A 115,343-nucleotide genomic window follows, 5' to 3' on the forward strand; every position below is an offset into this window, starting at 1 on the left:
CACGATCAACTCGATCACCAGCGCCTACGCTACCGGAACTGTCACGGGAACCGACAGTTACGCCGGCGGCCTCATCGGATTTCTCTATAACTACAGCTCACTCGCGAACTCCTATGCTACGGGCGCGGTCGCCGGAAACCAGTACGTCGGCGGTCTTGTCGGAGCGAACCTCAACCTGAGTCCGATATCCAACGTCTATGCAACGGGCGCGGTCATCGGGGGCAGCTACGTGGGCGGCCTGTCGGGATGGATCGGGAGCAGCGACACTACCAATGCTTATGCAATGGGCGCGGTCATCGGAGGCGCCTACGTCGGCGGACTCGCGGGAGGAAACGGCAATGGGCGGACGATCAGCAACTCGTATTGGGACATTCAGACGACCGGGCAGGCGATGGCCTTCGGTTTCGACGGCAACGGCCAGTCGGGCAATATCACCGGTCTGACGACGGCGCAGTTCCAGACGCCGAACGCAGCCGCCTATCTCGGGCCGGCCTTCGCCGGCGGTGCCGGTCTGTACCCCTATCTCCAGAGCTTTTTTCCGAACGGCGTGCAGGCGATCTCCGGCATGGCGTATAACAATGCGGGCACGACGCCGGCGGCTTCGGGCGCGAATGGTGCCGTCACAGTGACAGCCTTCGCCAATGGCACCGGCTTCGGATCGGCCACGACCGGCGCGAACGGCTATTACTATATTATGGGCGCGGCGGGCTCGATTGCATCGGGCAATTCACTGCTCACCTATACCAGCGCCAACGCCGCAACCGGAACGACCAATTCGGCGAGGCTCGGCACGGCGACGAGCGCAGCCAATCAATCCGGCCTCGATCTCTACGGCAATGCGGTGACCGTGGTGACAACGTCGACAACGCTCAGCGCCGCGCCGACATTCAGCGCCGCACAGGCCAGCGCCATCGCAGCGATAGGCAGCGACGCAACGGCGACGGCGGTGATTAACGCCATCACAGGCCAAGGTTTTATCGCGAGCGGTGCGAGCTTCACCATCGACCAGACGGTCGATACGGCGGGCCCATTCTACGTGCAGACGACCGCCGCCAGTGCTCCGATTACGGTGGCGAATTCCATCACCATCGAGACCGGCGGTAGCCTCAGCCTCAACGCCGCCGGCGCGCTTAACCTCCATGCGCCGATCACGGTGAAGGGCGCAGGCGGCGTCGCGCTCGGGTACAACAGCTCATCGGCCACCAATTTTTCGTTCGGACTGACGGGCTCGGGCTTCATCAGCCAGCTCACTTTTCTGGATGCCAGCGGAAATGGGCTAACCTCCGCGCCCGGCAATCAGAGCCTGTCGATCAATGGCACTGCCTACGCGCTCCTCTACACGATGGCGGATGTGGCGAATGTCACGTCTGCGGGGCTTGCCGGTAATTATGCGCTCGCCAACAGCCTCGATGCCGCGGGCACGACCTATAGTGATGCGCTGATCGGCCCGAACAGCGGCAATATCTTTAGCGGCGTGTTCCAGGGTCTTGGCCATACGATCAGCAATCTCACGATTGCGAAGAACGGTGACAATGTGGGGCTCATCGGTTACAGCAGCGGCCTCATCCAGAACATCGGGCTGGTCAACGCTTCGGTGTCTGAAACGAATTCCTTCGGGCGCTACGTCGGCGGCCTTGTCGGGTACCAGTCCGGCAATACAATCACCAATACATACGTCACCGGCGCCGTGAGAGGTGGTAGTAACACCGGCGGCCTCGTCGGGTATCTGAACGGCGGTTCGATCGTTCAGGCTTATTCCTCTGCGATGGTCAGCGGAACCACGGCTGTTGGCGGCCTTGCAGGGTATGTCGGCGGCACTGTCAGCACGGCCTATGCGACGGGTGCGGTCACCGCCACCGGCGACAACGCAGGTGGACTGATCGGCGTGACCGACTCGTCTACTTATGCAGCCAGCGTCACCGACGCATACGCCACGGGTGCCGTTCTTGCCGGCAATCGCGTCGGCGGGCTCATCGGGTTCTCGTTCGGAAGCCTCAACAATGTCTACGCGACTGGCGCAGTCAGCGGTGGCGGTGCCGGCGGCCTCGTCGGCTATGCATATGGTGGCTCCATCGGCAACGCCTATTGGGACATCGACACGACCGGTACGTCTACGGTCATCGCAAACGATCCGAACGGGCTTTCGAGCAATATCACCGTCCGGACGACAGCGCAGTTCCAGACGTTGGCCGCGACTAGCGCTCTCGGCGCGGCCTTTGGCGGCGGCGCGGGCCTCTACCCCTACCTCAGAAGCTTCTTCCCCAATGGCGTGCAGGCGATCTCCGGTGTGGCCTATACCGATGGCGGCGCGACGGTGCTCGGCTCGGGCGTAAGTGGCGCGGGGCTGGTCAATGTCCGCGTCGGCAGCGGCGCTGTGCAGACGGTGACGACCGGGGTCAACGGTTACTATTATGCCATCGTGCCATACGGCTCGATCGACACGACGAACGGCAGCAATGTGCTCGCCTTTACGCAGGCCAACGCCAATACCGGCGCGGCTGATGGCTCCGCGTTCCGAACAGCCGCGATGGGAACGCTCGCCAATTTCGACGTGTCCGGCGGTTGGCGGCGTGACACGACCGCTCTCAGCACACTGTCGATACTGGATGCGGCTTATGCGACATCGACTACTGGGACGAGCGCCTCGAGCCTCACGCTCGCCAATCGCTCGATCTTCGCAGTTACTGATTTCTCCTTCGACACCGCGCTCTCGCTCACCGGCACGCTCAATCTGTCGAGCACGGGTACCGTCACGCAATCGGCGGCCATTTCCGCCGGCACGTTGATGTTGCAGGGGGGCGGTAACACGTTCACGCTGACAAATGCCGGCAACCAGTTCAGCCAGTTTGTGGCCGCCGGCGGGACAATCAACCTATATAACGCCGGCAATCTGACGATTGCGGCGAGCGCCACCGATGCCTGCAATTGTACGCTCGCCGGCGTCTCTGGCGACGGGATCCAGATTGCGACGGCGGGCGATTTGACGATTGCCGCCGGCGCCTCAATCTCGGGCACGTCGCCGGTGCTCGCGGCCAGCGGAGCCTTCCTCAACTACGCCGGATCAAACGCGGTCACGGCGACCTCCGGCCGCTGGTTGATCTATTCGGCAGACTCCGCCGGCAATACGTTCGGCGGTCTCGATAGCAATAATACAGCCATCTGGAACACGGCCGCAGGCGGCAACGTCACGGCAGCAGGCAACCGCTACGTCTTCGCATCCGGGCGCACGCTGACGGTCACCACGTTGAATGACAGCAAGACCTATGGCGAGGATATCACCGGTCGTGTCGCGACTGATTATGTGATCACCGGGTTCGCTCCTGGCGTTGCCGGCGCCTATCTGGCCGATACCGCATCGACCGCCTATAGCGGCACAGCCAGCGTCACGTCACCCGGCGCGGCCGGGACGGCCAGCGTGGCCGGCTCGACCTATGCGATCACGGCGGCCTTGGGATCGCTCGCCTCGAATGTTGGCTATGGCTTCGCCTTCGCCAATTCGGGCACTCTGACGGTCAACCGGCGCGGCATCACCGTCACCGCCGATCCCAAGTCGCGCATCTATGGCGAAGCCAATCCGGCGCTGACTTATGTCGTCGGCGGTCTGGGCCTCGTCAATGGCGACACGCTTTCGGGGGCGCTCACTACGCTGGCGACGGGAACGTCCAATGTCGGCAGCTACGGCATCACGCAAGGCTCGCTCGCGGCCTCGTCGAACTATGCGCTGACCTATGTCGGTGCAGATCTCGACGTCGCGGTGCGGGACCTGAGGGTGACTGCCGATTCCAAGTCGCGCATCTATGGTGACGCCAATCCGGCGCTGACCTACGCCATCGGCGGGCTCGGCCTGATCAACGGTGATTTGCTGTCGGGCGCGCTGGCAACCGACGCTGATCGCAACAGTATTGCGGGACGTTACGCCATCAACCGTGGCAACCTGTCGGCGTCTGCGAACTATGCCGTGACCTTCGTGCCGGGCACGCTCACCATCAATGCGGTGATCAATCCACCAAGCACGGACCTGGCCAGCACGGCGGCGAGTAGCATGCCAGCCGGCGCGACCATCACCGCCGCAATGCTGCCGGTGGTTGTGTCGCCGCCGTCCGCGAGTGGTTCCGCCAATGGCTCCGGCAGCATAGTGATATCAGCCGATCCGCGCTTCGACGGCGTCGTGATCTGCAGTGGCCTCAACTGTGTCGTTGCTCAGTAAAGCCACGGCCATGATGCGAAGCCTCTCCACGACAAGGGAATGATCAATGAGAGGCGTCTAGACGTCTCATGCTCCTGTCGCCGTGCTCGGCGCAACGATGTTGCTGCTTGCGCTCGGCGCGTGCACCGGAGCCGCGGGGGGGGGCAGGGTGCCGTTAGGCCGGCCAGCGCGGGCACCGGCGCCTGCTGCGAGCAGAGCCGACCGCCGCCACCGCCCGTTTCGGGGATTGGGTGCTGCGCTGTCAGAGCCTCGGCGAAGGCGAGGCGGGGGCGCACCCTTGCGAGGTGGTGCAGGTGCAAGGTTAAAAGACGCAGATCGCCATCGGCCGCGCCGCAGCGGGCGAACCGCTGCGCGTCACCCTGGCGCTGCTGCCGTATCTGTCGTTCCCGCAGGTGGTCGGTGACTGCAACGGCTCGGTGCTCGATCTGCCGTGGCGGCGTTGCCTGCCTGGAACCATCACCTATTCACGAAACCGGCCAAAAGCGCGACAAGTTCTGTTTGTCGGTTAACTCCAGTTTTCTGAAAGATCTTTTGCAGATGAGTTTTCACTGTAGCTTGGGACAGGCCCAGAACATCAGCCATATCCTTTATGCTACCGCCCTTTAGTAGAGCATCGACGACTTTCGTTTCGCTTGAAGTCAACTGATAAAGCCTGGAGAGCGTCTCGATGGGGGCGGGTGCTTCTCGCACTCTCTTCCTGACGAACACTGCTGCGGTCGCGGATTGCAGGCCACTGGCTGATTGCCGGCTTCCGGAAGTCAGCGGCAGCACATGAGCATACCAACGCTCCAGGGCTGGCGCGGACAGCGGAACAGCAACGCCGCGGACGCCGACGGACGAGTAGTCGAGTTCCGGCACAGCAAGCAACTCGTGGAGCATTCGGTTCGCGTCCGGCAGCACCGCCACAAGCGATTGATTGTCTTTCCGCAAGAGTGTCGCGTCCTGCAACAGCAGTTCGGCCGGTGCATTCTGAAACAGGATCTGACCATTTCGATCGACTAGAAATACGCTGGCTTCGATATGGTCGAGTGTCTGAGTCAGGACACTGCGAACCGCATCCTGTTGATCGAACAGTCGTCCGATGGCAACGGCGCGCTGCAGATGGGGAACGAGTAGCTGAAGTCGCCGCCGGCACTGGTCGTCCACAAGGCCGTCGGTCACATTCATGCGGATGCTGATCATCGAGGAGCGCATAATGCCCTTCTCGAGATTGACCGAGACGGCGTCGATGATGCCCTGCGGCTGAATCCACTCCTTGTAAAAGCGGGTTTCTTCGAGCTCTTGCTGCGGGAGAATGTCGCGACTGGTGTGAACTAGCCCTTCTTCAACAAAAGTGGCCGCCGGAAACATCGGATTCATCGAAACATACTTGTCGAAATACAAGTGTGTGAAGTACGGGTCTTCGTTGAAGACGTGCAGCGCTTGAGAACTGACGCTGGCCGAGTCATGCCAAAAGATAGCGGCCGATGATCCGCCGACAAAGGCGCAAATACTCGCAAGCGCCTTTTGCCAGACGCCAGGGGCGATTGCGGCATCATAGATATCGGCGATCGCATTAGAGAGTTCGATCGCCTCCGATACTTCCGTTGCATGGTTGCGAACGGTCATGCTGGAAAGGCTTTTCCGCAGGAGAAAATCTGACAACCGAAAAGTGACGAGAGACTAGAAAAGCCTATCATCGACACGCGAATTGACCAAACTCGGTTAGTGCATCACTACGATGTATCGAACGAGGAGGCCCAAGCGACATTCTGCATAGCGCTTCGGTCAAGCCGTGTGCGCGTTTGTGTACTATGATGAGGCGAACGAACTTCGATAGGTTACTGCATCCGCGTTCATTTCAAACAACGGTGATGTTTCTCCATGATGAAATTGACAAGCAAGCTCGCGATTGTTTGTGTTCATTCGATCGTCACTGTTGCTCTCGCGGCCCAGGCGATTGCGCAGCAACCGGCAGCCAAACCGACGCCTCAGCGGCCAGCGCAATCCGCACAGACGGCTACACCCGCACCAGCCGGAAATCCGCCGCCTGCGGCTCAGCTACCAGCGGCGCAAAGCGCATCGCCTCAAGCCGTTATCGGAAATGGACCTCAGCGTACGACTGCGACTTATGAGGACTGGATTGTGCAATGCGAAACGCAAGCGGGGCCGCCGCCGCGAAAGGTTTGCGAGATGGCACAGCTCACGCAATTGCAGGTCCAGGGCAAAACGCAGCCGTTTTCGCGCATGATCGTGCCGCAGCCGGCCAAGAATGCGCCAAGCATCTTGTTCGTGCAGGTGCCGGTGAATGTGACTTTTGCGACCAAAGTCAAAATTCTTGCGAGTGAGTCCGACCAGGGCCTCGAAGCTCCGTTTGCCCGGTGCGTGCCCGACGGCTGCTTTGCGGAATTTCAGTTAGCAGCTGATAGTCTTCTCAAATTACGAACTGCGAGTTCGGGAGGGAAACTCTCATTCGCTGATTCTACGGGGCGGATCGTCACCATTCCGCTGTCGTTCAACGGCTTTGCGAAGGGTTATGATGCGCTGCTGAAGGAATAGTGGATCAGCTCTTCGAGAGTTATCACGTGATAAGCGCCGTTGCTGTGAATGTGTCTAGGTTGCAACATTGAGCTAATATCTGCGGTAGCTGTAAGCGGCTCAACCGAAAGGTTGATTTCTGAACGGTTTAAATCTGCAATTTCTAGTGCTTAGGCAGAAGAATCGTTTGTCGTTTTCGATTGGTGCATTTTTCCGCAATCACGTTTCAGCATCGCTGCGGTAATCGGCACGACACGCGAAACAAACTGCCAGGAGCCGCGAAGATCCGACACATCTGATGCCGGGTTCGCGCAAGGGGCAGGTGGACATCGTGCGCGAAAATACCTTTCATAAGCGCTTGGCCCGTTGGGCCTGGAATGGCACCGCTAGCCTGCGATATTCCTCCATGGGTGGGGATTTTGCGGCGACGACCGCCTCCGCGGCTTTTGCACTTGCCTTGGTTGCGCTTTTCACAACGTCGCAGACCGTGCATGCCCAAGCGATTGATCAGCAGAATACGGGCGGCACCAATAGTGATGCCACGACGATCAATGTGCCGGTTGGCAATCTGGCGGTCGTTCCAGCTCCTCCCGGCGTCTCTGGCGTCTTTCTGAAGGCTACCGGAGGTGGCGGAGACGGTGGCACGGACGGCGCATTGGGGATCGGTAGCACCAGCGGAGACGGGGGCGGCGGCGGCGGCAATCCCGGCGGCGGTGTTTTCTTTAGTTCGACAGGTACTGTCACGATCCAGACGAGCGGCGCTTCTGCCTACGGCATTAGCGCGATCAGCCAGGGTGGCGGTGGTGGCGGCGGTGGGGATGCCTATCTGGCTGGTAGTGCGGGCGATGGTGGCAATGGTGGCGTCGGACGTACGGCCAGCGTGACGAATAGCGGTTCCGGCTCGATTTCGACGAACGGAAACACTGCGCACGGCATCTATGTGCTGAGCGTCGGCGGACACGGCGGAACGGGCGGCGATGTCGATGTCAGTCTGGGTGGCGGCGGCGGCACCGGCGGCAATGGTGGCAGTCCGGGAAATGTCCTGGTCGACAATCGCCTCGATATTACCACGAATGGCGCCGGATCGGCCGGCATCTGGGCGCAGACGATCGGCGGTCGAGGTGGTGACGGTGGTGCTGCCCAAGCCTGTATTTTCTGCTCCGGCGGACGCGGCGCATCGGCGGGTGTCGGCGGCTCGGTCAATGTCGTCAACAACAGTGCCATTCGCACGATGTTGGACAACTCTTTCGGCATTTTCGCGCAATCGATCGGCGGTTATTCGGGCAACGGTGGCGGGTCTTATGGCCTCTTGTCCTTTGCTGGCGACGCATCGAGCGGCGGTAATGGCGGAACCGTCGATGTGCGGACTGATGGTGGCTCCATCCATACGTCGGGTGTCGGCTCGACGGCTATCTTCGCACAGAGTGGCGGTGGCGGCGGCGGCGCTGGTGGAACGGGGGCCGGTTTGATCGGTTTCGGCGGCGGCGGAGGAACGGCTGGGACCGGCGAGGCGGTAACAGTCGTCAATCGCGCAACGTTGACCGTGGACGGCAATCTCTCCAGCGGCATCTTTGCGCAGTCATATGGCGGCGGCGGCGGCACGGCTGGTGTCGGTGCGGGATTGGTCGGCATCGGCGGCAGCGGCGGCGGCGGCGGTGCTGGCGGCGATGTGCGCGTGGAGAATTATGCGCAGATCAATGTGGGTGGTTCTGGCGCGTTAGGCTCCGGAAGCGCTGCAGGTATCTATGCGCAATCGGTCGGTGGTGGCGGTGGCAGCGGCGGTCTCGGTGCCGGGCTTGTCGGCGTGGGCGGCAGCGGTGGCGGGGCCGGCAATGGCGGCGCTGTCACCGTGATCAATGGTGGCGATATCCTCCACGCGGTTTGCGCCAACTGCGTGCAGGCTCCGACCATCTTCGCGCAGTCGGTGGGCGGTGGCGGCGGCGACGGCGGATCGTCGGGGGGGCTGATTGCCGTCGGTGGTCGCGGTGGTGCAGGTGGCGACGGCGGCAAGGTTGCGGTCACTAACAATGGCAATCTGACTGCTTATGGCGATTACTCCTCCGGCCTTTTCGCCCAGTCGGTTGGCGGCGGCGGCGGCAATGGCGGCTCCTCTTACGGCATCGGCGTCTTCGCCAGTGTCGCGGTCGGTGGTACGGGTGGCGCGGGCGGTAACGGTGGTCAAGTCTGCGTCAATGCGAATGCGGGCTGCGACGGGATCGATCCGGCCCTTGCAGCTAAGACGATTATGACGCAGGGCTTCAAGTCCGCTGGCATCTTCGCGCAATCGGTTGGTGGAGGCGGTGGCAATGGCGGCGCCGCGATCTCTGTCTCGGCGGCCATCTTCGGCGGCGCCTCGGTCGGTGTCGGCGGCGACGGTTCGAATGGCGGCATCGCAAAAGATGTCTTCGTGGGCTCGGCCGGCTCCATCAGCACCGCGGGCGCCTATTCAGCCGGTATTCTGGCTGAATCGGTCGGTGGCGGCGGTGGCAGTGGCGGTTATGCCATTTCAGTATCTGCAGGACCGGCCTATGGCGCGCTCGCTTTCTCGCTGGGGGGCTCCGGCGGCGCCGGCAACATTGCCGGCAATGTGACCGTCGATAGCAGGAGCAACATCACGACCAATGGCGTGTTCTCGGCCGGCATCCAGGCGAGCGCGATCGGCGGCGGTGGCGGCGACGGCGGTTTCAGTATTTCGACGGCGGCTGCTTTAGCTGGCCTGTCGCTCGGAATCGGTGGCGGCTCGGGCGGCGGTGCCGATGGCGGCGTGGTCAATGTCACGAGCATCGGCAATATCACGACTGGTACGCAGGCTGGCGGCGGACTCGCCAGCGCGAATTCGGCCGGTATTTTCGCTCAGTCGATCGGTGGCTCCGGCGGTACTGGCGGCTTTGCCATCGCGGCCAGCGGCGGCGTCTATGGCAATGTCAGTGTTGGCGTTGGTGGCGATGGTGGCAAAGGCGGCAACGGTCTGGCAGTCACGGTCCACAACAACGACAATGCGAGCACCAACAACAAAGTCACGACCTGGGGTGATTTGTCCGACGGCATCTTCGCGCAGTCGATCGGTGGATCGGGCGGCAATGGCGGATTTTCCGTCGCCGCCGGCGGCGCTCTCTATGGCTCGGTCAATCTGAGCTTCGGTGGCGCGGGCAATGGCGGCGGCAATGGCGGCGTTGTCGATGTGACCAGCTATGGTGCGATCGAAACGCACGGTGCGAAAGCGAACGGCATTTTCGCGCAGTCGGTGGGCGGCGGCGGCGGCAATGGCGGTTTCTCGGCCGCGGCGGGTGGTGCGCAATATGGCGCTGTCTCGCTATCCCTAGGCGGTGCGGGCGCGCAAGGCGGAGACGGCAACAATGTCACCGTGCGGAACAATGGCGCCATTCAGACCGGCGGCCTGCAATCGAACGGCATATTGGCGCAATCGGTGGGCGGCGGCGGCGGCAATGGCGGCCTCGCATTGGGGCTGGGTGGTTCCGAATACGCATCGCTGGCGCTGGCATTCGGAGGCACGGGCGCCAATGGTGGTATCGGTCAGGCCGTGCGCGTGGATTCCGCGGGAGCCATCGCCACAGGCTCCGATCAGTCGAATGGCATTCTTGCGCAGTCGATCGGCGGCGCCGGCGGCAATGGGGGCGCTGCGGTCGCCGGCACGCTGACCATCGACAGTGGTATCGGCGTGTCGATGGCTGTTGGCGGCAAGGCCGGCGACGGCGCCAAAGGTGGCGATGTCCATGTCGGTACCACAGCCGATGTGACCACGGCCGGCCTGGGCTCTAATGGCATTCTTGCGCAGTCGATCGGCGGCTCGGGTGGCAATGGCGGTTTGTCCGGTGCAATCAGCGTCTCCGCAGCGGGCGGCGCGGCGTTCACCGGCTCGACCGGAGGCAATGCAGGCATCGGCAACACGGCCGGCAAAGTCGAGGTCATCACCAACAACAATATCACCACTACCGGCGGATCGAATGCGAACGGCATCTACGCACAATCGGTTGGCGGCGGCGGCGGCAATGGCGGCTTCTCGCTGCTGCTTGCAGCAAGCTATGATGGAACATCCGGCCCAACACCGAAGACTGTTGGCGGCGCTGGCGGCGTCGGTGGCACCGGCAATGTCGTCAATGTGCAATCGACCGGCACGGTCGAGACACGCGGATCGGTCTCTAACGGCATTTTTGCGCAATCCGTCGGCGGTGGCGGTGGTCGCGGCGGCTTCTCGATCGGAGCTAGCCTTTCCTATGGCGGTGCGACCGAGGTGAACAGCGTGGGAGGCGCTGGTGGCACGGGCAATACGGCAGCGCAGGTGAGCGTCGTTGCTGCAGCTTCTGCCTCGTCGTCGATCGCCAATACGTCGGTCAAGACACAAGGCGATGGCTCGGTCGGCATTCTCGCTCAATCGATCGGTGGCGGTGGCGGCCAGGGCGGCTTCTCCATCGCAGGAAGTTTCAATGCCGGTGGCAATGCCAACGCCAATTCGGTTGGTGGTTCGGGCGGGACCGGTGGCGATTCACTGAACGGCTGTACCGCCGGCGGCCTCAACTGCCAGCTTGGCGATGCCGGCTATGTCGCGGCCGTGCAGGTCACCAACACCGGCAATATACGGACAGCCGGCCGCAATGCGTCGGGCATCCAGGCGCAGTCTATCGGCGGCGGTGGCGGCGACGGAGGTTTCTCGATCGGTGTGTCGGGCACCGTTTCGGACAGCACGGCAAAACTGCAGACGGTGGGCGGCTCAGGCGGCGCAGCCGGTAAGGGCTCTGACGTCATCGTGCTCAACAACGCGTTCGCAAATGCGACGAATGCCATCACGACGGCGCAAGATCTATCTTATGGCATCCTGGCGCAATCTGTCGGCGGCGGCGGCGGCAATGGCGGCTTTGCGATTTCCGGCTCTCTCTCGACCGGTGGTGGCGCGGAAGCCAATGCGACCGGCGGCCAGGGATCGGGCGGTGGCAATGCGGGGCGCGTGACTGTCACGAGCGGAGGCGGCATCTTCACCGGCACGCCGATTCTCGCCGGTAGCGTGGTCGTCGGTGCGACCGGTGGTCAGGGCTCTATCGGCATTCTTGCACAGTCCATCGGCGGCGGCGGCGGCAGCGGTGGCTTCGCGGGTGGTCTTTCGCTCGGCATAGGCGGAGATGCCGCGACCAACACCACGGGCGGCAATGGATCGGTTGGTGGGGATGGCGGCATCGTCACGGTCAATACGCTGGCGGGCGCCGTGATCCAGACTTTCGGTGACAATGCTACGGGCATCCTGGCGCAGTCGGTCGGCGGCGGTGGCGGCAATGGTGGTTTCTCCATCGGTGCCAGCTTCAACAATTCCGACGGCAAGAGTGCGGCCAATACTATTGGTGGTCGGGGCGGCGCCGGAGGTGCCGGTCTGGCGGTCACCGTCAATAACCAGGCTTCGATCCAGACCTTCGGTCTGGCGTCGGACGGCATCATTGCGCAATCCATCGGCGGCGGCGGCGGCAATGGCGGTTTTGCCATCAGTGGATCGGTGTCGCTCGGCGGTGATGCGACCAATAATACGATTGGTGGCTCCGGCGGCGGCGGCGGCAATGCCGGCACCGTGGATGTCGTCAATAGCGGTGCCATTCAGGTCGCACGTGCCGGTACGATCGGCATTCTCGCCCAGTCGGTGGGTGGTGGCGGCGGCAATGGCGGCTTCTCGGGCGGCGTCGCCTTCACGAATAGCGGCGACGCAAAGAACACGGTCGGTGGTACTGGCACTGGCGTCGGTGGTCTCGCTGGGAATGCCGACAAGGTGACCGTGACCAATAGCGGTGCCATTACGGCTGGCGGCGATAAGGGCATCGGCATCATGGCGCAGTCGGTGGGGGGCGGCGGCGGCAATGGCGGCTTCGCGATCACCGCCGGTGGCTCGACATCTGCCGCATCTGTCTCGGATTCGGTCGGCGGCTCCGGCGGTGCCGGTGGCACCGGCGGGCAAGTCGTGGTGGTCAACAACACTGGCGGTACGCTCACGACCAACGGCGCCATGGCCTATGGCATTGTCGCGCAATCGGTGGGCGGCGGCGGCGGCAATGGCGGTTTCTCGACCAATGCCAACTTCTCGCTCGGCGGCGATGCCACATCGAAGGTCGGCGGCGGTGCGGGCGGCGGAGGCGGATCGTCGAGCACGGTCAATGTCGACAACTATGATGTCGTCCACACCAAGGGTGTGCAGAGCACGGGCATCCTGGCGCAATCCATCGGCGGTGGCGGAGGCTCCGGCGGCTTTGCAGGTGCATTGACCTTCTCAAGCGGCGGTTCGGTCAATAATCAGGTCGGCGGTGGCAGCGGTGGCACCGGCAGCTCGGCCGACAGCGTGACGGTGTTCAACCACGCGGGCGCGGCGATCGTGACCGATTTGAACAACTCTGTCGGCATCCTTGCCCAGGCGATCGGCGGCGGTGGCGGATCGGGTGCCTTCACATTGTCGGGTGCGGTGACGACCAATGGCGATGGCTATTCACAGTCGGTTGGTGGCAATGGCGGTGCGGGTGGCTCGGCGGCGTTCAACGCCGCGAATGTCGCGATCCTCGTCAGTGTTCAGAACGACGGCATCGTCACCACCAAGGGCAGGAATAGCATCGGTATCCTGGCGCAATCGATCGGCGGCGGTGGCGGCAATGCGGGTGTAACGGTCTCCGGTGCCTATTCGAGCTCGGGTGGCGCATCGACCACGGTCGGTGCCACCGGTGGCGGCGGCGGCGATGCCGGCGCGGTCAAGGTCATCAATAACGGCACCATCAATGTCCAGGGTGCGAACTCCATCGGCATCTATGCGCAATCGGTGGGTGGTGGCGGCGGCAACGCCGGCTTCACCGGCAACCTGAACTTCACCGACAGCACCAAGAAACAGGAGACCAAGGTCGGTTCGCAGCTCGGCGCTGCGGGCGGCAATGGTGGCGACGTCACGGTTATCTCGACCGGTTCGATCAATACCACCGGCACGAATTCGATTGCTGTCTTTGCGCAATCGATCGGCGGCGGCGGCGGCAACAATGCGCTCGCCATCGACGCGCAGACCGGTTCTGTCAGCACATCTTCGATCGATATCGGCAGTTTCTTCACATCGGCGCCGTCGGGTTCGAAGGGGAACGTCATCGTCGATCTCAGCGGCGGCACGGTGTCATCCTCGGGCGATCTCGCTTACGGTATTCTTGCGCAGGCAATCGGCGCCGGCGGTGGCAATGGCGCGGTGGTGGTGCCGGATCCACTCACCGTCGGTGCCGGCGGTTTGACCATCGGCCTGGGTTCGCTGGGCGCGATCGGCGACGGCAGCCCGTTGACGGCGACCAATGCCAACGCCATCACAACGACCGGTGTCGGCGCGGCCGGCTATATCGGCCAATCGATCGGTGGCGGCGGCGGCATGGGCTCCGCCACAGGTGATCTGACCTTCACCGCGACAGGCCCGTTGACGCTCACGTTGGGCGGCTCGGCCGGCAGCGGTTCGGGTGGAACGACGCGAGTCACCAATACGGCGGCATCGATTACGACGGGCAATGGACCTGCTATTGCCAGCGGCGACGGCGCGGTCGCGTTGATCGCTCAATCGATCGGTGGCGGCGGCGGCGGTTCGATCGGCGCCTTCGGCGTCGTCACCGGCACAGCCGGGCCCGTTCAAATCACGCTCGGCGGCGCGGAAACCGGAACCAATAATGGCGGTGAACTCGCGCTCAAGAGCGGCAATCTGATTACGACCTATGGCCGCTTTGCTGCCGGTCTCGTCGGTCAGACGATTGGCGGCGGCGGCGGCTATGGATCGGTCACTGCTGCAGAAGGTATCTCGGCTGCAGGCGTTCAATTCCAACTCGGCTCCACAGGCGGGACCGGCGGTGCGGCCGATCCGTCTCAACTATCGAACGTCGTGATCGGTGCTGGAACAATCACCACCAATGGCAAGATTTCGGACGGTGTCGTCGCGCAGGCCATCGGCGGCGGCGGCGGTCTTGCCGGCTTTGTCAGCGACGGTGGCCAATTGCCGCCGCTCGCATCCAGTACGCTCGGTGCATTGGCCGGTGGCGGCGACGGCGCGACGATCAATGTGAGCAATGCCAGTGCGATTGTCACAAAAGCGTCCGGCTCGATCGGCGCCATCGTGCAGTCGATCGGCGGCGGTGGCGGCACGGCGCAGGCTTATGGCGTATCCAACAGTGCCGCGGCAGTGACGCTTGGCGCTGCGGCCGGAGCTGGCGGGGCAGCCGGCAGCGTCAATTTCCAGACCTCCGGAGGCGTCACGACGAACGGCGTCAATGCGCATGGCATCGTCGCGCAATCGATCGGCGGCGGCGGCGGCCTGTTCCAGGCCTTCGACAACGCAGGAAACGCAGTGGTACCGACGGTTGTCGGATCGCCAGCCTCGAGCGGCAATGGCGGCGCGGTCAATGTGAAGGTCGATGCTGGCGCCGATATCCGAACCACCGGAGACGGCGCCTACGGCATCATCGCACAATCGATCGGCGGTGGGGGTGGTCTCGTTGGTGGCGGCGCCTTCGTCAACACATTGGGGCAGGCAGGACCTTTCGCCGGCAGTGCAGGCGGCGCCGGCGTCGCCGGCACTGTCGCTGTCAATGTTCAATCGAATGTCGTGGTGACCGGCACGGGCTCGACAGCGATCTACGGACAATCCACCGGTGCAGCAGGGGGCGGCGCCAATATCGACGTCACCCTCGGCAATGCCACGCTCGGCACCAACCAGCTGGTGATCGGCGGCGCCAACGGTGCGACCACGACCAATGCGGTGCGATTTGCCGGCGGTGCTGCCAACACGCTGACCACTTACGCTTCGCTGGCGACCATGGCTGGCATCAACGGCACAGCTGTCACGGGCGGCATCGGCAATGAAGCCATCACCAGTTACGGACATATCGTCGGGTCGATTGATCTCGGCAGTGGAACCAACACGCTCAACAACAAGGCCTACAACAACAATCCCTCATTGTTTGCCGGTGTGTTCGACGCCGGCCCGACCATCAACCTCAATGGCCCCGCAGCCGGCAATGTCATGACCAATGACGGACTGTTCTCACCCGGCGCGTTGTCGCGGGTCATGACCACCAATCTGAATGGCAATTTCGTGCAAAGCGCATCCGGTTCTTGCGGCACGTTCGGCCAAGCCACCAGTACTTGCGGTTACTATGCGGTGGATCTGGATTTGAAGAGCCTAACGGCCGATCGGCTGAATGTGACGGGAACTGCCAATGTCTCTGGCGCGGTGGTCGTCAATATCGGCAATCCCGCCGATGCCACCCCTGGCACAGCCACGGCGACGATCATCTCGGCGAACCAGGGTGCATCGCATTCTAATCTTGTCCTGCAAGCCTATCAAACCGCAGTGGCGACCTATTCGCTAATTTATCCTAACCCGAACGACATCAATCTGAGATATGCGATCGATTTCTCACCAACCGGCCTGACGTCGAACCAGCACGCAGTGGGCGACGCGATCAACGCGATTCAGACCGCACATGTGGCATCGTTCAAATCCATCGCTGCGGCGATTTTCTACCAGCCGACCGTCGAACAGCTGGGTATCGTGTATAATTCGCTTTCGGGCGAAGGCGTTGCCGCCGTCGAACAGACCGCGATCTCCGGGAACGAGATGTTCCATACCTCGATCCTGAACCAGGCACGGTTCTGGCTCTTCGACAATGAACGGTATGACGCCAACAGCATCGCTTACTATGACGGCGCCCCGCTGGGTTATGCAGCTGATCGCCGCAATACATTCCCGAGCTACACAAAGGCGGCGAATCCCGTAGCCCCGCCCTCGCACACCTGGCGGCTCTGGACCAATTTCAATGGCGGTAATTGGCGTTATTCCGGCAACCCGAATACCGGGTCAGCGGATAGCGCGTCCATCAGCAGCGGTGTGACCAGCGGCCTGGACTATCAGATCAACAGCAGCTGGATGATGGGTCTTGCCGTCGGATACGGAAAGGCATGGGTCAGGGTTTCGGATCGCGCGACGACGGCAACCGTGGAAGGGACGCACGTGGCAGCCTACACCGCGACGCGGGGCACGAATGCGTATGCCATAGCTTCGCTAGGGTTTGACTATTTCACCAATCGCGAGGACCGCAGTGCCGTCATCTCCGGCACTGTCTTGCCGCCCTTGTTCGGAACCCCGATCCCGTCGGTTGCCGGCTTCTCGGAGCGGCTGTCGGCGGATTTCAAGAGCTATTCCATCAGTGGCCTGTTCGAAACTGGATACAAATATCGGTTCGGCCCCTACAATGTGACGCCGCTGGCGGGTCTGAATTTCACGTCGCTCTGGATGAATGGCTTCACCGAAAGCAACAACGGCGCACCGAGTGTCATCGGGCTTTCCTTTGCCAATCGTAACGTCAGCGCCGTTCCCGCCTATCTCGGTGTGCAACTCGACGGCAAGCAGGAATTCACCAATGGTGGCTCGCTTTATGGCTGGGTTCGCGCCGCATGGGTCCATGACTTCCTGCCCCATCGAACCGTCAACCCATCTTTCATCTCGGCGCCGGGCTTCGGATTCGTGGTCGAAGGTGCCCAGGCTCCGAGCGATCTGGCGCGTATCAGTGCTGGTGGCAAGATTGGTCTGGATAGCAATGTTTCGGTGTCGTTTGACCTTCGTGCGGACCTGTATCGTACCCCCAGCTATTCTGGCTGGACCGGCGTTCATATTGCGTGGTGATAGCTAGTTACTTCGCAGTCTGGACCGGATGGCGGGAAGGGGCGATGCGTGGCTGCAGATATTGCAGTGCGGCTCAATCGCACGCTGGTTGGCGCACTAACCCGGCATGTCGGCAGATTCAGACACGCCGTCGGCAGCAAGGCACTCGGGATGGATCCCGAAGCAATCCATAGTACGCACGATCATCGTGGGTGCAGCACCGACCTCGGCCATTCGAATGGCGTGTGTCGCCTCGAGGTTCACGATGCTCGCAGCCTTCAAGTCGATCAGGTAGAGTCGTCGGCGTAGGCAAAGAAGGTGCGGCCTTTCTGAGCCCGGTCGGATCGAGAAACGAACTTCGTCACCGTCTCGCTCGCCGCCCGCCCCGGGCCACTTCGCCGGTGCGTCAACGTACTCGCGGACCGACCGTCGCGTCCGAGCGAGCGCCTCCCGATCATGGTCGTCGGTCCCCGCAGCGAAGTGCTGCTCGTTAGCATTGGCAGCGATCAGGCAAGAATCGACGGCGAAGGTCGCGCAATCGGTTCGTTCTTTTGTTCGGAATGGTCACCAAATGGCGCTCCCTAGCGGAATCGAACCGCTCTCTCCACCGTGAAAGGGTGGCGTCCTAACCGATAGACGAAGGGAGCAAAAACGTCGGAATCGCCAGAATCCGCATTCGGACGAGGCGACCGGCATTTCGCACGGTTAGTAAAATGGCTGAAACATCAGTGCTTTATGACCGGTTCGCCAGATTCTGCGCCGGTCGGAAACAAATCAGTCCGGCGTCAGTGGGCGAACGTATAGTGGCCTTTGACGGGGTCGGCAAGTCATCTGATACGGCAATTTGCAAGATCGTCATTTTTGGGGATATCGGCTTCGGCGGCACTGAGATTGCAAAGTTGAAGGTGGGTCGCAACGCTTCCTCAAGCCTGTTGCTCTACTGTCAGGCGGGGGCGCGGAGATCACAATGGCAGTGACGAAAAAGCGCGATGTCCGGCGGTCGGTTCATCAGGCCGGCTGGATCACGCTGGATGGCGGCTTCGCCGCGCGTCCGTGCAACGTTCTGGACCTGTCGTCCAGTGGAGCGAAGCTGGTCGTGGAAGATCCGACCGCGATCGGCCACAAGATGCGGCTGGCCTTTTCACGCGATGCCCGCACCGGGCGCAATTGCGAAGTGGTGTGGCGGCGCGGCAAGATCTTCGGGGTCCGCTTCCTCGGTTAACTGCCATGCATCTGGAAATCATCGTCCCACTGCTGATGGGGTGCGCGCTGCTCTGGTGGATCGGCCGGGGCATGGGTTGGACCACGCGTCTGATGGTGATCGCCATCACGCTGGTCGTTATCGTCGGAATTCTGCTGGTCGAGCGTGCGATCCGATAAGCGTATCAGCTCAGCGGCGGGGAAACCCAGGTGATGAAACCTGGACGCTGCGAGACGGTGCCGTACCAGCGTTGGAGATGTGCGAGGTCAGGACGCGCAACGCCTTCGACACCGAACCAGCGTCGTGCATAACAGCCGATGACGAGATCGGCGAGGCTGAAAGCATCACCTTCGAGATAATCGCGTCCGACGAGTTGGGCGTCGATCATCGCCCAGAGCTTGCCGTTCTCGTCGGCTGTCTTCTGCAGCGCCGCCATGTCGCGCTGCGCCGGCGGCGTGCGTACGAGACCCCAGAACAACGGTCGCTCGGCCGGCTGCAGGGTACTCAATACCCAATCGAGCCAACGCTCGATACCGGCGCGAATCCTCGGATTGGCCGGATAGAGCTTTGCATCTCTGTCGAAAGTGAGGGCGAGATAACGGACGATGGCATTGGACTCCCACAGCGCGAAATCATCGTGCCGGAGCGTTGGCACGCGTCCATTCGGGTTCATCGCCAGATAGTCGGCCTCGGTGTTGCGGCCATATTGCATGCCGGCGTCGATGCGCTCGAAAGCAAGATCGAGTTCGTGAAAGCACCACAGAACCTTCTGCACATTGACGGAGTTGGCACGACCCCAGAGCTGCAATGACGGGGAGGGTAAGCGGGACACGGTGCGTTTCCTTGCGATTTCGTGCGCGGATGTAACCGGTGTTCCCGTGCGCTCGCAAGCGCGGCCTGCTCGCGGCTGGTATGAAAGATCGGAGGAATCAAACGGGCTCCGCGCTTGCGGAGCCCGTTCCGTCTTCAGTTGTTTTAATTCCGAGAATGGCAGGTCTTACCGGCCGAAGAACAACCACAACAAGATAATCACCGGAATCGGTACACCCAGAATCCAAAGCAGAAGTCCTCGTGCCATTGCTCAGCCTCCGTTCAATTCAATCTCACATCCACAACGTCAGCGATGATGCAGAGTTCCGGCGTTGCTAAGCGGATCGCGTGTTAATCGATCACCAGTGGCCGATATTCGGCATCGAACTCCATGGCTCCTGGGGCGGCAGCGCGGCACCCTTCTGAAGAATTTCGATGGAGTGCAGATCGGGTGAGCGAACGAAGGCCATCTGACCGTCGCGCGGCGGACGATTGATGGTGATGCCGAGCTTCATCAGGCGATCGCAGGTGGCATAGATGTCATCCACTTCATAAGCGAGATGGCCAAAATAGCGATCTTCGCCGTAAGCTTCTTCGTCCCAATTGTAGGTAAGCTCGACCAGCGGAGCGCCGCGGCCGGTCTGGCCAGACAGTGCTGGCACATCCTCGTCGGCTGCAAGGAAAACCAGCGTGAATTTGGCCTTGTCGTTGTCGACGCGGCGAACCTCCTTGAGGCCGAGCGCATCGGCATAGAATTTAAGGGCGACATCGAGATTGCGGACTCGAAGCATGGTGTGCAGAAAGCGCATGGGACGATCTCCATGGGGAAGGCAGGTGCGAAGCCGACCGGCTACGGTGGCATCCCCATAGCAGTTTAATGCGGTGAGCGGCAGTGGTCAGGCAATGACATCGACGATGGCAGGGGGGGCGATTTCACGTTTGTGCCAGACGATGAAATCCTTGCGCGGGCTGTGCCACATATACTCGTCGCCCCTCGCTGTGAGGTGAGACAGCGCCGTCGAATGAGCTTGGTCCTCACTTGCAGCCTCGACGATCACCTCGGTCGATTCCTCGACGGAGCGTACAACCACCACACTGTAGAATCTTCTAATCATGGCGGGACAACCGGCGATGTCGCGAGGCGTTCCAGTTATGCGCGCATTCATGCTGCGGCTCGCTGAAAGTGTAGTAAGGCGATCCAGCGGTCGTTCGGAAGGTTGCTTGAACGATCGATGTTAAGACCCGGGAATGGCTTCGGTAGAATGCGATGGAGCGAAAATCGGTGTCAGTTACGTTAAGAATGAAGTGTCGTTGCGGATAAGAAGGTGTCGGTTATGAATGGTCCAAGGCGAGGATCAAATCATGTCCGCTTGTTTTCACAGTGCCGACAAGCCTACCTACCGGCGCGTTATGCTGGTCGGATTTATGTGTTGCGCCCTGTTTGTCGCAATCAGCTTTCTCTCCCGACAGGAGGCCCAGACTGACTATGTGCTGGTGAAAGCTGACAAGTTGGTTCGCACCGCGGGGCAGCATGTGAAAGCCAACTGACGGCGCGGCTTCGGACGTCGGTTCCATCAAGGTTGTCGCTCAGATTTCGAGATCGAGTGCAACCGTGCGTTCTGTGGGTAGCTCGCCATCGCGCGATGGCGCCTGGTATGCCTTGCGCGCCTGCAACTGGTCCCACGCGCCTTTGCTCAGACGCAGTTCTCCGTAAGGCGGCGGGTTGGGCTGCAGGTTGACGGTCGGCACGGAAAGGGCGCGTATGGTCATGAGTGATCAACGCGAAAAGACATGACCTGTTCGGCAGCGCCGCCAATCGTGGTTAACTGTTTCCTGACATACACGCGTGGTTGGGAACAGGGCCAGCGCCCCGAAGAGCGCTGTTGGGCGTTCAGATCCCAAAAGGCACGCCATAATAATCATTGATCGATCGCGTCCGCGAGGCATCGGACCAATTCCAGTCTTTCTCATCCCCGTATCTGGGAGCGCGCTCCAGCTGCTGCTGTGTAATGCCCGTCCGATAGCCGCCGAGGTCGATATCGTATTTAAGCGATTGCCAGGGCAGCGGATAGTGATCGTCGCCAATACCCATGAAGCCGCCGAAGGACAGGACAGCATAGGAAACGCGACCGCTTTTCTTATCGATCATCACCCTTTCAATCGAGCCGATCTTCCGGTCTTCGGCGCCGAATACGGCAGTGCCTTCGACCTTGTCGCTGCCGATGAGATTGCCTTGCTCGCTTGCTTCCAATGCCATGGTCCCTCTCCGTGTTGGTTGTCGAGCCAACATGCGATCCTTCGAAACGTTCCCAAGATCAGCGGCGCGCGACGAGACGGAGCCGAGGTTTCAGCGACGCGCTCAGCTCTTCATTGAGCTTCTGCACACGCGGATCGCGCGAGCGAGCGGCGCAGGCCGCAAACTGATTGACGGAGCGTATGAGGGCCGTGCGTTCTTCGCACGTGCGCGTCACGTCTGGATCCGAGAGACGCAGAACCACGCCTCCAAGACCGACCAGCAATTCGTCGAGCGCCTTATCGATCCTGGCGATCTGTTCCATCATCGGCGTTGCTCCATTGTTCGATGCTGCGCATCGATGACGGTGCGCCATCATCGACGATGTGACTGAAGGGGAAGCGTCGGCATGAGGGACCGTTCCGAATAGCGGTAGCCTATGGTGAATGGTGGATTAAACGCATCGGCGCGTCATTGACGTGGGATCGAGCTGCGGCTTGCTGCACGCGGACGCGATATCGCGTGCGAACAGGGAGCGATATCGCAGAAGCATGCCAAGAACGTGCGTGTTGAACCTGCGGCGCTGCTGAAACCAACGAAAAGCATGCGCGTTATCCGCGCAGTGAACACGGGAGAACATCTCATGAAAAAGGTAGCAGTTGTCTTTGCCTCCGTTGTCGCGCTCGGCGCGGTGGCGGGGAGCGCTCCGGCGGAAGCACATGGCTGGCGTCATGGTTGGGGCCCGGGCCCGGCGATCGGCTTCGGACTTGCGGCGGGCGCGCTCGCCGCGGGCGTTGCAGGGGCATATGGCCCTTACTACGGCCCCCGCTATTATTATGGCGGGCCGGGCTATGGCTATTACGGTCCGCGATATCGTCCTGCCTATTACGGCGGCTATGGCTATTATGGCCCGCGTTATGGATATGGCGGTCCGCGTTACTATCGGGCCTACGGGTACTGGTAAGGCTTTTGGAGCCTGAGCAAAAGGAAAGCCCGAAGCAGCTTGCGCTTCGGGCTTTCGCGTGAATCGCTAAGTGGGAACTAGCGGCCTACGGCATTCCGTTTCGGATGCGGTGTGACAAACTCGTTCCATTCTGTGGCGCGAACCTTCTCTATTACCGCATCGTAATAGCCTTCGCGCTCACGCTGGAGCTTGGCTTGTTTCTCGCGAAACTGGAGGACGCGCTTCTCGATGTCGGCGCGCGCCGAGGACATTGGGTCTTCCTTCATTTTCTTCTTTCTTTTGTTGTCATTCCGCCGTCGTGGGGGGTGGCACGTTTCCCGGCCGATTGTGGCGTCATTACAGCGGCCTCGGGGGATATCCAGCTCGAGTTCGGCCGATAAAAGACCCTCTAAACCCTCCGCTCCCGAAAAGGTTCCCACAAACCGGCTCTCAGGTGATAAATCGAGGGCGTCATGTTGCGCGGCTATAACAGCTGCCGCGGCCCGTGATGTCGCCGGGGCCTAGTGGGAGGGCAGATGAGCAAGCAGGCAATGCGCGAGGAGGCTGAGCGTCTGATCCGCGAGTCGCTGGAACGCAAAGCGGTTGTCGTGAAGCAAGGCAATACCCGCATTCTATCGACTTGCGGCAAATGTGGCGCCGCTAACAAGGTGTCAGCCCCCAAAGGGGTAACGCGGGTCGGATTCGCCTGCAAGGAGTGTGGTCACCAGCAAGTCACGTTATGAGTGTAGAGCACGGACGGCGTGAGATTTGCTTGGCATTGGCGAAGTCCGGGATCAAGATCGTGCCAATGGCAGGGAACTGCCTATTGAAAAACGATGACAGGGTGTGAAACCTTAACCCTTGGACTGGTATCGGGTGCTGGTGGGTTTGGGGACGACAATGCGTTTTCGCGTATCGAGTACTGTGGGGCTCCTGGTTCTGGCTGGCGTCACGCCGGCTGCTGCGCAATCAATCCGGACGTCGGAACCGCTGGTTCTGGCACCCTATGAGAGCGCGCTTGTTTACGACGGCTCCTGTTCGGCCGGAAAGGTGCTGAAGGTGACCGGTGCGATCCGGGGACTGCGGCGCAAAAAGGCCTGCATCGCCATTGGCGAGGCTCAGGCCTCACTCGGAGCCGCCATTCAGTAGGCCTTCGGCGTTAATCTTTTATTAGGCAGATTCAGCGCGCGGTCTGCAAGCGGCGGGAGAGATGATAAACTCTCGCCATGATCAACCTTGCACCAGTCTCTGCGGTTCTGGCATCGGAAACATCGCGCAGCGTCCGGCCGCCTGCGGTTATCGACGGCAGTGACGATACCCAGCGAAATTACTGGGCGTATCGGTTGGGTATTTCTTCGGCGGATCTCAATGCCGCCATCGAAGCCGTCGGTCCTTCGGTCGCGGCTGTCCGCCGTCACCTTGGCAAATAGCCTGATCGTCCCCTGGCGTCGATGCGCACCGGCCCATTTAAGGTGTAACCCCGCGAGGAAGGGCAGGCCGAGAGGAACGGTGCCTGGGATTTTCCGGGCGTCATAATCTCCCGGAATCGGGATCGTTCTGCAGCGATGCGCGAATACGTGTCTGCACACTGATATAATAGGCCTCGCGCTCGCGATTGAGCGTCCCTTGTCGCGCCCTGAAGATTGCGACGCGCTGCGCGATGTCGGACCGGTCGGACGCGGCGGAATATCGGGGCGTATGCTTGGGCAGATCAGCACTAATATCGGTCGGCACAGGGATATTCCCGACATCGTCGCCAGACGACGTTATCGCAGCAACCGGTCCATCGGCCCCTTTCGGTGCTGCGTTGATATCGAGGGTAGGCGAGAGGGATGCGCCGTCGATCTCTGTCGAGGCTTTTGCCGATACCAGCCCGAGCTTGCTTGCCGCCGCCGGATGCGCGGTAGCCACCTGCTGAACAAATGCCAGCGCTTGTGCAACCAACCGGTCACGTTCTTCTTTCCAGGATGCCATGACGCGCTCCCTAGCTTCGAGCATTGTCGTGGCACCTCCGAAAGATCGTCAACCTTACCGGGGTGCCGGTCAACTCCGTGGATGAATGATAGTCGGTCCTTGCGGCTCAATAGCGATGCCGATAGTCCAGAAGGTCAAGGGAGATTGCCATGACCAAGTTTGATCTGGACTCACTGAGCATCGAGGAACTCGCCGCGTTGCGTGACCACGCAACGGAAAAGCTCGCAGAGAAAGTCGCCGCGCGTCAGGCCGAGCTCGAAGCGGAACTCGAAAAGCTGGCGCAGTATGGCAAGGTCGCCAAGAAATCGCCGGCGACGCCTGTTGCGAAACCCAGAAGGGAGGAAGCCAAGGCGGAGTCATCGCCAGCGGATGTGTCGCGCGCCGCTTGACGCCGACGGTGCCGCGGGATTTCTGGTTGCGGGAGTCGTTGTGACTCGTGGAGCAATCATATAGCGGTGCTCGGACACCGCAAAGGTGTGATTCGTTGTTTCAAACGCCCATGCCCCGGCGCGCGTTTTGTGCGTCACCAAGAGGAGCATGCATATATTATCCCGGAGTGCGCAATGCCGCCGCCCGATTTGAAATCTTTGTCCGTTCCCGAACTGCTGGCGCTGCGGGACGATATTGACAAGCAGCTCATGGTTCACCGGGCCGAGTTACAGGCGCAGCTGGCCCAGATCGGTAATGTGAACGGCAAGGGCGGTCCGATACGCGGCGTCAAGATCGCTCCAAAGTATCGACACCCTCAAACAGGCGAGACTTGGACGGGCCGAGGTGGTGTCGCCGGGTGGCTGGCCAGGGAAATCGCGGCCGGTCACAAACGCGAAGACTTCCTCATCGAAAAGCCAAGCCGCAACAGAGCGAGCAACGGGCGCAGCAAAGATAAGTGAGCGCAGCGTTATGATGAAGGCGCGGGTGGTACCGAATGGCCGTCTGCGGCATTGTCTATCCGCGTTCAGTTCGGGTGACATCGCATGTTGAAGGCATCGGATTTTCATCGTGGCGTGGAGAGACTTGGCGAGCTCATTGCCGAAGCCCGCGTGATCGTACCATTCACCGGCGCGGGCATCTCAACCGAAACAGGCATCCCCGACTTTCGTTCGCCGGGTGGCCTGTGGAGTCGGAATAGACCGATTCCATTCGACGAGTTCGTCGCCGATCAGGATGCGCGCGATGAATCCTGGCGGCGCAGATTCGCCATGGAGGAAGTCTTCGCAGCGGCAAGGCCAGGTCGCGGTCATCGCGCATTGGCGACGCTCTACAGGGCCGGAAAGATCCCGACCGTCATTACGCAGAATATCGACAATCTGCACCAACGATCGGGCTTTGCGGCAGACGATGTGATCGAGCTCCATGGCAACACGACTTACGCACGCTGCGTCGGTTGCGAAGCACGATACGAACTGCAATGGGTGAAGACGCGTTTTGATCAAGAAGGATATGCGCCGGATTGCAGCGTGTGCGGCGCGCCGGTGAAGACTGCGACGATTTCGTTCGGTCAGGCAATGCCGGCAGACGAAATGCGTCGCGCTGCTGAAATGTCGCAGCGCTGCGATCTCTTCATCGCGATTGGATCGTCACTTGTCGTTTGGCCTGCCGCCGGATTTCCGCTGATGGCGAAACGTGCAGGTGCCCGGCTTGTGATCATCAACAACGAACCGACCGAACAAGACGAGCATGCAGACCTCGTCATCCATCAAGACATCGGTGAAACGCTCGGTCCGTTCGTTGGAAACTGATGCGAGGCTGATTCTTTGCGCTGCAAGCTGTTCATAGCTCGCACAGTAATCGTTTTTTATCTTTGCTGAGCAGTCGGCAGTGTTATCTTCGAATCGCAGGAGATTCGCACCGCTTCGTCGAGCAGAAATCTCGACGAAGCATGTGAAATAGCGCTGACCTCGGGCTGGCAGCGCAATTGATAGTGGGATCCGGGGCCATGGGGTCGGATGCATTTGAGTCGAAGCGCGGGTTGATGCCCGGTGTCGGAGCGTCGCGCTCGTCGGGCGAGAATCTTGGCAACGCGCAGCGTTCCTCGGTCGATCCGTTTGCGGGCGAGGGTTCGGCAGTCGATCTCGTCGAGATTCGTGGCGTCATCAAATGGTTTGATGCCTCCAAGGGCTATGGCTTCATCATTCCGGATAATGGCGCGGCGGATGTGCTGCTGCATGTCACCGTGCTGCGCCGCGATGGTTTTCAGACCGCTTATGAAGGCGCGCGCATTGTTGTCGAATGCGTTCAACGCGCGAAGGGTTATCAGGCTTTCCGTGTCGTCTCGATGGACGAGTCGACGGCAATTCATCCGGCGCAAATGCTGCCGCCGCGGACGCACGTCACGGTGACCGCGACAAGCGGTCTCGAGCGGGCGCAGGTCAAGTGGTTCAATCGTCTCCGCGGTTTCGGGTTCCTGAGCTGCGGCGAGGGGACGCCGGATATCTTTGTCCACATGGAAACGCTGCGTCGCTATGGCATGACCGAGCTGCGTCCGGGTCAGTATGTGCTGGTCCGTTTCGGTCCTGGCTCGAAGGGCATGATGGCTGCGGAAATCCAGCCCGAAGGTGGCACTCCTGGCCTCTCGTCGCACTGACGGCGATCTCCAAACAATGTCGTCGGCGTCTCGTTACGACCGCGCCTGTTCAGGACAGAGCGGTTTTCACGCGCCTGTGCTGTGCGACGCACTGGCGTCCTGGGGCTAGTGCGGAGTAGGGTTCGCGCGCCCGGCGCGTCGCTCGGGTTGCTCCTGGAAACCCGTCGATGACCGGCTTTGTTCGTTCCGCTTCCTTGTTCTCGCTTCGCGACCGGCTGCCTGCGCGCCTGCTGCTGCTGATAATGCTCCTGTTCGGTTATCTCGGGGCTCACGCATCATATGGCGCTGAGCTGCAGCCGCTGGAAATTGCGACGAAGTCGGGCGTTCGGATGTTCTCGGTGGAGATGGCGGTCACCGACGAGGAGCGGGCCAAGGGCCTCATGTACCGCAGGGAGCTGCCCGACGGTCGCGGGATGCTGTTCGATTTCACGCCCGAACAGACGGTCTCGATGTGGATGAAGAACACCTATATCTCGCTCGACATGATCTTCATCGGTGCGGACGGTCGCGTGACACGGGTTGCCGAGAATACGGAGCCCGAATCGACGCGGATCATCTCATCGGGAGGTCCGGCGAAAGCGGTGCTCGAAGTCATCGCGGGCACCGCGCGCAAGTATGGAATTGCCGAGGGTGACCAGGTGGTGCACCCCTTGTTCAAGAAGCGTCGGTAGGCAAATAAGCGCCGGATGAGCCTTGCTGGGCCGTCCGTAAGCGTGTATCGACACCGCAATGGCGGGGTATAGCGCAGCCTGGTAGCGCGGCGGTTTTGGGTACCGCAGGTCCGAGGTTCGAATCCTCGTGCCCCGACCATCAGCCCGGGACATTGTTGAACATCCAGATGCGCCGCGTCAGGCGGAGGCTATTCTGCTGCTTTTGACGGTGCTTCCACCGGCTTGGTGGCATCAGTGGCTGCAGGCTTTGGCAGCGGTTTGTCCTGCTTCTTCGACCAGGAGATGTAATAGGCCACGAGGGTCATGATCGCGATCCCGGCGACGCTGACGAAGAGCTGCGCCAGAAACGAGCCCGACGACATCGTCAGCTGAAAATGGCCGACGAAGGACAGGAACACGCCGACGCAGAACACGGCGAGCGACTGCTGGCCGCATTTGATCAGCGGGCGGAACACCGGCCATTCCAGACCCTTCCATTCCTTTGGCACGAAACGGGTCACGAAGAACGCGATGATCACAAAATGCAGCACGCGATACGGCGCGAGATTTGTCTTGTCGTTCGGGTTGAAGGCCTCAAACAGCCAGTTCGGCATGATCATGTGGCCATAGTCAGGGAAACGGCCGGCCATCGTCATCGCCAGTGCGAATAACAGATAGGCGATGCCGAAATAGAGCAGCACCTTGGAGCGGATCACTGAACGCGACTCCAGCGCGCCGCCGAGCGCAAACCAGGCGCCGAACACGAACAGGAGCTGCCAGGTGAACGGATTGAAATACCAGACGCCATAGGGATAGGCTGGCAGGTTCCAGCCGAACTGGCGGGCAGCGAAATACAGCGCCAGCGACGCCAGCATCGTGAGGTCCGGCTTGCGCAGCATCATCCAGAGCACCGGCGGGAAGAAGCCCATCAGCACGATGTAAAGCGGCAGCACGTCGAGATTCAGCGGCTTGAACTTGAGTAGGAGGCCGTTGGTGAGGGTCTGGATCGGATTATCGACCAGGCCAGCTACGTTGAACTCGTTGATGATATCGGGGTCGTTATAGCGCTGTGCTACCCAGCCGATGGCGGCGATGTAGATCACGAACAAAATGACGTGGGCGACATAGAGTTGCCAGACGCGCTTGGTCAGGCGGGTAGCGCCGACAATGAAGCCGCGCTCCAGCATCATCTTGGCGTAGACGAAGGATGCCGTGTACCCGGAGATGAAGACAAACAGGTCTGCCGCATCGGAAAAGCCGTAGTTCCGGGTTGTCACCCAGTTCACCACATTGTCCGGGATATGATCGAGGAAGATCGCCCAGTTGGCGATGCCACGAAACAGGTCTAACCGCAGGTCTCGGCCTTTGGGGGGGAGTGTGGCGTGGATTTCCATGCAGACCGTTTCGGAAGCCGGGTGGAAGGAGCAGAGGGGGACACAGAACGCTGATCAGGATAGCCTGTTTCCGGCCCCGATTGTCACGACGCCGGGGACCGAATATACACCTTGCCAAGCCGCCGAACGACGGAATCGCGGGTAAATCTTCGTGAAAACTGGATATACCAGCCCCGCCGTTTTCACCACATTGTCGCAGTGTCGCATCTTCGAAAGCTGTCCCATTCCATGACCGCACGTATCTTCAAGGCCGCCAAAAATGCCATGCAGTCCGGCTTGGCCAAGACCCGTGATTGGCAGCTCGATTACGAGCCGGAGCAGGCACGGGTGATCGAGCCCCTGATGGGGTGGACCTCCTCCACCGACATGAAGCAGCAACTCTCGCTGCATTTCGACACTAAAGAGGACGCCATCGCCTATTGCGAGCGCGAGGGCATCGCCTACCAGGTGATCGAGCCGAAAGCACGGATCGAGCGGAAAGTCGCCTATGCCGACAATTTTGCATTCGGTCGCCAGGAACCCTGGTCGCACTGACCGCCCCGCGCCCCCCAGCTACCGCGTCCAAAGTTAGGGTTGCGCTGGTCCGCCGCGCAATGACACGATCCCGTGCCCCGTCCAGAGGGCCGGGCAAACAAGAAACGGATTTGCAGGAAACGGGAGCCGATGGCCCTTCGCTCAACGCTCGATACAAGTTCGGCCGAATTCAAACGAAACGTTGAGGCGATGCAGGCGCAGGTCGCCGAGCTCAAGGACAAGCTCGGCGCCGTGGCAGGCGGCGGCGGCGAGGCCGCCCGAGCCAAGCATACCGCGCGTGGCAAGATGCTGGCCCGCGAGCGCGTCGATCTCCTGATCGATCCCGGCACTGCCTTTCTCGAACTCTCGCCGCTCGCTGCCAATGGTCTTTATGGTGGTGATGTGCACTCCGCCAGCATTATCACCGGCATCGGTCGCGTGTCCGGTCGCGAGTGCATGATCGTCGCCAATGACGCGACGATCAAAGGCGGGACCTATTATCCGATGACAGTGAAGAAGCATCTGCGCGCGCAAGATATCGCACGACAGAACAATCTTCCTTGCATCTATATGGTCGATTCCGGCGGTGCCTTCCTGCCGCAACAGGATGAGATTTTTCCTGACGAGCGCCATTTCGGTCGCATTTTCTACAATCAGGCGCAGCTATCGGCTCAGGGTATCCCGCAGATTGCCGTGGTGATGGGGTCCTGCACTGCGGGCGGCGCCTATGTTCCAGCCATGTCCGATGAGAGCATCATTGTGCGCAATCAGGGCACGATCTTCCTCGGCGGTCCACCACTTGTGAAGGCCGCCACTGGCGAAGTGGTGAGCGCTGAAGAACTCGGCGGTGCAGACGTGCATTCGCGCCAATCCGGCGTTACCGATCACTACGCTCAGAACGATGCCCATGCTATAGGCCTCGCGCGCAAGATTGCCGCGACATTCAAGCCAGCGCCTCGCGCAGCCTGGAATCTGCAGCCGGTACGCGATCCGCTTTATCGAGCCGAAGAACTGTACGGTGTCATTCCCGCCGATCAGCGCAAGCCGTTCGATATGCACGACATCATCGCACGCATCGTCGATGGCTCGGAATTCGATGAGTTCAAGAAGCTCTACGGCACCACGCTGATCACAGGCTTCGCGCATATTTGGGGTTTTCCGGTCGGCATCATCGCCAACAACGGAATCCTGTTCAGCGAGAGTTCGCTGAAGGGCGCACATTTCATCGAGCTTTGCTGCCAGCGGAACATTCCGCTGGTATTCCTGCAGAACATCACCGGCTTCATGGTCGGAAAAAAATATGAGGCCGGCGGCATCGCGCGCGATGGGGCCAAGCTGGTGACGGCGGTTGCGACGGCGAACGTGCCAAAATTCACCGTCGTTGTCGGAGGCTCTTATGGCGCCGGCAATTATGGCATGTGCGGCCGTGCGTACTCCCCACGTTTCCTTTGGATGTGGCCGAACGCACGTATCTCGGTGATGGGCGGCGAGCAGGCCGCTATGGTGCTGAGTCAGTTACGCCGTGACAATATCGAGGCCAAGGGCGGCACATGGTCGACTGAGGAGGAAGAAGCCTTCCGCAAGCCGACCCGCGACCAGTTCGAAACACAGGGAAGCCCGTACTACGCAACCGCACGCCTCTGGGACGATGGCGTGATCGATCCTGCCGATACGCGCCTGGTGCTCGGTCTCGGTCTGTCCGCGTCCGCCAATGCGCCGGTCGAGCCGACGCGATTCGGCCTGTTCAGGATGTGAGGCGAGAGCGATGACCAAACCCATCTATCGTCGTTTCCGCACGCTTCTCATTGCCAATCGTGGCGAGATCGCCTGTCGCGTCCTCCGTACCGCGCGTGCCATGGGTTTGCGGACGGTTGCCGTCTATTCCGAAGCTGATGCTCAGGCTCAGCATGTTACCGAGGCGGACGAGGCCGTGCTCATCGGGCCCGCGCGGGCCAGTGACAGTTATCTCGATATTGGACGTGTCTTGGCCGCTGCCAAGAGCAGTGGCGCTGAAGCGATCCATCCCGGCTACGGGTTTCTCTCCGAGAGCGCCGAACTCGCACAGGCCTGCGCTGATGCGGGCCTGATCTTTGTCGGCCCGACCGCAGACATGATCATGGCGATGGGCTCGAAGTCTGGCTCCAAGGCGCTGATGGAGAAAGCTGGCGTGCCGCTAGTGCCCGGCTATCACGGCGATGCGCAGGACGCCGACACACTGTCTAGTGCCGCCAACAAGATCGGATTCCCGGTCCTGGTGAAAGCATCGGCCGGTGGCGGCGGCCGCGGCATGCGTGTAGTGCGCTCGGCGGACGAACTCGTGCCGGCCATAGTCAGCGCCAAGCGCGAGGCCAAGGCGGCATTCGGCGACGATCGCATGCTGATCGAGAAATATGTCGACAATCCCCGCCATATCGAAGTGCAGGTGATCGGGGACACTCACGGCAATCTGCTGTCGCTGTTCGAACGCGAATGCACGTTGCAACGCCGGCACCAGAAAGTGATCGAGGAGGCGCCGTCGCCGACGCTGAGCGAGGTGCAACGCGAGGCTGTTTGCGCCGCCGCTCGTAAGGCGGCCGGCGCGGTGAGCTATGTCGGCGCCGGTACCATCGAATTCGTTTCCGATGGCAAGGACGTGTTCTTTATTGAGATGAACACGCGTTTGCAGGTCGAACATCCCGTGACAGAGCTCATCACCGGTGTCGACCTTGTGGAATGGCAGATTCGCGTTGCTTTCGGTGAAGCCCTGCCACTGACGCAAGACCAGATCACGCTGAAGGGCCACGCCATCGAGGCGCGTATCTATGCAGAAAACCCCGACAAAAATTTCATGCCTTCGGTCGGCCGTATCAGTGCTTGGCGGATGGCATCGGATATCGGCGGACTGCGCATCGATGCCGGCTATCGCGCTGGCGATACAGTATCGCCGAATTATGATGCCATGCTCGCCAAGGTCATCACCTGGGCGCCGACGCGTGCCACGGCGATCGATGCTCTTGGCCGTGCGCTCGACCAGACGGATATCCGCGGCATCGTCACCAACACGGCGTTTCTGTCGAAACTGGTGACGCATCCGGACGTCCGCGCCAACAAGATCGATACCGGTTTCATCGAGCGCGAACTGGGCGTGCTGACGACAGGCGCGAGCACTGTCGGCGATCTCGAATTGTCCGCCGCTGTCGCTGCGATCCTTGCTAACGAGCAGGCAGCGACGCAGAGCGGAATGCGATCGCCATGGCAGACTAACGGCTGGATGCCTGTAGGACGGCGTAACCGTGTCTTCAAGTTCAGGCGCGGGGAGGAGGAGTGGTCGGCGAGGCTGTGTTATGGCTGCGGAGCGTCATCCATTGTGATCGGCGATCGTGAGCAGGCATTTGCTTCGATATCGACCGGCGATGGCGGGCTCGATCTCACGCTTGACGGCGTACGCTCGCGCATCACGGGCATCGTTGAAGGCCATGAGCTCTATGTACGCACCCGAAATGGCCGGTTCGATCTGCATTGGGTCGATCCGTTTGGCGGTGACGACGAGGAAGCGATCGGTGAGGACAAGATCGTGGCGCCGCTCCCCGGCACCGTCGTGGCGTTGCTGGCTGAGGAAGGCGCAGTCTTGGAGAAGGGCGCCGCCATTCTGACGCTCGAAGTCATGAAGATGGAGCAGACCCTGCGAGCGCCCTTTGCGGGCGTGCTCAAGCTGCTTAAATGCAAGGTCGGCGACGTCGTCGGGGAAGGCGCCGAGCTTGCCGAGATCGAGCCGGGTACCTGATCTCCTGAAGGTTGTGAAGATTGGAATGCAATGAGCGACCAGGTTCGGATCATCGAAGTCGGCCCGCGTGACGGCCTGCAGAATGAAAAAGCACAAGTCAGCGTGAAGGATCGCATTGCTTTCGCGCGAGCGCTGTTCGCGGCGGGATTGCATACGATCGAGGTTGGGTCCTTCGTCTCGCCCAAGGCCGTTCCGAAGATGCAGGGGTCGGACGAGGTGTTTCGCGGTGTCAGCGATCTGCCCGGCGAATTCCACGTCCTGGTCCCCAACGAAAAAGGCTATGAGGGTGCGAAGACCGTCGGCGCCAAGGTGATCGCCGTCTTTGCTTCTGCCTCGGAAGGGTTCTCGCGCGCCAACATCAACTGTTCGGTCGCAGAATCCATCGAGCGCTTCAGGCCGGTGATCGAGCGCGCCAACGCCGATGGGATCAAGGTGCGAGGCTACATCTCCTGCGTGCTCGGCTGCCCCTACGACGGAGATGTCGCACCGAAGGCCGTCATGGATGTCGCGAAGACATTGTCGGAACTGGGCTGCTATGAAGTCTCGCTCGGCGATACCATCGGTGTCGGTACGCCGAGCAAGGTCCGCCATTTGCTTCGGGTTGTCTCCGGCGCGGTTCCGATGGACCAGCTGGCGATGCATTTCCACGATACCTACGGTCAGGCATTGGCCAATATCTACGCCGGAATGGAAGAGGGCTGCCGTGTCATCGACAGCGCCGCGGGAGGGCTTGGCGGTTGCCCCTATGCGCCAGGCGCTACGGGTAATGTTGGGACCGAGGACGTGGTCTATATGCTCGAGGGCATGGGCGTGGCCACCGGTGTCGACATGACCAAGCTTCTGGCCGCCACCAATCAGATCAGCGGGGTGATCGGCCGTGCGCCCGTGAGCCGCGTGGCATCGGCTTTGAACGCAAAGAGTGGATCGAGGCAGTGCTGAATAAAACGGGCCGGCGCCAAGGCACCGACCCGTAAGATTCTTTTTGGTATAATATTACTTTTTTCGTGCCTTGCGGGCAGCATAGCGGGCGTCACGGGCCGCTTTCTGCTCGGCTTCCAGAGCAGCCTTTGCGGCTGCCGCTTCCTCTTCTTCACGAGCGACACGGGCGGCCTCAGCGGCAGCCTCTTCGGCTGCGCGAATCTTCTCGGCTGCTTTTTCGGCCTCACGGGCAGCTTTTTTTTCTTCGCGTGCGGCGGCGAGGGCAGCGCGCTCGGCCATACGGGCCTTCACTTCGGGATCGTCGGCGCCCGGCGCTGCCTTGAACTTGGCCAGAATACTCTGGCGCGCCTGCTGCGCAGCCTTCTGACGATCAGCGAAGCTGGGTGATTTGAATCCGCTCATGAACGAGTCTTGTCGCCTTCTATCTAGGGGGTGGCCAAAAGGGCTCGGCCGCACGCCGGGCGGTTGCCGGACGGGCCGAAGCACCGCAGCGGTTTACAGTGCAAGGCCGGCCCGTGCATCAACAAATTGCGAAAATCTGCGTTGCGTGGCGTGCCAAGGGGCCGATGAGGCCGCGGTCGAGGCATAGCGGGACATAGAGCAGAATTGGGGCGCCATAAGCTTGACCGGCGATCGTCAGTAATTTGCCATGAACGAGGCGGCTTTATTGATGTTCAGAAGCCGCCACCGCTCGATTTTATGTGGCGGTGCGGCGTTGAACCTCAGCGGCCGTAGCGGTGACGGACTGGAACAATCCCAAAGTCGACGGGTTGCAATAGCTACCGGGAGTTCTTTATGCAGGCAGCCATCGATCGCATTCTCCGCACCTTTTCACCCAAGGCGGTCGAACGTAATGAGGACAGGCCAGCCGCGATGTCGCGCGATGACGCCCTGTCGTTCGCTGTGAACCTGCTTGACAATTATAAGGGCCAATTGGCGCTTCGTGTGAAAACGCATTGATCGTCTTGCATTCCTGCGGGCTCACGGGCATGGCTGCTGTCCCGCTCATCCTTATGCAGGACACACCATGAGAAGCCTTTCCCGCGCCATCGCCGTTTCGGCCATTGCCCTCGGCACGATCACGACGTCGGGAATCTCCGATGTGTCGCAATCTCCAGCCAATGCTCAGACAAAATTGGCGCAAGCCGCAGGAAAGACCATGACCACAGCTTCAGGCCTTAAGATCGAAGACACCAGGGTTGGCACCGGCGCGACGCCGGCACGCGGCCAGACTTGCGTGATGCACTATACCGGCTGGCTCTATGAGAACGGCCAGAAGACCAAGAAGTTCGACTCGTCGGTCGATCGCAACGAGCCCTTCGAATTCCCGATCGGCGCAGGCCGTGTAATCAAGGGGTGGGACGAGGGGGTTGCCACCATGAAGGTCGGCGGCAAGCGCACCCTGATCATTCCGCCGGATCTGGGCTATGGAGCCCGCGGTGCCGGCGGTGTCATTCCACCAAACGCAACCTTGATCTTCGACGTTGAACTGCTCGGCGTGAAGTAAATCATTACGCCTGCGCGATCCGGCGCAGCAGGAGGCGCGATTCTCCCTCGCCGGCATAGATGTCGGCGAGGGGGGCAGCCTTGGCGATGAAGGGCGCCTTGTCAGGGCGGGCGAAGGTGACGCCCATCCGCAGGACTTCAGCACGGGCTCTCGCCTCGAAGGCCTCCCATAGCCCGTTCATGTGATGATACGATGCCGTTGCCGCCTCACGCAGGATGTCACGCTGCTGCGGTGTGAACCCGTTCATCCGCTCGGCACCGGCCAGCAGCACGTCCGGGATCATCGTGTGCTCATCGAACGAATAATGCTTCGCTACCTCGCCGTGTCGGCCGACGATCAGCGCCACAACGCTGTTTTCGGCGCCATCCACCACGCCGGACTTGAGCGCTATATAGACGTTGCTCCACGCGAGCTCGACACCTTCCGCGCCGAACAGCTGCAGCAGCTTCGTCATTGTTTCTGACGGCTGAATACGGATCTTCATCCCTTTGAGATCGTCGGGGTGATTGATGGGCTTGTTGCCGTAGAAGCTACGTGCGCCAGCATCGTAGTAGGTCAAGCCGACAAGGCCGGCAGGCACGGTTGTCGCCAGGATGTCGCGCCCGACATCGGCACTTGTCACTCGCAGCCAGTGCTTCCGGTCGCGCAGGGTGAAGGGCAGGTTGAGCACCTTGTAAGCGGGGTGAAAGCGCTCCAGCAGGCTGGCGCTGACCTTCAGGAAATCGAGCTTTCCCGCCTGCACCTGAGAGATCAGGTCGCTTTCCTGACCGAGTTGACCATCGGCGAACAGGGTTATGTCGAGTTCGCCTTGCGAGCGTTCGCGGGCGAGATCCGCGAAATGTTGCATGGCCGGATGCACGGGATGGGATATCGGCAACCCATGGGCGAGTCGCAGCTTCGTCGGCGCGGCGCGCAGCACCGCCGGGCAGGCGATGGCGAGGCTAGTCGTTAGGAGAAGGCGGCGCCGAGAAAGCATTGAGCAACCTGCGGGGCGATCTTGAGATGCAAAGGAGAGAGCGCGAAGCGGCGTACAGGGCGCCGCCGCCACAATACGCCCTATCGGCAGGCGTTTAAAGTCCGGTACCTGCCACTCTCGGTCGTTGCGCCTGCAGCAGGCCGACATAGCGGTTCTTCCCGTCTGACGGAATCGCGCCGCGGACCGTAAGATGATGAATGCAGTTCATCGCGAGATCGAACGAGCCGTAGCAATGATGAGCGATTAGCGCGAGATGCTTGAGTTGTTCATTGTCCATCGCCTCCGCATCGACGAAGTTGCGGACATAGACAATGTCGGCTTCGATCAGCTGATTGATTGCCGCCGCCGGATCGGGTCCCAGCATCGGTGCAATCATCCTCTTGTTGATGTCGGTGAACGTGTGTGGAACGAAACCAAGATCGCGCAGCTCGAGATCGATATCGCCGAACACCGGCTGCTTCTCGTAGAGCGGAACGAATGACACCTCGGTCTGGATCGCTACGGCTTGTGTCAGCTTGGTGCGGCCATGGCGGAACACGGCGAGTTCGCCGCCCTGGATGTCGATCTTGAGGAGATCGATGGCAGCGATTTCCGCGACGTCGTCGAGGCGCCGGGTCTGTTGCGGAATGCGTTCGATCACGCGGCCGAGTTCGGTGAAATTCGGAAAATGCGTCAGCGTCTTCGCGTCCGGCTGCAGGAGGCTGGCGAAACCAAGGCCGCGGCAGATATTGAGTGCGTGTGCGGTTCCATCGCCAACGGCATAGGGCAGGTAGGTTTCCTGCTGACTCTTGCGCTTGGCGAGTTGTGCAATGGCGGCCGGATGTGGATCGAAACCGGTAACGCGGCAGAGCTTTTGCAGCATCATCCGCTTGTAGGGCGGATCGCCGTCGATGGGATTGGCGCCGATATCGACGACCTCGGTCAGTCGCGCCGGACGCAGCAGCTCTGACAGCCCGTCATGGCCAGGGCGTGATTCGACGACCTTGATTGCATCCTGATTCATCGTCGGACATTGGACATACGGAGGCCACGCATGCGCCGTGTCATGTCGTCGCGGTCGCGAGAGGGGGAACGATCGCTGCGCCCAGGACTTAAACTTGGATATTCCTGAAAGCCGGGAGGCAATCATGCGGCTTCGGCAAGTGATGCTGGCCGGTTTGACGGTGACAGCACTGGTGGGTTCGACGCCGGCTTCGGCTGATCAGACGCTGACTGGGCTCGTCACCGTGGTCGATCGAACGACGGGAGAAATTATCGTCAAACGCGACGAGGGCGGTACTATCGGAGCGAACGCGGCGGCGCCGACCGAGAAATTCAAGTTGCGCGACGGTATCCCTGACACGTTGCACGCCGGTGAGAAGGTCACCATCACCTATACGAGAGCGGCGGGCTAAAGACTGCGATCAAGGTTGACGAGACGAAAAACTGAAATTTCGTAAATGGCGACCCGGCGATAGCTCTGCCGCCCCCTTGCACATTCTTCTCTCGCCCCACGCTGGGCGGCTTGATCCGGCTTACTGAATCTTGACCGTCACAAACGTGCTAGGCACGAAATCCTTGATGCCATCGATTGCCCCACCGGCCGGGGTCGTGATTGCGAGATTCGCGGGCGATGAAATTCCCCTCAGCTTGGCATCGTAAAAGCCGGCGAAACTGCCGATCGCCCCAGTCGTCGAATCCAGCAACAGTGCAACGACTTTGCCGCTGACCGGATCGTTGGCGAGAACCGACTTGCCATCAGGCGAAAGCCCCGTCGCCAGCAGCCATTGCCCGGGACCGCCCCCAATCATGACTGCGCCGTCCCTGAGCAGCTTGGCGATGTTGGTTTTCCCGGCTTCGATGGGGGCGCTGCTCGAGAAGGTCACCTTGCCGTCCAGCGGATTCCTGCCGCTGACGCCATGGAGGTCCGGAGCCTTTCCGTTCCAGAACGTATCGATCATCAGCGTCGCAGCCTGATCCGGCAAAGCAAAACGCCCGATCATGGTGAAGATCGCCGCCTCGCTGGCCTGACCCGCGTAGTCCGGCAATTTGAACTGCGAATACTGATTGGGGTCGAAAATGCTGATCGGCTCGTAGCGCCTGTCGGCAGCCGCGCCGTTCTTGTCCGGCAGCGACGCCGGCGCAATATCGCGGGTCGTGTTCGACGCAACCACGCGCGGCGTCGTTGTGACCGAAATCGGCTGCGTTGCTGCTGCCGGCGCGAGTTGGAAGCTCACATTGACATTGCCGCTAGACGAGCCGGCATTGCTGTTCGGCGGACCGAACTGGCTACCCGGGATGGTCGGCGGCGTGGAGATCGTCAGCGCTGTCGCGTTCGACGGAGCCTGCACGAAGAAGTAGTTCGCAGCCGTCAGGCCGGATCCGTCGATGGCATAGGCGCCGATGATCGTGTTCTGTTTGGCATCCGTCGTGAACTGGAGCTTGCCGCCGGTGGCGCTCGCCAGCGTATCGCCGTTGACGAAGCCCGTGACCGCGCCGGTGAAGTCGGGGTTGGCGTCGCCGAAATATCGCTGTGCCGGCGTTGCCACATACATCAGTTGAGCTTGGGTGATCGCCCAGGTCGCAGTCGTCGTTCCGGTAACTTTATAGTTCGGATTGGTCAGCAGGCCGGCCACGCTCAGTACATGATTGCCCGCATTGCTGAGATTCGTGATGCCGAAGCTGTTCGACAGTCCGGCGAGAACCGTCACGGTCTCGCCGTTCTTCAAACCAGTCGCCGACAGGCCCGGATTGAGCGGCGAGGAGCCGTAAACCGACGTTCCGCCAAGCGCGCCGACGAAGATGTCCGCGGGCCTCACGGTAAGGGCGCCATTGACATAGGTGACGGCGTAATTGGCGATGTCGAACGTGCCTCCGGTGGCGTTGTTCGGCACAATCGCGTAAGGGCCGCCGGCGACGCCAGCGAGAGCCGCTTTACCCGCGCTGGCGAGCGCGACAAGCCCGATGCTCTCGTTGTTCTTCAGGCCGATCGACGAGAACTCAGTGCCGGTGAAGAGGTGTTCGTCGCCGTAGATCTTGCTCTGGTCGATCGCGGTGATGGTCAGCGATGCTGGATTCACATTCCAGATGCCTGCGATGCGGCTGCTGATAGCGTAGTTACCGTTGGTCAGCGTGCCGGTGACGTTGAGCGTGTGGTCGCCGGCATTCGAGAATCGATCGATTCCGAAACCATTGACGAGGCCAGTCAGGATGGTTTCATCCTGGCCATTCTGCAGGCCGGTGGCCGTAAAGCCCGGGTTTGCGGGTGACTGCCCATAGACCGATGAGCCACCGGTGGCAGTGACGACGATCTGTGCGGGATTGACAGTCCATGTGCCGGCAACGCGGTCGGCGCTGTTGACGATCGCATAGTTGCGGTTGGTCAGTGTGCCGGTCACGTTGACGGTGTAATTGCCCGCGTTGGTGAGGTTGTTGATGCCAAAGTTGTTGGACAGGCCGTAGAGGAAGCTGACGTCCTGGCCGTTTTGCAAGCCCGTGGCGGTGAAGCCGGGGTTTGACGGCGACTGCCCGTAGATCGAGGTGCCGCCAGTCGCGGTCACGACAACCGGCGCAGGCGTGACGGTCCAGGTGCCGGCGATGCGGTCGGTGCTGTCGTTGACGATGGCGTAGTTGTGGTTGGTCAGCGCGCCGGTGACACGCAGCGTGTAGCTGTCAACGTCGCTGAGGTTGGTGACGCTGAAGTTGCTGGACAGGCCGGTTAGCACGCCGACACCCTGACCGTTTTGCAAGCCGGTGGCGGTGAGGCCCGGATTGGTCGGCAACTGGCCGTAGACCGACGTTCCACTGGTGGCGGTGACGACGATCGGTGCGGGCGTGACGGTCCACGAACCGGGCAAGGTGTTCGTCACCGTGTAGTTGCTGTTGGTCAGCGTGCCGACGATGGTGAGCGTGTAGTTCTGGGCATTGCTGTATTGGTCGATGGCGAAGCTGTTCGCGAGGCCGGTGAGAACATCAGGCGTCTCGCCATTCTTCAGGCCGGACGCAGTGAACTTGGGATTGGCCGGTGAATAACCGTAGACCGACGAGCCGCCGGATGCCGTCACGATGACCTGGGCCGGTGAAATGACGCCGCTGCCGGCAATGATCAGCGAGCCGATACGGTAATTGCCATTGTTCAGGGTCAGACCGGTGAGGGCCGAGATCGTGCGCGCGCCGGCATTGGCCCTGTCATACACCCCGGACAGCGCGCTCAATGTCGCCGTGTCGTTGCCAACAAAGCCGAAAGCCGCGCCCGAGAGCAACATCGAACCTGCGCCCGCGGCTGTTGTGCCGTCGTAGACTTTGTCGATGTCGGAAATGATCGCGGTGCCGTACAGGTCTTTCGGCGAGATCGTGCCCGTGCCGGTGGCGGTCAGTGAGCCGATGCGATAATTTCCGTTGTCGATGGCAAGGCCGGACAGACCCGAGATCGTGCGCGCGCCGGCATTGGCGCTGTTGTACAGGCCTGAGAGCGTGCTCAATGTGACGGTGTCACCACCGACCAGCCCGTAGGCCGCGCCTGACAGCACCTGTGAGCCGGCACCGGCTGTCGTGCTGCCATCATAGGTCTTGTCGATGCCGCCAATGACCGTGGTGCCCGACAGGTTCTTCGGAGAGATTGTACCGGTGCCGGTCACGACCAGCGAGTCGATCGTGTAGTTTCCGTTGTTCAACGAGAGACCAGACAGGCCTGAGACCGAGCGGGAGCCAGCATTGGCGCTGTCATAGGTGCCGCTCGAGATCGTCAGCGTTGCGCTGTCGGAGCCGACCAGGCCGTTAACGCCGTGGGAAAGCTGCGTCGATCCGCTGCCAGCGTCCGCCGTGCCGTCATAGGTCTTGTTGATACCGCCGATATTGACGGTGCCCGACAGAGCCTTCGGCGTGATGGTGCCGATGTTGCCTGAAGCGGTGTCGGACGTGAGGTAGTAGTTCCCGGCAATAGCCGGATCGCCGGTGGCGGTTAGGCTGACCCCCGTCACGGTGACAAGTTTGTTGGCGCCGGCGTTCTGGCTGCCGTAGGTGCCAGTGTTGGCGCCGTTCGCAGCCAGCGCACTGAATTCTGTGCCCCACGGATAAGCGCCAGAAATTGTAAAGTTACTGGAAGTCAGCGCCGCGGTCGTCGTTCCGTCATAGGTCTTCTGAGTGGTGCCCTTGAGTGCGATCGTGACCGCCCGCGGTGTGACCGCGATCGAGCCGTTCGCATAGGTGACGTTATAGTTGAGCGCCGAGCCGTAAGTGAAAAGTGCCGAGGATGTCGTGTAGGCGTAGCTGTAGCCGGCGTCGGCGTCGGCGCCATGATTATGCGAATTGTTCGCTCCAGTCGGCCCGTTGGAAACGCCGACGTAACCGATCTGGTCGCCGTTCGCCAAGCCGCCGACGACGACTGAGCTTGTTCCGGTCGGATTACTGTCGCCGTAGACGCGGCTGAGATCGCCACCCTGCACCACGATCGATTTTGGTGTGGTGGTGATCGCGCCGGGAACGAAGATGAACTGATATTCGGTGCCGTCAGCACTGTTTTTGGTGACAATCGAACCGAAGGGATCGTTCTGATTGACCGTCGAATTCTTGAAGACGATGTTCAAGCCATTAATTGACGAGTCGTCGTAAGACCTGAGACCATAGAACGTGGCCGACGGGCCGCCGGCCGGCGTGTCGCCATATGTCTGCGTCGTATTGTTGCCTACGACAATCACGGCGTGCGAACCAGTGGAACGCAGCACTGGATAAGCTCCAGGCACCATGTACCAAACGTTGCTGAAATCCCAATTGGCGTAACTTGATTGCGTCAAGGCCTGCGCGTGCGAAAGCAAAGTTGCCGCGGGCGTCGTGTTGCTTGAACTGACAGTAAACGGAATGGTACCGCCGTTGACTTTTCCTTCGCCATTAACGTCCGCGTCCCAATAATTGTTATTGTTCGTCGCAAGCGTGTTTGCGTACAACATCAAGCCGACAACAGCGCCACGATTGATACCGGCACCGTCCATGTACATGGTGGTGGTGTTGTAGGTGTTGTTGATCGATGCGGGTCCAGAGAGACCGCCGACAAGGCCGCCTTGAATATTCCCCCTGACAGAACCGGTCGCGTAGGCGTAACTGAGATTGGCAAGCACGAAGCCGGCGTTCCCATCGACGCCGTTAGTGCTGATCACCCGCCCCGGGTTATCCGAGCCGAGAACCCCGACAAGCCCGCCCGCCATGCTGCTCGGCCCCGTCGCGAGAACAGTGGCGGACGACCAGGAACGCGTAATCGCATTCAGCGCGTAGCCGACAAGGCCACCGGTGTAGGTGTACATGCCTCTCGCAATCACCGAGCCTGTCGAATAGGAGTCGCTGATGATCCCGGAGCTGTAGCCGACAAGGCCGCCCGCTCCACCGTTTGACGAGCCGCCAGCCGAGACAACTGCACCGCTCGCGAACGAACTCGTGATGGCACCGCCCGGACGGTAAAAATTCTGCAGCCCGATGCCCGAGCCGGTTGTAGCAATGATCGTCGAGGGGTCTCCATTCAGACCAACCAGCCCGCCGACATAGTCGCGTCCGTTCACATTCGCAATCGAACCTGAGGTGATAACGTATCCGCCTCCGCCTGCAATCGGCTTCGACCAGCCGACAAGACCGCCGACGCTGTCGAGGGAGCCGGTCACGGTGCCCGAGGAGAAGCTGTTGATGACAAGCGATTCACTTGTACCAACGACCCCGCCGACATTCCCGGCGCCGGTCACGGTGCCGGAGAAAGAGGCGCGGCCGATGGCGGCGAAGGCGGGGCCACCGTAAACACCGGAGCTGGTCAGGTAACCGACGATGCCGCCGACGTTGTTGTTGCCAGCGATCATGCCGCTGACGGTGTCGTTCTGCAGATTCTTGCCGCCGATTCCATAGATTCCGCCGACATTGTCGCGACCGGTGATGCTCACATTGGTCAGATGCAGGTCCTGAATCTGTGAAGCTGTGGCTTTCGTCGCTCCAAACAATCCGACGTAGTCGGTCGTCGGTCGATAAATCGTCAGGCCATTGATGCTACGATTCTGGCCGAGGAACTGTCCGCTGAACGGCGTGGTCGAGTTACCGATCGGCATGAAGCCTGCGCCGCCATTCCAGATCGCTGTAATGCCGGCCTGGATGTCGTTCGCCAGCGCAAAGCTCCTGCCCCAGAGTGAGGACGTCGTTGCGATACCCTGGAGTCCGTAAATGTCGGTGATCTGATACGGCGTCGTGGTGGTGCCGTCGCCGCCAGCGAAGCGCTGGAACGTGACACCCGACGCAAGATTGAAATACTTGGCGTAAAACGCCATCAGACCGGTGGTGTTCTGAACCCAATTTCCGCTGTTGAACTGGAAGGTGTTGACGCCAACCGCACCATCGACCGTGACGGTTGGAGCACTGAGCGTCCAGTTGTTATTGTTGTTGCCGTCAACGTTCATCCCGTTGACGTTGCCGTGAATCGCGAGCGCCGATGTCGCCGTCGTCGTCATCGTGCTGTTCGCCCAGGTCAGCGAACCGAGCGAGACAGTTTGGCCGCTGATCGTGCCGCCGCTCGCCCCGGCGCCTCCGCCAATGACGTCGCCGGTCACCGTGACATTGCCGTTGGATGCTGTCAGCGTCAGGGTTCCATTCGACCACGTCAGCGTTCCGCCGATCGAGATTGACCGGCCGGTAACGGTTGCGTTTCCGCCCGAACCAAGGACATTGCCACCGACAGTCACGGCGCCGTTCGACGCCTGTAACGCCAGCGCGCCGTTTGCCCATGCAACCGAGCCATCGATCCGAACGCTCGTGCCGGTGGCGGTTAGCGCCGCGTTGGGACCGAAGCCAGCCAGATTGCCGGCAATCGTCACGCTGCCGGACGTGGCCTGCAGGTTCATCGATCCGCTCGTCCAGTAAATCGACGAGCTGGATGCGATGCTGGTGCCTTTGATGATGCCGCCCGCGCCCTGACCATTGCCGGTCAGCAAGCCGTTAACCGTGACAGTCCCCGTAGCCAGGAGCGAAAGAGGACCGCTCGTCCAGCTGATATCCGACAGGATCGAAATGTTGCCCGCGATGATGGCGAGCGGACCCGCGGCATTCAGCGCCTGATCGACCGTGAATGTGCCCGGATTGGTCGAGACATAGGCACGTCCCGACACCGTCGCGAGATAACTCGACATTGCGGCGTTGTTGCCGACGGCTTGCGCCAGCGCAGCCTCCGCTCCAGTGATCGTCGTGCCGGTGGTCGTCCACTTCAGATAGCCGAGATATATGTCATTCGCTGCAATGGAGCCGCTCGCTGATTGGAGCGATGCACCGCCGCCGGAAGTGTACGGCGTGTAAACGATGAGTTGGCTCGCCGCACCGATACTGCCCTGCGGGACCAACAGATTGTAGGTGCCGTTGGCGCCGGTATAGGTCATGCCGACAAACGACATGCCGTCAGCACCGGCACCGACGCGGACCCCGGCTGCGAGAGACGTTCCCAGGTCCGAATAGACGCGTCCGCTAATGACCTGCGGCGTGGTGCCCGCCGGGAATTGCCACAGGAGGTACGGATAGCTCTGTCCAGCAACGATACCCCAGACGGAGCCCGAGAAGCCGGACGGCAGGCCGGACATCATTTGCGCGGTGTTCCGCGCGCCTAGCGCGTTCCCGGAATAGAACGCGTATGACGCGCCCGTCATGTCGGAATTGAAGTAGATGTTCTGAAGGGTGCCCCCTTGGAAGGTGGCGATCGAGCCGTTCAGAACGCCAACACCGGAGCCCGGAATACTCGCACCACCAGCGAAGCGGCTGTTCGTATAAATATTGATGAGAGCGCCGCCGTTGATGCCGGTAAACCCGCCAACCTGCCCGGCACCGTAGACAGGACCGTTGCTGTAGCTGTCCCTGATGGTGCCGAAATTCATCCCGGAAAAACCACCGAAGTTGAATATCGATCCGGTCGCATAAACCAACGAGCTGGCATAGGACTCGCTGACCGTCGAGTCATTGCGGCCAACGAGCCCACCGACGCCACCCGCTCCGCCGACGGATGTTTGCGCGAACGACTGGCTGATCGTTCCGGAGTTGTAGCCGACGAGGCCGCCGACATAAGTGGCGCCGACGACCGAGCCGCCGGATACGCCTACGCTCTTGATCGTTCCGGAATTGCTGCCGAAGACACCAACGTCATGACCACCGCTGATTGTCGGGTTGTAGATGACGTGGAACTGACCATCGAAAATGCCGCTGAACGGTGTGCCAGGGCCACCCCCAAGACGACCCGCGCCTTGGGTAAAAATCGCGTCGCCGTTACCGATCGGCTTGAAGCCTGAGCCGGCGTTCCATGTTGCAGTGACTGATGCGTCGATATCGTTGGCGAGGACGAAGTTCTTGCTGAGCAGGAGAGGCGAGGCGATGCCCTGCAGGCCGTAGACGTCGGTCAATTGATAGGGGGTAGCCGATGTGCCGTCGCCGCCGAGTGCGCGGATGAATGCGCCGGATGTGAACGTCATCCCGGTGGCGGAGAATGAGGGGAGACTGGCGCCGATCTGCGACCACGTGCCGTCAAGCGCGAAATTGCCGGCACTGAAAGCGTAACCCGACGTAATCGTGCCGCCGGCCTTGAGCGTAAAGTTATTGGTGCCGGTGACCGTATTGTGGAACGTGATGTTGTTCGTCGCCGTAAGCGTGATCGCTCCGGTGCCTGCCAACGCGCTGTTGAGGGCGATATCGCGCGAGGAATTCAGTGTGATCGAATTGCTGCTGCCGGAGATCGCTGCGTTAATGACGATATCGCCGCCATTCGTCGTCTGCATGACGATCTTGCCGCTGTTGCCGGCATTGATCTGCGCATTGACGTTGACGCCGTGATACGCGGTGAGGGTGAGCGTGTTGGCGCTGGTCCACGCGATGGCGGAATTTATGTTGATATCGCCAAGTCCTGCACTCTGGTTGCCTGGGCCGGTCGCAGTGGTGTCGGTTGTCAGCAAGGTGACATTGTTGCTGCCCAGATTGGTCGAAATCGTCGCTGCCGCGGCGGCATCGACGGTGAGGTCGGTCGGGTCGAGCAGCCAGTTGCCGGTTGCCCCATAGGCTGCTGATGTATCGACGCGGATGCCGTTAATCGACAGCACGGCGCCCGATGTTTCGATCATCCCGCCATTGCCGCCATTGGCGCCGCCGCGGGCGGAGAAGGTGCCATAGGCGGCGGTGCTGCCATCGGACCAGACGGCGACGGTGCCGCCATGGCCATTGTCCAGCGCATCGGCGCGGATCGTGCTGGTCGAATCGATAGAGACATTCAGCGCATGCGTCAGCGCTCCGCCGCCCTGGAGGCCGCCGCCGATCTGGATCGTGCCGCCACCACTCGAACCGGACGCGTCGATCAGCGCACCGACGACGGTGACATTAGCTGCGGTTAGGTCGATGGTGCCGCCTTTTCCGGCGGTGGCTGTCACATCGATCTTGCCGGTCGCCTTGAGCGTTTCAGTCGCGGCAACGGCGACCGCACCGCCCTTGGCGCCGCGCGCAGAGATGACGCCGCTGAGATCGATCTTGGTGCCCTTGACCGAGACTGAGCCCGCGTGGGCGCCACTCCTGCCATTTGCGATCAGGCGGCCGCTCACACGTATCGTGCCACCGGCGCCGCCATTGATGATGATCCGGCCGCCACGCGAGCCGACCGTGTTCGTGCGCACCGTGCCTGGAATATTGACCGCATTGCGGAGCACGTTTTGCGCGGTGGCGGCGCTAAGATAGACGACACCTCCATCGGCTTCGATACGACCCTTGTTGCTGACCAATGCGCGATTGGGTTTGACCAGTTTGCCGATTTCGCTCGACGGTACGGCGACTGACAGGAAGCCGTCACCCGCAAGATCCAGCGTCGCCTGTTCGCCGGCGCCGAGGCCGACTTTGCCAAGCCGGGCCGAGATGATGCCGTTATTCGCGACTTGGCCACCGAGCAGAGCGACGAATCCGCCGTCGGAGACGTTGATGCGGCCATTGTTGACCACGCCAGCTGATCCGCCGTTGCCGTCGAACTTGTAGTTTCCCGCAAGAAAGTCGGCATCCTTGATGTTGAGCGTCGAGGCGGCGAAGGAGCCGGTATTGATGGTGCCGGTGCGAGTGATCGCGATGCCGTTCGGATTCACCAACAGCACCGTGCCGGGCGCATTGATGGTGCCGGCGATGCTCGACGGCGCGGCACCGTTCACGCGATTCAACGTTGCCGAGGAGGCGCCAGGCTGATTGAAATTGACGGTGCCGCCTGTGCCGACCGAGAAAGATTGCCAGTTGATGATCGCACGGTCGCTGCCCTGATTGATGTTCAGCGTGCTCGCATTCGGCTGAACGATCGCAGCGCTGCCTGCGGCCACCGATCCGCCAGACGGGAGTTGTTGCGCGAGAGCGGGGGACGCAAACATCAGCAAGACGGTGGCGGACGTCGTCGAGAACAGCAGCGCGCGTAGACGCGGCACCATCGGCCGCAGTCCCGTTTCGAGCAGCAATGTCAAACCCAGACGACGCTGTGTCATACGGTCCCGTTATCGATCATTTGTTGTTGTAGCGATGCGGTCGTTGAAAGCCGCATACGGTCGTGTTGGTCCGGGACGGTCGCCTGCTTGTGAGGCGTACGCCTAGAACTTGCCTTTTTCGATCTTCGCAATATCCGGGTTTTCCCGGTCGGCGATGTAATTGATGATCAGCTTCGGCGGACCTTTCGGTTCGGGCGACATGGTTTGATTGCCGTCACGCTGCATTTGATAACGCACGCCATCGGCGATCAGGCGCACGGCGCCTTTCTTTTCGTCTTCGCCCGAGAACAGGACGACTGTATTCTCGCCAACCGGAATGCCGGCGCGTGCGGCATCCTTGCGCCAGGTGAAACCAGCAAAATACCGCTCGAGCCGGCTGCCGGCGGTGATCAGCGCGTCGGCGGCGGTCGGATCCTTGGAATTGTCGTCGCCCCAAATGACATTCACCTGGATGAGCTTCTTGGTTGCATAACCGAAGATGTACGCGATCTGCGCCGGGCTGGAGACGGGGTCGAGGGCCGCGACTCGGGTCGTCAGCACCGTTGTGCCTTCGACCGGATTCGTGCTGCTGGCGATATCCGTCGGCTTGACGCCGAACGACTTGGTGACGACAGCACGAACTTCCGGTTCGGTCATGCCGAACCGCGCATCACGAAAGCCGGTCACTTCGTATCGCGGCAGCTCCTGTACTGTCGCTTTGGCTGCTTGCTGAGCGGATACGACGGCAGGGGAAGCTAACAAGGCCAGGCTTCCAGCGGCGGCCAGAATGGCCCACGATCTGGGCCGGCGTCTGAGAGATTCCCGAGTGACTTCAGCGCGCATGTCGTTTGTCTCGTTGTCGGATACTCCTCTTTTCTTAACTCGCAGTCCGACCATTCTCGAATCTAGCGAGACCCCATTGCCTCAAGAGAGGCATTGATTTTATTGAAGAAAATCATTCATCAGAAAAATCTCAGAATAATTTCACGGCAAAAACGGATGAATTTGAGGGAGTTTTCGAATTAACTAACGTACTTAACTATTGGGGCTTTCAGGACGCTTTGTTTGGTCGATCCGAGCGATGCGTGACCAGTCAGTTGGACCGTTGTTCTGGCCGACAAGGTCGATGGCAGGTGCGTTGACGGGCTGTGTCGTATTGGCAACGACCGGGCGGCAACGTTTAAGGACATCGCTGCGGGGGATCTGAACGGCCGTATTTTCAGGTAAGCTGGCATGGACGAAGCGCGAGCGTGCGCTGATGAAGGGGCGGGACAAAGAAGTCAGAAGTGGTGGGGCGTCTGCAATTCATAAGGATTGGCGTGATGGCTGCGGCATCTTTGTTGAGTGCCGTTGCCTGGGCGCAGAACGTGCCGGCGCCAAGTCAGGTCGCGCCTCCGCAGATCGTTCCGCCAGCTGCGACGGCCCGCATCGCCATTCCGCAGGTGCCGGCCGGCGCTGCCATCCCGGCTGAAGCCAAGCGTCTGAGTTTCCGACTGACTGGCATCGTCATCAAAGGCGAATTCCCTGAACTCGCCAGCGATCGCTCAACCCTCTCGGATGCCCTTGTCGGTCGCCGTATCACCGTCGCCGACATCTTCGCATTTGCCGACCAGCTGCAGCAGATTTATGTCCGCGCCGGTTATCCGCTGGTTCGCATCGTGATCGAGCCGCAGGAGATCGAGGGCAGCGCGCGAATCAAACTGCGGGTCATCGACGGGTTCGTCGAGCGCCTCGATCTCGATGCACTCGATGCCCGGCTTCGCGATTACGTCGCCGCCGTGCTGGCGCCGCTGGTCGGGCAGACGCATTTGAAACAGGCGGAGCTCGAACGCCGTCTCCTGATCGCCGGCGATGCGGCCGGGCTGACGCTTAACGCGACCTTTGCGGCCGGCAAGAAAGAGGGCGGTTCGGTCCTTATCCTGACAGGACGCTACAAACCAATCTCGGTCAGCGTCTACACGGACAACGCGATGCCGCGGGTGTTCGGCAACTACCAGCTCGTCACCGCCGTCAGCGCCAACAGCGTGCTTGGGTTTGGCGAGCAGATCACCGTGTCGGCCGCTGGTTTGCCAAACGACTCCTTCCCGAACAGCGATCCGGTCCGTCGCTATCTGTCGGGCAGGGCGATCTTCCCGATCGGAATTGATGGCGTGAAATTCGAGGTCGGGGTGACCAATGGCGTCACCACGCCGCGGGTCGATCGAAGTGCCGCAAGCCAGGGCCTGCTCAATCAGGCTTATGCGCGACTGTCCTACGACATCATCAAGTCGCGTGACGGCGAACTGACGACTTTCGGTCGGTTCGACGCGACCAATGAAGAGCTCGACACTTTGCTGTTCGCGCCGCCGATCCCGCTCAGTCTCGACCGCGTGCGCGCGTTGCGCGGTGGTTTGGAGGGTATATGGCGCCTGCGCGATACCGGCACCACCGTCAATTTCGACACGACCTTCTCACGCGGCCTGAATGCGTTCGGAGCGCGCTCTGCGGCGGATGCGACCTTCCTGTTGCCGCTGTCTCGCCAGGGCGCTGATGCGGAGTTCTACAAGTGGAACGGTCGTGTCGAGATCATGCAGGCTCTGCCTGAGGGGTTTGCGGCCACAGCCATACTCGCCGGCCAAACTTCCTTCAACAAGCCGCTGCTGAACTCGGAACAATATGTGATCGACGGCTCGCGTTTTCTATCGGGTTTTACCGCCGGCTCGCTGGCAGGCGATACGGCCTGGGTTGCCCGCGCCGAACTGGGCCGCGCTGTGGCCGTTCCGTTCGAGGCCGTCGGTGTGACGCTGACGCCCTATCTGTTCGGCGCCACGGGCGAACGAAAATATGTCGCTCCGACCTTTCTTGAAGTCGGTAACCTACAGGCAAGGAATTACGGTGCCGGCCTGCGGGTCAATCTCGTGCCATCGAACACGGCCATGCCGTCAGGCTACGGCTTCGTCGAATGGAGCCGCCGCAGCAGTAACGATCACTCCCGCGATGGCGATCGCGTTTTCACTGGTCTGGCGCTGCAGTACTGAGGTCCTGCTTAGGGTGCAGGAGATATCGTTGACCTGGCCGCGACGACGTGGACAGGAAGCAGCCATGTCGCTGCGATGCTCCATCGCGCATCTTCAGGCCTCGGCGATGATGCGATGATCCTGTGCACACCGGTACTGCTGATCGTGAACAGTGGATCAAGTGCCTGACTGGCCGTGTCGTCTTTGATCTCGAGCGTCCGGTTGTCGAGTATCAGCCAGCGTCCGTCCTGGCGCACGGTCAGGATCGCATGAACTTCCCCGGAGACTCGGTCGTTGGCGATGACCAGGCGAAGGTCGTTTTCGGCGTAACCGAGTTCGCGCAGCGCAGCGTACTTGGCGATAGCAACATCTTCGCAATCGCCGGCATGAGACGCGAACGTCAGTAATGGTGTCGCCCAGAAATCTTGGACGCCGTATTGTTCCTGGTCGGAGATCGCACGAATGCTGAGGTTGATCGAGCGGTTGACCTCGGCAATGCGGCTCCAGCCAGTGCGGCCTTGAGCGCGGTCGATAATGGCGAGGAAGGCGCTGGCTGCCGCCGGGCAGGCCGATGCATCGGCGCGGCAGTGTTGCAGCACCGAACGGTCGCGATGCAGGGCGAGATTCACCCTACTCCATTTGGCATCGAGCGATGGGATGTCGCTCGGTGCAAGCTCTGCACGGAACGGCTCCTGCGCAGGTGGCCGGTTGGTCGCCCATGGAGCAAATGACCTATATGAATCGGTCAACACGCCGAGGTCGGCATGTGCAACAAATCGGCGATGCGTGTGTTCATAGAGGCTGGCATTTGATGGCACGGTGCCAATCAGCAGCCCGGCCACAATGTGGCCCACCCATACGGCGGCGACGCGCCCCTTTGTACCCCAGATCGCCATTCAACGCCCCTGATCCCTGGGCGTGGCGATCTTGTTGACCGCTCTCCAGCCCAAGCCGCTGCTTGTCTAGCGGTGGTGCTTCTTCGAACGGCTTAACGGGGTGAGGACTGACGATCTCTTTCCAGGCGCAGCGTCAAGCGGTGCTTGAGAAAGATGCTAAAACTTGATCGATCGGCCGTAGCGAGCCGTCGTTGCCGATGGCTCCGGCGCGGCCATGGTGAATATTGGGTGTCGAGCGGCGAAGCGCCTTCTGCCGTACGGCGCCCACACGTTCAGTTCGCGCGGCGTCCGAGTTGCTTTCCGCCGTCACTTCCGGCCGCTCCGGCATAGAAAACTTCCGAAGCGGCCGTCTGCACTCTTGCTAAAAGACTACAGGGTCAGTTCGTGTCGGCCGACGACCATCCAGTGCACTTCGTCCGGGCCGTCTGCAAAGCGCAGGTGACGCACGTCGGTATACATTTCCGCAAGCGGGGTCCATTGCGAGATGCCGGTGGCGCCGTGCATTTGGATGGCCTGGTCGATGATCTTGCAGGCGCGCTCCGGCACCATGGCCTTGACCATGCTGACCCAGATCCTCGCCTCCTTGTTGCCGAGCACGTCCATCGCCTTGGCTGCCTTCAGCACCATGAGACGCATGGCTTCGATCTCGCAGCGCGCCTGCGCGATGATCTGCAGATTGCCGCCGAGATGCGCGATCTTCTTGCCGAATGCTTCGCGGGTCAGACCGCGGGCGACCATCATGTCGAGCGCCTTCTCGGCCTTGCCGATGGTGCGCATGCAGTGATGGATGCGACCGGGGCCGAGGCGGAGCTGCGAAATCTCGAAGCCGCGCCCTTCGCCGAGCAGAATGTTCTCCTTGGGCACGCGCACATTATTGAAGCGCATATGCATGTGACCGCGCGGTGCATGGTCGTGGCCGAACACATGCATCGGTCCGATGATTTCGACGCCGGGCGTGTCGACGGGAACGAGAATCTGCGATTGCTGCTTGCTGGGTGCCGCATCCGGGCTCGTCTTGACCATCACGATCATGATCTTGCAGCGGGGATCTCCAAGGCCGGAGATGTAGTACTTCTCGCCATTGATCACCCACTCGTCGCCCTCGAGCCGGGCGGAGGTGGATACGTTCTTTGCGTCGGATGAGGCGACATTCGGTTCGGTCATCGCATAGGCTGAGCGGATTTCGCCGGCGAGCAGCGGCTTCAGCCATTTTTCCTTTTGCTCGCGCGTGCCGACGCGCTCGATGACTTCCATATTGCCGGTATCCGGCGCGGAGCAATTCATCGTTTCCGAGGCGAGGGGGTTCTTGCCCAGCTCCGCAGCGATATAGGCGTAATCGAGATTCTTCAGGCCTTCGCCGGTCTCCGCGTCGGGCAAGAAGAAGTTCCAGAGACCTTCCTCGCGGGCTTTGTTCTTCGCTTTGCCGAGAATATCGAGCTGCTCGGGCGTGAACGACCAGCGGTCGGCCTTCTTTTCGCCCGCGCGATAGAACTCCACCGACATCGGCTCGACGGTGGTGGCGATGAATCTGCGAACATGGTCGTAGAGCGGCCGGACTTGCTCCGACATGCGCAGATCGTTCAGCGCATCTTCGGGGGCAAGCGTGTAAGGCGTCTGGCGTGCTGCATAGGCAGTCTTCATTGTCGTTCTCCCGTTTCTTCTACCGGCGCTTCTGACCATCTCGCGTGGATGGGTGCGTGACCGTTATAGACACGAAGTCGCGTCTCTGTCTTCGACGTTCTGCGCAAGCACACGCGGCGTCGATGATGACGAGTCTCTCAATAGAGCCATCGATCGCCTGAGGGCGCCGCAGTGCAGCACGATCACGCCGCCTTCGTGAACGTAGCCGATTTATGCGACCCGCTGTCGCAGAGTCGGACGAAAACCTGCGCAAATGCTGAGTTCTGCTGCGTGTCACCGCGTTCGCTCATCGGTCGCAGTTTACTTTCCAAAATTCGAAGCGTTAGAATGTTGTCATCAAGAAGCAAGGTGCACGCATCAACAAGCTTCAAAGGGTGGAAACATGAATCTAATAGGCGATTGGAACCTGTTAGAAAGCTGGGTATGCATATCTGACATATCCGCCGGCAATCGCGACAGCGGTGTTGCGGGATTATTCCAAGAGGCGGAACGCAGCAGTCCTGTTTGCCTTCGTCGAAAGGCGCGACGCTGATGCGCGCCTATGCTGCTCGCCGCTTGCTGGCTTTGATCCCCACGATTTTCTTTGCCAGTCTCATCGTCTTCATCACGCTGCGGCTCGTGCCGGGCGATGTGATCGACCTTATGATGTCGCAAAACGACATCTCGGCGAGTGCGAAAGACCGTGCCCAGCTCGAAGAAGCGCTCGGCCTCAACAAGCCGATCTACATCCAGTATTTCCTTTGGGTCGGTGGCGTGCTGCGCGGCGATCTCGGGCAATCGTTGTGGCACAACACGCCGGTCCTCGATCAGATCCTGAGCCGCCTGCCTGTTACATTCGGCCTTGGCTTCATGGCCATTCTGATCGGCCTCATCATTGCGATCCCGATCGGCGTCTATTCGGCGCTGCGTCAGGACACGCTCGGCGACTATGTGATGCGATCGCTGTCGATCCTGATGCTGGCGGTCCCGGCATTCTGGACCGGCACCATGGTGATGGTATTTCCCGCCATCTGGTGGGGATGGTCACCCGACCTGAGCTATGTACCATTCACGAAAGATCCGATTGCTGCGCTTCAGCATATGCTGCTGCCAGCACTCATCCTCGGCATGTCGCTGTCGGCGATCACGATGCGGATGACACGCACGATGATGCTTGAAGTTCTGCGGCAGGACTATATCCGAACCGCCTGGGCCAAGGGGCTCAGTGAGCGGACCATCGTGATCCGACATGCGTTGCGCAACGCGTTGATCCCGGTGGTCACCCTGGTCGGCATTCAGGCGCCCCTGGTGATCGGCGGTGCCGTCATCATCGAGCAGATTTTCGTCATTCCCGGCATGGGCATGCTGCTGTTGGAAGGCGTGACACAGCGGGATTATCCGATCGTTGCTGGCGTGTTTCTGGTGGTCGGCCTGGCTGTGATGGTGATCAATCTGATCGTCGATCTCAGCTACGGCCTGCTCGATCCCAAAGTGAGGTATCGCTGATGACCATGGCAGTCGAGACCTCCACCGCCACGGCTCCACGTTCCCGCTCTCCGATTTTGGCCTTCATTGGCAGGCTGTTTCGTGAGAAGCCGCTTGGCGCAGCCGGCGCGGTCGTTTTCCTGTTGTTTCTGTTCTGCGGACTGTTCGCGGATTTTCTGGCGCCGTATGGCTACAACCAGATCAGTCCACTGAACCGAATGAAGCCGCCGTCCTGGCAGTTTCTGTTTGGCACCGACAATCTCGGCCGCGATGTGCTTTCGCGGTGTCTCTATGGTGCGCAGCTGTCCGTCATCATCGGCTTCTGCGCCGCCGGCATCGCCACGATCGTGTCGGTCGTGATCGGTATTCTGTCGGGTTATCTCGGCGGCCGCTTCGATATGATCATGCAGCGTCTCGTCGACGCCTGGATGAGTTTTCCCGATCTCGTCGTGCTGATCGTGGTCGTGTCGGTCGTCGGTCCCGGACTGGTGCCGATCATCTGCATTCTCGGATTGCTGCTCGGCATCAACGGTTCGCGCATCATTCGCGGAGCAACCATCTCGGTCCGCGAGAACATGTATGTGAACGCTGCGCAATCGATGGGCGCCACGCTGCCGCGCATCCTGATCCGCCACATTCTGCCGAATGTGATGCCGCCGATCATCATCCTGTTCACGACCCGCGTCGGATTCGTGATCCTCGCTGAATCCGGTCTTTCGTTCCTCGGTCTCGGCGTGCCGCCGCCGGCGCCGACATGGGGCGGCATGCTGTCGGGCAGCGGCCGTACCTACATGCTGCAAGGGCCGTGGCTGGCCTTGGCGCCGGGCCTGTGCCTGACGGTGGTTGTCTATGCCACCAATGTGTTCGGCGATGCGTTGCGGGATCTGCTCGACCCGCGCATGCGCGGGTCGCGATAATCGGCAGTTTTGGAAGAACAGCACCGACGACAGCAAAGGTCGCGGTCGATACCAAAAGGGGAGGTGACGGTGAGTGGACATTCAGTAAGGCGGAGATTGACGGCCCAGTTGCTCGCGACCGCAATGACCATGTCGGCTGCGATCGGCTTGTCGTCTGCGGTACGGGCCGACGAGAAACCGCAATATGGCGGCACACTGCAGGTGGCAACCGTCAATCGCGCGCTGAACGTGTTGACGTGGGATCCGGCCGACTGGAACTGGAAGATCAATCACGACACCGGGCAGTTCTACGAACAGCTGTTCGCGGCCGATCTGTCGAAGGCCAAGCGCAACGGAGGAAAGTACCCTTTCTATGCAGACGCATGGGTTCCCTCTGACGCGGTGCGCGGCGAACTCGCCGAAAGCTGGGAGATGAAAGAGAACCCGCTGCGTATCGAGGTGAAGCTGCGCAAGGGCATCATGTTCCCGGAGAAGCCGGGCGTAATGGCGTCGCGCGAGCTCGTCGCCGATGACGTCGTCTTCAGCTATACCCACATTGACAAGAGCCCGAAGAAAATCGCGACCTATTTCGATTATATCGAGAAGGTCGAGGCGATCGACAAACATACGGTCGTGTTCAAGCTGAAATCCTACAATGCGGAATGGGATTACCGTTTCGGCTGGGGTTACTATTCCGGTATCTTCCCCAAGGAAGTGGTAGAGGCCGGCGCCAACAACTGGAAGAATCTCAATGGCTCCGGTCCGTTCCTGCTGACCGATCACGTCCAGGGCAATCAGAACACGTATTCGAAGAATCCGATCTATTGGGACAAGGAAAAGATTGGGGGCGAGGAGTTCAAGCTGCCGTTCGTCGACAAGGTCATCTATCGTAACATCAAGGATGAGGCGACGGTCACCACGGCGCTGCGCACGGGCAAGCTCGATATCGCCGAGCTGGTGCGCTGGACCGATATGGAAGAGCTGAAGAAGAGCGTCCCTCAGCTCAAATGGTCGAAGTGGCTTTCCATGAATGGGCAGTTCGTGGCTATGCGCGTCGATACCAAACCGTTCGACGACATTCGCGTCCGCCGCGCGCTTAATCTCGCCGTCAACAAGCAGGAAATCGTCAAAGCTTATTATAACGGACATGCGGAGCTGTTTTCCTATCCGCAGCATCCCGATTATGACGGCTACTACGAACCGCTCGATGCGATGCCGGCCTCGGTGAAGGAGCTGTTCACCTACAATCCCGACAAGGCGAAGAAGCTGCTCGCCGAAGCCGGCGTACCGAAAGGTTTCAGCTTCAAGGTGCAGGTCTGCACATGCCAGCCCGACCATCTCGACCTGTTGCCGCTGATCGGCGCCTATCTCGAACAGGTTGGAGTCAAGATCGAGATCCAGCCGATGGAATATGGTGCATTCCTGTCGGCCATGACATCCAAGACCAACGCGGCCGGCTATATGATGAATAACGGCCACACCAATCCGACCACGACGATCCGCAAGAGCTTCGTCACCGGTCAGACCTGGAATCCGTCGCAATATGCGGATCCGGCTTTCGACAAGAAAATGGAAGCTGCCTATCAGGAGCGCGATGAGAGCAAGCGCAAGACGGCCCTGAAGGAGATGACGGTCGAGATCCTGGACAAGGCTCCGTATATCTGGCTGCCAACGCCCTATCTCTATACGGCCTGGTGGCCGTGGGTGAAGAACTATGCGGGCGAACTGCGTGCCGGTGCCGTGCGTCCAGGGCCGATCTATGCCCGCATCTGGATCGATCAGGAGATGAAGAAGAAGATGGGCTTCTGACGCCTCTCATCGTCCGCGCCCTGATCGTCGCCAGCCGTGCGGCATCGGGGCGGGGACCGTATCCCGGTCGCCAATTTACAGGAGACGCGAGTGCCAGAGCTCCTTCTCGATTCCAATGACACGTCGGCCAAGGCTACGCCCACCGGACGCGTGCGCGAGGAAGCATCGCCCAGCGGCCGACCGCTGCTGGAAGTGCGCGATCTCGCGGTCGAATTCGGCGTCGGTCGCGGCGCGCTGCGCGCAGTGGACAAGGTGTCGTTTTCCGTCTTCCCGGGAGAGACGCTCGCGATTGTCGGCGAAAGCGGCTCCGGCAAGAGTGTGACCGCTCTGTCGTTGCTGCAACTCATTCCGTCGCCGCCGAGCCGCGTGAAATCCGGTGAAATCCTGTTCGACGGACGTGACCTCTTGAAACTGTCGAGCAAGGAAATACGCGCGATCCGCGGCAACGAGATCGCGATGATTTTTCAGGAACCGATGTCGTCGCTCAATCCGTCCTTGACGGTGGGATTGCAGATCGCCGAACCCATGGAGCTGCACCACGGCCTGAGCTGGAAGAAAGCGCTCATCAAGGCCGGCGAGCTGCTGAAACGCGTTCGCATCCCCGATGCGGAGAAGCGCGTCACGGCCTATCCGCATCAGTTTTCCGGCGGCATGCGGCAGCGTGCGATGATTGCCATGGCGCTCGCCTGTAAGCCGAAGCTGATCGTGGCCGATGAGCCGACCACCGCACTCGACGTCACCGTGCAGGCGCAGATTCTTGCTTTGCTGAAGGATCTCACCCGCGAGACCAAGGCTGCCTTGGTCTTGATCACCCATGATCTCGGTGTGGTCGCGCGTTATGCGGACCGGGTCTGCGTCATGTATGCGGGCCGCATTGTGGAGAGCGGTACCGCGCGCGAAATCTATGAGACCCCGCGCCATCCCTACACGCTCGGCCTGATGGCCTCGATTCCTCGGCTCGACCAGGACACCCAACAGCGCCTCGTGCCGATCGAAGGGCAGCCGCCGGATCTTGCGGCTCTGCCTCGGGGGTGTGCATTCCAGACCCGTTGCCGCTATGTCGGCGATCGTTGCCGCCAGGAAGCGCCGGAACTCGAACATATTGAAGGGCAGCATTTCCGGGCGTGCTTCGCCGATGTGAAAGGAGGCGCCGATGCCCTCAAAGTTTGAGGCGAAGGAGCCGATCCTCAAGGTTAGCGGCCTCAAGGTTCATTTTCCGCAGTATCAGGGCGTCGTCGTTCGCAAGCAGGTCGGCAGCGTTCGTGCCGTCGATGGTGTATCTTTCGAAGTCCGCAAGGGCGAGACGCTCGGGCTTGTCGGCGAGTCCGGCTGCGGCAAGTCCACGACGGGCCTCGCTGTGCTGCGGATGACGCCGATCACCGAGGGCAGGGTGGAGTTTGAGGGCAAGGACATCGCGAATTACAGCGCTAGCGCCATGCGCGCGGTCCGGCGCCGCATTCAGATGGTGTATCAAGACCCCTATGGCTCGCTCAACCCGCGGATGAAAGTCGGCGACATCATCGGCGAGCCGCTGATCGTGCATGGGGTCGACACCGAACGCGATGTCTACCGTGCCCGGATACAGGAATTGCTGCGGCTGGTCGGATTGCGGCCGGACATGGCCGAGCGCTATCCGCACGAATTCTCCGGTGGCCAGCGCCAGCGCATATCGATCGCGCGCGCCGTGGCGCTCAATCCGGCATTGGTGATCTGCGATGAACCGGTATCGGCGCTCGACGTCTCGATTCAGGCGCAGGTGGTCAATCTGTTTCAGGAGCTGCAGGAACGACTGGGGCTGTCTTACCTGTTCATCGCTCATGATCTTGCCGTGGTGCGCCATGTCAGCCATCGCATCGCGGTGATGTATCTCGGCCGTATTGTCGAGGTGGCGCCACGTAACGAGCTCTACAAGGCGCCGCTGCATCCCTATACGCAGGGCCTGCTTGCTGCGGTGCCGATCCCCAACCCGTCGGCCGAGGCGCTGCGACCGCAGCAGGTGATCCTGGGCGAGCCGCCCAGTGTGATGAATCCGCCGTCGGGTTGCCGTTTCCATCCGCGTTGCCCCCTGGCCATGAAGGTCTGTGCCGAGGTCGATCCGCCGCTCCTGGAGATGACGGATGGGCGCGCAGCGGCTTGCCACTTGCACGATCCGTCGATTTCTGGTGCAAGCAGAGATGGTTTGCGACATTCTGCGCCGGGCGGTCTTGGCAACGCCGAGCAAAATGTCCCGGTCAGCGCCTGATTGCCCGCATGAGGTCGGTTGGTAGTTGTCATGAGTGATGTGTCGACCGTCGATGAAGGGCAGACCCGCCGATTTCTGGAGAAGCGCGAAGCGATCCTCGATGCGGCCGCCCGCCTGTTCAACCGGCGGGGCATTCGCGGTACGACGTTGTCCGACGTCGCGCAGAGCGTGGGGCTCGTCACCAACAGCGTGACATACTACTTTCGGAAGAAGGATGACCTCGCACTGGCTTGCGTGTTGCGATCCGTCGAGGTGTTCGATGGGCTGCTTGCCGACGCAGAAAAGGCGAAGACACCGGAGCTGCGGATTGCAGCCTTCGTGACGGGCTTCTTTCGCTTGCTGGCCGATGTCGAGACCGGCACCAGGCCGCAATTCATCAACTTCTCCGAAGTGAGCACGCTGAGTGCGACGCGCACCGATGTCGCGACGCTCTATGCCCAGATGTTTCGCCGCGTTCGCGGATTGATCGGGACCGACAACCGCCTTGGCCTCAGCCGTTCGGAGCGCAATGCACGCGCGCATCTGTTGTTTACGTTGACGCAGTGGGCGCGTGTCTGGACCATCCGTTATGAGGTCTCGGGCTATCCCCGCGCGGCGCGGCACGCCAGTGATATCCTGCTGCACGGACTCGGCAACGGCGCGACAATGTGGACGCCGCCCACGCTGCCGACGCTTGCCAGACCAAAGGTGGCGGACGACATATCGCCGGACGCTTTTCTTCGCGTCGCCACCCGGTTGATCAATGAAGAAGGTTATCGCGGCGCCTCGGTCGAACGGATATCGGCGGCGCTCAAGGTCACCAAAGGTTCATTCTATCATCACAACGATAACAAGGACGACCTGATCGTCGACTGTTTCGCGCGCACCTTCGATGTCATCCGCCGCGCCCAGTCGGCGGCCGATAACTGCGAAAATGGCTGGCACCGGTTAAGCGCCGCGGCAGCCGCGCTGGTGAAGTATCAGTTGTCCAACGACGGTCCTCTGCTGCGCATTACCGCACGCAGCGGGTTGCCCGAAGCGGCCGCTGAGCAGACTCTCCGTACCATGAACAGGTTGTCCGAACATTTCGCCAGTGTTGTCGTGGACGGCGTGATGGATGGATCGGTCCGTCCGATCGATCCGGCGATCGCGGCGCAGATGATCAGCGGCATGATCAATGCGTCGGCCTCGGTCAAGCGCTGGGTGCCGGAAGCGACGATCGGCAATGTCGCAGATCTCTATGCCCGGCCGCTGTTTATGGGGATTTTGTGCGCATCGGCGTAATGTCGGGGCTGGCGAGGCCACGCTGAATGAACCTGCGAATATCTATGTCGTTGACATCGCAAGGTGATACCGGCGCCAAACGGAGCCGCTGTTTGGATCGACCGAAGAGATACCCAGACAGCCGATCGATCTTGATCGCAAGACTTGACGGAAGAGCCATGGCAGCCGACTGAGGGACGTCGTGCGTTCGCATGAAAGGCTCAAAAGACGTGCAGCTGTCGTCTCTGCTTAATGCCGTGAGTTTCATCGCCGCGCTCGCTGCCTCCGTCGCAGCGAACGGAGGCGTGGCTGCCGCTCAAAAACCGGCGGGACATGTTGCAACTACGGCCGTGCCGCGATGGCATTTCGACCTTCCGGCGCAACCGATCGAGGAGGCTCTATATCGGCTGAGCGCGACCGCCGGAGTGCAGATTTTTGCCGATGGGAAGGTTCTTGCCGGACGAAAGGCTCCGGCTGTTTACGGGGACTACACGGTAGATGAGGCGCTTGAGCACTTGCTGTCGGAAAGCGGGTTGGTTGCTCGCGCGGTAGGGACCGGTGCTATAGCGGTAACCCTCGGCCTCAGCGGCGCCGAGGGCGAGATGGTGCGGCGGAACTATTCGACGGCGCTTCAGCATGCTGTCCTGGCCGCGCTCTGCCGGGATGGTGCGGCGTCCCTGGGCGAATATCGATTGGCTTTTCGCATCTGGCTCAGTTCAGACGGGCGGGCAGATCGGGTCGACCTCTTGAGCTCGACCGGGGATCAGGATCGCGATCGTCTCGTCGGCCGAATCCTTCGCAGTGTCACCGTCGAACGGCCGCCCAAGTCGTTGCCGCAACCCGTGATCATGGTGATCTTGCCGAAATCTCCGCGCGAGAGTGGCGATTGCAATGGTTCGATCTCTCCAGCCCTGCTGCCATAAATCGCCGGGACCGGATAGCTATAACAATCTGTCACAATAATTCCATAAATGAACTTGGCGCGGGCTGAGTCACCCGCGGTCACGGTTCGGGCCGGGTTGCGCATTCAGGCGCGCGCCGTCCTTCGTTGCGCGCCCGTTCGAGTTGCAGGTTGGATTGTCGCTGGTATGAAGGAGAGTGGTCAGGCGGTGTTGCTGCAGACCTTGCTGGACGATTACGGTCCGCTGCGCAGCCGGCTGGCGCGTCGTCTCGGTTCTCCCGATGCGGCAGACGAAGTGCTGCAGGAAGCCTATCTTCGCCTCGGTCGGCTTGATGCTCTCGACACGATCCAGCACCCACGCAGCTATCTGTTTCGGATTGCATTGAATATCGCAGCTGACCGGCGCCGCTCGGAAGCGCGTCGTCTGGAGCGCTCCGAGGTCGAATTGCTGCTGCAGGTCGACAACGACGAGCTCGATCCCGAGCGGATCGCTGCCGCGCGCTCATCGGTGCGCGGTCTGGCTCAGGCGCTTGCAGAACTCCCCGAGCGTCGCCGCGCGATTTTCCTGGCCGCGCGCACCGAAGGTAAGCCGATTTCGGAAATCGCCGACCGTTTCGGTATCTCGACGCGCATGGTGGAGCGCGAGCTGAAACAGGCGCTCGATCACTGTCGCGCACGCCTTGAAATAAATCTGTCGCAGACGTTCGGTTCCGGCCGTCCCACGGCGTCTAGAGATTGAGGGGACCGCGTGCGCGACATCATCCATCCATCTGGCTCACACCTACCGATGAACGAAGGCGGACGCCTGAGCGCGGAAGCAACCGCATGGCTGATCCGGCTGACATCCGGCGAGGCGACGACGGAAGATGCCGAGGCTTTGCAACGCTGGCGCAGCCAGAGCCCCGCACATCGTCAGGCTTTTGCCGAGGCCAAATTGCTTTGGCAGACGCTCGGCCCGGCCGGCGATCTGGTAGGGGAGATCATGCCGGTGCCCGGCATTGTTGTTTCGCTACGTCCGCGCCCGCAGCTCGCGCGTCGTGCTTTTCTCGGTGGCGCCTTGGCCGCATCTGTTGCTGCGGTTGGCTATGTCGGTTCGCGTCCGCCATTCCGTTTCTGGCCGTCGGCGGCAGAGCTCGCTGCCGATTATCGTACGGGCACCGGCGGCCGGCAGACCGTTGCAATAGGGGATGACGTCTCGGTCATTCTCAATACTCAAACCAGTATTGATGTGCGTGCGGCCAGTTCCGATCGGCGCGGCTTCGAACTACTCGATGGTGAGGTGTCGATTACGGCCAAAGCAGATGTCGATGTGGAAGTGGTCGCAGGAAACGGCCGTGCCACTGCATCCGCTGCTCACTTCACCATCCGTCGCGAGGATGCTTCGGTTTGCATCACTTGCGTGCAAGGTGAAGTCCGTGTGCGCCATCGCGATCAGGTTGCGTCGGTCTCGCCGGGGCATCAGATTGTCTATGACGACAGCGGGCTGAAACCGGTCGCGACTGCAGATGTCGTCGTTTTGAGCGCGTGGGAGCGCGGACAGTTGATCTTTCGCCACGAGCCGTTTGCGCGGGTGGTTCAGGAACTTAACCGCTATCGCCCCGGCAAGATCGTGCTGTTGAACGACAAGCTCGGCAAACGTGACGTTGTTGCGACATTCCAGCTCAGCCACATTGATGCAGCCATCGATCATCTGGCCGAAACCTTTGGCGCGCGGCTGCGCCGCTTGCCTGGCGACATGGTCCTGTTGAGCTGATCGCAAGATCTCGAAAAATTTGTGTGGCGCGGTTCGGACTCCATCGCAGGGTGGCGGTCTCAGAGATGAAGGGGCGCAAGCCCCGCTGACATCTCACGTTCAACCTCGCGAGCTATTCCCATGACGTTTGAAAAAGCCGGCTTTCGTATCAAGAAGTTCCGGTCGAAAGAGCGTCGTGCCTTGTCGAATGGATTGGTGAAATCGGGGGCGTTGACGCGCAACTGGCTCTCATATCGCTGGTTGATGACGGGGGTCAGCACTCTGGCGCTGGTGGTTGCAGCAGCGGATTTCGTCCATGCGCGCTCGCTCAATGGAGGTGGCGGCGGCGACGCCATCTCGGCGCCGAACATCGCGTCCGATGCGGCGACGCAGGCGGCGGCCAGGGCCGCAGCAGCGGCGCGGCAGACGCAGGATTCGCTCGCACGGGCAGCGCGAGCGGTGCAGGATATTCAGGCTGTGCAAGCTGCAGCGCGGGCAGCGGCTGCGGCGGCGCAGACCTCTGCGGGCGCGCCTGTCGCCGTGCCCAACGGTCTCGGTGCCGGCGGCTTGTTGCCGAACATGCCTGCCGGCTGGAGCGGTGCCCATGCGCCGACGCAAGGCGTCGATGGCGCGGGACAGACGGAGGTCAATATCCGTCAGTTCACGCAGCAGGCGATCCTCAACTGGCAGTCGTTCAATGTCGGCGCACACACCACGCTGACCTTCGATCAACAAGGCAATGGCAGCTGGGTCGCGCTCAACCGCGTCACCAATGCCACCGCGCCGAGCCAGATCCTCGGCAATATCAAGGCCGACGGCCATGTCTATGTGATCAACCAGAGTGGCATCATCTTCGGCGGCAATAGCCAGGTGAATGTCGGTGCGCTGATCGCATCCACCGCCGGCATCACCGACGCGCAGTTCACGGCGAATGGCATTTACAGCACGCAGAGCGGCGGTAATTTCGCGCCGAGCTTCACTGCTGCAGGTGGCAAGGTTGTGGTCGAGGCAGGGGCGACCATCGCCACGCGTGCGCCCGCCTCAGTCACCTCCGGCGGCGGCTATGTGCTGATGATCGGCTCGCAGGTGGAGAATACCGGAACCATAGCGACGCCGAAGGGGCAAACGCTGCTCGCCGCGGGCGATGATTTCATCCTGCGCCGCGGCCTCGGCACCGATGCGAATACCAGTTCGACCACGCGTGGACACGAGCTCTCGCCGGTGATCGGCGTGGGAAGCACGAATGGTATGGTCCGCAACAACGGCCTGATCTTCGCCCAGCAGGGCGACATCACGCTGGCCGGCCGCACGCTGGTGCAGGACGGTGCGCTGATTTCCACCACCTCGGTGAACACCCGTGGCACCATTCATCTGCTCAACCGGGCGTCGGATACCATGGGCAGCGTCGTGCTCGGCGCCGGGAGCCTGACCACGATCCTTCCGGAACTCGGCAGCAAGGAGACGGCACTCGACAGCCAGCGCCAGGCGCTGGTGGATGCGTCGGTCGAGGCGAACAAGACGCGTGCGCTGAATATCGCCGGCGCCTTCGATAATTTGTCGGCGCTGGCCGATCGCCAAGATCTGTCGCGCATCGAGATCGTCACTGGCGGCGCCATCACCTTCAAGGGTGGTTCGGTGACGGCGGCGCAAGGCGGGCAGATCGCGGCATCCGCGGGCAAGCAGGTTGTCACCGAGGACGGTGCGCGGCTGGATGTCTCCGGCGTTCGCAACGTCGCGCTGGCGATGGAGAGCAACAACATCAAGATCAACCTGCAGGGCAACGAACTGCGCGACAGCCCGCAGAATCGCGATTCCGAGGCACTGAAGAACAAGGACGTCTGGATCGATGTGCGCGCGTTGACGCTGCTGCCGACCGGTACGGGCGGCTATGAAGGGGATCGCTATTATACAAAAGGGGGGTTGATCGAAGTCGGCGGTTACCTCGCCAATACCGCGCACGGCATCGGCGAATGGACGGCGCTGGGCGGCACCATCACGCTCAGCGCGCCGGAGGTGATCGCGCAGCGCGGTGCCGTATTCGACATCTCGGGCGGTTCGCTCGATTATGCGGCCGGCTGGATCCGCTCCACCAATCTCGTCGGCAGCGACGGGCGTCGCTACTCCGTCGATCAAGCCCCGGCCGATCTGCACTTCAGCCGCTTTGCCGGCGGCTTCCTGCGTTCGCACAATATTCAGGGTCGCGAAGACGAGCGCCTGAATGAAGTCTGGACCACCGTGTTCGACCGCGGCCGCACCTCGCTGCGCTGGGAGGACGGCTATTCTGTCGGCCGTGACGCCGGCCGGCTGATCCTGGCGGCACCGGCGGCGGCGTTCGAGGCCAGCATCGTGGCCGATACGGTGACGGGCGAGCGCCAGACCACCAAGCGCGGTGCGGCGACCACCGATGGCTACAAGCTAACCCAGACCACGGCCGCGCAGAATGGCACGCTGGCGCTCGGCAGATATGACGCGACCGGTCGTGTCGATCTCTACAATTCCGATGTGCGGATCACCGCCAACGCTGCCGGCGGCGGCGCGAACACCGTGTGGTTCGATGCGAAGCATCTCAGTGAACAGAAGCTCGGCGGTCTCGATCTCGGGACGCGCGGCAAGATCACGGTGGACGCCGATCTGACGCTGGCGCAGGGGGCCGATATCCGCCTGATCGCGCCCGTGGTCGAGATCGATGCGCGGATCACCGCACAGAGCGGTTCGTTCACCGCGACCAATGTGTTCCGGGCGGCCAACACGCCGAACGATATCGTTCTGGCGCACAGCGTCTGGTCCGGCGTGTCGCTGGCGGCCGGTGCCGTCCTCGATCTGCGCGGCGCCTGGATCAATCAGGCGCTGGATCCCGACGCACGCGGCCACGCTTTCATCGATGGCGGCACGGTGTCGCTGGCGTCGTCGGGCGACGTGAAGCTCGCACGGGGCAGCGTGATCGATGTCTCCTCAGGGGGCGCCATGTCGCGTAGTGCGAAACTGACCGGCGGGAAGGGCGGCAGTGTCGCGCTGCGCGCCGAAGCCATCGGCGGTGCGCGCAACGGCCGCCTGACGCTCGATGGCGACATTCGTGGCTACGGCGTTGCTGGAGGCGGCAAGCTCGAACTTGAGACCGGCGGCAAGGTCATGATCGGCGGCGTTGCCGAAGCGAACGCGCTGCGCGTCGATCCCGCGCTGTTCAAAACAGGCTTTGCGCAATACGCGGTGAACGGCCATGGCGGTGTGACGGTCGCAGCCGGCACGCAGGTCGATGTGTCGATGCCGGTGCTGACGCTCGCTGCCGATGCGATGTCGGTGCCATCAGGCGTTGCGCCGGACACGGCGCTCGTGCTCGCAATGCAGCCTCTCTATAGCGAAAACCCGATGAGGGGCACGCTGACCCAGCGCAAGGGCGCGAGCCTGACGCTGCGCGCCAGCCCGGCGCTGGCGCTCGCCAGCGACATCGATGGCGCCACCATTATCGTCGAAACGGGATCGTCGCTATCGGTCGATCCCGGTCAGAAGATCGGCATCGCGGCGCTCGGGCAGATCACGATCGATGGCCGTCTCGACGCCTGGGGCGGTGAGATCGCCATCGATCACCTGATCGGTCCGAACCTTTATGACCAGCGCGTGCACAACCGCTCGATCTGGATCGGCGACAATGCGGTGCTCGACGTCGCCGCGCGCGCTGTCACGGCGATCAACGCACAGGGGCGCTCCTACGGCATCGTCAGGAACGGCGGCATGATCGCCATCGGCGGCAACGCGGATGTGGAGAAAGGCAGCGAGACCCTGCTGCCGGATTCCTTCGTCGTGATCCGCGCCGGTGCAGTGCTCGATGCCTCTGGCGCTCAAGCAGTGATTGATATTCCCGAGGGTGGTCTTGGCAAGACGTCATTGCCGCTGAACGTCGCCAGTCATGGTGGCACCATCAGCCTGCAATCGGCCAATGGTCTCGTCATCGATGGCACGCTCCGCGCTGCAGCCGGCGGCGAGGGGGCGGCGGGCGGCACGCTCACGGTAGCACTCACCGCTCCCCGCTATTCATTGGGAGCGAACCCTGATGCTGCCGTTTTGACGCCTCGCGAAATTGCCATCGTGATGACGCAAGGCGGCCACACGATATCCGACGGAATGCAGCCCGGAGACGCCGGTTTGGCGTATGGAAAGGCCCGTCTCGGCGTCGATCAAATCGCGACAGGGGGCTTCGGCAATTTGGCGCTGCTCGCCGGCGGTCTCGTCACTTTCGCCGACGGTGTCGATCTTTCGTTGTCGCAGAGCCTGCGCATTCATGGCGCCATCGGTCTTGCCGAAGGTTCATTGGCAAGTGCGCGTGTGAAATTTGCGGCGCCGTATGTCTTGCTGGCGCATGTACCGCTGGCGGGTGGGTATTCAGGCCCCGACGTGGTGACACCGGGCCTTCTTACGGAGACTCCATCGCGCAACTATGATGGTGCCAATCTCGGCATCACTGCGGACCTGATCGAGGTTCGCGGCGGCACGCATTTTGCGGGTCTGCAGGGCGTTACGTATGAGGCCGGAGACGTGGCCTATGCCCGCGGCGGCTTCCGCCATGTGGCGTTGACCAGTCGCGGCGATATCCGGCTGTTCAGCAACAATGGTGCGGTGGTGCCCGGCGTTGGCGGCGGTCTGACCGCGCTACTGTCGGCGCCGCAGGACATGACGATTACCGCCGCGCAGATCTATCCGGCGTCGGGTGTGCGCGCCCGCATTGAAGCCACGAATACGCTATCGCTTGCCCGGATGCCCGGCACCGATCCCGCCGTGCCTTATTCGGTGTTCGGCGACATCATGCTCGAAGCCGCCGTGGTCAATCAGGGCGGTGTGGTGCGTGCACCCCTCGGCCGGGTCGCGGTCGGCCGCGATGGGACATCGGACGGCGCCGTTACGGCTTCACAGACGAACCTTCTTTCCGGCAGCATCACCTCGGTAAGCGCTGCCGGTCTTGTGCTGCCTTATGGCGGCACCATTGATGGCCTCACCTACAAGGTGAACGGCAATGAGATCGCACTGCGTGATGCGATCGGCGCGGACAATCGCGGCACGCTGACGCGCGGCGTGTCTTTGCGCGGCATCGCCGTTGATGTCGATCAAGGCGCTGTCATCGATCTGTCCGGAGGCGGCACTTTGCTCGGCGCCGGTTTCTTCAGCGGCCGCGGCGGTTCGGTGAACATCCTCACCACGCCGCTTGCCAATGCCAATCCGGCGTTCGGTTATAGCAGTGCCGGCAACAAGGTTTACGCCATCGTACCCGGCTTCAATGGCTACGCGCCGGGTGCACTCGCGAACGACAGCGCCGGTACGCCGGCGATTGGCCAGCAGGTTACGGTGCCTGCGGGCGTGCCGGGCCTGCCGGCCGGCACCTACACACTGCTGCCGTCGAACTATGCGATGATCCCCGGCGCTTTCCGGGTCGAGGTCGGGCAGGGCGTCACCATCGATCGCGCGCCGGTCCGCACCGAGATCGGTACTTATGTCGCTACCGGCCATCTTGGTGTGGCAAACACCGGCATCCGCGCCGCTTTGCCGAACCAATTGCTCATTACGCCCGGCGACAAGGTGCGCACGCATTCCGCCTTCAACGAAATGGACTATAACTCCTTCGTCGTGGCGGATGCCGCGCGGCGCAGCTATACGCGCGGCATGATCACGTCGGATGCCAAGATGCTCGAGCTATGGCTGTCGCCGAGCGCCGGCATGAGCGGTACCCCCGCGCTGATCTTCGACGGCAAGGCGCTGTTCGCGCCGGAAGCCGGCAGCAAGGGCTATAGCGGCACGCTGTCTGTACGCACCGAAAACAATCGCGGCATCGAAATTCTCGCCGTCGGCCAGGCTCCGGTGTCTTCCGCGGCCGGTGTCGCCGTTTATGCTGACCAGCTCAACGCCTTCGGCGCCGCGCGCATGACCATCGGCGGCGGCATGACCAGTGGCGGCACAGCGGGCGGCAACACCATCGCCTTCGGTCTCGACATGTCCAACAATGTCACGCTGCGCACGGGAGCAGTGCTCTCCGCCGCTGAAGTGTTTCTGATTGCGAGCCAGGCGTCGTTCCTGTCGCCCGGAAGCATCACCATCGAGCAGGGCGCGACTATCAACACGCTCGGCCGCGGCGCCGTGCCGTTCGATTCCAGCAACGGTATCATCTATGCGCCCTCTGAACAGTCAGTATTTGCCGTGTCCAACGGCTGGGTCAATCTGCTGGCGCCAAGCAGCGCTTCGACAGCAGGCGGCGGATCGGTCGCTATCGATATCGGCGGCTGCGTCGCCGGCTCCATCTGCGGAGGCGAAACGGCGCTCTATTCCGAAGGGACCATTGGTGCGGCAACCAATGCCGCCTTCACCTTGCGCGACAATCTGCGCTACGGCACCCGCAATCTCGTGCTTGGCGTCTCCGCGGTCAATCTAGGCTCGGCCGAGACGCTCGCCGCTGCGGGCGCGGCCGGACAATTGCCGCCCGGAATGGCGCTGAACCAGACGGTGCTTGCCAATCTCCTGCGCGGCAATACCAGGATCGGTGCGCCCGCGCTGGAAGCGCTGGTGCTCAATGCGCGCGAGTCGATCAACATCTTCGGTGTGGTCGATCTCAACACGCTGAATCCCGTTACCGGAAAGTCGTCGCTGGACCGTCTCGTCTTCGGCGCGCCGGCGATCTACGGCTATGGCGCGGCCGGTGACAAGGGGACCATCACCACCGGTGAGTTCATCTGGTCTGGTGCGGTTCAGGACACCAAATATGGTATCGCTCTGCCTGGCAGTTCGCAGCCGCAGCTGCCTGGCGCACCGGTGCTCGGTCGCCTCGGCAGCGGCACCCTCGACATCGTCGCCGATCGCATTCTGCTCGGCTATGCGCCGAACTCGCGTCCCAATCCGTACATCTCGGCCGATCGTCTCGCGCTTGGCTTCAGCGGCGTGAACTTCATCGCGTCCGAAAGCGTGTCGTCGAGTGGTAAGGGGTCGCTTGCGGTCTATCACGCCCAGGGTTCCTATCAGCCCGGCACGGGCTACGCGTTCAGCGGCGGCGATCTTACCATTCGCACGGCGATGGTTACCGGCGCGGCAGGCTCGTTCAGCGACATCAAGGTCGGCGGCGCAATCGTAATCGCCGGCAATGGCAGGAGTGCCAGAACCAGCGGCGATGCACTCGGCGCGGAGCTGAAGATCTCCGGTCAACGCATTACCCTCGATACAGCGGTGGTCATGCCTTCGGGACGTCTGACGCTGAACGCGATCGACGATCTCGTGCTCACCGACAATGCACGCATCGACATGGCGGGCCGCGAGGTCACCATGTTTGACGTCAGGAAGTATAGCTGGGGCGGCGACGTCGTGCTCGGCAGCAGCGATGGCAATATCGCCATGGGCGCAGGCGCCAGCATCGATCTGTCCGCACGCTACAACCGCGCCGGCACCTTGCAGGTCGCGGCCCTCGGCGCCGCCGGTCATGTCGATCTCGCCGGCAGTATCCACGGCTCGGCGAGCGGCGTTTATGATGCCGGCGGCACCTATGTGCCGTACGAAGCGGCGGAGATTTCACTGCGCGCGCAGACGCTGGCGGATTTCGCCGGCCTTAATGCGCGCCTGAATGCCGGTGAGGTGTTCGGCGCCCGCCGTTTCCAGATCAAGCAGGGCAGCCTCACCATCGGTGACGAGGTGAAGGCGCGTCAGGTCGAGATCGTGCTCGACGGCGGCAGCCTCACGGTGAACGGCCGCATCGATTCGTCCGGTTTCTCGGTGGGCGGAATCCGCCTTGCCGCGCTCGGCGATCTCGTGATCAACGGCACGCTGGATGCCCATGGCACCGGCCTGCGCGTCGATAGCTATGGCAAGGTCATCGACAGTCCGAACCGGGCGATCGTCGATCTCACCACGCGAGAAGGCCGGCTGACGCTGGCTGCAGGCGCGCGCATTGATCTGCGCGCCGGTACGAATGCTGCAAACAATGACGGCCGCGCACGTGGCACGCTGACGCTCAACGCGCCGCGCATCGGTGCCGATGATGTCGCTATCGACGTCAACGGCCATCCCGCGATTGCCGGTGCGAAGAGCATCGCGGTCAATGCGTTCCGCTCATATGACGATGCACCGCTGGCGGCGGTGCCGGACGTCAATGGCGGGCGCCCGCAACTGATCTCGCAGGCCTATCTCGATGCGATCGACGGCCAGAGCAGGACCTTCATCAATGCCGCGCTCGGCAACGGCGCGCTGGCGGCACGTTTGTCTGGCCTCGGCAGCTATCATCTGCGGCCGGGAGTCGAGATCGTCGGCAAAGTGAGCGCGGAGAATCCGAACGGCGACCTCACCGTGGTCGGTGATATCGATCTGTCGAACCATCGCTATGGTCCGCAGTCCAATATTCTCGACGCCAATCTGCGTGGCTTCGGCGAGCCGGGCGCGCTGGTGTTCCGTGCCGCCGGCAATCTCAATATCCATGGCAGCATCAATGACGGCTTTGCGCCGCCGCCGGTGACGCCCGACGACAATGGCTGGCAACTGATCGAGGGGCGTGACCCCAGCAATCCTGACCCCGATAAAGCCAAGGGCCTGACGCCGTTCGGCGGCGACATCGTTGTGCCGATCAATGGCGTCAATCTCGAAGCCGGCACTGAATTTCCCGCCGGGGTGACATTGAACTACGACATCAAGGTCCAGGGCAGGGCGTTGCCTGCCGGCACGATTCTGCCGGTTCAGGTGACGCTGACCGGCGCGCTGAGTCTGCCGGCCGGTACCGTGCTGGCGGCCGAAGTCATTGCCGCCGATGGCACCGTCTATGCGGCGGGCACCGTGTTGCCGAACTCGATGACATTGAACGCTGGCAGCAGGCTCGGGCCCGGTTTCGCGCTGCGCGGCGAGGCGGCGGTCGCTGCTTTCATCTGGCCCAAGGGCGTCAAGCTGCCGGTGGCGATGACCATCAGCGAACGCATCACCCTCGCGCAGGGCTCGCTGATCCCATCCATGACCAAGGTTGAACTGCTCGGCGATCAGCCGGTCAATCTGCGTCCGGGCGGCGCGGGTCGCAACTGGGCCGCCGCGCCAATGCTGCGCGAAGGTTCGACGTCATGGGATCTGACGCTCACCGCCGGCGCCGATCTCGGCTCGGTGGACGTGCGCGCGCGCAATGTGAAGGGCAAGGGCGACATCGTGCTCGCCGACACGCATCACGGTGTGAATACCACGTCAAAGACGACCACGGTGTTCATCGGCGAGATGGTGTTCACGCAATATGGCGTGGACAACTATACGCTCGATCAAAACGACCTCGGAAAGCCGATCGACGAAGTTGCCCAACGCCTCGGCTATTCCTCTGGCGCCGATCTTTGCAGGGACGATCCCGCCGTTTGTGCACCGGCGCCGCGCAAACTCTCCGAGCAAGGCTCACTGGATTGGTTCGGTGACACATCATGGGCGGGCCGCTCAGTTGAAGATTTCGAGCGCGAGACCGGCATGGTTGGTTGGTGCAACTACGGCCCTTATTGCGAAGGCGGTGGCCGCGAGGAGACCACCACGACCTATGCCTACAAGCACGGGACGCCCGGCTACAGCGTCATCCGCACTGGCACCGGCGACCTCGCGGTGGTCGCCGGCCGCGATGTCCGCATGATGTCCATGTTCGGTGTTTATACCGCTGGCACGAACAGCCTGCTTGCTGGTGGGGCCACGGCGAATGCGCCTTACGATCTAAAACGCGGTTACACCGGCAGCAGCTTGCTCGGCCCCGTGCAGGCCGACGGCAAATATGATGCGGCGCTCGGCGCCTATCGCGCCTGGTACCCGGATCACGGCGGCAATGTGCTGATCGATGCCGGCCGTGACGTGATCGGCGACAGTTTTGGCGCCGAAGCCTGGAGCGGCATCCCTCTCGATCCCTCGTCCAGCCAGCAGGCGCCGGCTGGCTTTGCCAGCGCGGCGGTAAGCAACTGGCTGTGGCGGCAGGGCAGCGGCGGCACCGCCGGGGTTGGCGACATCGCCACCAGCTGGTGGATCAATTTCGGCACCTATGCCAATCCGATTGAGGGGCCGCTCGCCGCGCCGCGCTTTGTCGGCTTCACCGGCATCGGTACCCTCGGCGGCGGCGATCTCACGGTGCGCGCCGGCGGCAATGCCGGCATCGTCGATGGCCGCGGCGATCCCGTTTATCGGAGCCAGGGCGACCGCGCGCCGCGCAGCCAGGGCCTCAATCTTGCCGTTGGCTCCACCGGCCGCGTGGTGAACGGCGATCTCGTACTCACCGGCGGCGGCGATCTCACGCTGCGCACAGGCGGTTCGCTCAATCCGAACCTGCTGGCGACGACGACCGACGGGCGCAATCAGCAGCTCGATCTCAACGGCGCGCTGGTCAATCTGCGCGGTACGCTGCAGATCAGCACCGCGGCGATGGGCGGAATCGATCTCGGCACGGCCGGATCGGGATATGGCGGCAATGGCGGTGGCATCCTGCCGGGCAATCCCTTCGTCGCATCGGGCGGCCAGTCAGCCGGCGGTCTCGTGCTGATGCTCGGCGATGCGGTCGCCAATGTGGATACGCGCGGCGCGCTCGTGCTGGGCGGCGCCGGCGACCCCGGCCGTGTCAGGGCGATCAATTCGACGCCATTCACTTACGGCGGGCAGGCGCAGAGCGGTGGCGGAGCCAGCTGGTTCTCGCTCTGGACGGATCGCACGGCGATCAATCTCTTCTCCGCCGGCGGCGATCTCGTCCCGACCCTTATGCCAGGCGCGCGCGATGTCGGCAGCAATGCCGGCTTCGACTGGATCGGCGACAATACGGACTACCGGCATGGCAATATGATCTATCCCTCGATCTTCCGGGCCGTCGCGCCAGCCGGCGACATCAAGTTCGGCGCGGGTAAGACCAACATTCAAGATAATGCTCCGATCAGCACCGGCATCCTGCTGGCGCCGTCGAAGCGGGGACTGCTCGAGCTGCTGGCGGGCGACAGCATCTATGCCGGCGGTTATTCCATCGCCATGTCGGGCTCCGACGCCGTCCTGCCAAGCCCGTTCAGCACGGCGTTCCAGGCGACGGTGAGCGGCCGGTTGGTGCATAACCTGTCGAGCGACGGCATGCAGCGTCAAGAGGTGGCCGGATATGCGCTACCACTGTTCGCTTTCGGACCGAATACGCCGACAACGAGCGGCCTGCATGTCGGTAGCAATGACCCCGCGCGCATCTATGCGGGTGGCAGCATCGTCAATCTGACCTTCGGAAGCGTGCGGCCCGTCACCCAAATCCTCCCCTACGGCAGCGCGCGCAGCTACGGCACCTGGTATGAGGCCGCGACGCCGGTCTGGATGCGGGCAGGCCATGACATCATCGCGCCTGAGCTGCTCGCCATGCACAACAACGCCACCGATCTGTCGATGATCGAGGCCGGACATGACGTGATCTATGCGAATGCGCAGGTCGCTGGTCCCGGCACGCTCGTGATCTCCGCCAGCCGCAACATCCGGCAGGACGACAAGGGATCGGTGACGAGCCTCGGCGCGGTGGTTCGCGGCGATACACGTCACGGCGCGGGCATCTTCATGCAGGCCGGCATCGGCAACACGTCGCCGGACTATGCGAGGCTCGCGGCGCTCTATCTCGATCCGGCAAATCTCGCCGTGACCGGCACGCCGCTGGCGGACCAGCCGGGCAAGGTCGCGAAGACCTACGAGCAGGAGCTCGCAGCATGGCTGAAAGATCGCTACGGCTTTGACGGCACTGATGAGGAGCGGCGCGCGTATTTCGCATCGCTGGCACAGGAGCAGCAGGCGATCTTCCTGCGGCGGGTGTATTTCGCTGAACTGAAGGAGGCAGGTCGGGAGTACAACGATGCGAATGGTCCGCGTCGTGGGTCCTATCTGCGCGGCACCCGCATCATCGCTGCATTCCTTCCCGAAACGGACGCAGATGGCAACGCGATCGCGCGCAGCGGCGACATCGTGATGTTCGGTGGCTCTGGCGTGCGCACGCAGTTCGGCGGCGACATCGAGATGCTGACACCGGGTGGCCAGACCATCATTGGCGTGGAAGGCCAGCTCGTGCCGGCCAGCGCAGGCGTGGTCACCCAGGGGGCGGGCAATATCAGCATGTATGCCAAGGGCAGCATCCCGCTCGGCCTGTCGCGCGTGATGACCACCTTCGGCGGCAACGTTCTCGCCTGGACTGCGACCGGCGACATCAATGCCGGTCGTGGCGCCAAGACCACGGTGCTCTACACGCCGCCGAAACGCGCCACGGACCTGTACGGCAATGTCACGCTGTCGCCGCAGGTGCCGTCGTCGGGTGCGGGTATCGCCACGCTCAACCCCATCCCCGAAGTGCCGGCCGGTGACATCGACCTGATCGCGCCGCTCGGCACCATCGATGCCGGTGAAGCGGGAATCCGCGTGTCGGGCAACGTCAATCTCGCAGCGCTACAGGTGCTCAACGCCGCGAACATCCAGGTGCAGGGGACCGCGACGGGCATTCCGACCGTGCAGGCGCCGAGCATCAGTTCGGCCCTGTCGAGCTCGAATGCGACAGCTGCGACCCAGCAGACGACGCCGCCGACCCAGAGCGGTAACGCCCAGCCGTCGGTGATCATCGTCGAAGTGCTCGGTTATGGCGGCGGTGGCGGCACGGAGAGCGACGAGGAGAAGCAGCGTCAGCGCGACGAGCGTCGGGGTGCCCTCGTGCCGCCGGTACGGTCTGTTTACAACGAACGTAGCGCCGTGCAGATCGCAGGCTACGGCGTACTGTCAGAGGCCGAAGCGCGTGTGCTGACAAAAGAGGAACAGGCGGCATTGGAACGCCCGTGACTGCGATGCGGGCGGCGCACCCATGCCGGCGACGCCGTCCGGCAAAGTCGATCTGATCGTGTCGCTGGGCACCATCGATGCGGGTGAAACCGGCATTCGCGGCAGGCGCCGCCAGTCGGTCCGCTGACTGCGGCGTCGATTGCCGAAACGCCTGAAACACAGCAGTGAGGTTTTGTGCCCCACCATCAAGCAAGCTAATGAAATAGCTATCTTGGGCGATTCCAGCAGGACTACTGTTCGAAGTCGATCTAACCGATTGAAAACACTTAAGAACCGAAATGCTCGGCGTGCGCCATCCAGCACATAACTCGGGATCGTGATCATGCTCAAAGTTGCTCTACCGATGACCTTCGCCGCCGCGGCGGGAGTCAGTCTTGTGGTTCAACAGGCGTTGAACGCCAACCTAAGGACGGCGCTGAATTCGGCAGTGTGGTCTGGCTTCACGAGCTATGCCGTCGGCGTCCTTTGCATGCTCCTATTGGCTCTCGCTCTGCGCGAGCCCGTGCCGTCGTTATCGGTTGTTTCCCGAGTTCCGTTATGGGCTTGGTCAGGAGGGATCTTTGGAGCGATCTTCATCGGTCTCGGCATCATGTTGATCCCGCAAATTGGGACTGCAACGTTCTTTGTTCTTTTGGTTGCGGGTCAGATGCTTGGGGCACTCGTCTTCGATCATTTCGGTCTGTTGGGCGTACCCGTTCACCCAATCAGCTTCGTCCGACTTGTGGGCGCTGCGCTTCTCGTGTGCGGCGTGGTCCTCATCCGCTGGTGATGGAGGTTGTTCCGCGGCATGCAATGTAAGAAGAACGAAAGAGCCGATCTATTTGCCTCTGTTCGCGGCACCGAAAAACGACAGATGATGATGAAATTCCAGAACGGTGGATCCTCATGAATCCCGTGGTCACGTCGATCGCTCGCTTTCCCGTCAAAGGACTGTCGCCCGAGCCTCTTACATCTGTTCACCTTCGGGCCGGGCAGGGGATCGATGGCGACCGTGCGTTCGCGCTCGCCCTTCCGGACACTGACTTCGACGAGCAAAACCCGACGCCTCTCCCAAAAACCAAGTTTTTGATGCTGGCGAGACAGGAAGCGTTGGCGCGTTTGCGCACACGTTACGACGCGGACAGTGGCGTCCTGTCGGTCGTTGACGGTGATGCCACTCTCGAAGCGAATACGCGCTCGGTGGATGGCGTCGCTTCGATCAATGCGTTCTTCGAGCAATTCGTCCCCGATGACATGCGTGGCCGAGAGCCTCGCTTCGTCCGAGGGATCGGGCATCGATTTACGGACGTCGGTGTTCATTCAAGTTTTCTGATGAACACCATCTCGATTCTCAATCTCGCGTCGCTGCGCGATTTTGAGCAGAAGCTCGGAAAGAAGGTCGATGCCCGACGGTTCCGGATGAACGTCCTGATCGAGGGATTACACCCTTGGGAAGAGATGGATTGGCTGGAGGGCGAGAAGCAAGTCTCGATCGGTCGCGTGAAGCTTCGTGCCGTCCGACCGACACGTCGGTGTCCCGCCACGCAGGTCAATCCGGACACCACGCTCAGGGACATCGATGTGCCGAAGGAACTGCTTCGGCTCTACGATCACGTCTTGTTAGGCATTTACCTGACCGTGGAGACCGATGGGGTGATCGCTGTGGGCGATGGCATAGCGAGGCCGGTGGAAAGCTGAAGCAAGGCAGCGCCTTCGTCAATGACTTCAGTGGCTTGGCTATGGCGATCCCAGCAGGACTCGAACCTGCAACCCGCGGAGTAGAAATCCGCTACTCTATCCAGTTGAGCTATGGGACCGTTGGTGCGTTCATAGCATGCCCATATGAAAAATCCGCCCCCAGGCCAAGCCCGTTCCGAACCATTTTCCCCGTGGATACGACCAAAAGGCGGCGAGGTGGCTTTGCCATTGCGCCGACTGGCCGTCATCATGCGTCAGGCGATGCCCTCAGCACGGTGCTGGCTGTTCTGGATGTGATCTCGCCATCCGCAAGCCGTTTGTCCAGTGTCGGCCGGGCCATCAGTTCGTCACCAATTTGCGCAAAACGGGGCGCCGAATGGCGCGTCCGTGCAGGAGAGGCCGTCATGAAGGGATTGGTTGGCGCAGTCAGCATGTGCGTCGTGCTGGCGCTTGGGCTCGCTTCGGCTGGTGCTGCCGAGAAAGCCTTCCGACGCGATGAACTGTCCGACCGGGCGATCAAGCTAGAGGCCCAGATCAAGACCGAGGCCGGACCGGTCGCGAAATCCGCTGCGACACTGCGCTCCGATGCGGATGCCGCCTTCCGGCGCTCCGATACGCGGGGAGGCCTGCAGATTCTCGGCCAGATCGTTGCGATTGCTCCGGAGGATGCCGCCAACTGGCTGCGTCTCGCTAAAACCGTCGCCCAAATCCGGCCGGCCAATGCCTCCGAGGCGACATTCCTCAACGAACGTGCGGCCACCGCCGCCTATATGGCCTATCAGCGCGCCGCCAATGCCGGAGAGGAGGCGGAGGCTCTGGCCGTGCTCGGCCGCGCCATGGCGGAACGCAAACTGTACCGGCCGGCACTGGATGCGTTGCGCCTGTCGCTGGACATGCGCGAGGTCGCGGATGTCCGCGAACAGTATGAGAAGCTGCGCGGCGATCACGGCTTTCGCCTGCTCGACTACAGCGTCGATTCCGATTCGGCATCGCCGCGGGCCTGTTTCCAGTTCTCCGAAGACCTTGCCAAACGCGTCGATTTTGCGCCGTTTCTGGCTTTGGCCGGCAATGACAAGCCTGCGTTGTCCGCCGAGGACCGACAGCTCTGTGTCGAGGGTCTGAAGCACGGCGAGCGCTACAACATCAATCTGCGTGCGGGCTTGCCATCCACGGTGAAGGAGAGCCTGCCAAAATCGGCGGAATTCAACGTCTATGTGCGTGACCGCAAGCCGCTCGTGCGCTTCACAGGCCGCGCCTATGTGCTGCCGCGCACCGGCCAGAAGGGCATTCCGCTGGTATCGGTGAATACCCAGGCCGTCGATATCAAGCTTTTCCGCATCGGCGACCGCAACCTGATCAACACGGTGATATCCAGCGATTTCCAGACCTCGCTGAGCAAATATCAGCTCGACGCGCTGGGCGACGAGCGTGGACAAAAAGTCTGGACCGGCGAACTCGCCACCGAGACCCGACTGAACGAGGATGTGACGACCGCGTTCCCGGTGGATCAGGCCATCGGTGAGCTGCAGCCGGGCGTTTATGTGATGACGGCGGCAGCCAAGGGGCCGGGGGCATCCCGCAATGAGGACGATGACGGCGCGCTGGCGACCCAGTGGTTCATCGTGTCCGATCTCGGCCTCACCGCCTTTTCGGGCAATGACGGCATCCATGTCTTCGTCAATTCGCTGGCGTCCACCGAGCCGATGGCCAGGGCCGATGTCCGGCTGATCGCCCGGAACAACGAAATCCTGGCAACGAAGAAGACTGACGAAGCCGGCCACGTCGTGTTCGAGGCCGGGCTTGCCAAGGGCGATGGCGGCCTGTCGCCGGCGCTGCTCACGGTGACCGGCGAGAAGGCCGATTATGCCTTCCTGAGCTTGAAGTCGAATGCCTTTGACCTGTCCGATCGCGGCATCTCCGGCCGCCCGGTGCCGGCCGGCGCCGACGCCTTCGTTTATGCCGAGCGGGGTGTCTACCGTGCCGGCGAGACCGTCTATCTCACGGCGCTGCTGCGCGACGGGCAGGGCAATGCCGTGACGGCCGGGCCGTTGACGCTGGTGATCGAGCGCCCCGACGGCGTCGAGTTCCGACGCGCGGTCCTGCAGGACCAGGGAGCCGGCGGACGCAGCCTGACCTTGCCGCTGAATTCGGCGGTTCCGACCGGCACCTGGCGCGTTCGCGCCTTCACCGATCCGAAGGCGCCGGCTGTCGGCGAGACCACCTTCATGGTCGAGGATTATGTCGCTGACCGGATCGAATTCGATATATCTTCCAAAGACAAGGCGATCAAAGCTGAATTTCCAGTAGAACTTAAGGTCGATGGCAGGTTCCTGTATGGAGCACCGGCATCCAGCCAAGGCCTCGAAGGCGATCTGCTGGTGGGCCCTGCAGCCGAACGGCCCGGCTTTGCCGGCTATCAGTTCGGCATCGCCGACGAGGAGAGCGCCAGCAACGAGCGCACGCCGATCGAGGATCTGCCGGAGACCGACGCCAATGGTTCAGCGACCTTTCCGGTCAGCCTGCCCAAGCCGCCATCCTCGACCCGCCCGCAGGAAGCGCAGATCTTCATCCGCATGACCGAAACCGGCGGCCGCGCCGTCGAGCGCAAGCTGGTGCTGCCGATCGCGCCGAATGCCCCGATGATCGGCGTCAAACCGTTGTTCAAGGACAGGAGCGTCGCCGAGGGCGACAATGCCGCTTTCGACGTTTTGCTCATTTCGCCAGAAGGCACCGCCCAGGCGCGCAGCGGCCTGCGTTATGAGCTCCTTAAAATCGAGTCGCGCTACCAATGGTATCGGCAAAATTCGTCGTGGGATTACGAGCCGCTCAAATCCACCAGGCGCGTCGCCGATGGCGATCTCGTCGTCGCTGCGGACAAGCCGACGCGAATCTCGCTGCAGCCGCAGCCGGGACGCTATCGGCTGGATGTGAAGGCCAATGAGGCGGACGGGCCGGTCACGTCAGTTCAGTTCGATGTGGGCTGGTATTCCGACGGCAGTGCCGACACACCGGATCTGCTCGAAACATCGATCGACAAGCCTGAATATGCTTCGGGCGAGACGATGACCGTGTCGGTCAATGCGCGCAGCGCGGGTCGGCTGACGGTCAATGTGATCGGCGACCGGCTGCTCACGACCACCAGTATTTCGGTCAAGGAAGGCGCCTCCAAAGTCACGATTCCGGTCGGAAAAGACTGGGGAACAGGCGCTTATGTTGTGGCAACCTTGCGGCGTCCTCTGGACAGCACAGCGGCACGCATGCCCGGCCGCGCCATCGGTCTGAAGTGGTTCGGGATCGACAGAAAGGCCCGCACCCTCGAGGTCGCGCTGACACCGCCGGGACTGGTTCGTCCGAGCACCACCATGAAACTGCCGGTCAAGCTCGGTGGGCTCAATGCGGGCGAGGATGCCAAGGTCGTTGTCGCGGCTGTGGATGTCGGCATCCTCAATCTGACCAATTACAAGCCGCCGGCGCCGGATGACTATTATCTAGGCCAGCGCCGTATGACGTCGGAAATCCGCGATCTGTATGGGCAACTCATCGACGGCATGCAGGGCACGCGCGGCCAGCTCCGCAATGGCGGCGACAGCGCGGCCGCGGAGCTTCAGGGCTCGCCGCCGACGCAAAAACCGCTGGCGCTGTATTCTGGAATCGTCACCGTGAAGGCCGATGGAACGGCCGAGATCGATTTCGAGATTCCGGAATTCGCCGGCACCGCGCGTGTCATGGCAGTAGCCTGGACGGCGACCAAGCTCGGCCGAGCGAATGTGGACGTCACGGTGCGCGATCCCGTGGTGCTGACGGCGACGCTGCCGCGCTTCCTCCTGTCGGGCGACAAGGGCACGATGTCCTTCGACATCGACAATGTGGAAGGCGCCGCGGGCGACTATACGGTTAGCGTGAAGACCACAGGTCCGGTAAAGCTCATCGGCAATCCGTCGACGACGGTGAAGCTGGCTGCAAAGCAGCGCACATCCATGGCACTGGCCGTGGATGCGAACGGCGCCGGTCGTGCGATGTTCGACGTGGACATCAAGGGTCCGAACGGGCTGACGCTGGCGCGGCATTATGAGCTCGACGTCAAGGCGGCCACGCAAATCCTGGCGCGGCGCTCTATCCGCACGCTGGCGAAGGGCGAGAGTCTGACACTGACCTCGGACATGTTCGCCGACCTCGTGCCGGGTACCGGCGGCGTATCGCTGTCGGCCAGTCTCTCCACGGCGCTCGATGCGGCGACCATCCTCAAGGCGCTGGACCGCTATCCCTATGGCTGCTCGGAGCAGATCACCAGTCGGGCGATGCCGTTGCTCTATGTCAACGACCTTGCCGCAGGCGCGCATCTGGCGATGGATACCTCTGTCGATCAGCGCATCAAGGACTCCATCGACCGGCTACTGGCAAGGCAGGGCTCCAATGGTTCGTTCGGCCTGTGGTCGTCGGGCGGCGACGATCCGTGGCTCGATGCCTATGTCACCGACTTCCTGACCCGCGCGCGGGAAAAGGGTTTTGCGGTGCCGGACGTGCTGTTCCGCGCAGCGCTCGACCGCGTTCGCAACTCGGTGGTCAATGCCGCCGAACCGGAGAAGGATGGCGGCCGTGAACTTGCTTACGGTCTCTATGTGCTTGCCAAGAACGGCACCGCGCCGATCGGCGACCTCCGCTATCTCGCTGACACCAAGCTGAGCAATCTGGCGACGCCTATCGCCAAATCGCAGCTTGCCGCGGCGCTGGCGCTGGTTGGCGACCGTGTGCGCGCGGAACGCGTCTACAACGCAGCGGTCGAAAGCCTGCAGCCGAAGCCCGTGATCGAACTCGGCCGCACCGATTTCGGTTCAGCGCTGCGCGATGCGGCGGCATTGGTGTCGCTCGCCAGCGAAGGTAATGCGCCGCGAGCGACGCTGACCCAGGCGGTGCAACGCGTCGAAGCTGCGCGTGGTCTGACGCCCTTCACCTCGACCCAGGAAAATGCGTGGCTGGTGCTGGCCTCGCGTGCGCTGGCCAAGGAAGCGAACACGCTGTCGCTCGACGTCAATGGCGGCGCGGTGAAGTCGGCGCTCTATCGCAGCTACAAGGCGGCGGAATTGACCGGCGTGCCGATCAAGATCACCAATACCGGCGACACACCGGTGCAGGCGGTCGTGTCGGTCACTGGCGCACCGATGACGCCGGAGCCGGCGGCCTCGAACGGCTTCAAGATCGAGCGCAGCTATCACAAGCTCGATGGCACGCCGGCCGACGTGACCAAGGCGAAGCAGAACGACCGCTTTGCCGTGGTGCTGAAGGTCACCGAAGCCAAGCCGGAATACGGGCACATCATGGTGGCCGACTATCTGCCGGCCGGCTTTGAGATCGACAATCCACATCTGGTATCGTCGGGCGACAGCGGCACGCTGGACTGGATCGAAGACGGGCAGGAGCCGGTGAACACCGAATTTCGCGACGACCGCTTCACGGCCGCGATCGACCGCAAGGCCAATGACAAGGCTGTCTTCACGGTGGCCTATATCGTCCGCGCGGTCTCGCCCGGCAAGTATGTGCTGCCGCAGGCCTATGTGGAGGACATGTATAATCCATCGCGTTACGGACGGACTGGCACGGGCAGTGTCGAGGTCGCAAAGGCGAAATGAGCGAGGGGCCGCAAAGTCCACCGTCTTCTCCGGCCGTGCCCCCCAGGCTATCGCATCCGGGTGAGGATAGTGCTCGGCCTGCATGGTTCGAGACGCCCGCTGCGCGGGCTCCTCGCCATGAGGGTCTTCTAGGGCGACCCACACTCTACCCTCATCATGAGGAGCGGCCGCCTTCGGCCGCGTCTCGAAGGATGGCTGCAGGCTTCCTGAAGCGTATGGTGCTTGGCGTTGCGATTGTGACCATGCTCACCACCATCGCATTCGCCACCTGGGTCCACTCCCTCGGTCCACTCCCGCTCGAAAAAGCCAGCATCGTTTCCACCACCGTCGTCGATCGCAACGGCAAGCTGCTGCGTGCTTACGCCATGTCCGATGGACGCTGGCGGCTGCCGGTGACGTCGAGTGCGTCGGTCGATCCCGGCTATCTCAACATTCTCCTCGGCTATGAGGACAAGCGCTTCTACGATCATCACGGCGTCGATCCGCTCGCGCTCGGGCGCGCCGCATTCCAACTCGTGACGCGCGGTGAGATCGTGTCGGGCGGTTCGACCATCACCATGCAGGTGGCGCGGCTGCTGGAGCCGCGGCGCGAGCGCTCGGTGCATGCAAAAATCCGTCAGGCCGTGCGCGCCCTGCAACTCGAACGGCAGATGAGCAAGGAGCAGATCCTCGATCTGTATCTCACGCTGGCACCGTTCGGCGGCAATCTCGAAGGTGTTCGCGCTGCGTCCATCGCCTATTTCGGCAAGGAGCCGAAGCGGCTGTCCTTAGCGGAGGCCGCGCTGCTGGTGGCGCTGCCGCAATCGCCAGAACATCGCAGGCTCGATCGCCATCCCGGCAATGCCCGCGTCGCGCGCGATCGCGTACTGGAACGGATGGTCGGCGAGGGCCGCGTATCCGCCGCCGACGCCGTGCAGGCCAAGGCTGTCAATGTGCCCAAGCTGCGCAAGCCAATGCCGATCCTGGCGCCGCACGCCGCCGATCAGGCGGCTGCGCTGCGCAAGGACGAGCCGATCATCACAACGTCGCTCGATGCGGGCATTCAGCAAGCACTCGAAATGCTGGCGCGCGACCGCGCCACGGCGCTCGGCAGCAACATCTCTATCGGCATCCTCGCCGTCGACAATGAGAGCGGTGACATTCTCGCCCACGTCGGCTCCGCCGATTATTTCGACGACCGCAGGGCGGGGCAGGTGGACATGACCCGCGCCGTTCGCTCGCCCGGTTCGACCCTCAAGCCCTTCATCTATGGCCTCGCCTTCGAAGATGGCTTCATCCATCCGGAGAGCCTGATCGACGATCGGCCGGCGCGCTTCGGCGCCTATGCGCCGGAGAACTTTGACATGACGTTCCAGGGTACGGTGCCCGTGCGCAAGGCGCTGCAATTGTCGCTCAACGTGCCGGCTGTTGCTCTGCTCGACCGCGTTGGGGCCTCGCGTTTCACGTCGCGCCTTAAACAGGCGGGCGGCGACCTCGTCCTGCCGGCGGGCGAAGCGCCCGGTCTCGCCATGGGCCTCGGTGGTGTCGGCGTCACCCTGCACGATCTTGTCCAGCTCTATGCAGGTGTCGCCCGGCTCGGCAGCGTCAAACCGCTGCGCGGGTTGATGCAGAAGAATGGCGGCGACGATCGCGAAACCTTGCGATTGATGGAGCCAGTCGCGGCTTGGCAGGTCGGCAATGTCCTGCTCGGCACGCCGCCGCCGGAGAATGCCGCACCCAACCGCATCGCCTTCAAGACCGGCACAAGTTACGGTTATCGCGACGCCTGGTCGGTCGGTTTCGACGGCCGCATGACCATCGGCGTCTGGGTCGGCCGTCCCGATGGTGCGCCGGTCCCAGGCCTGATCGGCCGGGTCGCCGCCGCGCCGGTGCTGTTCGATGCATTCGCGCGCACCGGCAAGCTGCCGGCGCCGCTTCCCAAGGCGCCGAGAGGCGCGCTGGTCGCCAGCAATGCCAAATTGCCTCTGCCGCTGCGCCGGTATCGGCCGGCCGGCGACCTGATCCGGACCGGCAGCGAACAGACACTGCATATCCAGTTCCCGCTCAACGGCTCCCGGATCGATGCCAGCGGTGGCGAGGGGCAGTTCTCCTCGGTTCCGGTCAAGGTGGCCGGCGGGGTGATGCCCATGACTGTGCTGGTGAACGGCATAGCCGCCGGGGAACTCGACAGCCGCCGGCAGCGCCTGATCGATCCGCCCGGGCCGGGATTCGTCCGCCTGACCGTGATGGACGCCATGGGCGCCGCGGACACAGTTGTGGTCAGAATTCAGTGACGCCCGGCTAACTGGTTGTGAGAGCGGCGGTTTCAGCGTATGCGACAGCCATATGGCTGAGACCGAATACAGACCTCGCTTTGGCGCCCCCCGCGAGCAGAAACCCCGCGTCGATCCGGGCAGTACGCTCGCGCGCGTGCTGGATGTCGCCACCGTGACCCATGGCCGGGCGGTCGCCTTCCTGACCGTCTGCGGGCTCCTGTTCTTCCTGTTCGGCTTTTTCACCATCCCGCCAATCGACCGCGACGAGTCGCGCTTCGCCCAGGCAACCAGGCAGATGGTCGAAACCGGCGATTTCGTCGATATCCGGTTCCAGGACGAGGTGCGCTACAAGAAGCCGGTGGGCATCTACTGGATGCAGGCGGTGGTCGTGGAGGCCGCTGAGGCTCTTGGCGTCCCCAATGCCGATGCCCGTATCTGGCTGTACCGGGTACCGTCGCTCATCGGTGCCATCGGCGCGGTGCTGCTGACCTACTGGACGGCGCTCGCCTTCGTGACCCGCCGCGGGGCCGTGCTTGCGGGCCTGATCATGTGCAGCTCGGTGCTGCTCAATGTCGAAGCCCGCATGGCCAAGACCGACGCGATGCTGCTGCTCACCGTCGTCGCCGTGATGGGTGCGATGGCGCGCGCCTACCTGGCTTGGCAGCGCGGGGAGGACAACAAGCAGGGCGGGTGGTTTGAGCCCTTCGTATTCTGGACCGGCATGGCCGTCAGCATCCTCGTCAAGGGGCCGCTGATCCTGATGTTTGTCGGCTTCACGATCCTGGTGCTGGGCATCATGGATCGCTCGGTGGGCTGGCTCGGCCGGCTGAAGCCTCTGGCCGGCGTCCCCTGGACACTGCTGCTGGTGCTACCCTGGTTCGTGGCGATCTATCTCAAGGCCGGGCAGTCCTTCTTCTCGGATTCGCTGGGCGGCGACATGCTGAGCAAGCTGCAGGCGCAGGAATCCCATGGCGCGCCTCCGGGCACCTATTTCCTGCTGTTCTGGGTAACGTTCTGGCCCGGCGCACCACTGGCCGGTATGGCGGCGCCGGCCATCTGGCGGGCGCGGCGCGAGCCGGGAGCCCAGTTCCTGCTGGCCTGGCTGGTGCCGTCCTGGATCGTGTTCGAACTGGTCATGACCAAGCTGCCGCATTATGTGCTGCCGCTTTATCCGGCCATCGCGATCCTGATCGTGGGCGCGCTCGAGCGCAGGGTGCTGTCGCGCGGCTGGCTGTCGCGCGGTTCGGCCTGGTGGTTCGCCATTCCGGTGCTTGCGGCCGTTGCCGCACTGGTCGGCTCGGTCGCCATCGTCCGGCATCCGATGTTCCTGGCCTGGCCGTTTGCGGCCGGCGCGCTGGTGTTCGGCCTGTTCGCCTGGATGATGTATGACAACAACCGCGCTGAGCGGTCGCTGCTCTCGGGCGTTGTGGCTGCGTTCTTCATGAGCATCGCGTTCTACGGTGTGTTCCTGCCGTCGCTGCGGCCGGTGTTTCCGAGTGTGCATCTGGCGCGGGCGCTGCGTACGGTCGTCTGTGTCGCGCCGAAGGCGGCGGCAGCCGGTTATCACGAGCCGAGCCTGGTGTTCATGACCGACACCTCCACCTTGCTCACCGACGGTGCCGGCGCTGCCGATTTCCTCGGGCAGGGCAGCTGCCGTTTTGCGCTGGTCGAATATCGTTCCGAACGGCAATTTGCCCAGCGCGCCGAGGCAATCGGGCTGCGCTACAACATGTTCACCCGGATCGAGGGCTATAACTACTCGCAGGGCAAGTCGGTTTCGATCGCCGTCTATCGCTCCGAAGGCACGCAATGATGGCGGCGCCGGGTTACGTTTCGCAACTCGGGACGGTTCTCCGGCAGGCGCTGGCACAACTGGTCCGCGCGCCCTCGCATTCGCGCCGGGCTGAAGCCGCACGCCATTGGGCGAAGCGTTCGCTTGCCTTCGGCGCGCTCACCGCACTCGTCGTCGTCGCGCTGATGTTCCTGCTCGATGCCTATGAGATCGGGCTGATGCCGCCTCGCGGTACTGCCGGCCTGTGGCCACTGCGGATCGTCACCGATTTCGGCAAATCCGAATATGTGCTGTGGGCACTGTTCGGCCTGCTCATTGTCATTCTGCTGCTGGCGCCACGGCTACGCGGCCTGTCGCAGGCGATCTGGCTCAGCGTCGGCACGCGCGTGCAATACATCTTCCTGTCGGTGGGGCTTGCCGTGCTGCTCGGCGAATTGCTGAAAGGCACCATCGGGCGCGGCCGGCCTTTCGTGGGGGGCGCTGCCAATGCGTTCAACTTCTCGCATTTCGCCTGGAGCGAGATCTATGCGAGTTTTCCGTCGGGCCATGCCACCACAAGTTTCGCGCTGGCCTTCGCGGTGGCCGCGTTGTGGCCGAAGCTGCGATGGCCGATGGTGACCTATGCCGTGATCATCTGCAGCAGCCGCCTCGTGCTGCTGGCGCATCATCCGAGCGATGTGGTGGCCGGCGGGCTGCTCGGCTGGATCGTTGCCATGGGGGTCCGTTACTGGTTCGCCGCGCGCCACCTGGCGTTCATCATCCGCCCGGGCGGCCGTATCGACCCGCTGCCGGGACCGTCCGCGGCGCACGTCAAGAGGGTTGCCCGCACGGCCTTCGCCCCATAATAAGCGGGCGCGCGCGGCCGGCCGCGACAAGTTCCCGCAGCCGTGCCGCCAACCGAGAGCCCTGATTTGCCCCTGTCCGACGCTGCTTCCATCGATGTTTCCATTGTCGTGCCCGTGCGCAACGAGGAGGGCAATGTCGCGCCCCTGATCGCCGAAATCGCGGCGGCGCTCGATGGCCGCTGGGCCTATGAGATCATCTACGTGAATGACGGCTCGACCGACCGCACGCCGGCATTGCTCGCCGAACTGATGCAGCAGCGCGCCGACCTGCGCCGGATCGATCATGCCGCGTCGTGCGGCCAGTCGGCGGCGGTGCGTACCGGTGTGCGCCACGCCCGCGGCGCCATCGTCGCGACGCTGGATGGCGACGGGCAGAACAATCCGGCCTTTCTGCCGGATCTCATCACGGCCATCGCCGACGGGGGCGGGCGCGTCGGCCTTGCAGCGGCACAGCGCGTCGGCCGCAAGGATACCGGCTTCAAGAAGTTTCAGTCGCGCATCGCCAACAAGGTGCGCAATGCCGTGCTGAAGGACGGCACGCGTGACACCGGCTGCGGGCTGAAGGCGTTCCGCCGCGACGTATTCCTGTCGCTGCCTTATTTCGATGGTCTGCATCGCTTCCTGCCGGCGCTGGTGCGCCGCGAGGGATTCGAGATCGCCTATGTGGATGTGATCGATCGTCCGCGTCATTCGGGCGTGTCGAATTACGGTTTCTTCGACCGCCTGTGGGTGGGATTGATGGATCTGGCCGGTGTGTGGTGGCTGATCCGCCGCAAGCGGTCGACGCCCCAAGCAACAGAGTTCAAGTAAATGCTGATTCAGTACGGCCAGGCGCTCGGCGACTATCTCTACGATGTCTTTGTCGCCAAATTCGATTTCTGGCTCGCTTTCGGCCTGGTCGCGCAGCTGCTGTTCACCGCGCGTTTCCTGGTGCAGTGGATTTCCAGCGAGCGCGCCGGCGCGAGTGTCGTGCCGATGGCGTTCTGGTTCCTGTCCATGGCCGGCGGATTCATGACGCTGATCTACGGCATCGCCAAGCGCGAGCCGGTGATCATCCTCGGCCAGGCCTTCGCGACCATTATCTATGTGCGCAACATCATGCTGATCGTGAAGAACCGCAGCAGCGGTTCGAAGACGCTGTCGAACTAGTCCGCGATCAAGCCTGACACCGTCATCCACCAGCGATGCACGACTTCGGGACTGGTGAGCTGGACGGTCGCCGACGCCTCGCGCTGGTTTTTCCGATAAGCGCTGGCAGTGACGCCGAAGCGCGCGCGAAAGCTGCGGCTGAAATGCGCTTCGCTGCTAAAACCGAGATCGGCAGCCAGTTTCGACAGACGACGCGTTTCCAGGGGATCGCTGAGCGCGGCCTGCACCGCCAGCAGCCGGCGTTCCTGCACATGGCGCATGATGCCGCCGCGATCGGCGAACACGCGGTACAATGTGGCGCGCGAGATGGCGAGCTTCTGCGCCAGCCATTCCGGTGAGAGGTCCGGCGAGGCGAGATTGTCGCGGATCGCCGCCTCGGTCAAAGCGAGGATGGTTTCGTCCGCTTGTTTCTGCTGTTCGAATTTGGCATCCGGCGTCGCGCCCAGCAGGCGCTTGAGGAAATCGACGGTTTCGGCGACGGTGGTTTCCACATCCGCCTCGGTCAGCTGAGCGCTGCGCTCCTGCAGTGAACGCATGTGAGCTGCGAGCAGATCGTTACGAAACGGATCGAGCCGCGGCTTCAATCCCTCCAGTAGCGGAGCGCCGAGCAGCATGCGAGGCACGATGAGCGATATCGTGCTGGATGCGAACGCCCGCGTGTTCACGGGGCAGGCGAGATCGATCATGGCGACCTTGCCGGGGCCGATGGTCGTGTGCTGTCCGGTGATCTCGCCGTTGAAGCCGCCCGTCATATACAGGTGCAGCAGCAGATGGTCCGGTGTCACCGCGATCCGCCCGGCGTCGCGCACGAAATTCTGCGCGGTAAAGACCACCTTGGCGATGATGATATTGCCGATGATGACGCCCGACGCCGAACCCGTCGGCGTCTTCTTGCCGGGCCCCGCAGCGCGGGGTTCGAACAGCGGTGCGAGAACTGCACTCCAGGTGGCGAAAGCGGTGACTTCGTCCAAGCCGGTCGTGACGTAATAGAGACGTGGAAGCGGCGGCGACATGATGTGCGAGGGTACTTTGCAATAGGTTCAGCAGGACCGGAAATCTGAGTTCGCAGAAGAGGTATGGCCAATTTAACCCGGCTGGTTAGGGGGGACGACAGATACATCGGTTGCGGTTCAGTTAGTTGTATTCGTGGTGAACGGCACTTGGTTAGCAGCGTGCATCGTTGCGTTAACGTCGGTTCCATATGCGTTGTTTCTGCACGAAATCGTGGAACCTGAGGTTGTGTCGACGGATGAGACGCAGGGTCAAGACAAACCACAGCTGGCGGATGGGATAAGCCATCATCGCGCTGTCCTAGCGAAATTCGTTCGTACTAGAAGTGACCCATCCGTGTTGCGGGCTGGGGAATGTCCCGACGCCGGATGCGAATTGGGGGCTTATGACTGCAGCGACACTGCATGCATGAGCGCGTGAGCGAAGGGGACGTTTGGTGAAAGCTATCGGGGGAATGCGTCGTGCGTCGACGCTGTTTTTGTGCACGACTTTGCTGAGCAGTGCAGCTTTTCCAACGGTTCTTTCCGCCGCGGAGAAATTGCAGAAGCCGGACGTCCGGGCCGCCACGAAATCGATGGCCCAGCTCGCTTTGAGCGCCGATCAGAAGCAGAGCTTGGCTGATGCACTGCAAAAGGGCGAACTCGGCCTGATCGCTCAGGTCTATGAAAGCACCTATCGCACGCCGGGACTGCGGGACGCCGTCGTCCAGCATGCCTCGCGCCTCGCTCCTTCGTCGCTGCGCAATGTCACCACCGCTGCGGACCTCGGCGTTCTGACTGCGGGCCAGCCAATGATGCTGTCGCCGCGTTCGGAGCAGATGCTGACGACGCGGACGGCGAATGTTGTCGGTTCCGGAATCGGAGCCAGCGCATACCAGAACGTCACGCAGGCCGTGAATCCCACGCCGAATCTCCCGAATCCACCGAGCGCTGCCGACCAGACGTGGCATCTCGACATGATCCACGCGCAGCAGGCCTATAACCGCGGCTTCACGGGAGCCGGGGTCAATGTAACGGTTTCGGATACAGGCTACGACACGACGAATGCCGGACTCGGTAACAAGCTGCTGACCAATCTCGGCCGCAACTATGTGCTGCCCGCGCCGGGCGCCGCCTACGACATCAACCAGTTGGACCCGCTTGGCGCTAAGGATGCACATGGAACACATGTCGCCGGCATCATCGCCGCGCAGAAGCTGGATCCTGCGACGGGTGTTACGATGCATGGCGTCGCCTACGACTCCATGATTATCCCGCTGCGGACGCTACTTGCGACCGGCACCACAGCGGCTGCCGCGCCCGGCATTCCCGACGGCACCGTTGCTGGCATGAACTACTTCGCCAGCCTGACCAATTCGATGGTGCTGAACGCGAGTTACGGGCCGGGCGTCAGCAAGGATGACCCGCCGCAGAAGGTCTGGACGATCGGCAATATCGATGCCGAGCTGACGGCCGTCGGCAACGCCCTGGAGAAGGGCAAAATCATTGTTGCCGCGAATGGCAATTCTCGGGAGCACAGTCCGGAAGCGGGCCGTAACCCCTCAGGTCTGGCGCTGCTGCCATTCCTCAATCCGTCAAACCAAAGAGCCCAGAACGTCTATGACGACCAGGGACAGCTCTACGACCTGACCGGCATCAACAGCATGTCGGGCAAGATCATCGCTGTGATGTCGGTCGGCGACAACAAGCTGGCCGCAGGCTACTCGCAGCTATGCGGTGTCACTGCGAGCTGGTGTCTCGCCGCGCCCGGCGGCAACACGGACAACAACGGACGCGGCGTCTATTCGACTGTGCCTTACAACACTTACGGAGCGCTCGAAGGCACGTCGATGGCGGCGCCGGTCGTGTCTGGCGCAATTGCAGTCCTGATCCAGGCAAACCCAAGCTACAATGCCCAGGATCTGTCGCGGCTGCTGTTCTCCACGGCCGAGGATCTCGGCAGCCCCGGCATCGACGCCGTGTACGGCTACGGCCTCGTGCGGCTTGATCGCGCCACCGACGGACCGACGACGCTGGCCGCCAATGCAACCCAGACCGTCGCCGCCAACACCACCGAATACTGGAGCCGTCTGCTCACCACGCAAGGCGACTTCACCAAAGCGGGTGAGGGCATCCTGACGATTTCCGGCCGCACCAATGCGGGCGGCAATGTGTTCGCGCAGCTCGGCACGCTTGCGGTGGACGGCACGCTGTCGATGACGGCCGGCAACAAGCTGAACGTCGCACAGCCCGCAACGCTGGCCGGCTTCGGCACCGTCAACGGCGATACAGTCATCGCCGGCACGCTGTCGCCGGGCAAAATGGCCAATATCGGTGACCTCGTCGCCAATGGTTCAGTGGCACCCGGCACTGTTCTTCAGGGCAACTCGGTTGGTTCGCTAACCTTCAACGGCAATGTCACGCTGACCTCCACGGCCAATACCCGCATCGATATCGACGGCACGCTGATCGTTCCCGGCGGTCCCGGCACCTATGACAAGATCTATGTCACCGGTGCTGGCAATGTGTTCTACGCAGCCGGCACACTCACGCCGGTCCTGCGCGGCAGCGTCGGTACCGTCAGCAATTACACGCCAGCCATCGGCACCGAGTTTGCGTTCGTGCAGGCGCAGAACGGTGCGCGCACGGCGGGCACCTTCAACACACTCGTTCAGCCCACCGCTGGGTTGCCGACCAACGGTCGTTTCGACCTCATCTACAGCGCAACCGCGATCACGCTGGCGGTGACGCCGGCAAGCTTCAGCGCGCTCGCGGCCGGTGACAGCCCCGGCTCCAACGCGCGAGGGATCGCGAGCATTCTCGACAAGGATCGTGCGGCGTCCGGCGTAATGCCGACAGCGGCAGAGAAGGCGCTGTATGACGCGCTTTACAACCTGAACACGGAAGCCGAATTCGACAAGGCGCTCGACCAGCTCGCAGGTCCCGGCCAGCCGGCCATCGCCGCAGCATCGCTGCAAGCCTTCTCCGGATTCCTTGGCGCCATCGGTAGCCGTCAGGATTCGCTCAGCTTCGGCAGCGAGGCCGGACAGAACGGCACGGCGCAGAATTTCGCGCTGTCCTATGCCGGCCGCAACATGATGACCGCGGAAGCCAACTCGGCCATGAACGCCTTTGCAGGCATCACGCCGGCACAACGCGTGCAGGACGGCTGGACGGTGTGGGGGCAGGGCTTCGGCCGCACCAGCCGCGTCGGCGACAGCGGCGACTTCTCGGGCTCCAAGACGACCAGCGCCGGCTTCACCCTTGGTGCCGATCGCTGGTTCTCGAACAACCTGATCGCCGGCGGTGCCTTCGGCTATGCCCGCACCACCGCAACCAGCACCGACATCAAGGGTAGCTCGGACACTTATGCCGGCGCGGCCTATGCAAGCTGGACGCCGGGCTCAGCTGTGTTCGACTTCCGCATCGCGGCCGGCCCGAGCCAGATGTCCACGACACGTCAGATCATTCTGGCGTCGAACGGGCTGCAGGGCAGCGCCAACGGCGTCGGCGTCGGCACCTCGTTCGAGGCCGGCTATCGATTTGCGATCACGCCTGACGTGATCGTAAAGCCCTATGTCGGCGTGAACTGGCAGGGCTTCCGCCGCGACGGCTATAGCGAAAGCCAGGTGCCGATCGGTCTCGTCTATGCCGCGCAGACCTACGACAAGCTGATGACCACCGCCGGCGCTGCCGTCAGTGCGAAACTCCGCACCACCGACGGCACCACCCTGGTTCCGGAACTGAAGCTCGGCTGGGGCTACGACCTGCGCGACACCACGCTGACAAGCCAGGCGGCTCTGCTCGATGAGTCATTCCTGGTCACCGCAGCTTCGCCCGGCCGCAGCGCGGCGCTGGTCGGCGCCAAACTGTCGGGCTGGCGCACCGAAACCTTCCGCATGTTCGGCGCCTACAACGGCGAATATCGCAGCAATGCGACGAGCCATCAGCTTTCAGCCGGCGCGCGCTTCGCCTGGTGATTACTTTTGCTGACGTGGGCCATCGGCCCACGTCAGATTCCCCGCTATTAGCGCCCATTCAAATTTCAGGATCGACGATGCGAATTCTCGCCGCGGCGGTGCTTTGCACCGCGCTGGCCGGCTGCGCCGGTCGCGCCCCAGCGCCTGTCTCCGTCGTGCAACCGCAAGACCAGTCCATGGACTGTGCAGCCATCGCGGCGGAGGTCCAGGCGAACAACGCCAAGGTCCAACAACTCGCTGCCGACAAAGGCATGAAGACCACACAAAATGTCGCAGCTGGTGTTGCTGGCGTGTTCATTCCGGTTTTGTGGCTGGGCATGGATTTTCAGGACACGGCCGACACCGAGACAATGGCGCTACAGAACCGCCAGCAATATCTCGCCACGATGGCTGGTCAGCGTCGTTGTGGCGAGCCACAGGCAGCGCCGCCAATCGCAGCAGCACCGAAGCGGCGTGCAGCGCGCTAAATCACGCCGTCATTGCCGAGAGTCCTTGCGACGAAGCAATCTAGTTCTTCGCATGCCACCTTCTGGATTGCTTCGTCGCTTCGCTAGGGGGAAAGCTGCAAGCTTTCCCTGACCTCGCAATGACGATCAACCGGCAGCTGTCAGCGCCGCAAATCCGCGCTCCAGATCGGCTTTGAGATCGTCGAGGCTTTCCAGGCCGATATGCAGGCGCAGCGTCGGGCCGCCGGGCGCCCACTTTGTTGCCGTGCGATAGTCGCTGCAGTCGAACGGGATGATCAGGCTCTCGAAGCCGCCCCAGGAATAGCCCATCCCGAACAGCTTGACGGTGTCGAGCAGGGCATCCACGGCCTTCTGCAGGACCGGCTTGAGCACGATGCTGAACAGCCCCGATGCGCCGGTGAAATCGCGCTTCCAGATGGCGTGGCCGGGATCCTCCGGCAGAGCGGGGTGCAGCACCTTGAGCACTTCCGGCCGCCCTTTCAGCCATTGTGCCATTTCCAGCCCCGCGCGCTGGTGATGCGCGAGACGCACCGACATGGTGCGCAGACCGCGCAGCGCAAGGAAGACATCGTCGGGTCCAGCGCAGGTGCCGAGCAGTCGGATGCCTTCGCTGATCTTCGGCCATGCGGCCTCGTTCGCTGAAATTGTGCCAAACATGATGTCGGAATGGCCGCCGATATATTTGGTCGCGGCCTGGATGCTGATGTCTACGCCGTGCTCGAGCGAGCGGTGATAGAGCGGCGTCGCCCAGGTGTTGTCGTCGATGACAAGTGCGCCGTGCTTGTGCGCGATGCCGGCAATCGCAGGCACATCCGGCATTTCGAAGGATTGCGAACCAGGGGCCTCGACCATCACGGCGCGGGTATTCGGCTTGATCAATGCCTCGATGCCGGGGCCGATCAGGGGATCGAAATAGGTGGTCTCGATGCCGTAGCGCGCCAGCATGCCGTTGCAGAAGTTGCGGGTCGGCCGATAGGCACTGTCGGAAACCAGGAGATGGTCGCCAGCCTGCAGCATGGACAGCAGCGCCGTCGAGATCGCTGCAAGCCCCGATGGCACGAGGCCGACGCCGGCGCAGCGCGGTCCCTCGAGCGCCATCAGCGCCTGCTGCAGCGCCTTGGTGGTCGGCGTGCCGTGGCGGCCATATTGATATTCGCCGCGATGGGCATGCAGATCGTCGGCGGTCGGATAGAGCACGGTCGAGCCGCGCACGGTCGGCGGATTGACGAACCCCCACTGGCCGGCGGTGTCGCGGCCGGCGGTGACGATCACCGTATCGGTATCGAGCGAGGAGGTGCCGTGATTGTCGGATGATGCCATCGGAATACGCCTGCCGGTCTGGTGTTTTGCCGCAGCCAATGGCAAGAACGGGGCGCATCGACTGTGCTATCACTAAGGCGATACGGCCAGTTCCACGTCAACCCCTTGACCTGACTGGCAGATCGTTCTCGTCTGCAGGCAACGGCCGCAGGCTTCGTCACCGATTCGGAAACTGGATTTGATCGGGGATACCACGTGCTGGTCTTTTCGGCGGGCACGTGGCCCGCTATGGAACTGATTGAACGGTTCGGCATTCAGTTCTTCGTATGTCGCTGTGCCGATCTCCGGTCGAATCGCTCCGACGCCTCAGGAAAGGCTCTTCCATGAAATCCGCGACCTTGATGCTCACCCTCTCCATTGCAGCCGGCTGGTCGGTGCAGGAGGCGTCGGCGCAAACGCTGAAGACTGTGAAGGACCGTGGCATGCTGGCCTGCGGCGTGACGCAGGGACTGCCGGGTTTCTCGGCGCCGGATGATCGCGGCAACTGGGCGGGCCTCGATGTGGATCTCTGCCGCGGCATCGCTGCGGCGATCTTTAACGACGCCACCAAGGTCAAATATGTGCCGCTGTCGGCCAAGGATCGCTTCACGGCGCTGCAATCGGGCGAGATCGACGTGCTCTCGCGCAACACCACCTGGACGCTGTCGCGCGACACCTCGCTGGGCGTGAACTTTGCCGGCATCAACTACTATGACGGGCAGGGCTTCATGGTCCGCAAGTCGCTGAAGGTGAATTCGGCGCTGGAGCTCAACGGAGCCTCGGTGTGCCTGCAGACCGGCACCACCAACGAGCAGAACCTCGCCGACTTCTTCAAAGGCAACAATATGAAGTATGAGGTGGTCGCGTTCTCGACCGCCGATGAAGTGGTGAAAGCCTATGAATCCGGGCGTTGCGATGCCTTCACGGCGGATATCTCGCAGCTGTATGCGGAACGCTTGAAGCTGACGACGCCGGCCGAGCACGAGGTGCTGCCACAAGTGATTTCGAAAGAGCCGTTGGGACCGTTGGTACGCCATGGCGACGATCAGTGGCTCGATATCGTCCGTTGGACACTGTTCGCCCAGGTCAATGCGGAAGAGCTTGGGATTACCCAAAAGAACGTCGACGAACAGGCGAAATCCGACAAGCCCGAATTGAAGCGTATCTTCGGCACGGACGGGAGTCTCGGCGAGCAGCTCGGCCTGACCAAGGACTGGTTTCATCGCATCATCAAGGCGACCGGCAATTACGGCGAGAGTTTTGACCGCAACGTTGGCTCCGGCTCGAAGCTCGGCATCTCGCGCGGCCTGAACCAGCTCTGGAACAAGGGTGGCATCATGTTCGCGCCGCCGATCCGCTGAGCGCGAAGCATCCGGGATCGATGACAGGCGAAGCCAGACGACCGCCGCTGCAACTCGGCGCACGCCTGCGCCGCGCTCTTGGCGGGCAGGCAGGCTGGCGCGGATTTGCGCTGCAGGTCGTGCTCGTGGTCGCGCTGGCGTGGATGGCGCACGCGATCGTCGACAATGCCCGTGCCAATCTGGCGACACAAAAGATCGCGTCCGGCTTCGGCTTTCTCTGGAGCACTGCGGGCTTCGGTGTCAGCCAGGCGCTGATTCCGTATTCGGAGTCGGACACCTATCTGCGTGCTCTGTTCGTCGGCCTGACCAATACGCTCGTTGTCTCGCTGGTCGGCATCGTCTGCGCGACGATCATCGGCTTCGTCGTCGGGCTCGGACGGCTGTCGCCGAACTGGTTGCTGGCGCGGATCGCAGGAGCCTATGTAGAGCTCATCCGCAATCTGCCGCTGCTGTTCCAGATCCTGTTCTGGTATCTCGCCGTACTCTCGGCATTGCCCAGTCCGCGCCAGAGCATCAATCTGTTCGACAGCGTGTTTCTCAGCAATCGCGGTTTCGGCATGCCGAAGCCGGTTGGCACCGACGCGTTGGTGCCGTTTGCGATCGCCATCGCCGTTGCCGTGATCTTCGCCGTCGCACTGCGCGCCATCGCCCGGCGGCGATTGTTCGCGACCGGCCGCCAGATGATTGTCTGGCCGATGCTGGTTGCGGCCCTGATCGGACTGCCGCTGCTGGCCGCCGTGATGTTCGGAGCGCCGCTGACTTTCGAATATCCGGTCCTGCGCGGTTTCAATTTTTCCGGCGGCCTGCGCATCGTGCCTGAATTCGTCGCGCTCGCGATCGCGCTATCGACCTATTCTGCCGCCTTCATCGCCGAAATCGTCCGTGCCGGCGTGCAGTCGGTCCACAAGGGACAGACCGAAGCGGGGGCTTCGCTGGGCCTGACGCGCGGCGAGGTCTTGCGGCTGATTGTGGTGCCGCAGGCGATGCGCGTGATCCTGCCGCCGCTCACCAACCAGTATCTCAATCTCACCAAGAATTCGTCGCTCGCGGTTGCAATCGGCTATCCCGATCTCGTCTCGGTTTTCGCCGGAACGACGCTGAGCCAGACCGGGCAGGCGATCGAGATCGTCGCCATCACCATGGCGATCTATCTGGTCATTTCGCTGCTCACGAGCGCGCTGATGAGCCTCTATGGCTGGCGGATGTCGCGGAGCATGGGCACATGAGCGAGACCGCCTATGTCGCCAGGACGATGATTGCACCACGCTCCGCGCCGGTGCGCACGACCGGCGTCCTCGGCTTCATCCGCACGCGGCTGCTTAATTCGCCGACCAATATCCTGCTCACCATTGCCTGCATTCTGCTGCTCTGGTTCACCATTATCCCGACCGTTCGCTTCCTGCTGGTAGATGCCGTGTGGCAGGGCAGCGATCGCAATGCCTGTCTGCCGGAAACGGTCGGCCGACCTGTCGGTGCATGCTGGCCATTTATCCAGGCCAAGCTGTCGCAATTCATCTATGGCTTCTACCCCGAGGCTGAGCGCTGGCGCGTCGATCTCACTTTCTTCATCGGCATCGTGCTGCTGTTGCCGCTGCTGATCCCGCGCGCGCCAGCCAAAGGGATCAATGCGGCACTGTTCTTCTTCGTATTTCCCATCGTTGCTTTCTTCCTGCTGCATGGTGGCTATGGCGGGCTGGATATCGTGCCGACACGTCTGTGGGGCGGCATGCTGGTGACGCTGGTCGTCGCCATCACCGGTATCGTGGCCTCCATGCCGATCGGCATTGCGCTGGCGCTGGGGCGACGCTCGAGCATCCCGCTGATCCGCTTCGGCTCCATCGCCTTCATCGAGTTCTGGCGCGGCGTGCCGCTGATTACGGTGCTGTTCTTTGCCACCTATATGCTGCCACTGTTCCTGCCCGGGAATTTCAGCGTCGATGGTCTCGTGCGCGTGCTGATCGGCGTGGCGTTGTTCGCCGGGGCCTATAATGCCGAGGTGATCCGTGGCGGACTGAACGCTGTTCCGCGCGGACAGGCGGAGGCGGCGAATGCGCTCGGCCTGTCCTGGTGGAAGACGACGCGGTTGGTGGTACTGCCGCAGGCGCTGCGTCATGTCATTCCCGGCCTCGTCAACAGTTTTATCGCGCTGCTGAAGGACACCTCTCTGGTGTCGATCGTCGCGCTGTTCGATCTGCTCGGGCAGCTGCGCGCAGCCTTCGCCGATCCCGCGTGGTCCTCGCCGACCACGCTGTTCACAGGATTCGCCTTCACAGGCATCATCTATTTCGTGCTGTGCTTCGGCATGTCGCGCTATTCGCTGTTCGTCGAGCGCCGGCTCAACGCACATCGACGGAGTTGAGATCAATGGGCGCAAGCGCAAATCCCATCGTCGGCATCGATGGCCTCAACAAGTGGTTCGGCGACTTTCATGTCCTGCGCGACATCGATCTCAACGTCGGCGCCGGCGAGCGCATCGTGATCTGCGGGCCGTCGGGCTCGGGCAAATCGACGCTGATCCGCTGCATCAATGCGCTGGAGGAATTTCAGGAAGGCCGCATCACCGTTGACGGCATCGAACTCGGCCCCAACCTGCGCCGTGTCGATGGCATCCGCCGCGAGGTCGGCATGGTGTTCCAGAGTTTCAATCTGTTCCCGCATCTCACTGTGCTGGAGAACTGCACGCTGGCGCCGATCTTCGTGCGGCATATGTCGAAGAAAGATGCCGAAGCCGCGGCGATGAAATATCTCGAACGCGTGCGCATTCCCGACAAGGCGCATGCCTATCCCGGCCAGCTCTCCGGCGGCCAACAGCAGCGCGTCGCGATCGCCCGGGCGCTGACGATGAATCCGAAGGTGATGTTGTTCGACGAGCCGACCTCGGCGCTCGACCCCGAGATGGTGAAGGAAGTGCTCGACACCATGGTCGATCTCGCCGACGAGGGGATGACCATGCTCGTGGTGACACATGAGATGGGCTTTGCGCGTCAGGTCGCTGACCGGATCGTGTTCATGGATTCCGGACAGATCATCGAAGTGAACAAGCCCGCGGCGTTCTTCGACCATCCGCAGCACGAACGGACGAAGCTGTTTTTGGGCCAGATATTGCGGTGACGTATCCGCCCCTCATGGTGAGGAGGCGCGAAGCGCCGTCTCGAACCACGAGTTGGCTTAGCTGCAACCGAGCCTGCGGCTATCCTTCGAGACGCCGCGCCTTGCGCGGCTCCTCAGGATGAGGGCGGAGTGTGGTGGCTTACACCTTCTCGAACGGCACTTGGATGTCGCTCTTGCGCTCCAGCCATTCCGGCACCGGCAGGTTCTTGCTGCGCATGAAGGCCGGGTTGAACAGCTTCGACTGATAGCGCCCGCCGGAATCGCACAGGATCGTGACGATCGTCTTGCCGGGACCAAGCTGCTTGGCGAGACGGATCGCCCCGGCGATATTGACGCCGCTGGAGCCGCCGAGGCAGAGGCCTTCATGTTCAGCCAGATCGTAGATGACGGCCACAGCCTCTTCGTCGGAGATCAGGAATGCGTCGTCAACGGCGGCTTTGGCCTGCTGAGCGATCGGCGTGATGCGGCCAAGGCCGATGCCTTCGGTGATCGATCCGCCATCGGACGCCTTGGCTTCGCCGGTCTTGAAATAGCTGTACATGGCGGCGCCATGCGGATCGGCGCAGCCGATCACAACGTCCTTGTTCTTTTCCTTCAGATAGGTGCTTGTGCCGGCAAGGGTGCCGCCGCTACCCACAGCGCAGATGAAGCCATCGATCTTGCCGTTGGTCTGTTGCCAGATCTCAGGTCCCGTGGACTCGTAATGCGCCTTGGCGTTGTCGAGATTGTTCCACTGATCGCCGAACAGCACACCATTCGGTTCGGTCTTGCGCAGCTGATCGGCCAGCCGTTTGCCGACATGCTGGAATTGGTTCGGATTGGAATAGGGAACGACGGGCACTTCGATCAGCTCGGCGCCCGCGAGCTTCAGCATGTCCTTCTTTTCCTGGCTCTGCGAGTCCGGGATGACGATCATCGTCCGATAGCCGCGCGCACTGGCCACCACAGCAAGACCGATGCCGGTGTTGCCGGCGGTGGACTCCACCACCAGGCCGCCCGGCTTCAGGTCGCCGCGCTTCTCGGCTTCGAGGATCATCCATTTGCCAGCGCGGTCCTTCACCGATTGGCCGGGATTCATGAACTCCGCCTTGCCGAGAATGGTGCAGCCGGTGAGTTCGGAGGCGCGCTTCAGCTTGATCAGGGGCGTGTTGCCGATGGCCTCGACGACGTCTTTGTTGAAAATCATAGGCCTGCGTTTCTCGAAGAGGTTGACGGTGCTGAATTCAACCTAGTGAAGGCAGCGAGGTCATACAAGAGAAGCGCGGGCAGTGCAGGGCGGCGTGCGCGGGACGATCTCTCGGGGGAGGCGTCCTATTTCGCTTTTGCGAAGACCACCTGACGCACGTCGATATTCCCAGACAAGAAACCGGCCTCGCAATAGGCGAGGTAGTATTCCCACAAACGACGGAAGCGGTCGTCGAAACCCAGGCCGGTGAGATTCGGCCAGGCGGCACGGAAATTGTCTCTCCACACGGACAGCGTCCTGGCATAATCCAGCCCGAAAATACGCTCGCGGATGACGGGTACACTGAAACGTTCGCCAAGCGATTTCAGGATGTCCGGCGATGGCAACATGCCGCCGGGAAATACGTAGCGCTGGATGAAATCCACTTCGCTGCGATAAGACTTGAAGAATTTGTCCTGGATGGTGATGGCCTGAATGCCGGCAAGGCCACCAGGCAGGAGGCGGTCGCGGATTTGCGAGAAATAGCGCGGCCAGAATTGTTCTCCGACGGCCTCGATCATCTCGATCGACGCGATGCGGTCATAGAGGCCGCGCTCGTCACGATAGTCCTGGAAACGGATTTCGACCTTGTCGGCAAGGCCGGCGGCCTGAATGCGCTTCCGCGCGAAATCACGTTGCTCGGTGCTGATGGTGAGGCCGACCACGCGGGCATCACAGTGCTTTGCCGCATATTCGGCGAAGCCGCCCCAGCCGCAACCGATCTCCAGCACTTTCTGGCCGGGCCTGAGGTCGATGGCTTCCGCGAGCCGGCGATATTTGTTGTGCTGAGCCGCGGCAAGATCCTGCGTGCCGTCTTCGAAGATCGCGGACGAGTAGGTCATGCTGGGGTCGAGCCAGGCCGAATAGAACGCGTTGCCGATATCGTAATGGGCGTAAATGTTCTTGCGCGCCTGCCGCTTGGTGTTGCGGTTGAACCAGTGGCGCACCACCTGCACCAGCCGCATCACCGGATTGTTGCCGAGCATCGACTGGATCAGGTCGTGATTGACGCAGAAAAGGTAGAGGAATTGCGTGAGGTCGGGGGTGTCCCAATCGCCATGCAGATAGGCCTCGGCAATACCGATATCGCCGCCATTGATCAGGCGAGACGCGAAGGCATAGCTGTGCACCGTCATTTCCGCGGCGGGGCCCGGTTCCCGACCCCCGAGTCGGTAGCGGCGGCCGTTCGGTAAGGTGACATCAAGCGTGCCGCGTGTCAGATGCGCACCAAAGCCGAGCGCCATACGAACGATCCTGGGTAGGTCTGCCAGAGTGCGCGCCGCATTTTCCGGGGTGACGCTTTCAGGAACGTTCAAAGTAAGCTCAGACATGCGTATCCGCCGTCGAAGTTTGCGTTGTGCGTTGCGATAATTCTCAGCGTACTGATGACTTTGCGGAAATATAAGCGCGGCTTTGTCCGCTCGCCAAGCCGGTATTTCCGTCATGACCTCAAGGGACAAGACCTGCGCCTTGGAAACTCAGCCGCGCGACCGCGGCGCGCTCCGACGGCTGTGGAAAGTCGAGCCCTTCGCCGATGGAATGGCGACAGGGCGTTGTGCTTCGAATCAAGCCGAAGCTTCGCAGGAGAAACATCCGGCGAGGCGGGAAAAATTCGGCAGCAATATTGTGACACATGAAATCTTCGTAAGCCAGGAGGCGCGGCACCGTTGCTTACAATCGGAATAGGCTGATGAAATAGGGGAATCTGTGCAAATTGAAGGGGCGTTACGCGCTTGGGGTGGCGAGGTCGGCTGGCACGTTCCTACACCGAAGAACACTGTCCGAGACATCCGCGGACGGCTAGAATGACCTTCGTTTCATTGTCCTCGCATCACCCGGTGAACGTGTCGCAGTCTGCCTCCACTAACGTCCGGATCCCCAGTATTTCGCGGGGGTGCCGGGCCAAGACGATCTGGTCGCTGCAGTGACCGGCGCGTTGTCGCGAATCATTGGGCGCGCACTCGCGGTGTTCGGAATCGCCGCGATGTCTGGCGGCTGCATGCTGACCTCGGATCTGCCGAATCCGGCTCTGGATATCCCTCCTGCTTATCGAGAGGCCGGAACCGCACGGGGCGCTGCGACGCCGTCGCTGGACTGGTGGCGAGGCTTCCGCTCTGCGGAGCTGACCCAGCTGATGGAAGAGGCTCAAACCGTCAATCTCGATATCGCTGCCGCGGTGGCGCGAATCCGGCAGGCGGACGCGCAAGCGCGAATCACCGGTGCCGCCTTGCTGCCGACCCTGAGCGCGGGTGGTCAGGAGACCTACTCCCGGACTTCGGGATCGAGCGCCAGCGGCCTTTCGATTGGTGGTCGCGAGGTGACGAATTTCTCCGCCTCGCTGTCGGCGAGTTATCAGCTGGATTTCTGGGGCAAGAACCGCGATGCGGCGCTGGCGGCCGAGGAAACGGCGAATGCCAGCCGGTTCGATCGTGAAACCGTCGCGCTGACCACGCTCGCCGCCGTCGCCAATGCCTATTTTCAGGTGCTGGCCTCGCAGGACCGCATCCGCACCGCCCAGCGCAACATCGCCAGCGCGCAACGAATTCTTGACGCGATCAAGCAACGCTTCAGCGCCGGGACGGGGACTGAACTGGATGTCGCCCAGCAGGAGAGTATCCTTGCCAACCAGCGCGCCGCGGTGCCGCCGCTGCGGACCACGCTGGCGCAGAACGTCAACGCGCTGGCCACGCTGGTGTCGCGCCCGCCGGAGAGTGTCCGGGTCGCCGGTGGCTCGCTCAACAGGATTGTCGCGCCGCGAGTGACGCCGGGGATTCCATCGGAACTGCTCACCCAGCGGCCGGACATCCGCCGGCAGGAATCGCGGCTCGCTTCGGCGACCGCCAATGTGGGCAGCGCGCGTGCGCAATTTTTCCCGACCATCTCGCTGACCGGCTCTGGCGGCTATCAGAGCTCGGCCCTGGTGGCGCTGTTCAATCCCAACGCGGCCTTTTTCAGCCTGGTTGGCGGCCTGACCCAGCCGATCTTTGACGGCGGCGTGATCAAGGGCAATTTCGAGTTGACTCAGGCGCAGCAGGATGAGCTGCTGCAGACCTACCGCAAAACAGTCGTCTCCGCCTTTGCCGACGTCGACAATGCTCTGGTGGCGATCCGGCAGGCCACGGCGCGGTTGCGGCTGCAGCGCGAGGTCGTCCGCGCCTCGCGGCGGGCCTTCGAACTGTCGGAACAGCAGTTGCGGGCTGGAACCGCTGACATCGTAACTGTGCTAAACACCCAGCTGACATTGTTCCAGGCCGAGGACACCCTGTCCCAGGCCCAATTGGCGCAGTTGCAGGCCATCGTCAGCCTGTATCAGGCCCTTGGCGGCGGCTGGGAGCCGAAAATGGAAAGACCGGTCAATGCTCTTTAAACCGGATATTAAAGCCGCCAGTGACGGCGTGACGAAGGTCGCCGGCAAGGCGCGGCGCCGCGTGGTCTCGATCACCGTGACGCTGCTGATCCTCGGCGGCCTCGGCTATATCGGATGGCGGGCGATGCAACCGCAACAGGGGGGCGATTCCCGCCGCGGCGGCTTCCGTCCCGACATGATGACCGTACCGGTATTGGCGGCGACGCCGAAGATCGAGGATGTACCTGTTTATCTCGACGGCGTCGGCGCGGTACGCGCGCTCAACAACGTGACCGTGCGCGCGCAGGTCGATGGCAAGCTGATCAAGGTCAATTTCAAGGAAGGTCAGGACGTCAAAGCCGGCGACGTTCTCGCCGAAATAGACCCTGTGCTCTACAAGGCGCTCTACGATCAGGCTGTCGCCAAGAAGGCGCAGGACGAGGCCACACTGGCCAACAGCAGGCTGGACCTGATCCGCTACGAACAACTGGCCCAATCGAATGCCGGCTCCAAGCAACAGGCCGACACGCAGCGCGCCCTCGTTGCGCAGCAGGAAGCGCTCGTGAAGGCCGACCAGGCCGCCATCGACAACGCCGCGGCTACGCTGAGCTACACGAAGATCATCGCGCCGCTATCCGGCCGTGCTGGCCTGCGTCAGGTGGATCAGGGCAATATCATACATGCCTCTGACACCACGGGCCTCGTGGTGATCACACAGCTGCAGCCGATCGCCGTGCTGTTCAGCCTACCGCAGCAGCAGATCACGCGCGCCAACGCCGCCGCCGCCAAGGGAACCTTGTCCGTGGATGTGTTCGGCAATGACGGCGTCACGGTGATCGACACCGGTACGCTGACCGGCATCGACAATCAGGTCGATCCGACCACCGGTACCGTGAAACTGAAGGCTGAATTTCCGAACCCGAATTATCAGCTCTGGCCCGGCCAGTTCGTCAATGTTCGCCTTAAGGTCGATACATTGAAGGATGCCATGGTGGTGCCGACCTCCGCCGTGCAGCGCGGTCCCGCCGGCACGTTCAGCTACGTGATCGGGGAGGGCGATATCGTCAAGGCCGTGCCAGTGACGGTGACCCAGCAGAATGAACTGTCGGCGGTGATCGCCAAGGGGCTCTCCGTGAGCGACCGCGTGGTCACCACCGGCTTTGCCAATCTATCTGACGGCGCCAAGGTAAGCGTGGGCACCAATACAGGCGAACCGACGGCCGATCTCGCGCCGCGCAAACGCAGCGGCAGCAAGGGGGGCGATGCCGGTGAACGCCGCAGCAAACGCGGGCAGGGCCAGCAGCATGGCGCCGACGGCAATCCATCGGCGCCGATGGGGCAGACCGCCCCGGCTGCAGGTCAGAGCAACGCGCCGCAGGGAGCGAAGCAACCATGATTCCTCGCATGAACGGCCGTCGTGCCTGATGGCGCGGCAGTGAAGAGCGCACCGACATGAGTGTCTCCGAACCCTTCATCCGCCGTCCTATCGCCACCTCCCTGATCGGCGTGGCGCTGTTGATCGGCGGCCTGCTCGGCTACTTTGCGTTACCGGTCTCGGCGCTGCCACAGGTCGATTTTCCGACCGTTCAGGTCTCGACACAATTGCCGGGCGCGAGCCCTGAGGTGACGGCATCGCTGATCACGGCGCCGCTGGAGCGGCAGCTCGGGCAGATTCCGTCGCTGGTGTCGATGACCTCGACCAGCTCATACGGTGTCAGTCAGATCTCGCTGCAATTCGATCTCAACCGGGACATCGACGGCGCCACGCAGGATGTGCAGGCGGCCATCAATGCGGCGGCCGGTGTGCTGCCGCGCAACCTGCCTTACCCGCCCGTCTACGCGAAGGTGAATCCGGCTGACGCGCCGGTGATGACGCTCGCTCTGACATCCGACACTATCTCGCTGCGCGCCATGAGCGACCTGTCGGATACGTTGCTCGGACAGCGCCTCAGCCAGATTTCCGGCGTCGGCAAGGTCGGGGTGCTCGGTGGTCTCAAACCGGCAATCCGCGTGCAGGCCGATCTGGCGCGGCTCGCAGCCTATGGCATCGCGATGGAAGATCTGCGAACGGCTATCGCCGGCGCCAATGTCTCCGGCCCCAAGGGCTCGCTCGACGGACCCCAGCAGGCCTATACGATCGCCGCCAACGACCAGATCGTCGTCGCTGACGCATACAAGCCGATTATCATCGCCTATCGCAACGGGGCGCCTGTCACCATCGGCGATGTCGCCCAGATCGTAGACGGCCTTGAAAACGACCGCACCGGCGGTTGGTATCAGGGAACACCCGCTGTGATCATCGAGATCCAGCGGCAGCCCGGCGCTAACGTGATCGAGGTGGTCAGGCAGATCCGCGAGGAAATCCCCAAGGTCCAGCGGCTGATGCCGGCAGGCGTCAAGCTGACCATCGTCAGTGACCGCACGGTGACGATCCGGGCGTCGGTGCACGATGTGCAGTTTACTCTGGTGCTGGCCGTCATTCTCGTCACGCTGGTGGTTTTGCTGTTCCTGCGGTCGCTGCGCGCCACTTTGATCGCCGGCGTGGCGCTGCCGCTTTCGTTGATCACTTCTTTCGGCGTGATGTATTTCGCCGGCTTCAGCCTCGACAATCTCTCGCTGATGGCGCTCACCATCGGCACCGGCTTCGTCGTCGATGATGCCATCGTGATGATCGAGAACATCGTCCGCCATATGGAGGAGGGCGAGAGCCCCATGCAGGCGGCGCTGAAAGGCGCCAGCGAAATCGGCTTCACGGTGATCTCGCTCACGGTCTCGCTGATCGCGGTGTTCATTCCGCTGTTGTTCATGTCGGGCCTCGTCGGCCGCATGTTCCGCGAGTTCGCGCTAACACTCACCATTGCTGTGGTGATGTCCGCCGTTGTGTCGCTAACGCTGACGCCGATGATGTGCTCGCGGTTGCTCAAGAACGTGCATGACGAATGGCAGGTCCCGGGCCTCGCCGCCGTCAGCCGCGGTATCGACCGAATGGTGGCGTTCTATCACCGCACATTGCTTTGGGTGATGAAGCATCAACCGGCGACACTGGTGGTGACCTTCATCACCATTGCGGCGACTCTCGGGCTCTATGTCATCGCACCGAAGGGATTTCTGCCGCTGCAAGATACGGCCTCGATCACCGCCGTAACCGAAGCCGGGCCTGACGTGTCTTTTGCCGAGATGAAGAATCGTCAAGGCGAAGTGGCTGCAATCATCCAGGTCGATCCCGATGTGGCCGGGGTGGTCTCAGTGATCGGCGGCGGTTCGGTCAATCCGACCACGAATGTCGGTCGCCTGGTGATGACGCTGAAGCCGCTCGGCGAGCGCAAGGACAATATCGTCAAGGTTATCGATCGGCTCAAGGAACGTGTCGCAACCGTTCCCGGCATGACGGTCTATTTTCAGCCAGTGCAGGATATTCAGATCAGCACGTCCTCCAGCCGATCGCAGTATCAGTATACGTTGACCGGAACCGATGCGGCTGAAGTCACCGAGTGGTCGCAGCGCCTGGTGAAGGAGTTGCGCGGCGATCCGATGTTCCGCGATGTCTCGTCGGAGGCGGCCGTAGGTGGCTTGCGTGCTGCGCTCGATATCGACCGGCAGCGCGCCGGACAACTCGGCGTCAATCTGCAGGCCATCAATGACACCTTGAACGACGCCTTCGCGCAGAGGCAGATTTCCACGATCTATGGCCAGTCGAACCAGTATCGTGTGGTGCTCGAAGCCTTGCCGTCGCAGCAGCGCGATCCCGGCGTGCTGTCGAAGCTCTATCTGCCCGGTGCCAGCAACGGGACCACGAACGCACAGGTGCCGCTATCTGCTGTCGCGACGTTGACCCGGACGACGGCGCCGCTCGCCATCTCGCATCAGGCGCAGTTCCCGGCGGTGTCGCTCAGTTTCAATCTCGCTCCGGGCGAATCCCTCGGCAATGCCGTCGAGGAAGTGAAGAAGATCGAGATGCAGATCGGCATGCCCACGAGTATCGTCGGCATGTTCTCGGGTGACGCGGCCGAATTCTCGAAATCGCTGGCTGGACAACCTTGGCTGATCCTCGCCGCCATCGTTACGATCTATATCGTGCTCGGCGTTCTCTATGAGAGCTACATCCACCCGATCACCATTCTTTCGACGCTGCCGTCGGCCGGCGTCGGCGCCATTCTTGCGCTGATGTTGTGCGGTCAGGACCTCTCGGTGATCGGCCTGATCGGCATCATCCTCCTGATGGGCATCGTCAAGAAGAACGCCATTATGATGATCGACTTCGCCCTCGATGCCGAACGCGAGCGCGGCATGGCGCCGGAGGCGGCCATCGTCGAGGCCTGCCTGCTGCGTTTCCGCCCCATCATGATGACGACATTGGCTGCCCTGTTCGGCGCGTTGCCGCTGGCCGTTGAAAGCGGCACGGGCTCCGAGCTGCGTTTCCCGCTCGGCGTCTCCATCATCGGTGGCCTGCTTCTCAGCCAATTGTTGACGCTCTACACCACGCCGGTGATCTATCTCGCACTGGATCGTATCAGCCTGCGATTCCGACGCCCGTCATCGCCTGTCGCCGGAGCGGCAGGAACAGCCGAGGCAGGAGGGTCGTCCTAGTGGCGATCTCGATCTCCGAGCCGTTCATCCGCAGGCCCGTCGGCACCACGCTGTTGGCGATCGGCCTGTTTCTGCTCGGTCTGGTCGCCTATGGCGTGCTGCCCGTAGCGGCAACGCCCAATGTCGATTTCCCGATGATCTTCGTGCAGGCCACCCGCCCCGGTGCCGATCCTGCCATCATGGCGTCGACCGTCGCAGCACCGCTGGAGCGGCGGCTCGGCATCATTGCGGGCCTCGATCAGATCACGTCGACGAGTTCGCTGGGATCGACACGCATCCAGCTTCAATTTGCCATCGGCCGCGATGTCGATCGGGCTGCGCGCGACGTCCAGGCGGCGATCAATGCGTCCATGGCCGATCTGCCGACCGACCTGCCGACCATGCCGACATTCCGCAAGGCTAACCCGTCGGCTGCGCCGGTGTTCATCCTCGCACTGACATCGAAGACCATGTCGGCTGCTGCGATGTATGACGTAGCCGATACGGTGTTGGTGCAGCGCATCGCGCAGGTGCCGGGAGTGGGAGAGGTGACGGCCAGCGGGGCGGATCAGCCCGCCGTGCGCATCCAGCTCAATCCGGTTGCGCTCTCCAATGCCGGCATCGCGACCGAAGACGTACGCACCGCCATCGTCAATGCCAATCCGCTGGGTCCTGTCGGCATTTTCCAAGGATCGCGGCAGAGCGAAACGATCTCGATGAATCCGCAGATGCGGACCGCGGAGGAATTCCGCGAGATCATGATCAAGAGCTCGAACGGCAGTTTTTTGCGCCTTTCCGATGTGGCCGATGTGCGGGATGCCACGCGCAACAGCCGTTCGGTCGCCTGGTTCAACAAGCAACCGGCGGTGCTGATCCAGATCACCAAGCAGGGTAACGCCAATGTCATCGACACTGTGGATCGTGTGAAGGCGCTGATTCCGGATCTGAAGCAGTGGATTCCTGCCGGCATCGAGATCTCGGTGCTCACCGACCGCACCGGCACCATCCGCGCCAGCGTTGAGGACATGGAATGGACTCTGTTGGCTACCGCGATCCTGGTGATGGCCGTGGTGTTCGTGTTCGTTCGCCGCGGCGTGCCAACGATCGCCGCCGGCATCTCCGTCCCGCTGTCGCTGGCCGGCACTCTGGCCTGCATGTGGCTGGCCGGATTTTCGATCAACAATCTGTCACTGATGGCGCTGGCGATCTCTGTCGGCTTCGTCGTCGACGACGCCATCGTCATGATCGAGAACATGTATCGGAATCTCGAAGAAGGCATGACGCCGATGCAAGCGGCGCTGGAAGGTGCCAGGCAGATCGGATTCACAGTGGTCTCCATCAGCCTGTCGCTGATCGCCGCGTTCATTCCGCTGCTGTTCATGGATGGCCTGGTGGGGCGCCTGCTGCGCGAATTCTCTCTGACCTTGACCTTTTCGATTGTGGTCTCGACGTTAGTGTCGCTCACGGTGACGCCGATGATCTGCGCACAATATATCCGCGCGAAGATGTCATCTTCGGAGACACGATTCGATCGCCTCGTCGAGGGTGGACTTTCCCGCGTCATCGGATTCTACGAACGCACGCTTCACATCGTGCTCGACTTCCCGTTTATGACGCTACTCGTGTTTTTCGCCACCATCGCGCTGACGGTGACGCTTTACGTCAAGACGCCGAAGGGCTTTTTCCCGGAGGACGACAGCGGTTTCGTCATCGGCGCGACTCGTGCGTCGGCGGATGTGTCGTTTCAGGCCATGCTCGGTCTGCAGCAGAAGCTGGCCGACATCGTTCTGTCCGATCCCGATGTCGCGAGCATCGGCTCATCGCTCGGCGGCACTGGAGGCCCTGGGGGCGGCGGCGCCAATCGCGGCACCATGTTCATTGCGCTGAAGCCGCCGGATGAACGCGTCAACAACGCCTCGACCAATGATGTCATCAATCGTTTGCGGCCCAAGCTGAGCGCGCTGCCTGGCATCCGCCTGTTCATGTTCGCCGCGCAGGATTTGCGTGCCGGTGGGCGCCAGAGCGACTCCAACTATCAGTACACGCTGACCTCCAGCAATCTCGATCTCCTGAACAAATGGGCACCGCTGGTCGGCAAGCGGTTGGAGAGCGTCGAGGGAATCACCGATGTCTCGAGCGATCGCGATCCCGGCGGTCTGCAATTGACCTTGCAGATCGACCGTAAGCTCGCCTCGAGTCTCGGCGTCGATGTTTCGGATATCGACAACGCGCTCAATAATGCTTTTTCGCAGCGGCAGATCTCGACGATCTACACCCAGCGCAACCAGTACAAGGTGATCCTGGAGATCGACAGCAAATTTCAGAACGATCCGTCGGACCTCGACCGCATCTATGTGGCCGGTGCCAATGGCGCGCAGGTGCCGCTGTCAGCGATCGTGAAAATGACGCGTACACTGTCGCCGCTGGCCGTCTATCACTCGCAATCGATGCCGTCGACGACGGTGTCGTTCAATACGTTGCCGGGCGTGCAGCTCGATTCTGTGACCGCGGCTATCCAGCGCGCGGTCGACGAACTGCACATGCCGGAAGGCATCCGCGGTGGCTTCGATGGCAATGCCGGCGACTTCAACAAGACCGCCGGCCGTCAACCGCTGCTGATCCTCGGCGCCTTGATCGCGATGTATATCGTGCTCGGCGTGCTCTACGAGAGCCTGATGCATCCATTGACGATCATCTCGACGCTGCCGTCGGCGGGGCTGGGGGCGTTGCTGGCGCTGCAGATCACCAACACCCCGCTGACGGTGATCGCCTTTGTTGGCATCATTCTCCTGATCGGCATCGTCAAGAAGAACGGCATCATGCTGGTGGATTTCGCACTCGAAGCCGAACGCCAGCGCGACCTGTCGCCGGCGGATGCGATTTTCGAAGCCTGTCGTGCGCGGTTCCGCCCGATCCTCATGACCTCGCTGGCGGCCGCCTTTGCAGCCATTCCGCTGGTGGTCGCCACCGGGCCGGGCACCGAACTGCGCCGCCCGCTGGGCATCACCATCATCGGCGGCCTGTTCGTGTCGCAGATCCTGACGCTCTACACGACGCCGGTGATCTACTTGCTGATCGACCGGCTGCGGAACAGATACCGGTCGCAACCGCATCCGGTGCCGGCCGAATAACGCAGCGGCTGTTGAAGCCGGCACGTCCGCGGCGTATAGCGGGCGATGTCCAGCAACCAAGAAATCCCGCGCGGCGATCTCGTCGAGATCCCGGAATGTCCGCATTGCCAGAAGCCGGTGCCGCTGTGCATCTGCGACAGCATTGAGCCTGTCGACAGCAAGGTCGAGCTGCTCATCCTGCAGCATCCGCAGGAGCAGGACAGGGCGCTCGGCACTGCTCGCGTCGCCGCCCGGCATTTCGAGAACGCGCAAGTGCGCGTCGGCCTGTCATGGCCGAGCCTGTCAAAAATTCTCGGCCGCACCGTCGATCCCGTGCGTTGGGCGATCCTCTATCTCGGCTCGGCGAAGGTCTCGGATTACGATACCGACCTCGACATTCTCGCCATCGACCGTAAGGGCCAGGCGGAGGTCAATCAGAAGGCGCTGCTGCGCGATATCGAGGGCGTGATCCTGCTGGACGGTACCTGGAGCCAGGCCAAGGCACTGTGGTGGCGCAATGCCTGGATGCTGAAATGCCAACGTGTGATCCTGGGGCCCGCCGCGCCATCGCTTTATGGCAAGCTGCGCAAGGAACCGCGCAAGGACGGCCTGTCCACCATCGAGGCGGCGGGCATGGTGTTGTCGGCGCTGCAGAAGCGGCCGCAAATCGCAGAAGCGCTCAATGCGAGCTTCGAGCGGATGCTGGCGCGGTATCGCGAAGTGCAGTCCGAGATTCCGGAGCTCGCCCCCAAGCCAAAGCCGAAGCGCGATTGGCGGCGCCGTGGCAAGAAGAAGTGACCGGGCAGGGCGAAAGCCCGTCCGGATGCCGTCGATTGCGATCTTAAGTCATTGATTGGATTGATGGAGGCCACGTCGGGAATCGAACCCGAATAAACGGTTTTGCAGACCGGCGCGTAACCATTCCGCCACATGGCCCCATAATGGGTTAGTTACAGACCGTTCGCCGTGAAGGCAATGCCCGGCTCAAATCTTTCACGGGTTCCCACAACACCGGCCTTCTCGGTAGGTCAGCAGGAGGCGTGCCAGCCGTCCGGGAAGGGAATATGTGGCCACGGGCCGTCATTGTCGTTCGCCGCTGTCGGAATCGGCGCGAGAAACATCATCTGGCTGCGGAAATCGTCCTCGATTTCGGCTTCGATCTCGATCCGGACTGCCTCCAGAATGTAATCGAACTCGGCTTCGCTCATCGTCAGAACTCCCTGTCTTCAGGGCAATTTGACGAAAAGCCTTTGTGGCGACGTTGAGCGGATCGCTCAAATTGTACCGATCCACTGCCCGAGATAGCGATGGTTGCCGAAACGTTACGACAACCCGGACATTTTTCAGAAGATCATCGGGGATGAGCAGCGGTTGCCGGAACGCACGCGCAGCTTATGGCGATGCGAATCGCACACTGTTGCTCAGATCTCGATGGGGACGGCGAGCCGGCCAATCAGAAGCGCGACCTCATCGAGATGGTCGTCGGCGTCGCGGTCGCGGTCATGGGTCTGCACCGCCGCAGCCAGACGGGAGAGACATTCGTCATCGCTGATGAAAGGCAGGGAGTTGATATCGGTTCGAAGTGCGCGATCGGTGTGCGTGGTGGCCATGAATCACCTCG

76 protein-coding genes and 4 tRNA genes (1 of these 80 cut by a window edge) are annotated in these 115,343 nt (G+C 62.0%); 54 read left to right on the forward strand and 26 right to left on the reverse strand.

Annotated features, from left to right (window positions below; genetic code table 11):
* A protein-coding gene (locus tag E0H22_RS13480) for a beta strand repeat-containing protein (RefSeq protein ID WP_233021532.1) crosses the window boundary here: on the forward strand, positions 1-4,207 show its 3' portion. Its footprint begins 1,523 nt before the window's first position; only the last 4,207 of its 5,730 coding nucleotides appear in the window; the start codon falls outside the window, past its left edge; its stop codon occupies positions 4,205-4,207.
* 456 nt (positions 4,208-4,663) lie between these two features.
* On the opposite strand, the gene E0H22_RS13485 is transcribed toward E0H22_RS13480, so the two are convergent.
* Positions 4,664-5,815: a helix-turn-helix transcriptional regulator gene (locus E0H22_RS13485; RefSeq protein WP_233021533.1), complete on the reverse strand. Its 1,152-nt coding sequence runs from the start codon at positions 5,813-5,815 to the stop codon at positions 4,664-4,666.
* A gap of 255 nt (positions 5,816-6,070) precedes the next feature.
* Between E0H22_RS13485 and E0H22_RS13490 the strand changes: the two genes are divergently transcribed.
* Positions 6,071-6,745 (forward strand): invasion associated locus B family protein, encoded by a 675-nt coding sequence (locus E0H22_RS13490; protein ID WP_233021534.1) that lies wholly within the window; start codon positions 6,071-6,073, stop codon positions 6,743-6,745.
* A 385-nt stretch (positions 6,746-7,130) separates the two neighbouring features.
* Positions 7,131-17,402, forward strand: coding sequence for a hypothetical protein (locus E0H22_RS13495; RefSeq protein WP_233021535.1), 10,272 nt, complete (start codon positions 7,131-7,133; stop codon positions 17,400-17,402).
* A gap of 551 nt (positions 17,403-17,953) precedes the next feature.
* On the opposite strand, the gene E0H22_RS13505 is transcribed toward E0H22_RS13495, so the two are convergent.
* Positions 17,954-18,028 (reverse strand) — tRNA-Glu (locus E0H22_RS13505).
* A 66-nt stretch (positions 18,029-18,094) separates the two neighbouring features.
* On the opposite strand from E0H22_RS13505, the gene E0H22_RS13510 reads away from it, so the two are divergent.
* The 3 genes from E0H22_RS13510 to E0H22_RS13520 are packed head-to-tail and all read left to right on the forward strand — an operon-like array spanning position 18,095 to position 18,761.
* Positions 18,095-18,358: a hypothetical protein gene (locus E0H22_RS13510; RefSeq protein WP_233021536.1), complete on the forward strand. Its 264-nt coding sequence runs from the start codon at positions 18,095-18,097 to the stop codon at positions 18,356-18,358.
* Positions 18,349-18,603: a PilZ domain-containing protein gene (locus tag E0H22_RS13515; RefSeq protein ID WP_233021537.1), complete on the forward strand. Its 255-nt coding sequence runs from the start codon at positions 18,349-18,351 to the stop codon at positions 18,601-18,603. The genes E0H22_RS13510 and E0H22_RS13515 overlap by 10 nt, the downstream gene beginning before the upstream one ends.
* Before the next feature lie 5 nt (positions 18,604-18,608).
* Positions 18,609-18,761, forward strand: coding sequence for a hypothetical protein (locus E0H22_RS13520; protein ID WP_233021538.1), 153 nt, complete (start codon positions 18,609-18,611; stop codon positions 18,759-18,761).
* Between the two features lie 5 nt (positions 18,762-18,766).
* Here E0H22_RS13520 and E0H22_RS13525 read toward each other — a convergent pair whose 3' ends face one another.
* The 3 genes from E0H22_RS13525 to E0H22_RS13535 all read right to left on the reverse strand — a co-directional run bounded on the left by E0H22_RS13525 (position 18,767) and on the right by E0H22_RS13535 (position 20,507).
* The gene (locus tag E0H22_RS13525; RefSeq protein WP_233021539.1) at positions 18,767-19,414 is read right to left on the reverse strand and encodes a glutathione S-transferase family protein; all 648 of its coding nucleotides are present in this window, start codon (positions 19,412-19,414) and stop codon (positions 18,767-18,769) included.
* Between the two features lie 337 nt (positions 19,415-19,751).
* The gene (locus E0H22_RS13530) at positions 19,752-20,201 is read right to left on the reverse strand and encodes a VOC family protein (RefSeq protein ID WP_233021540.1); all 450 of its coding nucleotides are present in this window, start codon (positions 20,199-20,201) and stop codon (positions 19,752-19,754) included.
* Positions 20,202-20,288: 87 nt separating this feature from the next.
* Complete coding sequence (locus tag E0H22_RS13535; protein WP_233021541.1) at positions 20,289-20,507, reverse strand: hypothetical protein; 219 nt, start codon at positions 20,505-20,507, stop codon at positions 20,289-20,291.
* 247 nt (positions 20,508-20,754) lie between these two features.
* Between E0H22_RS13535 and E0H22_RS13540 the strand changes: the two genes are divergently transcribed.
* A complete protein-coding gene (locus tag E0H22_RS13540) occupies positions 20,755-20,940 on the forward strand; it encodes a hypothetical protein (RefSeq protein ID WP_233021542.1) in 186 nt (61 codons plus the stop codon).
* A 39-nt stretch (positions 20,941-20,979) separates the two neighbouring features.
* On the opposite strand, the gene E0H22_RS13545 is transcribed toward E0H22_RS13540, so the two are convergent.
* From E0H22_RS13545 to E0H22_RS13555, 3 genes are all read right to left on the reverse strand, one after another.
* Positions 20,980-21,162 carry a hypothetical protein gene (locus E0H22_RS13545; RefSeq protein ID WP_233021543.1) on the reverse strand — a complete coding sequence of 61 codons (183 nt, stop codon included), beginning with the start codon at positions 21,160-21,162 and terminating at the stop codon, positions 20,980-20,982.
* Between the two features lie 121 nt (positions 21,163-21,283).
* Positions 21,284-21,649: a PRC-barrel domain-containing protein gene (locus E0H22_RS13550; protein WP_233021544.1), complete on the reverse strand. Its 366-nt coding sequence runs from the start codon at positions 21,647-21,649 to the stop codon at positions 21,284-21,286.
* A gap of 58 nt (positions 21,650-21,707) precedes the next feature.
* The gene (locus tag E0H22_RS13555) at positions 21,708-21,953 is read right to left on the reverse strand and encodes a hypothetical protein (RefSeq protein WP_347340791.1); all 246 of its coding nucleotides are present in this window, start codon (positions 21,951-21,953) and stop codon (positions 21,708-21,710) included.
* Positions 21,954-22,268: 315 nt separating this feature from the next.
* Between E0H22_RS13555 and E0H22_RS13560 the strand changes: the two genes are divergently transcribed.
* Positions 22,269-22,589 (forward strand): hypothetical protein, encoded by a 321-nt coding sequence (locus tag E0H22_RS13560; protein WP_233021545.1) that lies wholly within the window; start codon positions 22,269-22,271, stop codon positions 22,587-22,589.
* Positions 22,590-22,666: 77 nt separating this feature from the next.
* Here the strand turns inward: E0H22_RS13560 and E0H22_RS13565 are convergent, their stop codons facing one another.
* The gene (locus tag E0H22_RS13565; protein ID WP_233021546.1) at positions 22,667-22,840 is read right to left on the reverse strand and encodes a hypothetical protein; all 174 of its coding nucleotides are present in this window, start codon (positions 22,838-22,840) and stop codon (positions 22,667-22,669) included.
* Between the two features lie 264 nt (positions 22,841-23,104).
* Here E0H22_RS13565 and E0H22_RS13570 point away from each other — a divergent pair, with 264 nt between their 5' ends.
* From E0H22_RS13570 to E0H22_RS13580, 3 genes are all read left to right on the forward strand, one after another.
* The gene (locus tag E0H22_RS13570; RefSeq protein WP_233021547.1) at positions 23,105-23,311 is read left to right on the forward strand and encodes a hypothetical protein; all 207 of its coding nucleotides are present in this window, start codon (positions 23,105-23,107) and stop codon (positions 23,309-23,311) included.
* A gap of 157 nt (positions 23,312-23,468) precedes the next feature.
* Positions 23,469-23,717, forward strand: coding sequence for a DUF6719 family protein (locus tag E0H22_RS13575; RefSeq protein ID WP_233021548.1), 249 nt, complete (start codon positions 23,469-23,471; stop codon positions 23,715-23,717).
* Between the two features lie 77 nt (positions 23,718-23,794).
* Entirely contained in the window at positions 23,795-23,998 is a 204-nt protein-coding gene (locus E0H22_RS13580) for a DUF3606 domain-containing protein (RefSeq protein WP_233021549.1), read from the forward strand.
* 100 nt (positions 23,999-24,098) lie between these two features.
* On the opposite strand, the gene E0H22_RS13585 is transcribed toward E0H22_RS13580, so the two are convergent.
* The gene (locus E0H22_RS13585) at positions 24,099-24,542 is read right to left on the reverse strand and encodes a hypothetical protein (RefSeq protein ID WP_233021550.1); all 444 of its coding nucleotides are present in this window, start codon (positions 24,540-24,542) and stop codon (positions 24,099-24,101) included.
* Between the two features lie 149 nt (positions 24,543-24,691).
* On the opposite strand from E0H22_RS13585, the gene E0H22_RS13590 reads away from it, so the two are divergent.
* The 6 genes from E0H22_RS13590 to E0H22_RS13615 all read left to right on the forward strand — a co-directional run bounded on the left by E0H22_RS13590 (position 24,692) and on the right by E0H22_RS13615 (position 27,936).
* Positions 24,692-24,931 carry a hypothetical protein gene (locus E0H22_RS13590; protein ID WP_233021551.1) on the forward strand — a complete coding sequence of 80 codons (240 nt, stop codon included), beginning with the start codon at positions 24,692-24,694 and terminating at the stop codon, positions 24,929-24,931.
* A 174-nt stretch (positions 24,932-25,105) separates the two neighbouring features.
* Positions 25,106-25,432: an H-NS histone family protein gene (locus E0H22_RS13595; protein ID WP_233021552.1), complete on the forward strand. Its 327-nt coding sequence runs from the start codon at positions 25,106-25,108 to the stop codon at positions 25,430-25,432.
* A gap of 84 nt (positions 25,433-25,516) precedes the next feature.
* Complete coding sequence (locus E0H22_RS13600) at positions 25,517-26,281, forward strand: SIR2 family NAD-dependent protein deacylase (RefSeq protein WP_430715148.1); 765 nt, start codon at positions 25,517-25,519, stop codon at positions 26,279-26,281.
* Positions 26,282-26,478: 197 nt separating this feature from the next.
* The gene (locus tag E0H22_RS13605) at positions 26,479-27,126 is read left to right on the forward strand and encodes a cold-shock protein (protein ID WP_233021553.1); all 648 of its coding nucleotides are present in this window, start codon (positions 26,479-26,481) and stop codon (positions 27,124-27,126) included.
* A gap of 242 nt (positions 27,127-27,368) precedes the next feature.
* On the forward strand, positions 27,369-27,797 hold the full coding sequence (locus E0H22_RS13610) for a DUF192 domain-containing protein (RefSeq protein WP_233026361.1): 429 nt from the start codon (positions 27,369-27,371) through the stop codon (positions 27,795-27,797).
* 62 nt (positions 27,798-27,859) lie between these two features.
* A tRNA-Pro gene (locus E0H22_RS13615) sits at positions 27,860-27,936 on the forward strand.
* Positions 27,937-27,985: 49 nt separating this feature from the next.
* Here the strand turns inward: E0H22_RS13615 and E0H22_RS13620 are convergent.
* A complete protein-coding gene (locus E0H22_RS13620; RefSeq protein WP_233021554.1) occupies positions 27,986-29,170 on the reverse strand; it encodes an OpgC domain-containing protein in 1,185 nt (394 codons plus the stop codon).
* Positions 29,171-29,398: 228 nt separating this feature from the next.
* Here E0H22_RS13620 and E0H22_RS13625 point away from each other — a divergent pair, with 228 nt between their 5' ends.
* The 4 genes from E0H22_RS13625 to E0H22_RS13640 all read left to right on the forward strand — a co-directional run bounded on the left by E0H22_RS13625 (position 29,399) and on the right by E0H22_RS13640 (position 34,385).
* A complete protein-coding gene (locus tag E0H22_RS13625; protein WP_233021555.1) occupies positions 29,399-29,704 on the forward strand; it encodes an ETC complex I subunit in 306 nt (101 codons plus the stop codon).
* A gap of 129 nt (positions 29,705-29,833) precedes the next feature.
* Complete coding sequence (locus E0H22_RS13630; protein WP_233021556.1) at positions 29,834-31,438, forward strand: carboxyl transferase domain-containing protein; 1,605 nt, start codon at positions 29,834-29,836, stop codon at positions 31,436-31,438.
* Positions 31,439-31,448: 10 nt separating this feature from the next.
* Positions 31,449-33,446 carry an acetyl/propionyl/methylcrotonyl-CoA carboxylase subunit alpha gene (locus tag E0H22_RS13635; protein ID WP_233021557.1) on the forward strand — a complete coding sequence of 666 codons (1,998 nt, stop codon included), beginning with the start codon at positions 31,449-31,451 and terminating at the stop codon, positions 33,444-33,446.
* A 30-nt stretch (positions 33,447-33,476) separates the two neighbouring features.
* On the forward strand, positions 33,477-34,385 hold the full coding sequence (locus E0H22_RS13640; RefSeq protein ID WP_233021558.1) for a hydroxymethylglutaryl-CoA lyase: 909 nt from the start codon (positions 33,477-33,479) through the stop codon (positions 34,383-34,385).
* Positions 34,386-34,439: 54 nt separating this feature from the next.
* Here E0H22_RS13640 and E0H22_RS13645 read toward each other — a convergent pair whose 3' ends face one another.
* Positions 34,440-34,787, reverse strand: a complete 348-nt coding sequence (locus E0H22_RS13645; protein WP_233021559.1) for a DUF6481 family protein — start codon at positions 34,785-34,787, stop codon at positions 34,440-34,442.
* Between the two features lie 393 nt (positions 34,788-35,180).
* Between E0H22_RS13645 and E0H22_RS13650 the strand changes: the two genes are divergently transcribed.
* Both E0H22_RS13650 and E0H22_RS13655 read left to right on the forward strand, forming a co-directional pair.
* Positions 35,181-35,345, forward strand: coding sequence for a hypothetical protein (locus E0H22_RS13650; protein WP_233021560.1), 165 nt, complete (start codon positions 35,181-35,183; stop codon positions 35,343-35,345).
* A gap of 67 nt (positions 35,346-35,412) precedes the next feature.
* Positions 35,413-35,892 (forward strand): FKBP-type peptidyl-prolyl cis-trans isomerase, encoded by a 480-nt coding sequence (locus E0H22_RS13655; protein ID WP_233021561.1) that lies wholly within the window; start codon positions 35,413-35,415, stop codon positions 35,890-35,892.
* 4 nt (positions 35,893-35,896) lie between these two features.
* Here E0H22_RS13655 and E0H22_RS13660 read toward each other — a convergent pair whose 3' ends face one another.
* The gene (locus E0H22_RS13660) at positions 35,897-37,015 is read right to left on the reverse strand and encodes a TRAP transporter substrate-binding protein (protein ID WP_233021562.1); all 1,119 of its coding nucleotides are present in this window, start codon (positions 37,013-37,015) and stop codon (positions 35,897-35,899) included.
* Entirely contained in the window at positions 36,963-37,871 is a 909-nt protein-coding gene (locus E0H22_RS13665; RefSeq protein WP_233021563.1) for an FkbM family methyltransferase, read from the reverse strand. The genes E0H22_RS13660 and E0H22_RS13665 overlap by 53 nt, the downstream gene beginning before the upstream one ends.
* A 94-nt stretch (positions 37,872-37,965) precedes the next feature.
* Between E0H22_RS13665 and E0H22_RS13670 the strand changes: the two genes are divergently transcribed.
* Complete coding sequence (locus E0H22_RS13670) at positions 37,966-38,262, forward strand: hypothetical protein (protein WP_233021564.1); 297 nt, start codon at positions 37,966-37,968, stop codon at positions 38,260-38,262.
* Positions 38,263-38,382: 120 nt separating this feature from the next.
* On the opposite strand, the gene E0H22_RS13675 is transcribed toward E0H22_RS13670, so the two are convergent.
* Both E0H22_RS13675 and E0H22_RS13680 read right to left on the reverse strand, forming a co-directional pair.
* On the reverse strand, positions 38,383-48,342 hold the full coding sequence (locus E0H22_RS13675) for an MBG domain-containing protein (protein WP_233021565.1): 9,960 nt from the start codon (positions 48,340-48,342) through the stop codon (positions 38,383-38,385).
* Between the two features lie 102 nt (positions 48,343-48,444).
* Entirely contained in the window at positions 48,445-49,164 is a 720-nt protein-coding gene (locus E0H22_RS13680) for a hypothetical protein (RefSeq protein WP_233021566.1), read from the reverse strand.
* 479 nt (positions 49,165-49,643) lie between these two features.
* Here E0H22_RS13680 and E0H22_RS13685 point away from each other — a divergent pair, with 479 nt between their 5' ends.
* Positions 49,644-51,338, forward strand: coding sequence for a ShlB/FhaC/HecB family hemolysin secretion/activation protein (locus E0H22_RS13685; RefSeq protein ID WP_233021567.1), 1,695 nt, complete (start codon positions 49,644-49,646; stop codon positions 51,336-51,338).
* An 8-nt stretch (positions 51,339-51,346) separates the two neighbouring features.
* Here the strand turns inward: E0H22_RS13685 and E0H22_RS13690 are convergent, their stop codons facing one another.
* Positions 51,347-52,213: a transglutaminase-like cysteine peptidase gene (locus tag E0H22_RS13690; RefSeq protein WP_233021568.1), complete on the reverse strand. Its 867-nt coding sequence runs from the start codon at positions 52,211-52,213 to the stop codon at positions 51,347-51,349.
* A gap of 369 nt (positions 52,214-52,582) precedes the next feature.
* Positions 52,583-53,854: an acyl-CoA dehydrogenase family protein gene (locus tag E0H22_RS13695; RefSeq protein WP_233021569.1), complete on the reverse strand. Its 1,272-nt coding sequence runs from the start codon at positions 53,852-53,854 to the stop codon at positions 52,583-52,585.
* 504 nt (positions 53,855-54,358) lie between these two features.
* On the opposite strand from E0H22_RS13695, the gene E0H22_RS13700 reads away from it, so the two are divergent.
* From E0H22_RS13700 to E0H22_RS13760, 12 genes are all read left to right on the forward strand, one after another.
* Positions 54,359-55,339, forward strand: a complete 981-nt coding sequence (locus tag E0H22_RS13700; protein WP_233021570.1) for an ABC transporter permease — start codon at positions 54,359-54,361, stop codon at positions 55,337-55,339.
* Entirely contained in the window at positions 55,339-56,235 is an 897-nt protein-coding gene (locus E0H22_RS13705) for an ABC transporter permease (RefSeq protein WP_233021571.1), read from the forward strand. The genes E0H22_RS13700 and E0H22_RS13705 overlap by 1 nt, the downstream gene beginning before the upstream one ends.
* Positions 56,236-56,343: 108 nt before the next feature.
* Positions 56,344-58,023, forward strand: a complete 1,680-nt coding sequence (locus E0H22_RS13710) for an ABC transporter substrate-binding protein (RefSeq protein WP_233021572.1) — start codon at positions 56,344-56,346, stop codon at positions 58,021-58,023.
* 183 nt (positions 58,024-58,206) lie between these two features.
* Entirely contained in the window at positions 58,207-59,193 is a 987-nt protein-coding gene (locus tag E0H22_RS13715) for an ABC transporter ATP-binding protein (RefSeq protein WP_233026362.1), read from the forward strand.
* Positions 59,177-60,265, forward strand: coding sequence for an ABC transporter ATP-binding protein (locus E0H22_RS13720; RefSeq protein WP_233021573.1), 1,089 nt, complete (start codon positions 59,177-59,179; stop codon positions 60,263-60,265). The genes E0H22_RS13715 and E0H22_RS13720 overlap by 17 nt, the downstream gene beginning before the upstream one ends.
* Positions 60,266-60,295: 30 nt before the next feature.
* On the forward strand, positions 60,296-61,528 hold the full coding sequence (locus E0H22_RS13725) for a TetR/AcrR family transcriptional regulator (RefSeq protein WP_233021574.1): 1,233 nt from the start codon (positions 60,296-60,298) through the stop codon (positions 61,526-61,528).
* A 191-nt stretch (positions 61,529-61,719) separates the two neighbouring features.
* Complete coding sequence (locus tag E0H22_RS13730) at positions 61,720-62,430, forward strand: STN domain-containing protein (protein ID WP_233021575.1); 711 nt, start codon at positions 61,720-61,722, stop codon at positions 62,428-62,430.
* Positions 62,431-62,595: 165 nt separating this feature from the next.
* A complete protein-coding gene (locus E0H22_RS13735) occupies positions 62,596-63,147 on the forward strand; it encodes an RNA polymerase sigma factor (RefSeq protein ID WP_233021576.1) in 552 nt (183 codons plus the stop codon).
* Positions 63,148-63,156: 9 nt separating this feature from the next.
* Positions 63,157-64,161 carry a FecR family protein gene (locus E0H22_RS13740; RefSeq protein WP_233021577.1) on the forward strand — a complete coding sequence of 335 codons (1,005 nt, stop codon included), beginning with the start codon at positions 63,157-63,159 and terminating at the stop codon, positions 64,159-64,161.
* 120 nt (positions 64,162-64,281) lie between these two features.
* Positions 64,282-76,923, forward strand: a complete 12,642-nt coding sequence (locus E0H22_RS13745) for a filamentous hemagglutinin family protein (protein ID WP_233021578.1) — start codon at positions 64,282-64,284, stop codon at positions 76,921-76,923.
* A gap of 322 nt (positions 76,924-77,245) precedes the next feature.
* Positions 77,246-77,692, forward strand: a complete 447-nt coding sequence (locus E0H22_RS13755; RefSeq protein WP_233021580.1) for a DMT family transporter — start codon at positions 77,246-77,248, stop codon at positions 77,690-77,692.
* A 116-nt stretch (positions 77,693-77,808) separates the two neighbouring features.
* Positions 77,809-78,600, forward strand: a complete 792-nt coding sequence (locus tag E0H22_RS13760; protein ID WP_233021581.1) for an MOSC domain-containing protein — start codon at positions 77,809-77,811, stop codon at positions 78,598-78,600.
* 42 nt (positions 78,601-78,642) lie between these two features.
* On the opposite strand, the gene E0H22_RS13765 is transcribed toward E0H22_RS13760, so the two are convergent.
* Positions 78,643-78,719 (reverse strand) — tRNA-Arg (locus E0H22_RS13765).
* Positions 78,720-79,004: 285 nt separating this feature from the next.
* On the opposite strand from E0H22_RS13765, the gene E0H22_RS13770 reads away from it, so the two are divergent.
* From E0H22_RS13770 to E0H22_RS13795, 6 genes are all read left to right on the forward strand, one after another.
* Positions 79,005-84,227, forward strand: coding sequence for an alpha-2-macroglobulin family protein (locus E0H22_RS13770; RefSeq protein WP_233021582.1), 5,223 nt, complete (start codon positions 79,005-79,007; stop codon positions 84,225-84,227).
* A gap of 215 nt (positions 84,228-84,442) precedes the next feature.
* Positions 84,443-86,500: a penicillin-binding protein 1C gene (gene pbpC, locus E0H22_RS13775; protein ID WP_430715276.1), complete on the forward strand. Its 2,058-nt coding sequence runs from the start codon at positions 84,443-84,445 to the stop codon at positions 86,498-86,500.
* A gap of 52 nt (positions 86,501-86,552) precedes the next feature.
* Entirely contained in the window at positions 86,553-88,295 is a 1,743-nt protein-coding gene (locus E0H22_RS13780) for an ArnT family glycosyltransferase (protein ID WP_233021583.1), read from the forward strand.
* Complete coding sequence (locus E0H22_RS13785) at positions 88,295-89,119, forward strand: phosphatase PAP2 family protein (RefSeq protein WP_233026364.1); 825 nt, start codon at positions 88,295-88,297, stop codon at positions 89,117-89,119. Before E0H22_RS13780 ends, E0H22_RS13785 begins: the two co-directional genes overlap by 1 nt.
* Positions 89,120-89,185: 66 nt before the next feature.
* A complete protein-coding gene (locus E0H22_RS13790) occupies positions 89,186-89,929 on the forward strand; it encodes a glycosyltransferase family 2 protein (RefSeq protein WP_233021584.1) in 744 nt (247 codons plus the stop codon).
* The gene (locus tag E0H22_RS13795) at positions 89,930-90,268 is read left to right on the forward strand and encodes a lipid-A-disaccharide synthase N-terminal domain-containing protein (protein ID WP_233021585.1); all 339 of its coding nucleotides are present in this window, start codon (positions 89,930-89,932) and stop codon (positions 90,266-90,268) included.
* On the opposite strand, the gene E0H22_RS13800 is transcribed toward E0H22_RS13795, so the two are convergent.
* The gene (locus E0H22_RS13800) at positions 90,265-91,281 is read right to left on the reverse strand and encodes a helix-turn-helix domain-containing protein (protein WP_233021586.1); all 1,017 of its coding nucleotides are present in this window, start codon (positions 91,279-91,281) and stop codon (positions 90,265-90,267) included. The two genes, E0H22_RS13795 and E0H22_RS13800, sit on opposite strands and share 4 nt — an antisense overlap.
* A 611-nt stretch (positions 91,282-91,892) precedes the next feature.
* Between E0H22_RS13800 and E0H22_RS13805 the strand changes: the two genes are divergently transcribed.
* Together E0H22_RS13805 and E0H22_RS13810 are read left to right on the forward strand one after the other, a co-directional pair.
* Positions 91,893-95,237: an autotransporter domain-containing protein gene (locus E0H22_RS13805; protein WP_233021587.1), complete on the forward strand. Its 3,345-nt coding sequence runs from the start codon at positions 91,893-91,895 to the stop codon at positions 95,235-95,237.
* Between the two features lie 77 nt (positions 95,238-95,314).
* On the forward strand, positions 95,315-95,704 hold the full coding sequence (locus E0H22_RS13810) for a hypothetical protein (RefSeq protein ID WP_233021588.1): 390 nt from the start codon (positions 95,315-95,317) through the stop codon (positions 95,702-95,704).
* Positions 95,705-95,830: 126 nt separating this feature from the next.
* On the opposite strand, the gene metC is transcribed toward E0H22_RS13810, so the two are convergent.
* Complete coding sequence (gene metC / locus E0H22_RS13815) at positions 95,831-97,024, reverse strand: cystathionine beta-lyase (RefSeq protein WP_233021589.1); 1,194 nt, start codon at positions 97,022-97,024, stop codon at positions 95,831-95,833.
* A 323-nt stretch (positions 97,025-97,347) separates the two neighbouring features.
* Here metC and E0H22_RS13820 point away from each other — a divergent pair, with 323 nt between their 5' ends.
* From E0H22_RS13820 to E0H22_RS13835, 4 genes are read left to right on the forward strand one after another with little or no spacing between them, the layout of a single operon-like run.
* Positions 97,348-98,364 carry an amino acid ABC transporter substrate-binding protein gene (locus E0H22_RS13820; protein ID WP_233021590.1) on the forward strand — a complete coding sequence of 339 codons (1,017 nt, stop codon included), beginning with the start codon at positions 97,348-97,350 and terminating at the stop codon, positions 98,362-98,364.
* 20 nt (positions 98,365-98,384) lie between these two features.
* The gene (locus E0H22_RS13825) at positions 98,385-99,590 is read left to right on the forward strand and encodes an amino acid ABC transporter permease (RefSeq protein ID WP_233021591.1); all 1,206 of its coding nucleotides are present in this window, start codon (positions 98,385-98,387) and stop codon (positions 99,588-99,590) included.
* Positions 99,587-100,723 carry an amino acid ABC transporter permease gene (locus E0H22_RS13830; protein WP_233021592.1) on the forward strand — a complete coding sequence of 379 codons (1,137 nt, stop codon included), beginning with the start codon at positions 99,587-99,589 and terminating at the stop codon, positions 100,721-100,723. The genes E0H22_RS13825 and E0H22_RS13830 overlap by 4 nt, the downstream gene beginning before the upstream one ends.
* Positions 100,724-100,728: 5 nt before the next feature.
* Positions 100,729-101,475 carry an amino acid ABC transporter ATP-binding protein gene (locus tag E0H22_RS13835; RefSeq protein ID WP_283818723.1) on the forward strand — a complete coding sequence of 249 codons (747 nt, stop codon included), beginning with the start codon at positions 100,729-100,731 and terminating at the stop codon, positions 101,473-101,475.
* A gap of 139 nt (positions 101,476-101,614) precedes the next feature.
* On the opposite strand, the gene E0H22_RS13840 is transcribed toward E0H22_RS13835, so the two are convergent.
* Together E0H22_RS13840 and E0H22_RS13845 are read right to left on the reverse strand one after the other, a co-directional pair.
* Positions 101,615-102,661 (reverse strand): cysteine synthase A, encoded by a 1,047-nt coding sequence (locus tag E0H22_RS13840; RefSeq protein WP_233021593.1) that lies wholly within the window; start codon positions 102,659-102,661, stop codon positions 101,615-101,617.
* 125 nt (positions 102,662-102,786) lie between these two features.
* Positions 102,787-104,031 (reverse strand): SAM-dependent methyltransferase, encoded by a 1,245-nt coding sequence (locus tag E0H22_RS13845; RefSeq protein ID WP_233021594.1) that lies wholly within the window; start codon positions 104,029-104,031, stop codon positions 102,787-102,789.
* Between the two features lie 653 nt (positions 104,032-104,684).
* On the opposite strand from E0H22_RS13845, the gene E0H22_RS13850 reads away from it, so the two are divergent.
* The 5 genes from E0H22_RS13850 to E0H22_RS13870 are packed head-to-tail and all read left to right on the forward strand — an operon-like array spanning position 104,685 to position 114,520.
* Complete coding sequence (locus E0H22_RS13850) at positions 104,685-106,067, forward strand: efflux transporter outer membrane subunit (RefSeq protein ID WP_233026366.1); 1,383 nt, start codon at positions 104,685-104,687, stop codon at positions 106,065-106,067.
* Positions 106,057-107,442: an efflux RND transporter periplasmic adaptor subunit gene (locus tag E0H22_RS13855; RefSeq protein WP_233021595.1), complete on the forward strand. Its 1,386-nt coding sequence runs from the start codon at positions 106,057-106,059 to the stop codon at positions 107,440-107,442. Before E0H22_RS13850 ends, E0H22_RS13855 begins: the two co-directional genes overlap by 11 nt.
* A 56-nt stretch (positions 107,443-107,498) precedes the next feature.
* On the forward strand, positions 107,499-110,633 hold the full coding sequence (locus tag E0H22_RS13860) for an efflux RND transporter permease subunit (RefSeq protein WP_233021596.1): 3,135 nt from the start codon (positions 107,499-107,501) through the stop codon (positions 110,631-110,633).
* Positions 110,633-113,743: an efflux RND transporter permease subunit gene (locus tag E0H22_RS13865; protein ID WP_233021597.1), complete on the forward strand. Its 3,111-nt coding sequence runs from the start codon at positions 110,633-110,635 to the stop codon at positions 113,741-113,743. Before E0H22_RS13860 ends, E0H22_RS13865 begins: the two co-directional genes overlap by 1 nt.
* Before the next feature lie 45 nt (positions 113,744-113,788).
* Positions 113,789-114,520 carry a tRNA-uridine aminocarboxypropyltransferase gene (locus E0H22_RS13870; protein ID WP_233021598.1) on the forward strand — a complete coding sequence of 244 codons (732 nt, stop codon included), beginning with the start codon at positions 113,789-113,791 and terminating at the stop codon, positions 114,518-114,520.
* A 64-nt stretch (positions 114,521-114,584) separates the two neighbouring features.
* On the opposite strand, the gene E0H22_RS13875 is transcribed toward E0H22_RS13870, so the two are convergent.
* From E0H22_RS13875 to E0H22_RS13885, 3 genes are all read right to left on the reverse strand, one after another.
* Positions 114,585-114,658 (reverse strand) — tRNA-Cys (locus E0H22_RS13875).
* 92 nt (positions 114,659-114,750) lie between these two features.
* Positions 114,751-114,930 carry a hypothetical protein gene (locus E0H22_RS13880; protein WP_233021599.1) on the reverse strand — a complete coding sequence of 60 codons (180 nt, stop codon included), beginning with the start codon at positions 114,928-114,930 and terminating at the stop codon, positions 114,751-114,753.
* Positions 114,931-115,143: 213 nt separating this feature from the next.
* Positions 115,144-115,332: a hypothetical protein gene (locus tag E0H22_RS13885; RefSeq protein ID WP_233021600.1), complete on the reverse strand. Its 189-nt coding sequence runs from the start codon at positions 115,330-115,332 to the stop codon at positions 115,144-115,146.
* Positions 115,333-115,343 lie beyond the last annotated feature (11 nt).

Source organism: Rhodopseudomonas boonkerdii (assembly GCF_021184025.1).
Lineage (GTDB): Bacteria > Pseudomonadota > Alphaproteobacteria > Rhizobiales > Xanthobacteraceae > Tardiphaga > Tardiphaga boonkerdii.

What these genes read in the sequence shown, in the direction of transcription:
- E0H22_RS13685 (WP_233021567.1), top strand. Translation starts at nt 49,644, where the DNA reads ATGGCTGCGGCATCTTTGTTGAGTGCCGTTGCCTGGGCGCAGAACGTG.
- E0H22_RS13490 (WP_233021534.1), top strand. Translation starts at nt 6,071, where the DNA reads ATGATGAAATTGACAAGCAAGCTCGCGATTGTTTGTGTTCATTCGATC.
- E0H22_RS13665 (WP_233021563.1), bottom strand. Translation starts at nt 37,871, where the DNA reads ATGAATCAGGATGCAATCAAGGTCGTCGAATCACGCCCTGGCCATGAC.
- E0H22_RS13590 (WP_233021551.1), top strand. Translation starts at nt 24,692, where the DNA reads ATGACCAAGTTTGATCTGGACTCACTGAGCATCGAGGAACTCGCCGCG.
- E0H22_RS13695 (WP_233021569.1), bottom strand. Translation starts at nt 53,854, where the DNA reads ATGAAGACTGCCTATGCAGCACGCCAGACGCCTTACACGCTTGCCCCC.
- E0H22_RS13605 (WP_233021553.1), top strand. Translation starts at nt 26,479, where the DNA reads ATGGGGTCGGATGCATTTGAGTCGAAGCGCGGGTTGATGCCCGGTGTC.
- E0H22_RS13755 (WP_233021580.1), top strand. Translation starts at nt 77,246, where the DNA reads ATGCTCAAAGTTGCTCTACCGATGACCTTCGCCGCCGCGGCGGGAGTC.
- E0H22_RS13655 (WP_233021561.1), top strand. Translation starts at nt 35,413, where the DNA reads ATGAGAAGCCTTTCCCGCGCCATCGCCGTTTCGGCCATTGCCCTCGGC.
- E0H22_RS13570 (WP_233021547.1), top strand. Translation starts at nt 23,105, where the DNA reads ATGAGCAAGCAGGCAATGCGCGAGGAGGCTGAGCGTCTGATCCGCGAG.
- E0H22_RS13585 (WP_233021550.1), bottom strand. Translation starts at nt 24,542, where the DNA reads ATGGCATCCTGGAAAGAAGAACGTGACCGGTTGGTTGCACAAGCGCTG.
- E0H22_RS13560 (WP_233021545.1), top strand. Translation starts at nt 22,269, where the DNA reads ATGAAAAAGGTAGCAGTTGTCTTTGCCTCCGTTGTCGCGCTCGGCGCG.
- E0H22_RS13690 (WP_233021568.1), bottom strand. Translation starts at nt 52,213, where the DNA reads ATGGCGATCTGGGGTACAAAGGGGCGCGTCGCCGCCGTATGGGTGGGC.
- E0H22_RS13515 (WP_233021537.1), top strand. Translation starts at nt 18,349, where the DNA reads ATGGCAGTGACGAAAAAGCGCGATGTCCGGCGGTCGGTTCATCAGGCC.
- E0H22_RS13485 (WP_233021533.1), bottom strand. Translation starts at nt 5,815, where the DNA reads ATGACCGTTCGCAACCATGCAACGGAAGTATCGGAGGCGATCGAACTC.
- E0H22_RS13510 (WP_233021536.1), top strand. Translation starts at nt 18,095, where the DNA reads ATGGCTGAAACATCAGTGCTTTATGACCGGTTCGCCAGATTCTGCGCC.
- E0H22_RS13540 (WP_233021542.1), top strand. Translation starts at nt 20,755, where the DNA reads ATGTCCGCTTGTTTTCACAGTGCCGACAAGCCTACCTACCGGCGCGTT.
- E0H22_RS13835 (WP_283818723.1), top strand. Translation starts at nt 100,729, where the DNA reads ATGGGCGCAAGCGCAAATCCCATCGTCGGCATCGATGGCCTCAACAAG.
- E0H22_RS13770 (WP_233021582.1), top strand. Translation starts at nt 79,005, where the DNA reads ATGAAGGGATTGGTTGGCGCAGTCAGCATGTGCGTCGTGCTGGCGCTT.
- E0H22_RS13545 (WP_233021543.1), bottom strand. Translation starts at nt 21,162, where the DNA reads ATGACCATACGCGCCCTTTCCGTGCCGACCGTCAACCTGCAGCCCAAC.
- E0H22_RS13535 (WP_233021541.1), bottom strand. Translation starts at nt 20,507, where the DNA reads ATGATTAGAAGATTCTACAGTGTGGTGGTTGTACGCTCCGTCGAGGAA.
- E0H22_RS13800 (WP_233021586.1), bottom strand. Translation starts at nt 91,281, where the DNA reads ATGTCGCCGCCGCTTCCACGTCTCTATTACGTCACGACCGGCTTGGAC.
- E0H22_RS13610 (WP_233026361.1), top strand. Translation starts at nt 27,369, where the DNA reads ATGCTCCTGTTCGGTTATCTCGGGGCTCACGCATCATATGGCGCTGAG.
- E0H22_RS13725 (WP_233021574.1), top strand. Translation starts at nt 60,296, where the DNA reads ATGAGTGATGTGTCGACCGTCGATGAAGGGCAGACCCGCCGATTTCTG.
- E0H22_RS13555 (WP_347340791.1), bottom strand. Translation starts at nt 21,953, where the DNA reads ATGATGGAACAGATCGCCAGGATCGATAAGGCGCTCGACGAATTGCTG.
- metC (WP_233021589.1), bottom strand. Translation starts at nt 97,024, where the DNA reads ATGGCATCATCCGACAATCACGGCACCTCCTCGCTCGATACCGATACG.
- E0H22_RS13580 (WP_233021549.1), top strand. Translation starts at nt 23,795, where the DNA reads ATGATCAACCTTGCACCAGTCTCTGCGGTTCTGGCATCGGAAACATCG.
- E0H22_RS13885 (WP_233021600.1), bottom strand. Translation starts at nt 115,332, where the DNA reads ATGGCCACCACGCACACCGATCGCGCACTTCGAACCGATATCAACTCC.
- E0H22_RS13520 (WP_233021538.1), top strand. Translation starts at nt 18,609, where the DNA reads ATGCATCTGGAAATCATCGTCCCACTGCTGATGGGGTGCGCGCTGCTC.
- E0H22_RS13760 (WP_233021581.1), top strand. Translation starts at nt 77,809, where the DNA reads ATGAATCCCGTGGTCACGTCGATCGCTCGCTTTCCCGTCAAAGGACTG.
- E0H22_RS13720 (WP_233021573.1), top strand. Translation starts at nt 59,177, where the DNA reads ATGCCCTCAAAGTTTGAGGCGAAGGAGCCGATCCTCAAGGTTAGCGGC.
- E0H22_RS13855 (WP_233021595.1), top strand. Translation starts at nt 106,057, where the DNA reads ATGCTCTTTAAACCGGATATTAAAGCCGCCAGTGACGGCGTGACGAAG.
- E0H22_RS13620 (WP_233021554.1), bottom strand. Translation starts at nt 29,170, where the DNA reads ATGGAAATCCACGCCACACTCCCCCCCAAAGGCCGAGACCTGCGGTTA.
- pbpC (WP_430715276.1), top strand. Translation starts at nt 84,443, where the DNA reads ATGGTGCTTGGCGTTGCGATTGTGACCATGCTCACCACCATCGCATTC.
- E0H22_RS13565 (WP_233021546.1), bottom strand. Translation starts at nt 22,840, where the DNA reads ATGTCCTCGGCGCGCGCCGACATCGAGAAGCGCGTCCTCCAGTTTCGC.
- E0H22_RS13745 (WP_233021578.1), top strand. Translation starts at nt 64,282, where the DNA reads ATGACGTTTGAAAAAGCCGGCTTTCGTATCAAGAAGTTCCGGTCGAAA.
- E0H22_RS13660 (WP_233021562.1), bottom strand. Translation starts at nt 37,015, where the DNA reads ATGTCGGCCTGCTGCAGGCGCAACGACCGAGAGTGGCAGGTACCGGAC.
- E0H22_RS13735 (WP_233021576.1), top strand. Translation starts at nt 62,596, where the DNA reads ATGAAGGAGAGTGGTCAGGCGGTGTTGCTGCAGACCTTGCTGGACGAT.
- E0H22_RS13795 (WP_233021585.1), top strand. Translation starts at nt 89,930, where the DNA reads ATGCTGATTCAGTACGGCCAGGCGCTCGGCGACTATCTCTACGATGTC.
- E0H22_RS13640 (WP_233021558.1), top strand. Translation starts at nt 33,477, where the DNA reads ATGAGCGACCAGGTTCGGATCATCGAAGTCGGCCCGCGTGACGGCCTG.
- E0H22_RS13635 (WP_233021557.1), top strand. Translation starts at nt 31,449, where the DNA reads ATGACCAAACCCATCTATCGTCGTTTCCGCACGCTTCTCATTGCCAAT.
- E0H22_RS13550 (WP_233021544.1), bottom strand. Translation starts at nt 21,649, where the DNA reads ATGGCATTGGAAGCAAGCGAGCAAGGCAATCTCATCGGCAGCGACAAG.
- E0H22_RS13880 (WP_233021599.1), bottom strand. Translation starts at nt 114,930, where the DNA reads ATGAGCGAAGCCGAGTTCGATTACATTCTGGAGGCAGTCCGGATCGAG.
- E0H22_RS13840 (WP_233021593.1), bottom strand. Translation starts at nt 102,661, where the DNA reads ATGATTTTCAACAAAGACGTCGTCGAGGCCATCGGCAACACGCCCCTG.
- E0H22_RS13575 (WP_233021548.1), top strand. Translation starts at nt 23,469, where the DNA reads ATGCGTTTTCGCGTATCGAGTACTGTGGGGCTCCTGGTTCTGGCTGGC.
- E0H22_RS13870 (WP_233021598.1), top strand. Translation starts at nt 113,789, where the DNA reads ATGTCCAGCAACCAAGAAATCCCGCGCGGCGATCTCGTCGAGATCCCG.
- E0H22_RS13730 (WP_233021575.1), top strand. Translation starts at nt 61,720, where the DNA reads ATGAAAGGCTCAAAAGACGTGCAGCTGTCGTCTCTGCTTAATGCCGTG.
- E0H22_RS13860 (WP_233021596.1), top strand. Translation starts at nt 107,499, where the DNA reads ATGAGTGTCTCCGAACCCTTCATCCGCCGTCCTATCGCCACCTCCCTG.
- E0H22_RS13785 (WP_233026364.1), top strand. Translation starts at nt 88,295, where the DNA reads ATGGCGGCGCCGGGTTACGTTTCGCAACTCGGGACGGTTCTCCGGCAG.
- E0H22_RS13645 (WP_233021559.1), bottom strand. Translation starts at nt 34,787, where the DNA reads ATGAGCGGATTCAAATCACCCAGCTTCGCTGATCGTCAGAAGGCTGCG.
- E0H22_RS13705 (WP_233021571.1), top strand. Translation starts at nt 55,339, where the DNA reads ATGACCATGGCAGTCGAGACCTCCACCGCCACGGCTCCACGTTCCCGC.
- E0H22_RS13680 (WP_233021566.1), bottom strand. Translation starts at nt 49,164, where the DNA reads ATGCGCGCTGAAGTCACTCGGGAATCTCTCAGACGCCGGCCCAGATCG.
- E0H22_RS13530 (WP_233021540.1), bottom strand. Translation starts at nt 20,201, where the DNA reads ATGCGCTTTCTGCACACCATGCTTCGAGTCCGCAATCTCGATGTCGCC.
- E0H22_RS13825 (WP_233021591.1), top strand. Translation starts at nt 98,385, where the DNA reads ATGACAGGCGAAGCCAGACGACCGCCGCTGCAACTCGGCGCACGCCTG.
- E0H22_RS13850 (WP_233026366.1), top strand. Translation starts at nt 104,685, where the DNA reads ATGTCTGGCGGCTGCATGCTGACCTCGGATCTGCCGAATCCGGCTCTG.
- E0H22_RS13595 (WP_233021552.1), top strand. Translation starts at nt 25,106, where the DNA reads ATGCCGCCGCCCGATTTGAAATCTTTGTCCGTTCCCGAACTGCTGGCG.
- E0H22_RS13600 (WP_430715148.1), top strand. Translation starts at nt 25,517, where the DNA reads ATGTTGAAGGCATCGGATTTTCATCGTGGCGTGGAGAGACTTGGCGAG.
- E0H22_RS13675 (WP_233021565.1), bottom strand. Translation starts at nt 48,342, where the DNA reads ATGACACAGCGTCGTCTGGGTTTGACATTGCTGCTCGAAACGGGACTG.
- E0H22_RS13810 (WP_233021588.1), top strand. Translation starts at nt 95,315, where the DNA reads ATGCGAATTCTCGCCGCGGCGGTGCTTTGCACCGCGCTGGCCGGCTGC.
- E0H22_RS13830 (WP_233021592.1), top strand. Translation starts at nt 99,587, where the DNA reads ATGAGCGAGACCGCCTATGTCGCCAGGACGATGATTGCACCACGCTCC.
- E0H22_RS13780 (WP_233021583.1), top strand. Translation starts at nt 86,553, where the DNA reads ATGGCTGAGACCGAATACAGACCTCGCTTTGGCGCCCCCCGCGAGCAG.
- E0H22_RS13630 (WP_233021556.1), top strand. Translation starts at nt 29,834, where the DNA reads ATGGCCCTTCGCTCAACGCTCGATACAAGTTCGGCCGAATTCAAACGA.
- E0H22_RS13495 (WP_233021535.1), top strand. Translation starts at nt 7,131, where the DNA reads ATGGGTGGGGATTTTGCGGCGACGACCGCCTCCGCGGCTTTTGCACTT.
- E0H22_RS13845 (WP_233021594.1), bottom strand. Translation starts at nt 104,031, where the DNA reads ATGTCTGAGCTTACTTTGAACGTTCCTGAAAGCGTCACCCCGGAAAAT.
- E0H22_RS13625 (WP_233021555.1), top strand. Translation starts at nt 29,399, where the DNA reads ATGACCGCACGTATCTTCAAGGCCGCCAAAAATGCCATGCAGTCCGGC.
- E0H22_RS13820 (WP_233021590.1), top strand. Translation starts at nt 97,348, where the DNA reads ATGAAATCCGCGACCTTGATGCTCACCCTCTCCATTGCAGCCGGCTGG.
- E0H22_RS13650 (WP_233021560.1), top strand. Translation starts at nt 35,181, where the DNA reads ATGCAGGCAGCCATCGATCGCATTCTCCGCACCTTTTCACCCAAGGCG.